Raw genomic sequence first — 104,341 nt, forward strand, 5'->3', positions numbered from 1 at the left:
ACTCGAACTGGCGGTGCGAGAACCTCGACGACGGCACCCATCGGTGGACGACCCCGGCGAAGCGCACCTATGACACGGAACTGGAGCCGATCGCCGAGCCCGCCCCCTTCTAACCCGAGTGAGGCGTGCACACCGGCGCGGCCTCCCCGATGCGCAGGCACGTGCGGAACCGGCCCCAGAAGCCGCCGGGGGTGGACGGGGAAGCGGTGGTCATGGCGTAGCGGAGGCCGTCGGTGCTGACGTACACCTGATCACCGGGCTGGAAGCCGAGCACGCGGCCGTGGAAACCGGTGGAGCACAACAACAGTGACACGACGCGGCCCTGAGCTGACGCAGCACCCTGCTCGGTGCACGCGGTCGGACGGGGCGGGCGCGGAGACGGAATCAGAGCGCCGGTGACCAAAGCGGCGTTGAGGGCGTCCTGCGCGGAGGACTGGCGGGCGGCGTCGGCGGTGTCGTGGGGGCCGGACCAGGAGAGGCCGAAGTGGTTGGTGGAGGTGCGGGAGCGGGTCCACAGGGAATGGGCGTTGTGGGTGATGAAAGCGCGGTACTCGGCTCTGCCGTCAGCGCGGTGGAGGTCGCGGAGGCCGCGCATGAAAATGCCCTTGAACTGGGGGCCGTCGGCGCCGCAGGAAGGCTCACAGGGCTCCAGGAGAACGCGTTGGTCCACGGAGAGCATGCGGGTGGCGGCCGAGGCGATGCGGTGGGCGGTGTCCAGGTAGGCGCGGTCGCGGGTGAGAGCGGCGAGTTCTACCAGTGCTTGGAGGACCACGCCTTGGTTGTAGGTCCACGTGGCGCCGACGTTGCTCTTGCAGTCAGGCGTGAGACCGTCGTTGATGAGACCGCCTCTGTTGAGCATTCCGGTTGCGGCGAACCAGTTCCACCCTCGGACAGCCCAGTCGCGGTACTCCGGCTCGCCGGTCACGCGGGCGAGCTTGGCGGCGATGGTCGTGAACAGCTCGTTGGTGATGGCGTTCTTGTAGCGGCGGTCGCGGTTCCACCACACACCGCCGCCGCAGACGGAGTCCCAACCGCCGGTGATGTCCTTGAAGATCGCGCGGGCGGTGGCGAGGTAGCGGGGGTCACGGGTCAGCTCGTGGGCGTTGATCCACGTGAGCGCCCACCAACCCTCGTCGTCGTAGTAGTGGTTGAGGAAACCGCCGGCGGAGTGCTTGGCGTGGGTGGTCGCGGCGTGAGCACGGCCGGTGCGGGTGCCGAGGAGGCGGTCGGAGTCCAACTCGGCGTTGAGGGCGTTCGCGGCGTTCCACCAGTTCGTGGTCCGGTAGAGGCCGGTGTTGTCGTCGTAGAACTGGGTGAGCGCGGTGTTGCCCGCGCGCGCCCAAGCGGAGAAGTTGGTAGCGGCCGAAGCAGGGGTCGCGGTCGACAGCAGGAGTAGTACGACAGCGATGAGGCGCATGCGTTCAGTAGAGCAGGGGATGCAGCGCCGCCCGTTGCTCCTCTGGGACGTATTCCGCGTAGTAGTCGTACAAGCTCTGCCGAGCCAGCCGCGCCGCGCGCTCACCGTCGCCATCGCGGACGGCGTCGAGGACGTTGGCGTGGTGTTGCAGCGAAGTCAGCATCAGCGCGCGGCTGTCGGGGGCGTGGGCGATCTTGTCCTCGATGAGGCTCACCACGACATCGCGGACGACGGCGCCACAGATCTGGATCAAGGTGTTGCCGGTCGCCTTCGCCACGGTCTCGTGGAAAGCGAGGTCGGCGCGGCTGAACTCGGCGAAACCCTCGTCGAGGGCCGCGCGCATCTCCTCCAGAGCAGCCTCCATCTCGGCGAGCTGCTCGGGGGTGCGCAGGCACGCGGCGAGCTGGTTGGCGGAACCCTCGATGAGCATGCGGAACTGCACCAGCTCGGCGAGGCTCAGCGCGGAAGCCCTGGCCAGCATGGTCATCGACTTCTCAAGGGCGCCGGAGGACATCGGCTGCACCTGGGGGCCGCGCGGGTCGCCGGGGCGGGAACGCACCAAACCGTTGCTCTGCAACACGCGCAGCGCCTCGCGGATCGTCGAGCGGCCCACGTCGAACTGGACCATCAGCTCCCGCTCGCTGGGCAGGTGCTCGCCGGGGCCCAGGCGGCCGTCGAGCACCGCGGCCTCGATCTGCTCGACCACCCGTTCGTAGGCGCGCACGGGGCTGACCGGGGCGAATCGCAGTTGTTGATCAAGGTTTGCCATTCGACACCTCCATCCCTTGACCGGTCCCTTGCGGGGTGGCAGGGTGACCCACCGCACACAGTCTACTGGTCTGACCAGTAGACCGGCTACCGCCGACCAGCCGAAACAGGAGTGCAGACCCATGAGAGTCAGGATCGCCGTCATTCCCGGCGACGGGATCGGACCGGAGGTCGTCGCGGCCGCGCTGCCCGTGCTGCACGCGGCCGCGCGGGCCGAGGCGGCCGAGCTGGACGTGCTCGACCTGGACTGGGGCGGGCAGCGGCACCTGGACACCGGCTCGCCCATGCCCGAGGACGCGGCGAAGATCATCTCAGATCGCTCCGCCGTGCTGTTCGGCGCGGTCGGCAGGCCGGACGTGCCCGACCACGAGCTGGTCTGGGGCCTGATCATCGCCCTGCGGCAGCAACTGGACCTCGCGGTGAACCTGCGGCCCGTGCGCAGCTGGGACGGCGTTGCGACCGCGCTGCGCGACGCGCACGACGTGGACCTGCTGATCGTCCGGGAGAACACCGAGGGCGAGTACGCGGGCGTCGGCGGACGCGTGCACCGAGGTCGTCCCGGCGAGCTGGGTGTGGAGGTCGCGGTGCACTCGCGGCCGGTGATCGAGCGCGCCGCGCGACACGCGTTCCAGGCGGCACAAGGACGTTCCGGGCGACTGGCGCTGGTGACGAAGTCGAACGCGATGCGCTTCGGCTACACGCTGTGGGACGCCGTGGTCGACGAGATCGCGGCGGAGTTCCCCGACGTCGAGTGCGAGCACGTGCTGGTCGACGCGATGGCCGCGCGCATGATCCAGAAGCCGCGCGGGCTCGACGTTCTGTTGTGCAGCAACCTTTTCGGCGACATCCTCTCCGACCTCGCGGCGGTCTTGGCCGGGGGGATGGGGATGGCCCCGAGCGCCAACGTCGCGCCTGGCCGGACTCCGGGGATCTACGAGCCGGTGCACGGCTCGGCGCCGGACATCGTGGGGCGCGGAGTGGCGAACCCGGTGGCGTGCATGCTTTCCGGCGCGATGCTGCTGGAGGACTCCGGGCTGCCGAAGGCCGCCGCGCGGGTGCGCGAAGCCATCGCCGAAGCCCTGCGCGACCCCGCCAACCACACTCCCGACCTCGGCGGCACGGGCACGACGGAGCGGCTCGCCTCGGCGGTGCTGGGAGGTCTCGGGTGAAGCGCCTCAGCCTCTTCCTTCTGGCCCTGCTCGTCAGCGGGTGCTCGGCCGGGGTGACGGCGTCCGCGCCGCGCGATCCGGGCGCGATCACCATCGGCTTCAGCGCGGAGCCCGCGAACTTCGACTTCACCCGCACCGACGGGACCGCGATCCCGCAGGCGTTGCTGTACAACGTCTACGAGGGACTGGTGAAGCTCGACGAGAACGGTCAGGTCAAGCCGCTGCTCGCCGAGTCGTGGACGGTCAGCCCTGACCGCCTGTCCTACGAGTTCTCCTTGCGCCCCAACGTGGTCTTCAGCAACGGCAGCCCGTTCACCGCGGACACCGTGAAGTTCAGCATCGACCGCGTCAAGACCGCGTGGGGCATCTCGCAGAAGTCCAAGATGGACGTTGTCAGCCGTGTCGAGCCGCTGTCGCCGACCACGGTGCGCGTGGTTCTCAGCCGCCCCAGCAACAACTGGCTCTTCGACATGACCACGCGCGTCGGCGCGATGTTCAGCCCGGACGGCGTCGCGGACCTGCCGAACGATCCGATCGGCACCGGCCCTTACGACGTGGCCTCGCGCAACCGGGGCGCCTCGATCACGCTGAAGACCAATCCCCGCTACTGGGGACCGAAACCCGCGTTCGAGACCGTCTACCTGCGCTACTTCAAGGACTCCACCGCGCTGAACAACGCCTTGCTGAGCAACGGGATCGACGTGGTGAGCGCGGTGGCGGCACCGGACTCGATGCCGCAGTTCGAGAACGACACGCGCTTCAACGTCACCCAGGGCATCACCAACGGCGAGGTCGTGCTGTCCTTCAACGGCCGCAAGGCCCCGCTCAACGACGTCCGGGTGCGCCGCGCGATCACGCAGGGGATCGACCGGCGGGTGCTGCTGGACACCGCGTGGGCGGGCCGGGGCGAGCTGATCGGCAGCATGGTGCCGCGCACGGACCCTTGGTACACCGACCTCACCGGGGTCAACGCGTACAACCCGGAGGGCGCGAAGAAGCTGCTCGCCGAGGCTGGGCAGCAGAACCTCAACCTCCGCCTGCGCATCCCGAACCTGCCCTACGCGGTCACCTCCGCGCAGGTCGTCAAGTCGGAGCTGAACAAGATCGGCGTCGGGGTCAGCATCGAACCGCTGGACTTCCCGGCCGTATGGCTGAAATCGGTGTTCACCGAGCACGACTTCGACATGTCGATCATCCAGCACGTGGAGCCGCGCGACATCACCACCTTCGGCAACACCAAGTACTACTGGGGCTACGACAGCCCGAAGGTGCGCCAGCTGCTCGCGGACGCCGACCGGGGCAGCCAGGAGCAGCAGGTGGCCGCGATGCGCGAAGTGGCCGCGACACTGGCCAACGACGCCGCCGCGTGCTGGTTGTTCTTGTTCCCCAACCTGATCGCGGCGAAGAAGAAGGTGGGCGGGTTGCCGCTGAACCAGATCAGCGAGGCCTTCGACCTCACCCTCCTCCGGCGAGCGGGGAGCTGAGGCATGGTCGTGCAGATCCTGCGCCGCGCGCTGATCTTCGTGGTGAGCGCGCTCGTCGCCTCGGCGGCCGTGTTCGGGTTGCTGGCCGTGCTGCCCGGCGACCCGGCCCAGGTCGCGCTCGGCGTGAGCGCCACACCCGAGCTGCTCGCCAAAACCCGGCAGGAGTTCGGCATCGACCGTCCACTCGCGACGCAGTACTTCGAGTGGATCGGCGGGATCTTCTCCGGCGACTTCGGCAACTCCTACGTGACCCGTGAACCCATCGGGCCGCAACTGATCGACCGGCTCGGCGTGACGATGTGGCTGGTGGGAGCCGGAATGCTGGTCGCGCTGCTGATCGCCCTGCCCGCCGGGGTGTTCGCCGCCGTCCGGCACCGCAGGGCCAGCGGCTCGGTGATCTCCGGGCTGAGCCAGCTCGGCGTCGCGGTGCCCGGCTTCGTCGCGGCGATCATCCTCGTGCAGATCTTCGCGGTGGACCTGCGGTGGTTGCCCGCTGGCGGCTGGACACCGCCGATCATCGATCCGCTCGACTTCCTCAGCGGACTGATCCTGCCCGCGCTCTCGCTCGGCCTGGTCCAGGGCGCCGTGCTCACCCGGTACGTGCGGTCGTCGGTGATCGACGTGCTCCGCGAGGACTACCTGAGAACCGCGCGCGCCAAGGGGTTGACGCCGTACCGCGCGCTGCTGAGGCACGGCCTGCGCAACGCGTCGGTGCCGGTGGTGACGGTGTTGGGCTTGCAGCTGGCGACGCTGCTGATCGGTGCCGTGGTGATCGAGCGGGTCTTCGTGATCCCCGGTCTCGGCAGCATGCTGCTCGACGCGGTCAGCAACCGGGATTTGTTGACAGTGCAGGGAATCGTGCTCGTTCTCGTACTGGCGGTGCTGCTGGTGAACTTCGTGGTGGACGTGCTCTACACCGTGCTGAACCCGCGACTGAGGCAGGCGTCATGAGGCGTTCGAGCAGTCCGAGCCTGTGGGTGGGCCTGGGGCTCGTCGGCTTGGTCGTGGTCATGGCGCTCATGTCCTTCCTGTGGACGCCGCACGATCCGACTTTGGTCGACGCGGCGCAACGGTTGCGCGGGCCGGGAACCGACTACCTGTTCGGCACCGACAAGTTCGGCCGCGATCTGTTCAGCCAGGTCATGGTCGGCGCGCGGACGACCTTGTTCGTCGGCGTGGTCGCGGTCGGCGTGGCGGCGCTGATCGGCACTCCGCTCGGCGTTTTCGCCGCTATGGCGCCGAAGTGGCTCGGCGAGCTGGTGATGCGCGTCAACGATCTCGTGCTCGCGTTCCCGGCTCTGCTGCTGGCGATCGTGCTCGGCGCGGTCTTCGGCGCGGACACCCTGACGGCGATGATCGCGATCGGTGTCGCCAGCGTGCCGTCCTTCGCGCGCATCGCCCGCAGCGCCACGCTCGGCGTGATGAGCACGGAGTACGTGCTGGCCGCGCGGTCGGCCGGGCGCACGAAGACGGCCATCGCCGTGCGGCACGTGCTGCCGAACATCGCCGGGCTGGTGATCGTGCAGTCCTCGGTGTCGTTCGCGATCGCGGTGCTCTCCGAGGCCGCGCTGTCCTTCCTGGGCTTCGGGACCAGGCCGCCCACGCCGTCGTGGGGCCGGATGTTGCAGGAGTCGCAGGAACTTCTCGCGGTGGAGCCCCGGCTGGCGTTGGTGCCCGGCGTCGCGATCGCGCTCGCGGTGCTCGGGTTCAACCTGCTCGGCGACGGGCTCCGGGACCGCTACGACCCCAGGCTGGAGGTGCGCGGGTGAGCGCCCTGACCGTGGACTCGCTCGACCTGAGCGTCGCGGGAATCCCTTTGGTGAGCGGGGTTTCCTTCACCGTGGCGCCGGGGGAGCGGGTCGGGCTGATCGGCGAGTCCGGCTCCGGCAAGTCGCTGACCGCGACGGCCGTGATGGGCCTGCTGCCGGAGGAGGTGCGGGCGGCCGGATCGGTCCGGCTGTCCGAAGTGGACCACGATCTCGTTGGTGCGACGGAGAAGCAGCTCGCCCGGGTGCGCGGTCGGCGGATGGCGATGGTCTTCCAGGAGCCGATGACCGCGCTCAACCCGTCGATGCGCGTCGGCGAGCAGGTCGCGGAGATCATGCTCATCCACCGCACGAAGCCCGACAAGGCGGCTGCGCGGGCCGCGGCGGTGGAGCTGCTCGGCCAGGTCCGGTTGCCCGAGCCCGCCGAGACGGCGCGCGCCTACCCGCACCAGCTCTCCGGCGGGCAGCGGCAGCGGGTGATGCTGGCGATCGCGCTGGCCAACGATCCCGCCGTGCTGATCTGCGACGAGCCGACCACCGCGCTCGACGTCACGGTGCAGGCGCGGATGCTGGAGCTGATCCGGACCGCGACCGAGGAGCGCGGCACGGCGCTGCTGTTCATCACCCACGACCTGGCCGTGGTCGCGCAGACCTGCGAGCGGGTGCTGGTGATGTACGGCGGTCGGCTGGTGGAGACCGGCTCGGTCAAGGATGTCTTCAGCAATCCCAAACATCCTTATACGCGAGGGCTTCTCGCTGCCTCCGACCTGGAGGCCGTCGACGAGAACGGGCGGTTGCGCACCATCCCCGGCGCTGTTCCGGGTGCTGGTGAGTTCCCCGGCGGCTGCGTGTTCCGCAACCGCTGCGCCGACGCGAGCGACCAGTGCGCCGACGTGCCCGTTCTGTCCGAAGTGGACGATCGCGGGTTCGCCTGCTGGCACCCCGTTGGAGGCCTCGCGTGAACGTGATCGAAGTTCGTGACCTGCGCCGGGTCTACCGCCGTCCGCGCACCTCGCTGACCGCGCCCGGCACGCGGGTGGAGGCGCTGCGCGGGGTCTCCTTCGACCTTCCGCGCCAGAGCAGGTTCGGCGTGGTCGGCGAGTCCGGCTCGGGCAAGTCCACGCTGATCCGCCTGCTCGCCGCGCTGGACAAGCCGAGCTCGGGAACGATCTCCTTCCAGGGCAAGGACATCACCGCCCTGCCCGAGCGGCGGCTGAAGTTCCTCCGTCGTGAGCTCCAGGTCGTGTTCCAGGACCCCATGGGCTCGCTCGACCCCCGGATGCGCGTGCGCGACATCATCTGCGAGCCCCTTGTGGCGCAGGGACATTCCGATCCTGGTGGACGGCTGAAGGAGTTGCTGGACGCCGTTGGATTGCCGCGCCAGGCCGCGGATCGGTTCCCGCACCAGTTCTCCGGTGGTCAGCGGCAGCGCATCTCGATCGCCCGAGCCCTCGCGCCGAATCCGAGTGTTCTGGTCGCGGACGAGCCGGTCAGCGCGCTGGATGTCTCCGTGCGCGCGCAGATCCTGAACTTGCTCGCTGACCTGGTGGAGCGGTTCTCGCTGACGCTCGTGTTCGTTTCGCACGACCTGTCGGTGGTGCGGCACGTGTGCGACACCGTCGCGGTGATGCGCTCCGGTGAGATCGTGGAGATGGGCAAGGCCGAGGACATTTACGAGGCGCCGCAACACTCGTACACGCGCGAGCTGATCGCCGCCGTGCCGACACTGCGAACAGCCATGCGGAGGTTTGCGTGAACTTTCCTTCAGGACTACCGATTGGAGCCGATTGGGTTCCGGCTGAACGAACCGAGGCCGTCCGTTTCCCTTACGACGGAAGCGAAGTGGCGCAGGCCCCGGTCGGCACGCCAGCGCAGGCGCGTGCCGCCATCGACCACGCCGTCGCCGCTGCTCCTCGGATTGCGGCTCTGCCCTCGCGTGTGCGCCGGTCCGTGCTGCTGCGTGTCCTTGCTGCTCTGTCGGAGAAGCAGACGGAGTTCGAGAGCTTGCTGGTCTTGGAGACCGGCAAACCTTTGGTGGACTGCAAGGTCGAGGTCGCGCGGACCCTGGTGACGTTGTCGGCCGCCGCCGAGGAAGTCGCGCGGTTGCACGGAGAGACCGTGCCGCTGGACCTGCTGCCGTCCGGTGACGGGCTGATCGGGTTCTGGACGCGCAAGCCGATCGGCGTCGTCGTGGGGATCGCCGGGTTCAACTACCCGCTGCTGCTCGCCACGCACAAGATCGCGCCCGCCATCGCCGCGGGCTGCCCGATCGTGTGCAAGCCCGCCCCGCAAACGCCTCTGGCCACGTTGTGGTTGCTGCACCTCGTCCGCTCGGCAGCTGAAGCGGAGGGTGCGCCCGCCGAGATCGCGCAGCTCGTCACCGGCGACGCTTCAGTGGGCTCGGCGCTCGTCACCGATCCGCGCATCGGAGCCGTGTCGTTCACCGGCTCCGCCGCTATCGGTCACCAGATCGCCCGGGACGCCGCGCCCACGAAGACCCTGCTGGAGCTGGGTTCCAACGCGGCGTTGGTCGTCGCTCCGGACGCGGACCTCGACGCTGCGGCGGATGCCGTGCTGCGCGGCGGGTTCTACGCGTCCGGGCAGGCGTGCATCTCCGTGCAGCGGTTGATCGTTGTGGAATCCGTTGCGTCGGAGCTGGTTTCGCGCGTGCTTTCCCGCCTCGGCGAGGTCGTGGTGGGCGATCCGCGCGACTCGACGACCCGGGTGTCCGCGTTGATCGACGCGAAGTCCACCCAGCGGGTGTTGGAGTGGATTTCTGCTGCGCGTTCGTCCGGCGCACACGTGCTGGCTGGTGGGTCCGAAGTGGACGGTGTGATCGAACCGACCGTGTTGGCCGATGTGCCCGACGGCGTCTCGTGTTGGGACGAGGAGATCTTCGGCCCGGTCGTGTGCCTGCGCACGGTGTCCACTGTGGACGAAGCATTCGATCTCGTGAACGCGTCGCGCTACGGCCTGCACGCCAGCGTGTTCACGCGCTCGCTGAAGACCGCCTTCGACGCCGTGGAGCGCTTGCAGGTCGGCGGGGTCGTGGTGAACGAGGTGCCCGGCTTCCGCTCGGACGTCATGCCCTACGGCGGCGTCAAGGACTCCGGCTCCGGGCGCGAAGGCCCGCGCTTCGCCATCGAGGAGCTGACCGTGACCCGCATGGCCGTGATCAGGCCCGCATGACCACAACCGCCCCAAACATGAAAGTCCCCATTGGTGCGTTGAGCGCCCTGAACGACCCGTTCAGTGCGCTCAACGCACCAAACGGGTCGTTCAGGGCTTAAGTGGTGTGAGGGATGTGGAGGAGGGGTTCGTGGACTACTCGAGGTTATTTCGCCTGGACGGCAAGCGGGTTGTGGTGCTGGGGGCCGGGAGCGGGATCGGGAGGGAGGCGGCGAGGGCGCTGGCCGCCCAGGGTGCCGAGGTCGTCTGCGGGGATCGTGACCTGGCGTCCGCGACCGAGACCGCCGAGCTGATCGGGGATGCGCGCCCGTACCAGCTCGACGTGCTCGACGCGGACGCGGTCGCCGCCGCCGCGGACGACCTCGGCGAGGTGGACGGCCTGGTGCTCACCGCGGCGACGAACGTGCGCAAGAGGCTGTTGGACTACACGCGCGAGGATTTCGACAAGGTGGTCTCGCTGAACCTGCGCGCGACCTTCGACGTGATCAGGGCTTTCGGTGGGCCGATGACGGAGCGCGGGCGCGGGTCGATCATCGGCTTCTCGTCGATCCGCGCGAGCACGGTGGAGCCGGGGCAGGGCGTGTACGCGGCGACCAAGGCGGGCCTGGTGCAGCTCGTGCGCACCGCCGCCGCGGAGTTCGGGCCGTCCGGCGTCCGGGTGAACGCGATCTCCCCCGGAGTGGTGGAGACCCCGCTGACCGCCCAGATCAAGGCCAGCCCGGACTGGTACCGGGCCTATGCTGCCAAGGGCGCGCTCGGCCGGTGGGCGCTGCCGCAGGAGCTGGCCGGCGCGGTGGTGTACCTCGCGTCGGACGCCTCCAGTTTCGTCACCGGTTCGGTCCTTGCCGTGGATGGCGGGTGGACGGCGGTCGACGGCCGCTTCGACCCGCCGAACTGAAGGGGGTTTCCGGGTGGAGCTGGCCGACCTGAGCGCGGTCGACGCGGTCGCGATGTTCCGGTCCGGGGCGGTGTCCCCGGTGGAGATGCTGGACGCCGTGCTGGCCAGGGTCGAGCGCTGCGAACCCGTGCTGCGCGCCACCTACTCCCTGGACGCCGAGGGTGCTCGGGCCACCGCGAAGGCGGCAGAGCAGCGCTGGCGCCGCCAGGAACCCGTTGGGGCGCTTGACGGAGTGCCGGTGACGGTGAAGGAGAACATCGCCACCAAGGGCACCCCGGTCCCGCTCGGCACGGCCGCGACCGAGCTGGTCCCGGCCGAGGCAGACGGTCCCGCCGCCGCGCGCCTGCGCGAAGAGGGCGCGGTGATCATCGCCAAGACCACCATGCCGGACTTCGGCATGCTCTCCTCCGGGCTGTCGAGCTTCCACGCGACCGCGCGCAACCCCTGGGACACAAGCAAAGGCCCCGGTGGGTCGAGTGCGGGAGCCGGAGCGGCGGGCGCCGCGGGCTACGGTCCGCTGCACGTCGGCACCGACATCGGCGGCTCGATCCGGCTGCCGGCGGGCTGGTGCGCGCTGGTCGGGCTCAAGCCCAGCTTCGGCAGGGTTCCCGTGGACCCGCCCTACCCCGGCCGTGTCGTCGGGCCGATGACCAGGAACGGCAGGGACGCGGCGCTGCTGATGTCCGTTCTGTCCAAAGCGGACGGTCGGGACCACCTCAGCCTTCCGCCGCAGGAGCTCGACTGGCAGTGCCCTCCGGTCAAGCCGCGCGGCCTGCGCATCGGCTTGCAGCTCGACGCCGGGCTGGGCCTGCCCGTGCACCCGGAGGTCACCGCCGCCGTGACCGAGGCCGCCAAGGCCTTCGAGGCGGCGGGCGCGGTCGTCGAGCCGATCGGGCCGATGATCACGCAGGAGATGCTCGAAGGGCTGAACGACTTCTGGCGCATGCGGTTCTGGTCGGACTTCGAGCGGATGCCGTTGGAGCGCAGGGAACTCGTGCTGCCGTTCATCCGCGAGTGGGTGGAGAGCGGCGCGGACCTCTCCGGCGTGCGGGTGTACCGCGGCTACGCGCAGATGGACGCGATGGCGGTGGCCGCCGAGCGCGCGCTGAAGCCCTTCGACCACGTGCTGTCGCCGGTGTCGCCCGTGCCCGCCTTCGACGCGGAGTTGGCTTCCCCCAACAACAATCCACTCGCGCCGTTCGAGCACATCGGCTTCACGGTGGCCTACAACATGTCCGGCCAGCCCGCCGCGTCGGTCAACTGCGGCTTCACCTCCGACGGCCTGCCGATCGGCTTGCAGATCGCCGGGCACCGCTTCAACGACGTCGGCGTGCTCGGCCTCGTCAGGACCTACGAGCGCCTCCGCCCCGCCCAGCCTCCGTGGCCTTACGACCGGTCGGTGCGTGCGTAAGGGGCCGTAAGGGCTTTACGTTGAGCGGGGTGGAAGTTGCCCTGCTGCACAACCGACCGTTCGCCCTGCTCTTCGCGGCCCGCGCGATCTCCGTTCTGGGAACCGGCTTCGCCCGCGTGGCCATGGCGTTCGCGGTGCTCGGCCTGCCTGGGGCGACGGCGACGGACCTCTCACTGGTGCTCGCCTGCCAGGCGCTGCCGTCGTTGCTGTTCGTCCTGCTCGGCGGGGTGATCGCGGACCGTACCTCGCGCAGCCGTCTGATGATCTTCGCGGACGTGCTCGGACTGCTGGCCTACGGCGCGATGGCGGTCCTGCTGCTCACCGGGCAGGCGAGCGTGCCGGTGCTGGCCGCGCTCGCGGTGCTCGCCGGGCTGGCCGTGCCGCTGTTCCTGCCCGCGCTGTCCGGACTGGTCCCCGAGCTGGTGCCACCGGGCAGGCTCCAGCAGGCGAACGCGGCGTTGCAGAGCGCGGTCAGCATGTCGCTGCTGGTCGGCTTGGGCCTCTCCGGAGTGGTGGTGACCCTGGTCGGCCCCGGCTGGGCGCTCGCCCTCAACGCGGTGTCCTTCCTGGTCAGCGCGATCCTGGTGTGGGCGATGCGGTTGCCGTCCCAGGTGCGGGTGACGACGAACAGCGGCTGGGCGGACCTGCGCGAGGGCTGGCGGGAGTTCTCCTCGCGCCAGTGGCTGTGGGCGGTGGTGCTGCAAATGACCGTGACCACCGCTGTGATCATCTCGGTGACCGGGGTCCTCGGCCCGATGGCGGCGGAGAACGGGCTCGGCGGAGCGGCGGTGTGGGCGGTGGTGATCGCGTGCCAGTCGGCCGGAGTGCTCGTGGGATCGGTGTACGCCAAGCGCTTGCGGCCTCGACGGCCACTCTTGGTCGCGGTGCTGCTCACCCTCGCCTACCCCGTTCCCGTCGCGCTGCTCGGCGTGGCCGCTCCGGTGTGGCTGATCGTGGTGTCGATGTTCGTGTGCGGCTTGGCCACGAGCGGCTTCGGAGTGCTGTGGCAGACCACGATGCAGCGCGAAGTGCCGGGCGAGGCGTTGTCCCGGGTCGCGTCCTACGACCTGTTCGGCCAGCTCACCCTGGCACCGCTGGCGTTGCTGTTCGTTGGCCCGATGGCGCAGAGCTTCGGCCACGGCGCGGTGCTGGTGTGCTGCGCGGGCCTGACCGTCCTGGCCACCGTGGGCGCGTTGTTCTCACCTGAAGTCCGCAGGCTCAGCACGGCAGGTTGAGCGTGAGCACGGACACCGCGTCGGTGACCAGTGCTCGCGCCTCGCGCGCACAACCTCGCGAACCGAGGTTTGCCAGTCTTCAAGTACACCGAACCCCCGCGCCAGCGGTCGCTAACGACGACATACCTTCGCCCGGTTTGTGGCGGTTGACGACGCTCCGCGCGGGGGTTTGCCGGTCTTGAAGACTGATGAACCCGTCACCGCAGCACGGCGACACCTCGCTCTCGGAGGGTGACGCGCTTGGTCGGAACGCTCTCACCGGCCAGCACGTCGGTCAGCGGGCTGTCCAGGTCCACAGTGGACGGATGCGCGTTGTGGTTGAGCAGAAACAGAAAGTCACCGCGCCGCGCCGCCTGCACACCGCGCGGGAGCCCGGCCAGCACGGGTTCGACGCCCGCACGCGCCGCCACGTGCGCGGTGAGCGCTTGCAGCAGCGAAGGACCGGGGCGCGTGCCGAGATACCACGCGACGCCGGAACCGAACTCCGACCTGGTCAGCGCCGGGCTGCCGTCGGCGAAGCGGCCCAGGACCTCCGCACCCTCAGTGGTGATCCGCTCCGACCACAACGTCGCGCCACCCGTCTCGCCGAGCAGCTCCACGTCGACCACCTGGCCCGCGTCCAACGGGCGGAACTCGTCGACGCGCAGGCCCAGCAGCTCGCGGAACGGCGCGGGATAGCCGCCGAGGTGCACGCGGTCAGCCTCGTCGACGATGCCGGAGAAGAACGACATCAGCAGGTGCCCGCCAGCGCGGACGTACTCCGTCAGCCGAGAAGCGTTCTCCTCGCTGACGAGGTAGAGGTTCGGCACGACAACGAGCCGGTAGCCGCTGAGGTCGTCGGCCGGGCTCACCACGTCGCACGCGATGTTGGCCTCGAACAGCGGGGAGTAGTGCGCGAGCAAAGCATCCGCTTGCCGTACATCGCTCGACGGGTGCGCGTCGAGTTCGAGCGCCCGCCAGCTCGCCCAGTCCAGCACGATCGCGACGTCGTTGGACGGGCGCGTGCCCGCGATCTCCGGCAGCGAGGCCAACTCCGCGCCGAGCGCCACGATGTCGCGGTGCTGGTCGGAGTCCGGCCCGGCGTGCGGCACCATCGCGGAGTGGAACTTCTCGGCCCCACCACGGGACTGCCGCCACTGGAAGTACATGATCGCGTCGGCGCCCTGGGCCACCGCCTGCCAGCTCCACAGCCGCATCTGCCCGGGTTCCTTGGCAGCGTTGCGCTCCCGCCAGTTCACCGCGCCGGGAGCCTGCTCCATCAACAACCACGGCTGGCCGCCGCGCGCGCCGCGATACATGTCGTAGGTGAGCCCGGCTTCGACGTGCGCGCGGGGGTCGAACGGTTCGGGGTAGGAGTCGTAGCTGACCACGTCCAGCTCCTCCGCCCACCGCCGCAGGTCCAGCGCGTGCGAGTAGCCCGCGAAGTTCGTGGTGATCGGCACGTTCGGGGTCAGCTCGCGGACGATCTCCTTCTCCGCGAGCAGACAGCCCAGGATCTCGTCGGAGGAGAAGCGCGCGAAGTCCAGCTGCTGGCTGGGGTTGTTGAACGCGGGAACCGTCCGCGGCGGCAGAACTTCGGCGAAGTCGTCGTAGCGCTGCGACCAGAACTTCGTCGACCACGCCTCGTTGAGCGCCTCCACGTCGCCGTACCGCGCGCGCAGCCACGTGCGGAACGCCGCGGCGGAAACATCGCAGTAGCAAGCAGGTGTGTCACATCCGTACTCGTTTCCGATGTGCCACAAGGAAAGAGCTGGGTGGTCGCGGTAGCGCTCCGCGATCAGGCGGACGAGCCGCGTCGCGTACGAGCGGTACTCCGAGCTCGACGGGCAGTACGCCTGCCTGCCGCCCGGCCACATCCGCGTCCCGTCGGCCAGCACCGGCAGGATCTCCGGGTGCTTGCGGGTCAGCCACGGTGGGGGAGACGCGGTCATCGTCGCCAGCGAGGCCGCGATCCCGTTGCGGGACAGGTTGTCCATGACCTCGTCGAACCAGTCGAAGGTGTACTCGCCGTCGCGTGGCTCCACCTGCGCCCACGAGAAGATGCCGACCGACACCATCGACACCGACGCGCCGCGCATCAGCCGCATGTCCTCCGCCCACACCTCGCGCGGCCACTGCTCCGGGTTGTAATCCCCACCGAACGCGATCCCCTGCACACCCATCCCCATCTCTCTCCTCATCCGCTCCGCAACGGGTTCACCGGTCTTCAAGTACTACGAACCTCACCCGCAACCGTCTCCAACCACCGCAGACCCCTCCGCCAACCCCGGCACTCCGCCCCGCCAACGCCTCGTTTGGTGCGCTGAACTCCCTGAACGACCCGTTTGGTGCGTTGAGCGCGCTGAACGGGTCGTTTAGTGCGTTCAAGTACCTAAACGGGTCGTTCAGGGCTTAAGCGAAGGCGGCCTAGCCCTTGACGGAGCCCTCGGTGAGGCCGCCGCGCCAGAACCGTTGCAGGAACACCATCGCGATCATCAAGGGCACCACGGACACCAGTGCGCCACCGATCGTCAGCTGCGTCAGCACGGGCTCTCTGTCCGAAGTGGACTGCCACAGCGACAGGCCGAGCGTCAACGGGTACAGCGACGTGTCCGACAGCATCACCAACGGCAGGAAGTAGTTGTTCCAGATGCCGACGAACTCGAACAGGAACGTCGTCACCAATGCGGGCGCCATCATCCGCAGCACCACCGTGTGGAAGATCCGCGCCTCGCTCGCGCCGTCGAGCCGCCCAGCCTCCAACAGCTCGTCGGGCACTGCGGCGTCCGCGTAGATGCGGCACAGGTACACGCCGAACGGGCTCACCAAGCACGGCAACAGCACGGCGAACACCGTGTTGGCCAACCCGAGCTGACTGAACAGCAGGTACAACGGCAGCGCGAGCGCGGTGAACGGCACGAGCACTCCGCCGAGCACCAGGTTGAACACGGTTTCCCGGCCACGGAAGCGAAACTTCGCCAGCGCGTAGCCGCACGCGGCCGCGACCCATGTGGACAGCGTCGCGCCGACGCCCGCGTAGAGCAGCGTGTTTCCCACCCACCGCAGGAAGATCCCGTCGTTGTAGGTGAACACGCGTGCCAGGTTGTCGATCAGCTGCGGGTTGAACAACCACCAGCCGGAGGAGCTGTAAAGCCCGCCAGTGTCCTTGGTGGACGCGATCACCAGCCAGTACACCGGGATCAGGAAGTACAGCGCGGCGACGCACAGCACTGCGGTGACCGTGATCTTCGTGGTGGTCTTCACGGCGCCCTCCTGCCGACGAGCTTGAGGAAACCGAAGGACAGCACGAACGCGGTGAGCGCCAACAGGACGGCTTGAGCGGCGGCCAAGCCGTAGTCGTTGTTGACGAACGCTTCGGAGTACGCGCTGAGGTTCGGCGTGTAGCGCGCGTCGATCGCGGTCGAGAGTTCCTTGAGCACCATGGGTTCCGCGAACAGCTGGAGCGTGCCGATGATGCTGAACACCGTGGTGAGCACGAGCGCGGGCCGGATCAGCGGGAGCTTCACGTGCCACGCGAGCTGCCACGCGTTCGCGCCGTCCATGCGAGCCGACTCGTACAGGCTCGGGTCGATCGCGTTGAGCTGCGCGGTGATCACAAGCATGTTGTAGCCCGCGAACGACCACGTGACGATGTTCGCGATCGACCAGAGCACGGTGTCCTGTCCGAGGAAGTCGATCTCCACGCCGAGCAGCTCGGAGAACGGGCTCACCCCCGGCATGTACAGGAATCCCCACAGGATCGACGCGAGCACGCCTGGAATGCCGTAGGGCAGGAAGTACGTGGCGCGGAAGAATCCCTTCCACCGCGCCGAAGCCGAGTCGAGCAGCAGCGCGAGCACGGTCGCGGCCGCGATCATCACGGGAACCTGGACAGCGCCGAACAACAGAATTCTGCCGAGCCCGGCAAGGAATCCGGGCTCCTGCAACGCCCAGAGGTAGTTCGTGAGCCCGCCGAAGACCTGTTCGGCGCCGCCGAAACCCAACGGCCCGGTCCGCTCGACGAGCGTCATGCTGCGATAGATCGAGTAGCCGATCGGGACGAGGAAGAATGCGGAGAAGAGCACGAGGAACGGCGCGAGGAAGCCCGCGACGGCGAGTCGGTTTCTCATCCCAGCGGGAGTCCCTTCTTCTCCATGGCGCGAACGGTTCTGCGCTGTGTGGTCGGTAGGGCGTCGCGCAACGCGAAGGCGCCGTTGACCGCCGCTCCGAGCTGGTCGGTGAGGACCTGCAAGGTCTGCGTGGTGATCGGTGCCCATTTCCAAGCCGTGTCAACGCCCGCGTTGGCCTCGCCGAAGACCTTCGCGATGGACTGCCCGCCGTAGTACGGGCTCGGAGCGTGCAGCTCGGGAACACTGTCCGTGTCGCGCAACGCCGGCCACCCGTATCCGCCCGCGAGAAGAAGCGCGACGCTGCGCGGATTCGTGTTGAGCCACACCGCGAAACGCATGGCTTCTTTGGGATACGCCGTTCCCCGCACGACACAGGTGCTCGATCCGCCGAGGTTCGACGCCGCGAAAGGCCCGTCCCACTGCGGCATCGGCGCGACACCCCATTTGCCATTGCCACCAGGAACACCGCCGCGCAATACGCCGTCAGCCCAGTGCGCGCTCATCCACGTGACGCTCTTGCCGTCGGAAAGGTCCTTGTACCAAGCAGTTCCGCTGTCCGGGATGGTCTTCACCAGGCGTTCGCGCACCAACGGCTGCCAGAAGTCCAGCACTCGGCGGCTGGGTGAGCTGTCGATGTCCACAGTCCACCGCTGATCCTTGGTGCCGAACCACTTCGCTCCCGCTTGCCACGCCATCGCCGCCTGGTACTGGCCGTTGTTCGGCGGATACGTGCCGAGGTAGGCATCGTGCGAGCGCACCGCTTCCGCCGTCCGCGCGTAATCGGCCCACGTTCGAGGCGGCGCGATGCCCCACTTGTCGAACAGGTCCCGCCGGTAGTACATCGCGACCGGACCCGAGGCCTGGGGGATCGCGTACACGCCACCGCCGTACGCGCCCTGCTGCCAGATCCAGTCCGTGAACAGCGATCGGTACTGGTCACCGCCGTGCTGCGTCAGCTCTTCGAGGCCGCCGTACATCATCATCGCGGGCATCTCGGAGAACTCGGCCTGCATCAGATCGGGCTGCTGCCCGGCTTCGAGCGAGGCGTAGAACTTCGGATAAGCCCCGCTGCGCGCCGCCGGAACGCGCACAAGGGTCACCTGCACGTCAGGATTCTCGGAGTTCCACAGGGCCACGCACTTCTCGATCCCGGGCACCCACGCCCAGAACGTCAGCTTCGCCGGACCCGGAACCGGAGTTCGCCGAGCGGGCCCGCCAGGCTTCGAACACCCCGCGAGCAGGCCGAGGGCCAAGGCGCCGCGCAACGCTGAGCGACGCGAGAGTCCGGTCATCCCAGGCTCCCGATCCGTATGGCACGGAAGACAATCCGCTCGTAAGGTCCGGCCGAACCGGTTTCGTAGAGCAGGCCGACGCGGTCACCGGCCTGCACGAGATCGGAGTAAGCCGCCTTCGCAGTGGAGATCTCCACGGACTTCGGCCAAGTCCTACCGCCGTCCGTGCTCGCGCGCACGGTCATCTTCTCCCGCACGGCAGGATTTCCCGGTGCGGAGAAAAGCAACGGTCCACTGTGGACTTGCAGAACAGATCCCTGCACGACCGGCGCAATCAAGGCAGGAACAGGAGCGAAGGGCGCGATGAAGCTCCGGCCGCCGTCGGTGCTGTACGCGGCGGCGCGAGTACCCTCCGACGTGCCGTTCTGGTCGCGGGTGTTGACGTAGACGCGCCCGTCCGGCAGCTCAGCGGCGGTGCTCTCGTTGCCGTTCACCACGCCGTCGTGGTTGACGTCCTTCGCGCCAATGCGCCAGTTCCTGCCGCCGTCATCGCTGTATAGCAGGTGCGCGTCGTAGTACTTCGCCTCGGTCCCGAGGTCGCTGCTCCCGCTCGGCGGAGCGGAGGAGTGGTTCGCCGCAACGACGAGCCGACCGCTGCGGAGACTGATCGCATGCCCAGGACCGGTTGCGTACCAACGCCAATCACCCTGCTTGGCCTGCGGAGTGATATCGCGAGCCCTGCTCCAGGTCCGACCGTTGTCGTCGCTGTGCTGCACGAAAACGCGACGGCTCTCCTCAGGCTTCACCGTGCCCTTGCGGATGTCCGACTCGTGCACGTGCCCGGCGTTGTGCGTGCTGAGCAACACGATCCGACCCGTCCGGCGATCCACGACCGGCGCGGGATTGCCGAAGGTGTTGGGGCCGTTGTCACCGACCACCTGGAGCTCGCCCCAGCTCTTGCCGTCGTTCGTCGAGCGCTTCATGACGAGGTCGATGTCGCCGGTGTCGCTCGCGCTGGCCTTGCGCGCCTCAGCGAACGCGAGCAGCGCTCCGTCGCGTGCCTTGATGATCGCCGGGATGCGGAAGGTGTGATAGCCCTCGGTCCCGGACTGGAAGACAACAGCGTCAGCAGGCGCGGGCGTCAGTCCTAAAAGGACAGATGCGATCAGCGCGATCTTCACGGTCACTCCTCACCGTTGGGGAGCAGGGCGGCTTCCACGAGATAGGGGCGCACGGCGGCGCGCTCCTCGGAGTTGAGCTGGATCATCGGGATACTGGTGGTGCCGTTGTCGATCACGCCGAGCGCGACCAACGCTTCCTTGAACGCGCCGATCGCCGACGAGTAACCGCCCATCCGCGCGCGGTCACCGACGTTGACGAGCTTGAACAGGCGACGCAGCCGGTCCTGTTCCCGTTGCGCCACATCCCATTCGCCGCGCCGAGCAGCGTTGTAGAGCCGGACGTAGCCGTGCGGGTCGACGTTGCCGATACCGGGGACCAGGCCGCTCGCGCCGCACCGCAGGCTCACATCGGCCAGCGTTTCGGAGCCGGAGAATACCGGGAAACCTGTGCCGCGCACCAGGTCCAGTACGGAGTGCAGGCCGTTCAGGTCGCCGCTGCTGTCCTTGAGGCCGTCCAGCACGCCCTCCGCCGCGAGGTCGGCGATGACCTCGGCGGGCAGTTTGCTGTGCACCGAGCTGGGGATGTCGTATGCGACCAACGGCAGGTCGACGGCGGCGCGGATCGCGCGGAAGTGCCCCCGGAACTCGGTCGGATCGGTTGGCACGTAAAAGGGCGCCGTGGCGACGAGCACGTCAGCCCCGTGCGCCTTCGCCGCCCTGGCCTGCTCGATCACGCGGGGCGTCGCGGTGTCGATGATCCCGGCCAGCACCGGGACCTGTCCGGCGGACACGCCCGCGACGATCTCCAGGACGCGGTTGCGGTGCAGGTCGGTGAGGTAACCGACCTCGCCGGTGGAGCCGGTGACGAACAGCCCGTGCACGCCGGCGTCGAGCAGGTGCCGGGTGAGGCGCTCCAGCGAGACCTTGTCGATCTCGCCCTCCGGGGTCAGCGGTGTGCACAGGGGCGGGATGACGCCGGAGGTGGGGAGGCTGGTCATTGCTTCTCCGTTTCGCTGCGAAGCTCCGGTGCCACCTGGTCGGCGGCCACCGTGCGGTCGACCACGAGGTCGTCCTTGTGGAACAGGCGCTGCACCCGCGCGGGCGCGTCGATCGCGACGAGCACGATCACCACGAGCGTGAGACCGAAGGTCAGGCCGCCCAACGCCGTCGCGAGCCCGGTCTGCTGCGCGATGGCCGCGCCGAGCACCGGCGCGACAGCTCCGCCGAGCGCGCCGACGTTGTAGGTGAAGCCCAGACCGGCCGCGCGCTGCTGGGTGTCGAAGTACCCGGCGACGAGCTTGGGCAGAATGCCGGAGATCCCCTGCGCGAGCGCTTGCTGGCAGAACAGCAGGATTCCCAGCAGCAGCAACTGGTTCCCACCCAGTGCGAACACCGGAAGCACGAACAGCAGTGATGCCAGCAGGGTGAGGCTGTAGGCGCGCCGCGTACCGAGCCAGTCCCCGACGAACCCGGCCAACCAGCAACCGAACATCGTGCCGAAGCCCGCGAAGAACAGCACGTTCGCGACCTGCGCGGGGTCGTAGCCCAGTTCGGTCTTGAGGTAGGTCGGCAGCAGCGCCTGGATCGGCCACGAGTACAGGAACGCGCAGAACACCACCACCATCAGCGTGAGCATCATGGGCGTGCGCTTCCCGGCGAACTGCGCGGCGAAGACGATCAGCCCGGCCGCCGCGACCACCACCAGTGGCCAGAAGAAGCCCGCGGGCACGGAGGTGAACAGCGCGAACAGCGCCAGGCTCACGACGATGGTCAGCGCGATGTTCCCGGCCGCGCGCCTGCCGGTGTACAGAACGTCCACAAAGGACCGTTCCTTGGTGGAGTGCTCCCAGTCGGCGGCCTCGGGCAGGCTCCGCCGCAGCCACAAGGCGAGCAGGATCGGCAGCAGCCCCACCAGGAACAACGCGCGCCAGCCGAATTCCGGCACGATGAAGCGGTACGCCTGCGCGGCAACGACTCCGCCGACGGAGAAGCCGGAGATCAGGAAGCCGCTGGCCCGGTTGCGCAGAGCTCGCGGCCAGCTCTCGATCACGTAGGTCGCGCTCGCGCTGTACTCGCCGGCCATGCCGATGCCGACGATCAGCCGCGCGACGAACAACGGCCAGTAACCCCAGGCAAGGCCGCAGGCGAAGGTGCCGACGGAGTACAGGACGATGCTCAGCACCATGGCGTGCTTGCGGCCGTGGCGATCGCCGATCGCGCCTAGGACGAGCCCGCCGAACCAGCGGGAGATGAACGCGGCCGACACCAGGGTCGTCGCGGTGACGGTGTCCAGGTCGAATTCCGCCGCGACCTCGGTCAGCACGAGGCCCATGAGCACGAAGTCGAAGCCGTCCAACGCGTAGCCGAGCCACGCGGCGGCGAACGCCTTCCAGTCCTTCCGGGTGAGCTGTGAGTGCCAACGGGCCATTGAAAGCCTCCTGGTCAACATCCGACGTAGGACGTAGGATGTCCAGGGAAGCTACGCGGCGCTCGCGTGGCTGGCAAGGGGGCAGTGGTGGCACCGCGACTTCAGGACCGCATCGTCGACCTCATCCTGGAGCGAGGACTCGCGCCGGGGGAGTCGATGCCGACCGAACCGGCGCTGATGGACGAGTTGGGCGCGAGCCGCAACTCCGTCCGCGAGGCGCTGCGTGCCCTGCACACCTTGGGAATCGTGGACATCCGGCACGGCTACGGCACCTTCGTCGGGGCAGCGCCGATGACCGCGTTCACCCCCGGGCTGCTGTTCCAGGCGCGCCAGTCCCTCGGCAAGGACGCTTCGGTGCTGGCCGACCTCGTGGAGATCCGGCGCATCCTGGAGGTCGACCTCATCGGCAAGGTCGTCCCGCTGGCCGACGAGGAGTTCCTGGCCGGGCTGGACGGGCTGACCGAGGCCATGGAGTCGGGGGAGCGCGACGCCGACGAGCGGTTCCACCAGGCGCTGTACCGCCCGGTGGGCAACGACTTCGCGCTCCAGCTGATTGCGCTGTTCTGGACCGTGTACCACCGCCTGGAAGCGGAGTTGGAGCCGCCGCGCAAGGCCGCTTCCGAGATCACCCACGGCCACGGCGAGATCGTGGCCGCACTGCGCACCGGCGACCCCGCCGCCGCGCGCGCCGCCATGGCCGAGCACTTCGCGGACATCGAGAACCGAGTGGCGAGCCTGATGACGAGGGTCGCCAAGAGGGAGTAGCACGCCCTGAGGAGGAGCAGTGCAGCAGCTGGTTTCGATATGTACTTCTTTGGTACTGCTCACGGCGGGCGCGGTCCCTGCGACAGCCGCACCCGAGTTCGACCAGCAAACCTTGTACGCCAAGGGAACCGGGGGCTACAGCTGCTTCCGCATCCCTGCGATCGTGAAGGCGCGCGACGGAGGCCTGCTCGCCTTCGCCGAGGGCCGTGTTCGCGATTGCGGCGACGACGGTGACATCGACCTGGTGGTGCGCCGCTCCACGGACAACGGCAGGACGTGGGGGCCGGTCAAGCTCGTCGCCGACATGGGCGCCGACACGATCGGCAACCCCGCGCCCGTTGTGGACCGCAGAACCGGGCGAGTCGTGCTGCTCAGCACGCACAACCCCGGCGACAACGACAACAAGCGCACGCCGTACGTCCAGTACAGCACCGACGACGGCATTTCGTGGACCACGCCGAAGAACATCGCCGCGCAGGCCACGCGTCCCGAGTGGAACTACTGGTACGCAACGGGTCCCTCGCACGGCATCCAGCTCGCCAGCGGTCGCATGGTCGTCGGCGGCAACCACGAGGGCCAGGAAAGTGTTCTCCAGGGAGGACATCTGCTGCTCAGCGATGACGGCGGAACGACGTGGCGGATCGGCGCCGTCGACGACCGGCTCACGAACACGGTGAAGCCGCAGGAGATGAGTCCGGTCGAGCTGCCCGACGGCCGCATCCTCGTCGCCGCCCGCGATCAGTACGGCTCCGATCCGGGACACCGCGCCTTCGCCACGTCCTCTGACGGCGGTCGCACCTTCGACCGTCCATTTGCGACAGACCCTCGCCTGGTGGCACCGGTCATCCAGGGCGCGACGATCCGCCACGGCTCGCGGCTGCTGTTCTCCGCGCCCGCGCACCCCGTGTCCCGCGAGGCGATGGCCGTGCGGTCGAGCCACGACAACGGGAGGACCTGGGGCGCCGGGAAGATCGTTCACTGGGGGCCTGCGGCTTACTCCGACATGGTGGTCCTCGGGCGCGGTCACACCGGCCTGCTCTACGAGGGCGGGAAGGCCAGCGCCTACGAGTCGATCCGCTTCGCCCGCTTCACCGACTCCTACCTGGCCAAGCCCAACGGCACCCCGCCCGGCATCCCCGGCCCCGTCGCGCCCGGCCCCACCACTCCCGACCACTCAGGCAACAAGGCCTACGTTCGAGGCTCCGCGTCCATTGTGGACGGACGCTTCGGCGGGGCCCTGCACTTTGACGGCACCGAGTACGTCGAGTTCCCGTACTCGCGGTCGGTGGACCTCGGCGCTTCCGACTTCACGGTCTCCACGTGGTTCCGCTACGGCTCGCCGTCCGGTGCCCGCACGATCCTCTGGGCCTACCGCCAGGGCGAAGGCCCGACACCCGGGTTGTGGCTGCGCGCCGAGCCCGACGACAAGCGCATCCGGGCCTTCCTCGGCGCGGAGCAGGGCACGGTCACCATCTCCTCAACGAGCGCCTACAACGAAGACCAGTGGCATCACCTTGCGCTGCAACGCGTTTCCGGCCAGCTCGTCATGATCGTCGACGGCCACCGCGTGGCGTCGGCTCTCGCCCCCGCAGGCTCCATCACCGCCGGCCGCGAGTTCGGCATCAGCGGCGTCCACATCGGACAACGCCTCGACGGCACCCAACGCTTCCGCGGCGACCTGGACGAGGTCCGCGTCCACCGCAGAGCCCTCTCCGCCGACGAACTCCACCGCCTCCGCACCACCAACGACCCCCTCCCCGAGGCCGCCGCACTCCACCTCCCCCTAGACAAGATCACCTCCTGACGTGGTTGTACCCAATGTGGCAGTTGTTACGTCTGGCGAAACAAATGCCACATTGGGTACGTACCACCAACGGGTGGCCGGGGTCAGGAGACGACGCGGTCCAGGACGGTGCGGAGGGCCTTGCGGTTGACCGCCGAAGGGTCCTCCGCGAGCCAGGAACCGATGTCGTGCACGAAGTCCTCGGGCGTCATGGGCGGGGCGGGGACCTCCGGGGCTTCGCCGACGGTGACCTCTCCGCGGCGGCTGGGGTAGATCAGCACGGCGCCGCGCACCTCGACGCCGGGCATGAGGCGGTGGAACGCGGCGACGGCGCGAGGCAGTGACACGGTGCCGCCGCGGAACGGGTTCCCGTTGCGCCACAAGGAACCCTCGTCATCGGCCTCGTAGTGCCCGGGCAGCCACAGCTTGGACTCGATGAGCACGAGGCGACGTCCGCACAGCACGGCGTGGTCGATGTCGGCGAACACCGAACCGGGCAGCGACAGGCCGTGGAAGATCCGCGCGCCGGGCAGTCGCGTCAGGTAGTCGCCGAGCAGTTCGGCGGTGAGGCGCTCGGCGAGCTGGTCGCGCTCGGAGCCGGGCGCGCCGAACACGCGCCGCCCGCCGATCTGGGCGGCGAAGTCGCGGTCGGCCCGGCCGGAGGCCACGTACCGGCGCGCCAGGCGCAGCATCGCCATGGTCGTGCCGAGCACCGTGACCAGCCACATCGTCAGCAGCAGCGGCGAAAGGTCCACCACCAGCACCGGGAGCAGCAGCAACGTGAAGCCGCTGAGCGCGGTCACGGCGGGCGCGTGCCCGGGGCTGGTCACCGGCAGGAAGCGGACGCGCGCCTCCGGGTCGACCTCGTCCCACCAGGCGATGTCCTCGGGGTCGAGCAGCGTGGACGGCGGCTCGTAGTTCGGGTCGGTGCCGAAGTCGCGTTTGCGCGCCGGGCGGGTCCGCGTGGCCGTTCCGCCGCCCGTCGCAGAAGTGCCACCACGGTCGTAGCTCGCGCGCTGCGCCGGGTCGCCGAGCACCTCGTAGGCCTCGCGCAGCATCCGGAACGTGCCCGCGGTGCCCCCGGCGTCGGGGTGCATCACCTTGGCGAGCGAACGGTAGGCGGTCTTGATCTCCGAGGCCGTGGCGTTCCTGGACACGCCGAGCAGCTCGTAGTAGTCGACCACGCCCACGTTGCGCCTACCTCCTGTGCTTGCGTGAACACCCTATGTGGTCGCTCTCGGTGATGATCACCCCGTCCGAGCGTAGGGCCGTCCAGGGGCTCCACCCGAGTGATCGCTACCGACCGCGATGGCGGAGCTTCCGCTGAGCGGAAACCCGGGCTGCCGGGCGCGCCGAAGATCGCGAAGCTGGACCGATGCGGACTCAGATCGCGGTCGTGGGCGCGGGCCCGGCGGGGTTGCTGCTCGCGCACCTGCTCCGGCTGGAGGGGCTCGACGCCGTCGTGCTGGAGACCCGGCAGCGCGAGCACGTGCTCAGCCGGATCAGGGCGGGAGTGCTCGAACCCGGCACGGTCGACGTGCTGCGCGAAGCCGGGCTCGGAGCGCGCTTGGACCGCGCGGGCCTTGAGCACCAGGGCTTTTCCCTGCGCTTCGACGGCGCCGAGCACCGGATCGCGCTCACCGAGCTGACCGGGAAGTCGATCACCGTCTACGGCCAGCAGGAGGTCGTGCGGGACCTGCTCGACGCGGCCGAGCCCGAGCCGTGGTTCGGCGTCTCCGACGTGGTGCTGCACGAGGTCACCACCGACCGGCCCAGCGTCACCTTCACCGACGCCGACGGCATCGCGCGCACCCTGCACTGCGAGGTGATCGCGGGGTGCGACGGCTTCCACGGCGTGAGCCGGAACGCTGTCCCGGTTACCTGCTGCGAACGCGCGTTCCCCTACTCCTGGTTGGGGATTCTCGCGAAGACCCCGCCCGCGCACCACGAGTTGATCTACGCGCACCACGAGCGCGGCTTCGCGTTGCACAGCATGCGCTCGCCGGAGCTGACCCGCCTGTACCTCCAGGTCGCGCCGGACGAGCGGCTCGACGACTGGCCGGAAGACAGGATCTGGGAAGAGCTGGTGCTGCGGCTGGGCACCGCCTGCGAGCCGGGGCCCTTGGTGGAGAAGGGAATCACCTCGATGCGAGCCTTCGTCGCGGAGCCGATGCGGCACGGCAGGCTGTTCCTTGCCGGGGACGCCGCGCACATCGTCCCGCCGACCGGAGCCAAGGGGCTGAACCTCGCGGTCGCCGACGTCGCCCTCCTGTCGAAGGCGCTCACCTCGTTGCTGCTGCACGGTCGCGACGGCAACGCACTGTCCTATTCGGACGTACGGCTGCGCGCGGCGTGGCGGGCGGAGCGGTTCTCCACGGAGATGACCGAGATGCTGCACCGCTCGGCCGATCCGTTCGAGCAGCGGCTGAGCCTGGCCCGGCTCCGGCGGGTCGCCTCGTCCACCGCCGCGGCGACCGCGCTGGCCCAGGACTACGTCGGAAGCTCGGAGGGCGCGTGAACCTGATCGGCTACCGCAGAGACCCCGACGGCACCCACCCGCCGCTCGACTCGCCGAACTACGGCTCGACGCGGCTGCGCCACCCCGGCGAACGGCTCGTGCTGCTGCCGCACGGGCTGAGCGAGATCACCGGGCCGCTGCTCGGACCGGGGCGGGTCACCGAGTCGGACAGCGACCTCACGCGAGGAGAACCGTTGGGACAGCGAGTGATCGTGCACGGCCGAGTGCTCGACGGCGACGGCCGGGCGGTGCCGGAGGCGCTCGTGGAGATCTGGCAGGCCAACGCCGCCGGGCGCTACCGGCACACGGCCGACCGCTGGCCGGCACCGATCGACCCCGGCTTCGACGGCGTGGGCCGGACCCTGACCGACGCGGCGGGCCGCTACCGCTTTCTCACGATCAAGCCCGGCGCGTACCCGTGGCGCAACCACCACAACGCCTGGCGGCCCGCGCACATCCACTTCTCGGTGTTCGGCAGGGCGTTCACACAGCGGCTGGTGACGCAGATGTACTTCCCCGACGACCCGCTGCTGCCGCACGACCCGATCTTCACGTCGGTCCCGGACGAGCGTGCGCGCGGACTCATGATCGCCCGCTTCGACCTCGCCGCGACGGAGCCGAACTGGGCGCTGGCCTTCGAGTTCGACATCGTCCTGCGCGGGCGCGACAAGACGCCGGAGCACCGATGAGCACCCCGGCGCAGACCGTCGGCCCGTTCCTCCACATCGGACTGACCTGGCCGGACGGTGAGTTCGTTGTCCCGCAAGGAAATCCCGGAGCCGTCTGGATTCGTGGCGCCCTGCTCGACGGTACCGGCCAGCCGGTCCAAGATGGCCTCGTCGAGACCTGGCAGGCCGATCCGGACGGGCGCTTCGACCACCCCGAGGACCCCAGGGGCGCAGCAACCGGATTTCGCGGCTTCGGGCGCAGTCCGACCACTGTGGACGGACACTTCAGAGTGCTGACACAGGTCCCGGGCGCCCTCCCCGGAGCCGCTCCGCACATCAACGTGTCGGTGTTCGCACGCGGACTGCTGCACCGCGTGGTGACCCGGATCTACTTCCCTCAGTTCGACAACGCGTCCGACCCCGTCTTCGCGTCGGTTCCGCGAGAGCGGCGGCACACCCTCGTCGCACAGTCCACAGAGGACGGGTATCACTTCGACATCCGTTTGCAGGGCAAGGAAGAGACGGTGTTCTTCGATGTCTGAGCCGGGTCTCTTCGACGGCGTGCTCGCAGCAGGAGGCGTGCGCGAGGCCGTCTCGGACACCGCGTGGGTCCAGGCAATGCTCGACTTCGAGTCCGCACTGGCCGCCGCGCTCGCCGACGTCGGGCTGGTCGAGCGAGCCCACGCGGAGCTCATCGCGAAGCACTGCCGCGCCGAGTTCTACGACATCGCCGAGCTGTCCACGGCGTCGGCGCTCACCGGCAACCCGGCGGCTCCGCTCGTGCGCGCGCTCAGCGACCGCGTCGGCGACGGCCACGTGCACCTCGGCGCGACCAGCCAGGACGTGATCGACACCGCCGCGATGATCATCACCAGGAACGCGGTCGCGGTGCTGCTCGACGACGTCCGCGCCGCCGCGCGCATCGCCGCGACGCTCGCGCGGGAGCACATCGACACCGTCCAACCCGGCAGAACCCTTCTCCAGCAAGCAGTTCCAGTGAGCTTCGGTTTCACGGCCGCATGCTGGCTCGTCGGACTCCTGGAGGCCGCCGACCGACTCGAAGCCGTCGAACCAGTTCTCCAGTTCGGCGGCGCGAGCGGAACCCTCGCCGCGCTGGGCGATCGGGGAGTCGAGGTCATGGCAGCCCTCGCACGTCGACTCGGCCTCGCCGAACCCGTGCTGCCGTGGCACACCGTGCGCCTGCGCATCGCCGAACCCGCGTCGGCGCTCGGCGCGTTGTGCGGAGTGCTCGGTACCGTCGCCCGCGACATCACCCTCCTGGCCCAGACCGAGATCGGCGAGGTGACCGAGGAGGGCCCGCCGGGCTCGGGAAGCTCGTCCACCATGCCGCACAAGCACAATCCGGTGGCCGCCGTCGCCACGCTCGGCTGCGCCGCGCAAGCACCCGGCCTGGTCGCGACGTTGCTCCAAGCGGGCGTGCAGGAGCACCAACGTGCGGCGGGGGCGTGGCACTCCGAATGGCGTCCTCTGCGCGAACTGTTGCGCACCAGTGGTTCCGCTGCGCACTGGCTGCGCACGAGCCTCGAACGCCTTCGCGTGCACCCGGAGCGAATGCGGGCGAATCTCGCTGGCGACGTATTCGCCGAGCGCGTCACGACCGAGCTGACGCCAATGGTCGGCAGGCAGCGCGCGCACGACGCCGTCACCCGGTGCTGTGCGAGTGGCGGAGACCTGGTGGAAGCCCTCGCGGCCGATCCGGTGGTGGGCGCGCACCTCAACCGAGAACGATTGACCGAACTGTCCGAGATCGACCACTTGGGCAGTGCGAAGCACTTCGTCGAGCGAGCGTTGCGGAGGGCGGGCCAGTGAGGCTGCACAGCGTGTCGGAAGGCCCGGCGAACGGCCCCGTCGTCGTGCTCAGCGGCTCCTTGGGCAGCGACCTGCGCGTGTGGGACCACCAGGCGAAAGCGCTGGTGAAAGCCGGGTACCGCGTCATCCGCCACGATCACCGAGGCCACGGTGGCTCCCCAGCACCCGAAGGCCCGTACACGCTGGCGGAGCTGGCCTCGGACGTCGTTGAACTCCTGGACGGGCACGAGGTCGAGCGAGCGCACTTCGTCGGCCTGTCGCTCGGCGGAATGGTCGGTATGCAGCTCGCCGCCACGGCTCCACGGCGCGTGGACCGATTGGTGCTGTGCTGCACGTCAATCAGCCCGGGAACGAAAGAAGCGTGGGCTCGGCGTGCGGAAAGAGTTCGCGGCGAGGGAATTGAATCCATTGCGAACGACGTGCTGGAGCGGTGGTTCACCACTCCGGCCGACGATTTCTGGCGCGATATGCTTCTCGGATCGTCGGCGGAGGGATACGCCTCTTGCTGCGCGGCCGTTCAGCGCATGGACCTCGCCGCCGAACTGCCGAAGATCGCTGCGCCGACCCTGGTGATTGCCGGCGAACGCGACCGCGCGACTCCGCCGGAAGACGGCCTGCGCATCGCGACCGGCATTCCCGGCTCCAGGTTGGCCATCGTCGCAGGCGCGGCTCATCTGGGCCCTGTCGAGCGCGCGGAGGAGTTCACCGAGCTGATCCTGGAGCACGTGAACGCCGGAGGGCGGGGAGAGGCCGTGCGGCGCGAGCTTCTCGGCGACGCACATGTGGACGCGGCCACACCGTCGGCATTCCAGAGCTACATCACCGAAGCCGTCTGGGGAGCGATCTGGACGCGTCCGGGCCTGGACCGGAAAACGCGAAGCTTCATCACGCTGGCGATTCTCGTCGCGCTCAAGTGCCATGACGAACTGGCGCTGCACGTGCGCGCAGCACTGCGCAACGGCCTGACCGAAGAAGAGATCGACGAGGTCGTCCTGCACGCGGGCGCCTATGCGGGCGTTCCCGCCGCCAATTCCGCTATTCGCGTCGTGCGTGAGGCTGTTCGGAGCAGTCGCGCGGAGTAGTGGAATGACCACGTATCATTTAGGAACTCTGTTGGTTAACCGTTCGCCTTGGACCAATGGCCTTTCAGCGATTGCTGAAGGGCCGCTCAGCAATCGTTGGTTAAGGTCTGGGCACTGGGGTCGAACGAGGTGGCCGGACATGACCTGGGGGCTTGTCCGGTCGCCTCGTCCGTGTCTTCGCCCCGGATTTCCCGCTAGGGCTTCAGCAGGATCTTGACCGCGTTGTCCTGCTTCTTCTGGAAGACCTCGTAGGCCTGCGGCGCGTTCGCCAGCGGCACCTCGTGCGTGGCGAAACCCTCGACGCCGAGCGGATCGTCCTCGGTGAGCAGCGGCATGATGTCGTCCACCCAGTTGCGCACGTTGGCCTGGCCCATGCGCAGCTGCACCTGCTTGTCGAACATCGTCAGCATCGGCAGCGGATCCGCCATCCCGCCGTAGACCCCGACCAGCGAGATCGTGCCGCCCCTGCGCACGAGGTCGATCGCCAGGTTCAGCGCCTCCAGCCGGTCCACGCCTGCCTTCTGCATCAGCGGGCGGCTCAGCGCGTCCGGCAGCAGGCCCGTGACCTGCTGCGCGAGCTTCGCGGCGGGGGAGCCGTGAGCCTCCATGCCGACCGCGTCGATCACGGAGTCCGGTCCGCGCCCACCCGTGGCCTCGCGGATGACCTCGGCCAGGTCGTCCTTGTGCTCGCGCAGGTCGTAGACCTCGACACCGTTGCGGCGAGCGCGTTCCAGGCGCTCGGGCACGAGATCCACGCCGATCACCCTCCCAGCGCCGCGCCGCAGGGCGATCCTCGTGCTCATGTCCCCGATCGGGCCGAGCCCGAGCACCGCGACGGTCCCGCCCTTCGGCACCGCCGCGTACTCCACCGCCTGCCACGCGGTCGGCAGCACGTCGGAGAGGTAGACGAAGCGGCTGTCCGGCGGACCGTGCGGCACCTTGATCGGCAGGGTGTTGCCGAACGGAACCCGCAGGTACTCGGCCTGCCCGCCCGGAACCTGGCCGTAGAGCTTGGTGTAGCCGAACAGCGACGCGCCCATGCCGTACTCGCGCACCTGCGTGGTCTCGCACTGCGACTGCAAGCCCTCGCCGCACATGTGGCAGGTGCCGCAGGAGACGTTGAACGGCACCACCACGCGGTCGCCGGGTTTCACCTCCGTGACCGCGCCGCCGACCTCGACCACCTGCCCCATCGGTTCGTGCCCGAGGATGTCGCCGGGTGTCATGAACGGACCCATCACCTCGTACAGGTGCAGGTCCGACCCGCAGATCCCGGACGAGGTGATCTCGACGATCACGTCGGTGGGCTCGCGGATCTCCGGATCGGGGACCGTGTCCACCCGTACGTCTCGTTTGCCGTGCCACGTCAGTGCTCTCATGGCAGCGGGATACCACTACCTGACCGAGGCAAACGGTCAGCGGAAGGCGGGGTGGCCGGTCAGGGTGGCGCCGAGGTTCAGCGCGTGCACCTCCTCGGTGCCCTCGTAGGTCGCCACCGTCTCCAGGTTCAGCATGTGCCGCAGCACCGGGTAGTCCAGCGTGATCCCGTTGGCGCCGTGAATGGACCTGGCCGCGCTCGCCACCCGTTGCGCGGCGCGGACGTTGCCGAGCTTGCCGAGGCTCACGTGGCTGTGGTGGCACGCCCCTGCCTCCTTCAACCGCCCGATGCGCAGAGCCGTCATGCCCGCGTGGTTCACGTCGAGCACCATGTCCGCCAGTTTCCGTTGTGTCAGCTGGAAAGCGCCGATCGGGCGGCCGAACTGCTCGCGCGTCTTGGCGTACTCCAACGCCGCGAGCAAGCACGAGCGCGCCGCGCCGACGACACCCCACACGATGCCGAACCTGGCTTCGTTGAGGCACGACAGCGGAGCACCGAGCCCCTCCGCGCCCGGCAGCGCCGCCTCCGCGGGCAGGCGAACTCCGTCGAGGGTGATCTCCGCAGTGATCGACGCGCGCAGTGAGAGCTTGCGGGGGATCTCCCGCGCGGTGAAGCCGGGGGAGGACGTCGGCACCGCGAACCCGCGGACGCCGGAGTCGGTCCGCGCCCAGATCACCGCGACGTCGGCGACGGAACCGTTGGTGATCCACATCTTCGTGCCGTCGAGCACCCAGTCCGAGCCCTCACGCCGCGCGCGGGTGCGCATCGAACCGGGGTCGCTGCCGGAATCCGGCTCTGTGAGGCCGAAACAGCCCAGCAGTGAGCCCGAAGCCATGGCGGGGAGCCATTCCTGCTTCTGCTCCTCGGAACCGAAGCGGTGGATCGCGCCCATCGCCAGCGAACCCTGGACCGACACGAACGACCGCACACCCGAGTCCACCGCTTCGAGTTCGCGGCAGACGAGCCCGTAGGCCACGTCGCCCGCGTCCGAGCAGCCGTAGCCCGCGAGGTGCATGCCGAACACGCCCAGCTCGCCGAACTCCCTTGCCAGAGCACGAGGTTCGGGGATGGTGCCCGCATCGAACCAGTCCGCGACGTGCGGGGCCAGCCGCCGCGCCGCGAACCCGCGCGCGGTCGCGGCGATGTCGCGCTCGGCGTCGTCGAGCTGGCTGTCGAGATCGAGGAAGTCCTGTGCGTCAGGCGCGTTCACGCTGTCTCCCGCTCTGCCGGTCCCCTGTCCGTGACCCCATCGTGACCCTAGGCCCCGCAATGGTTTGCACTCGACCCCGCTTCGGAATCCGCGCGACGGTGCGTGTACGGGCACTCACGCTCCAGCGCCACGGGAATTTTTCACAACGCTCTGACCTGCGGAAACTTGTTGATAACGGGAAGATGTCTGTATTCGTCGGCCGGAGAATGCCATGATGGTCGAGCTTCGCGGGACGTTCTTCCCCCGCTTTCGCGCCGCGAGCGCTCAGCCGCGTGGCGCCGATCGGATACGACCGCAGATGTCCCGGGCCCTCCCCGACCGGGACGAAAGAAGGTGCCGCATGACCTGGGCAAGACACGCCAGCCCCGTTGTAGAGCACGGCCGCATCGCCGAAGCACGCGCGGTCGAGAAGGTTCACTGCGAGATCCAGAACGGCAGGGCGGCCCGCACCGTCGCTGTGCACGCCGCGAACGCGGACGACTGCCGCGAACTGCTGGAGATGCTCGGCCTCGCCGCCGACGAGGGCAAGCGCGCCCTCCAGAGGTCCTGACCCGGCCTACAAACCGGTTGGTACGCAACGGTTGTAGGTGATCATCGGCTGGAGGTTTCCGAGCTGGTGATCTCACACCGCCGTACTCGCGTCCGCGGCGGGCAGGTCGAGCCGGATCCTCGTCCCCGACATCGGGCCGGAGGAGATCCGCAACGACCCGCCCGCCGCGCGGACCACGCGGTGCGCGATGTCCAGGCCGAGCCCGGTGGAGCCCGCCCCGCTCGCGCCCCGGCTCAGCGCCTCCTCCGGATCGGCGATCCCCGGCCCGGAGTCATCGACCAGGATCGTCACCACCCCGGCGCGGTTGCGCACGCCGAGCGCGAAGCCGACACCCTCTTCGGTGTGCCGGAACACGTTGCCCAGCAAGGCATCCAGCACTGCGGCCAGCTCGTCGCGGGCGATGCGCACCGGCGCGGGCTCATCCGCGCCGACCTGGCGCCACGGCCGCTGCTGGTCTTCGGCCAGCGCCGCCCAGAACGCCAGCCGCTCCCGCCCGACCAACGCGGCGTCGCAGCCCGTCGCGTCCCCGTCGACCAAACCCCGGCGCGCGCGGCGGATGATCTCGTCGACCTCCCGCTCCAACGCGTGCACCGCACTGCGAATCCGTTGCGCCCCAGGGCCTTCGCCCAGTGTCTCGGCGTCAAGGCGCAGCGCCGTCAACGGAGTGCGCAGCCGGTGCGAGAGGTCCGCGACCAGCTCGCGCTCCGCCGTCACCAGCCCGCCGATCCGCTCCGCCATGCCGTTGAACGCGGCCGCGGTCCGCTCCAGCTCCGGCGGCGAGGCCACCTGCACGCGCGTGCCGAGATCACCGTCCCCGATCGCCTTCGCGCCCTCGGCGAGGGTGCGGGCCGAGCGCACCACCCTGGTGCCCAGCCGGTCCGCGATCAACACCGACAGCAGCACCAGCGCGAGCGCGACGGCGGTCAGCGACACCCAGGCCTCGGTCACCCCGCGTTCGAGTTCCTCCTGCGGCACGAAGGACTCCACCAGCGCGGTGCGCCGCTCGCCGAGCGCGACCGGTTGCAGCACCGCCTTGCCGTCCATGACGTCCACAATGGACGCGTGCCCGCGCCGCGTCGCCTCGCCCAGCTGCTCGCGGCTGGCCCGGCTGGTGCCGATCTGCCCGCCCTCCGCCGGGTGCACGGCGATCCGCTGCGCCAGCCCGAACTCGGTGGAGGCCAGCGCCGTCGCGATCGTCAGCGGGTCGGCGGTGATCGCCAGCACCGGGGTCAGCGCGCTGGCCTGCCGCTCCGCCTCGGTCAGCGCCCGGTCCCGCGCCAGGTCGTAGACCACCAGCATCAGCGGGACGAGGAAGGCCAGCGCCACCATCGAGGTCACCGCGAGCGAGACCAGCGCCAGGCTACGGCGCACCCGGGATCTCCAGCCTGATCCCGACCCCGCGCACGGTGTGCAGGTACACCGGCGCCGACGCGCTCTCGCCGAGCTTGCGGCGCAGCCAGGACACGTGCACGTCCAGCGTCTGGTCGTCCCTGCCCGGTGGCAGCCGCCAGACCTCGGCGAGCAGTTCCTCCCGGCTGATCACCTTGTGCGGCCGGGCCACCAGGTAGGCCAGCAGGTCGAACTCGCGCCTGGTCAGCTTCAGCTCGGTCGCGCCGAGGCGGGCCTGCCTGCTGTCCAGGTCCACCGTGATCCGCCCGGCCGAGAACGACCGCTCGGCCTCCTTCGGCCTGCTCCTGCGCAGCACCGCGGCCAGCCTGGCGGCCAGGTGCTCTCCGGAGAACGGCTTCACCAGGTAGTCGTCGGCGCCCTCGCGCAGCACCTGGATGATGTCGGCCTCGGTGTCCCGCGCGGTCGCGGCGATCACCGGGACGTCGCAGATGCCGCGCATCATCCGCAGCACCTCGACCCCGTCGATGTCCGGAAGGCCCAGGTCCAGCACGACCGCGTCCGGCACCGCCCTGGTGACCTCGCGCAACGCGTCGAAACCGGTGCTGACCGAGTAGGTGGCGTAACCGAAGTCGTTGAGCGCCCGGACCACGGCGCCTCGGATGGCGTCGTCGTCCTCGACCAGGAGCACCGATGGCATGGCCGCACGTTAACCGGTCTTGCCAGGGGATGGCACGATGGAGTGATGAAGCGGCGGCTGGGGTATCTCGGCTTGTGGCTGGTGGCGACCGCCCTCGCGGTCGGCATGGCCTGGCTGGGCCTGCGCTCCGTGCTGGTCGCCGCCGCTCCCGGCCGCCTCGACCTGCTCGACCACCTCGGCGCCGAGACCGCGCGGGCCAGTGGCAACGGCGACGCCATCGCGCTCGGGCCGCCCACCTCCGCCGCGGGCGCGACCGGACCGCTCGCGCCGACCGGCCGCTCCGGCATCCCGATCCACCCGCCCGGCCCCGGTTCGCCCGGACCCGGCCCCGTCGATCCCGGCTTCCCCACCACCACAACGCCGCCGCCGAACGTGCGGCCCACGGAGAACGGCACCAAGCCCACGACCACCCGGCCCACCGTGGGCGCCGGGACGACCACCACGACACCGCAGACCGATCCGAGCCTGCTCGGCCAGCCCGAACCGCAGACCCGGACCGTGCGCACCAGGGGTGGCGACTCCACCCTGCGCTTCGCCCAGGACGACGTCTCCGTCGTCACCGCGCGCCCCGTCTCCGGTCACGCCGTCAAGGTGGAGCGCACCTCGGCCACCTCGGTCATCGTCACCTTCTCCTCGGCCAACTCGTTCTCGCGCATCCAGGCCAACTGGAGCGACGGTCCCGCCTGGCGCATCACCGAGTACCAGTACTCGTAGCCCCCGCCCGCACCACCTGAACGACTCCTCCACTTTCACTCCGCACTGAAGCCCCGAACGACCCGTTCAGTGCGTTCAACGCACTCAACGGGTCGTTCAGTGCGTTCAAGTACCCAAACGACCCGTTCAGTGCGTACGCGGAGTGGGGGCGCCCGCGTGCCCGTGGTTGGTGGTGGCAGCAGTAAGCCAACGGCCCGTTTGGTGCGTTGAGGGCGCTGAACGGGTCGTTTGGTGCGTTCAAGTACCCGAACGATCCGTTCAGGGCCGAACGGCGTGGGCGTGGGGTCACCACTGCCAGTTGATGCCGTGGAAGCCCTTCTGGCAGTCGAGCGCGTGCAGGTAGGCCATGCGGGTGAGGTCCACGCTCACCGCGCGGCGGTCGTCGCGCGCGCCGAGGCCGAGGCGGGTGGAGCGGTGGCAGTGCGCGGGCAGTTCGCCCTCGAAGCGCACCTGGAGCAGGTACTGCGGCACGTTGGTGCGCAGGCACCGCTCGTAACAGGTGCTGGGCTTGGTGCCCGCCTCGCCGAACTCGACCTCGTACTCGACGAGCACGCTCTCGCCCTTGGCCAGTCTGCGCGCGAAGAACAGCTCGTTGACCATGACCATCCGCTCGCGGTCGTAGCGGGTCACGCACCGCTGCCCGGACAGCGAGCGCAGGCTGGTCGGCAGCGGCTGGTCGGCGTCGCCCCGGAAGATCACGACGAGCCGGTCGGCGCCGTCGGCGTTGGCCCGCTGCACCTGGCAGGAGCGCACGCGGCGCAGCGAGCGGTCGGTGCCGACGGTGACCTCGTCGTGCAGCGACAGCGCGTCGAGCTTGGCGTTGATGTGCTCGTAGGAGGTGCCCAGCGCCTTGCTCACGTCGGAGTCGGCGCCGTAGAGGTCGGTCAGGCTGAGCCGTTCCTGGGCGCGCACGCCCCGTCCGCGCGGCCGCGGCGGCCCGATGAGGCTGCTCAGCGAGCGCCTCGGCAGGCGGAGGATGTCCTCCAGCAGCGCGATCGCGCGCAGCGAGTCGGCCCGCTCCGGCCGCCGCCGTCCGCGCTGCCAGTAGCTCAGCGTGGACAGGCTCACCGTGACGCCCTGGGCGGCGAGGCGGTCCTGGATGCGGTCCAGCGGCAGGCCGCGCCGGTCGAGCGCGGTCCGCAGCGCCAGGTCGAACGGGCCGGTCCGAAGCACCTCGCTGAGCTCCTGGTCGATCGTGCGCTGCTGGGAGAGAAGCTGCTGGGACGGAAGTTGCTGTGCCTGGAGCTGCTGGGGCCGGATCTGGTGGGCCGGGATCTGGTGGGCCAGGGTCACTGCCGAAACACCCCCCGAAGGTGTCGTCGGGTCAACTGGTCAGGTGTCGGTTCCTCCGGCAGGGGAGGAAGAACCGAGCAGGGGTGACGGAAAAACTGTGACGCGCGCTTCACGTAACAACAAGACCTGACGTCCAGATCGATTTTAACAGAATTACAGGGAAATTGTTTACATACTCTTCGTGGTCGTTCTAAGGAATTATTCGGACCATTTTAAGGTGCTATTAAGGTCGAGTGTTGGCTTGCGGTGCGCACCGGTGGGGTGTACCAGTGGTACACATGCCGTTGCCGCGCTTCACCCGCCTGCCAGGAGACCGTAGGGCCGAGATACTCCGCGTGGCTAGGGCCCATTTCGCGCGGGAGTCCCCGCAGCACGCCTCCTACAACCGGATCATCGCAGCCGCCGGTATCTCCAAGACCGCCGCCTACCACTACTTCGACGGGCGCGACGACCTGCTCGGCACGGTGCTCGAAGATGTGGAAGCCCAGCTCATCGCCAGTCTCGGCCGCTGGGTCCCCGCCGAGGACGACCGCCGCTTCTGGGTGCGCCTGGCCGAGCGGACGGCCAGGGTGAAGGAGCACCTCGCCGCGAATCCGGACGATCTCGCACTCGCGCCCGCGGCCCTGGAGAGAAGCGACGGGGCGGGTCTCGCGCTCTGGCTGACCGACGTCATGGACAACGGCAGGAAGCTCGGAGTCGTGCGCTCCGATGTAGATCCGGATCTCCTGTTGGCGGTGACAACGGCGGTTTTCCGAATTTCGGACGCGTGGCCGCCGAAGCAGGTGCGGCTCTTGCTCGCCGGGCTGTGGTCCACGCCGGAGAAGCCCGCCCGTTAACAACCCGGGCGGGCATAACTCGCGATGATGCGTGCAATCGCGTCGTGTTATGGCAGTCCTCCGCCGACCGCGCCGGGGAAGTCCGTCGACTCGGCGATCTCGCGCCAGAGCTTCACGTCATCGGCGATCTCGGCCAGTTTCCCCTCGATCCCCGAGACCGCCGAGGAGCCCAGCGGCAGGTGCAGCGGGGCCTCCGCCGCGTCAGCCACCGCCAGGATCGCCGTCGCCGCGCGGACCGGGTCGCCCTCCTGCGCGTGGTTGGTCTCGGAAGCCCACGTGCGCATCGCTCCGGCGCTGCCGTCGTAGTCCGCGATCCGCTCCCGCACCACGTGCAGCGAGCTCAGGTCGAGGAAGTCAGTGCGGAACGGCCCGGGCGCCACCGAGGTCACCTGGATGCCCAGCGGGCCCAGCTCCTGGCGCAGCGCCATCGAGTAGCCCTCCACCGCGTACTTCGTCGCGCAGTACGCGCCCCAGCCCGGCCACGAGACGAACCCGCCGATCGAGCTGAGGTTGAGCACGCGCCCGGACCGCTGCGCGCGCATCACCGGCAGGACCGCCCTGGTCACGGTGAGCAGGCCGAACACGTTGACGTCGAACAGCTCCCGCACCTCGTCGTCGCTGGTCTCCTCCACGGCGCCGACCAGGCCCCTGCCAGCGTTGTTGACCAGCACGTCGATCCGGCCGAAGCGCCGAACGGCCTCCTCGACCGCCGCGCTCGCCTGCTCGGGGTGTCGCACGTCCAGCGCCACGGCGAGCAGATCGGGGTGCTCGCCGAGCGCGGCGTGGACGGTGCGCGGATCACGAGCAGCGGCGACGACGGAGTCCCCGCGCCCCAAGGCCTGCCTCGCGATCTCCAGGCCGAAGCCACGGGAAGCGCCCGTGATGAACCAGGTGGTCATTGCCCAACTCCCAGCTGTGTGCCGTGCTTGACGGCGCAGAGCCTGCATCGGCGCGACGGGCCGAACCAGGCCGCGGCGAGCCCAGGACCGGCGTTCCCACCCAGCCGTTCAGCGCGCGTGCGAGGGGCAGGTCAGCACGGGGTGCGGGCTCCAGCCCTCAGCGGCCAGCCAGGTCAGCAGCACCGTGGGCAGCCGGTCCTCGGCGACCTCGTGGGCCAGCTCGCCGATCAGGAACAGGTCCAGGCCGCACAGCTCGCACGCCAGGAACGCCAAGCCGTAATGCGGTTGGCAGGCGGCGCAGAACCGCCGCACCTCGATCTGCCCGGTCGCAGTGATCTCCAGCCACTGCTGGTCGATGTCCCTGGCGTGCTGCTCAGGAGCGGAGTCCGGCGCGCGGCGGCAGTTCGGGCAGGGCCGCGCTTCCGGGGCGCGTTGTTCGGGAATGCGGTGTTGTTCCTGTTGTTCGTGTTGTTCCGGCTCGGCGGCGCGCGGCTCCGGGGGAGCGGGGTCGAACAGGCTCAGCTGTGTCGCTGGGTCGTCCTCGTTCACGGCTACCTCCCTGTGCTGCCCTTGCGGCCCAGTGTTGTCCGCAGTCCTCTGTGGACCGAGCAGCGACACGGGGGGAGTCACACGGCTTCGCGCAGTGCGGGCAGCAGTTCCTTCTCCGCGAAGGAGAAGAAGCCTTCCTGGTGCTCGCCGCCGATCTGGACCAGCGCGAGGTCGGTGAAGCCCGCGTCGGCGAACTCCCGCACGCTCGCGAGGATCGGCTCCACGTCCGGCCCGCAGGGGATCGCGCCGGCAACGTCTTCCGGAGTCACGAACTGCGTCGCGCCAGCGAAGCCCGCCGTGCCCGGCAGCTCGGCGTTGACCTTCCAGCCGCCGCCGAACCAGCGGAACTGCTCGTGCGCCCTGGCGATCGCGGCATCGCGGTCGGCGTCCCAGCACACCGGCAGCTGGCCGATCTTGCGCGCGGAGCCCTCGGCCCTGCCGACCCAGTGCTCGTCCCACTCCCGGCACAGCCGCTGCTCGGGCTGCACCGCGATCATGGCGTCGGCGACCGGGGCGAACCGCGCGATCGACTCCTGGCCGGACACCGCGACCGCGATCGGCACCCGCGACTGCGGGAGGTCCCAGAGCTTCGCCGAGTCGACGCGGAAGTGCTCGCCCGCGTAGCTGGAGTGCCCGCCGTCGAAGAGCCCGTGGATGATCTGCACGGCCTCGGCCAGCATGTCGTGCCGCACGTCCAGCGACGGCCAGCCCTTGCCGATGACGTGCTCGTTCAGGTTCTCGCCGGAGCCGAGCCCGAGCGTGAAGCGGTCGTCGGAGAGCAGCTGCACGGTCGCGGCCTTCTGCGCGACGACCGCCGGGTGGTAGCGCATCGTCGGGCAGGTCACGTAGGTCATCAGCTCCACCCGCTCGGTGGCCTGCGCGACCGCGCCGAGCACGCTCCACGCGTACGGCGCGTGCCCCTGCTCGTCCAGCCACGGCGAGTAGTGGTCGCTGCAGACCTCGAACGCGAAGCCCGCGGCCTCGGCCGCCGTGGCGTGCCCGACCAGCTGCTTCGGCCCGGCCTGCTCGGTCATCAACGTGTATCCGATGCGCATCTGGCAGAGCTACCCGTTCCGGCGTCCCCCAATCGATATCGCCGCTAACACTATGAGGGAAGTTGGTGTTATCGTTGATAACATGAGCACTGGGCAGACACGCGTGGCGATCATCACCGGCGGTTCGCGGGGCATCGGCCGCGAGACAGCGGAACGCCTTGCCGCACAGGGGTTCCCGGTCGTCGTCAACTACGCGGGCAACGACGCCGAGGCCGAGGCGACGGTCAGGGCGATCACCGCCGCGGGCGGTCGCGCCTTCGCGCACAAGGCCGACGTCAGCGATCCCGAGGCCGTCGCCGGGCTCTTCGACGCCGCCGAGCGGGAGTACGGCGGCGTCGACGTGGTCGTGCACTCCGCGGGCGTGCTCAACGCGCTCAAGCCCATCGCCGACACCGACTTCGACGAGTTCGACCGCGTGCACCGCGTCAACGTCCGCGGCACCTTCGCCGTCGCTCAGCAGGCAGCGCGGCGAGTGCGCGGAGGCGGCGCGATCATCACCTTCTCCACCTCCGTGCTGGGGCTCGCCCCGCCCGGGTACGGCGTCTACGCGGCCACGAAGGGCGCCGTCGAGGCGATCACCATGATCCTCGCCCGCGAGCTGCGCGGCCGGGACGTCACCGTCAACACCGTCGCCCCCGGCCCGACCGCGACCGAGCTGTTCTTCACCGGCAAGGACGAGCGGACCATCGCCAGGATGGCCGCCCAGTCCCCGCTGGAGCGCCTCGGCCACCCCGCCGACATCGCCGAGGCCGTCGCCTTCCTCGCCGGGCCCGCGCGCTGGGTCAACGGCCAGGTCCTGCGCGTGAACGGCGGTATCGCCTGAGCCTGGCAGCTGCCGGAAACGCGCGCTCCTGCGCTCCGCCATGCCGTACCGTAGGTTTTCGATCACGGGGTGCAGGCGCGGTCGGGGAGCGGACATGAGCACAGCGGGCGGGCCGCACGTCCACAACGAGGTCCGCGACGTCCACGGCAAGCTCGTGCAGGTCGCCACCCAGTACGGGAACAACTACTTCTACGCCGGTCAGCGCGAGCCCGAGCCGCCGCGCCAGGTTCCCTCCGCCGTCTCCCTGTGGGTGGATCGCGACGATCATCTGTCCACATTGGATGATCTGGGGACCGTGACGCGGCTCGCGGTCATCACGGGGCCGGAGGGGGTCGGCAAGTCGGCCCTCTCGCACAAGTGCGCCGACCGCGTCGCTGAGCGGTTCACCGGCGGTCAGCTCTACGTCGACTTCGCCGCCTTCCGCAGGGAGTCCGGCTCCGGCGAAGCGGCTCTGCGCGAGGCGCTGGCCAGCTGCCTGCGCGCCTACGGTGTCTCGCCCGAGGAGATTCCGGGCAGCGTGGCGGCGTGCGGCCTGATGCTGCGGGGCGTGATGCGCAAGGCATCGCTGGTCGTGCTGGACGACGTCACCGACTCCGCGCAGGTCGGGCCGTTCGTGCCGAACTCCGAGGGCAGCGCGGTGCTGGTCACGAGCAGGCACCGCTTGGCGGAACTCGTCCTCGACGACGCGGAGTACTGCGAGCTGGACGGGCTCTCCGAAGCGGACGCACTGCTGTTGCTGCGCAATGTCGTTGGTGCGGAACGGATCGACGCTGATCCGGTGGCGGCGGGCAAAGCCGTCGCGCTGTGCGACGGACTGCCGATCGCGCTCCGGGTGGTCGCCGGGCGGCTCAAGCAGGAGCGCGGGCTGAGCCTGGCCGAGCTGGTGGAGCAGGCCGCGACAGGGCTGGACTTCTTGACGATCGGGAGGAAGCGGGTCGTGGCAGCCGTTTTCGACAACGCCTACCAGAACCTCTCAGCGCAGCTCGCCCGCTTCTACCGTGGGCTGGGGACCCTGCCGGTACTGGACATCGACCCCGACGTCGCCGCGCTGATCGACCCCGATGCCAAGGCGCTGCTGGACGATCTGGCCGATGCCAACCTCGTCGAGAAGAACGGCGAGCGCTACCGGTTCCACGGCCTCATCCGCCGCCACGCCCAGGAACGCGCGCTGGCGGAGGAGGGGACCGAGTCGCGCGAGGACCTGCTCCGCAAGATCGTCGACCACTACCTGGCGCACGTCGCGTGCGCGGACCAGGCAGTCATGGGCGCGCGCACCCGGATCGCCGACCACGCGCAACTCACGAAGAACCCCTTCGGCACTCCCAAGGAAGCGCTGGAGTGGCTGGACGAGCAGCGCGCCAACGCCCTCGCCGTGATGCGCGCCGGAGCCGAGCGCGGGTGGCACGAATCGACCTGGCAGCTGGCCGAAGCGCTGGTCGCGCTCTACGTCAACCGCCGCTACATCGCGGACTGGCTGGAGGCCACGGACCTCGGAGTCGCCGCCGCCCGCGCCGTGGGAGCCTGGCAGGCCGAAGCCACCTTGCGCATCAAGGTTTCCCGCGCCTACACCGACCTCGGGCACTTGGACCGGGCGCGCGAGGAGCTGGAGATCGCGCACGACCTGCTCAAGGACTCCGGCCACAACGTGCTGCTCGGCTCGGTTTGGGAGTTCTTCGGGCGCTACTGGGACAAGGTGGACCTGGTTCGCGCCGAGGACGCGTACCGGAAGTCCGTCCACTTCAACACCTTGGCGCAGGAGTGGCGCGGCGTCGCGCTCGCGACCTACTTCCTGGGCTGCAACCTCTTCGCCCAGGGGCGGACCACCGAAGCGCTGGAGCACCTTGACCGCGCGCTCGACGGCCTGGCGGGGCGGATGGCCGAACGTGCCAGGGCCAGTCGGGCCGAGGTGCTCGCCGCGCTCGGCGATCTCACCCGGGCGACGAGCGACCTCGCCACCGCGATCGCGAAGTTCGTCGAGTACGGAACCGTCCACTACGAGGCGCAAGCACGGATCACCCTCGCCGAAGTGCTTGTCCGGCAAGGGAACAAGGCCGGAGCGCGAGCCGAGTTCGAGCGTGCGCTAGAGATCCACAAGAGCGCACACAGCGCCGAGGCGGAGCGGCTCGAACAGCGCATCGCCGAACTCGATCAGTGAACCCGCAGCACCACGGCGCTCTCGGAAGAACCGAGCCGGAGCGTCAGTTCACCTCGGCGTAGCGCGCCTTCGAGTAGCGCGACGTAGGCGACCGACGCCAGCTGAGCGGTGGAAGCCTTGCCCAGAACGGAAATGCGCTTGCCGCCGCGCACCGCGACCTCGCATCCATCCACAGTAGACACTGCGGCGAGGCGACAACCGGGATAGCGCTGGAGCGTCTCCGGCAGCGACCATTCCGCATCGACGATGATCGAGGCGCTGTCGAACAGCAGGACGTTGCGCTCGCCCCACCTGACGACGAGATGCCGCCATTCGTCGGCGGAGGAATCGGGGAGATGCCCGCGAACCGTTGCAGGGCAACGAGTCAACGTGACGGTGGAGCCGGTCAAGCTGCCACGGACCTCGTGCGAGAACACCTCGGCGTCCTCGGGCACGGGATCGGCCGCCGCGCGCAAGGGCACGTCCATCCGGGGCTCTGCCAGCTCCAGCAGCTCGTAGCAGGCCTTGCGCAGCAGCGCCGCCGCCGAACCCGGCGTGGCGAACGCGCGCTTGGCGATCCCGTCGAAGCGCTGGGGTTCCTGCGCCGCAAGGGCTTCGTCTACCTGATCGCGCACACCAGCTGCCGAATCGAGTCGATCAGCCACTTGGCCCAGCTCCTCCAGCACGGTCCCGGGGACGATCTCCGAGCCGAATGCGGCCAGCAGCAACGGTTTCCCGAGCGCGGCAGCGTAGAGGCTGACCGAACCGTGGTCCCCCACCACGACATCTGAGGCGATCATCGTGGCGTGCCAGCCGCGAGTGGGCGGGACCAGCAGCAGTCCGCCCGCCACCGCGTTGTGCAAGCGGCGACGCAGATCCCAGTCGGAGTGCCAGGTCCACACGTTGGGGTGCACCACGGCGGCCACGCGGTACTCGTCGGCGGGCAGCTGCGCGAGCAGTTGTTCGGGCAGCGTCCGCCACGTCCCCAGTGCCGACTGCTCGCCCCACGTCGACGTGATCATCACGAGGCGCTGGCCGTCGGCGACGCGCAGCGCCTTGCGGTAGTGCGCGCGCATCGGCTCGCCCGCGAGCAACGCGTCATAGCTGGTGTCACCACCGAGAACCGTGTTCCCAGCGGTTTCGGGGCAGGCGTCGGCCAGCTGCTCCGCCTGCTCCGGGTGCGTCACCAGGTGCCAGACCCGCCTGTCCCGCAAGCGGTGCGCGGGCACGAGCCCGGAGAGCCGCGTCCCGCTGCCCGCCGAGTCCGGGACGAGCTTGTGGAAGCCGACCCCGTGCGGCAGCACAAGAACCGGCACCCGGCGGTCGAGCTGCTCCAGGTCGACGTTCTCGCTCGCGGTGATCACCAGGTGGTAGCGGGCGCGCGGCACGTCGTCCCACGCGATGAACTTGGAGTACAGCCCCTTGATCAGCTCGACGGCGCCCGCGGAGAAGCGCGAGGTCTCGTTGACGGTGAACACGATCTGCACGCGCGTGTCGCCGAGGAAGGCCTCCAGCGCTTCGAGCAACCTGATCGCCGAGGTCAGCGTGCGCGCGACCGCCAGGACCGTGGGTTCTTCGCCGAAGGTGCCCCAGCGGCGCGCGTCCCGCGCGGCGTCACGAGGGCTACCGCCCACGTTCACCTCGGTCCGCTGCGCCCGCACACGGCCATCCTCGCCACAACGGCGACGCGGCGCTCAGCGGGCCTCCGGGCCTCCGGGCCTCCGGGCCTCCGGGCCTCCGGGCCTCCGGGCCTCCGGGCCTCCGGGGGTAATTGTTGATCTTAGTCGGCGTGCGGCGGGCACCCGGTCGCGGGGGTGTGCCCGACGGCCTGCCGCGCATGGTCTTCGTCCGCTCTTCCGCAGTGGGTGTCAGCAGGGACTCTAGTCATCGAGGCTGATGCCGGAGCGCTCGGTCCAGCGATTTTGCGCGCCAGGACGCTCCGGGAACGGGTCGAAAGCAGGAAGACGGCCGCGGTCGCCGCACGCCATGCTGGTCCCGGCAGAACCGCTGGCGAAAGGACCGCGCGTGTTCGGACGACGCAGGCTCACCGTCCTGATCGGATTCCTCGCGCTCTGCCTCGCGGGCGCGACGGTCTCGGCGGCGGCACCGGCTCCCGAAAGAGGGCACGGCGCGGACTGGCCGAGCTGGCAGAAGGACCTCGCCGGGAGCAGGCACAACGCCGCCGAGCGCAAGATCACCGAGCGGACGGCGGGCGAGCTGAAGCTCAAGTGGGCCTTCGGTTTCTCCAAGATCGGCATGTTCACCTCGCACAGCCAGCCCGCGATCGTCGGCGGGACGATGTACTTCGGCGGGCCGGACGGGCTGTTCTACGCGCTGGACGCGAAGACCGGCGCGACGAAGTGGACCTTCGAGCTGCGGACCGTCGATCCTGAGCGCCGCCTGCCGGTGGTGCGCAACAGCCCCGTGGTCGTGGGGGACCGGGTCTACTTCGGCGATCTGCGCGGCTACATGTACGCGTTGAAGGCAGGCACGGGCGCGCTGGTGTGGGCGAACCGCCTCGACGAGCACGCGCAGGCGTTGCTCACCAGCTCGCCGATCCACTTCGCGGGCAGGCTCTTCGTCGGCGTCTCCAGCAACGAGAGCTCGGCGGCCGCTGACTACCCGTGCTGCACCTTCCGCGGCCAGTTCGTCTCGCTCGACGCGGCAACGGGCAAGGTGCTGTGGCGCCACTACACCGTGCCGGAGCCACAGGCCGTTGGGACGTGGCCGAGCGGTGCCACCCGGTTCGAGCCCTCCGGCGCGGCGGTCTGGGCCTCGCCGTCGATCGACCCCGCGACCGGGACCGTGTTCGTGGGCACCGGGCAGAACTACACGGGCACCAAGGGCGACAGCGATTCCGTCCTCGCGCTCGACGCGTTCACCGGCAAGGTCCGCTGGAAGCGCCAGATGACGCACCCGGACACCTGGCGGCTGATCTGCGTCGACCCGAGCGCCCCTCCCGGTCACTGCCCCGGTATGGAGAACGGCACGGCGCTGGACTACGACATCGGCTCGCTGGGCAACATCTTCACGGTCAAGGGCCGCACGCTCATCGGCATCGGGCAGAAGAGCGGCGTCTACCACGTGCTGGACGCGCGCACCGGCGAGTTCGTCTGGCAGCGGCAGCTGTCCAAGCCCGAGCCGAACGACCTCGGCCAGGGCGGAATCCTGTGGGGCGGCAGCTACGACGGCGAACGGCTCTACGTCGCGACCAACGACGCCAAGCCCGGAGCGCTGCACGCACTGGACCCGGCGACCGGCGCACTGCTCTGGAAGACGCCCAACCCGGCCAACGGGTGCGCCTGGGGCGGCTCGGCGCAGTACCCGGACGAGTGCATTCTGGCCAACCGGCCCGCGGTCACCACGACGCCCGGCGTGGTCTACGAGGGCAGCGCCGACGGCAAGATGCGGGCCTACTCGGCGCGCGACGGCCGGGTGCTGTGGGAGTACGACACGGTGCGGGAGTACCAGGGAGTCAACGGGATCACCGCTCGCGGCAGCGGGGTCTCGGCCGCGGGCGGAGCGGTCGTGGTCGACGGAATGGTCTACATCCACTCCGGCTACCACCCGGACTACGGCAACGACAAGGGCCACGTCCTGCTGGCGTTCGGTCTCTGAGGCCGATCTACCATTCCGCGGGTGACCGCCTACGACGATCTTGACGGCTTCGAGCACCTGGACACCTCGACCCTGGCACCGCGCCAGCAGCAGATCCTGGCCACGATCAGGGACTGGGCGCAGCGCCACGGGTACTCGCCCAGCACGCGCGAGATCGGCGAGGCGGTCGGCCTGCGCTCCTCGTCGTCGGTGTCCAAGCACCTCGCGAGCCTGGAGGAGCGGGGTTTCCTGCGGCGCGCCGACACCGTGTCCCGGCCGATGGACGTGCGGATGTTCCTGCGCGCGGGAGCCCCGGCGCGCCAGGCCGACGGTGACTCGGTGAGCGTGCCCGTCGTCGGTGACATCGCGGCGGGAACCCCGATCACGGCGGAGGAACACCTCGACGACACGCTCACGCTGCCCCGCGAGCTGACCGGGCGCGGCACCGTCTTCGGCCTCAGGGTGCGCGGTGACTCCATGGTCGACGCGGCGATCTGCGACGGCGACATCGTGGTGGTGCGCCAGCAGAACGAGGCCCACTCCGGCCAGATCGTCGCGGCGATGATCGACGAGGAGGCCACGGTCAAGGTCTACCGCCGCCGCAACGGCCACGTGTACCTGGAGCCCCGCAACGACGCTTACGAGGTGATCGACGGGGACCGGGCCGCGGTGCTCGGCATCGTCGTCTCCGTGCTGCGCAGCGTCTGAGCCTCAGCCCGGGGCACGCGCGAAGAGGATGCAGCCCGGGTGTTCCCCGTCGCGATCGAGCACTGTCTCCGCCTCGACCGCGAACCCCGCTTCGCGCAGCCACTCCGCGACCCGCGCGGGCGTGCGGCGGTGGACCATCAGGTTCATCGGGTGGCCGCCGTAGCCCTCCGTCTTGTGCCGCGACTCCTCGCCGAGGTGGAAGCCCAGCAGCACACGGCCCCCGGGCCTCAGCACGCGCCGGAAGCCCTCGAACACCCCGGGAACGCTGTCGTCGGGGACGTGGATCAACGACCACCAGGCGAGCACGCCGGCCAGCGAGCCGTCCGCGAGGTCCAGCTCCGTCATGGAACCGACCTCGAAGCGCACGCCCGGATGCTCGGCGCGGGCGATCTCGATCATGGCGGGGGAGAGGTCGACGCCCATCACGTCCACGCCGAGGCCGCGCAGGTGGGCGCTCACGTGCCCCGGCCCGCACCCCACGTCCGCGACCGGGCCGCCGCCGTCGGAGCGCACCAGCTCGGCGAACGCGGCCAGTGCCGAGAGCAGGTGCGGCAACTCCGCGAGCCTGTCGCGCACCAGCTCCGTGTAGCTCGCCGCGACGGTGTCGTAGGAGGTTCGGGTGTCCTCCAGCCAGTCAGCGCTCACAGCGGCTTGAGGCGAGCCTTCAGCAGGCAGAACTGGTTGCCCTCAGGATCGGTCAGCACGTGCCACTCCTCCTGGCCCGTCTGGCCGATGTCGGCGGGGCGCGCACCGAGGGCCAGCAGGCGCTCCAGTTCGGCGTCCTGGTCGCGGTCGGTGGCGTTGACGTCGATGTGCAGCCGCGACTTCCCCGGCTCCGGCCGCTCGCGGTAGCTGAGGATGATCGTCGGCTGCGGGCCGCCGAAGCCCTCGCGCGGGCCGATCTCCAGCGTGCCGTCGTCCTCCTTGCTGAGCACGACGAAGTCCAGTACCTCGCACCAGAACCGCGCCAGCAGTTCGGGGTCACGGCAACCGAGCACGAGTTCGCTGATCCGACACGCCATGCCGCGACCGTACTTCACCGGGGTGAGCGGGGGGAACAACACTGAAGCCCCATCCCTGAAAAGGAATGGGGCTTCAGACCAGTTCTCCTGGTGGGCGATACAGGGATTGAACCTGTGACCTCTTCCGTGTCAAGGAAGCGCTCTCCCACTGAGCTAATCGCCCGAGGCGGAGGCGGGAATCGAACCCGCGTACAGGGCTTTGCAGGCCCTTGCCTAAGCCACTCGGCCACTCCGCCGATGCTCTGGGATCGAAACCCCGGAGAATTCAGTCGACCCGGACGAGGGGCCTTCCGAGCGGATGACGGGATTCGAACCCGCGACCCTCACCTTGGCAAGGTGATGCGCTACCACTGCGCTACATCCGCGTGCTGCCCGGCTGGGGAGACGGTGTTCGAACTGGGTTCGATCTTGTGTTTCCCGTCGCCGTGGCGATGGCGAAACACTATCCGACACCGTCCGCCGGGATCAAATCGGGGTGGTCCTTTGTCGTTGTGCTGCCGTTGACCTGCGAGAACGCCGACTCAGCTGAGATCGTTGGACTGCAGGTGGCTGAGCGCGTCGTCGACGCTGACCCACAGGTTCTCGTTGCCGGGGACGATCAGGTCGTAGGTCCGGTCCAGGAAGTCGGCCAGCTCCTGCGCGGCCGCCTCGAACATGGCGTGGCCGGAGGGGGAGCTGAGTTCGATCACCACGACCTCGGGGTCGTCGACGGCCGGGCGGATCCGGACGTCGCCCTCGCCCGCGGCGGCGATCAGGCCGTCGGCGAGCAGGTCGCGGGCGAAGACCCATTCGACCCAGCCGGCGCGGCCGGTGCGGAACGCGGCCACCACGGCGTAGGGGTCGCGGGTGTCGTAGCGGAGCTCGACCTGGACGGGGACCGCCGGACTGCGGGGCGCCAGGAGGTCGAAGACCGCCGTGGAGCGCAGAGTCACGTGGTCGTTACGCATTGTTGCCGCCTCTCGTGCTGTCTGCCGCTCAAGTGAACGACGGAACGACATAGTTGTGACGCGAATGTGGCCCTTCGCGCTCACTTGTCGTTCATAGATCACCCGTACGGGGCAGAACTTCTTCGGTGGGCAACCGTTGGACTGCGCTCCGTAATCGATCGCCCGACACATCCGGGGTGCCGTGGCCAACTCCGGGTCGACGCGGACCGGCGCTGTGGCACCGGGCCGGGGACGGCCCCGCTGGCGTACCGGTGCTCCCCGTGTTGCGTGACCAATCGGGTACCCCGGCGGCGCGGCGGCCTCACGCTAACACCGGAGAACCGGCAGCGGACCCCGCCGGAGGGGTGAGGTCCATCGAAGGTCTTGTCGACCGCCCGAAAGGGCGATGACCTGCGGTGCGGCGGGCTGTAGCCGGGCGGTGGCCGACAGTGACCGCGGGCCCGCGAACGCGGGCGGGGACCCCCGTTTTTGTTCTTGGGCCAGGCTTGTGTACTGTTTGCTTCGCACCGCGAGAGCGGGGCCACAAACACAACTGAATTCCCGGGCGATTAGCTCAGCGGGAGAGCGCTTCGTTCACACCGAAGAGGTCACAGGTTCGATCCCTGTATCGCCCACCAGCAGTCCAGAGGCTCCGGACGGTTCACCCGTTCGGGGCCTCTGTCTCAGACAGCTGGATCCCATGCGGTACCCACGCGCCACGCGAGGGCGATTAGCTCAGTGGGAGAGCGCTTCCTTGACACGGAAGAGGTCACAGGTTCAATCCCTGTATCGCCCACCAGTCGCAGGCCCCGATCGTCGACTCCGACGGGCGGGGCCTGCTCCGTTCGGACGCCCCCTCCGCGGCGGCCGAGGCGGGTTCTGTCAGCTACCGCGAACGAGATCGTCGTGACCGATGACGTCCTCGAGCTGCCGGATCAGTTCGGCATCGGGGTGTGGGCGGCGTCCCGAGGTGTGCCGTCCCCGGTTGGTTGCCGAGCGCCAGCACGGGCATGGCCGTCTTGGACGAGAAACGGTCAGTACCACCCGAGCGCGCAGAGCCGAGGTGTGTCGTTCCATCGGAACCCGTGACACGGCGAAGGCCGCAGTCGTTCGTCGCGCATGGGAACACCCCACGCACCTTGCGGACATTGGACGTGGTCCTGACTTGTGCGAGGTCGAGCCTGGAACCGTCCTGCACCTCAGGCAAACGAGATCTCTGCCGTTGAACACGACCGAATCCACGCTGTGCGCGTCGAGATCGGCGAACGCCACGGACTGCGTGCAGTAGAGCCGAATCTCCGCTTTCCCTCTTTCGGCGGGCGATCGGGGCCGTGCGGGTGCTGGTTGACGAACGAATGGTTGGCGGCGCACGAATGTGGTGTGCGGATGCACAGCAAGCCCGTTCGGCGAGACGAGCCCCGAGCCGGATCGGTCGGCAACAGTACGCACACCGGCTTCCCGATGAGGAAACCGGCCGACCGGGCTCCAGCGGATCAGAAGCGAGGCTCAACGATGACGATGTCGACGACCGCTGGCAGTCCTGGGGACGACGACACGATCGAGCCGTCAGGGGCGGTGTTCGCGCGCCTTCAGGCAAGAGTTCCGCTGATCGTCGAGGACGTCCTGCTGCGCAGCACGGCTGAGGCGCGACGTCGCCACTTGAAGTCGGTCATCTCGCACTCCGCCTACCGGGACATGCTGACCTTCGCCAGCAGGACCCGGTTGCTGAGGGCGGCCCAGCGTCAGCCCTACCAGCCTGCGGACCTGGAGCGCTACGGCGACTTCTACGCCGCGCTCGCCGACAGCGGAATGCCCCTCACAGAGGTGCTGACCGCCGGTCGCTTGTGCTTCGCGGCAACGACGAGCCAGTACTGGGCGCACTCCCAACCCGAGGACCACGTCCAGATGACCGCGCTCTCACGGTGGATGGCCGAGCACTCGACGCCGCTGTTCGACCTGGCCGTGCGCACCTACGCCTCGCGCGTCGATCCCGCGCAGCGCTCGGCGATGCGCCACCGCCTGCTCGCGGACGCACTGCTGTCCGGCAGCGAGGTCGACACGATCACAGGTTCCCTGGGGCAGGCCGCTCCCGGTCCCTACGCGGTGTGCGTCGTGGGTGGAGACGACAGCGCGCTGTGGCCTCCTCAGCCGCTGCCGCACGGCTGCATGACGACCCGGCGCCTCGGCTACCGGGTGCTCCTGTTGCCGCTGGTTGACGACGACACGACGACCGCGTTGCGCAACCTGGACGAAGTCGTGCGGGAATGGGGACCGGCAGCTCCGAAGCACGGGATCAGCGTCGCCGTCGCCGAAGGGGCGGGCGACGTGCCGCGAGCGTTCGCCGAGGCGACGCGAACGGCACGGCTGGCGCGCGGCGACGCGTTGAGCACGAGGCGTTACTTCACCGTCGAGGACGTGCTGGTCCTCGAAGGTGTGCTCAACTCGCGCCACACCTCCGCCCGCCTCGGCCGCGTGCTGCTTCCGCTCGCTGAGCACCCGGAGCTCGTGGAGACTCTGATCGCCTTCTACAGAAACGATCTCGACCGCACGAGAACGGCTGCGGAGCTCTTCATCGCCCGCCGTACGCTCAACTACCGGATGGACAGGGTGCGCCAGCTGACAGCGCTCGATCCGACCAGCACGCGGGGGATCGTCGTGCTGAGCACCGCCCTCACCGCGTCCCTGGTGTCCCGCGCCGGGGCCACGCGCAACGCTTTCCGAACGTGAATGACGTGTTCGCGCGAAGGGAACGACCTTGTCCGTGGAGCCGGATTCGCCCCGCGAGGGCGACAGGGACCATCGGGTGTTCGACGCCGTGCCGGTGGGTCTGTGGGCGGTGGACGCCGATCTGCGCTTCCTCGCCGCCGTGGGCGCGATCTTCGACTGGCCCGGCACCCGCCGCCCCGGTCTCGGAACCCCCTTGGCCGCCTTCCTGGGACCCGAGCCCGCCGAACTCGCCGAGCCCGGGCGGCTGACCTCGTGGCGCGCCCACCGCAAGGCCCTGGCCGGTGAGGAAGTCCAGTGGCGGGTCGACCTGCCTGCAGGCCCTCACCTGTACTCGCTGTGGCCGGTGCGCTCGGGTGAGCGCGTGGATGCGGCCGTCGGGGTGCTGCTGCCGCTGAACGCCGGCTACGCGGGCTCCTTCGCCGACACCGACTCCTCCACCTGGCTCGCCGACGTCCTGCACCACCTGCCCGCCCTCGTCGCGGTGCGCGACCGTCTCGGACGGGCGATCTGGGCCTCCCGCGAGTACCAGACCGCCACCGGGCACGACATGGCCTCGCTCATCGGACGGTCGGAGGCCGAGCTGCGCCCGGACGCCGATGCCGGGCACAGTGCCCGGTTGGACGCGCGCGTGCTGGCCTCGAACCGCCCGGTGGCCAGCTCCGGGCGCTGGCGGCACCCGGACGGCTCGACGCGGGAGACCGACGAGGTCAGGTTCCCGCTGAGCGGACCGGGAGGCGACCCGCTCGTCGGGCACCTCGCGCTGGACGTCAGTGAGCGGGAGGCCGAGCGGCGCCGTGCGGAGGACGCCGAGCGCAGGTTCACCGCCTTCATGGACCACGCCCCCTTCGACGCCTGGATCAAGGACCGGCACGGGCGCTACGTCTGGGCCAACGGCGCCCACGTGCGCACCCTCGGCGGAGGCGACCTCGCCGACGTGCCGGACGCGGCGCGCTGGCGATCGGGCTTCGACGAGCGGCAGCACGGTCAGCGGATCGATCGCGGCGAGTCGGTCGCGGTCCGCGCCGAGTACACGGCGGTGGACGGACAACGACGGTGCCAGCAGGGATTCGTCTTCCCGCTCCTCGGAAAGTCCTCAGCACTGGTCGGCGGGGTCCACGCGGACGTGACCGACCTGGAGAACGCACGCAACGCCGCGCAGGTGGTCAACGACCGTTTCGAAGCGTTCATGCAGCACGCCCCCTCACCCGCGTACATGAAGGACGCCCAGGGCCGGTACGTGTGGGCCAACCGCGCCTACGTCGAACACCACCGCCTGCTCTCGGTCGAGGACGTGCTGGGTAGGTCGGCGGAAGAGCTGGAGGCACCTGAGATCGCCGCGGCGCAGCGGCGAGAGGACGAACTCACCCTCGCGTCAGGGACACCGCGGCGCATCAGCACCACCGGTGAGACCGGGTCGGTGCACGCGGTCGGCTACCGCTTCCCCGTCCCGTTCGGAAACACCACCGGGGTCGCGGGCATCTGGGTCGACACCAGCGAGCTGGCGCGGACGAGGTCCGTGCTCGCTCGGTGGCGCAACCGGCACGAGGCGCTGTTCGGGCACGCGCCGATACCCGTGCTGGTCCTGTCGGCCGACGGTCGTGTCGTGGACGCCAATCCCGCGTTCTGCGCGCTTGTCGGAGCGAGGGTTTCCGAACTGCGCACGATGACCGCGCAGCGGTTGACCAGCAAAGGCCCGTGGTCCTCGGCGCACCACGACCTCGTGTCGGGACGGGTGAACGCGGCTCGCTACGACAAGAAGTTCCTGAGACCGGACGCGACGGCCGTGATCGCCGCGGTGACGGCGGTGCGGGTCACCGACCCCGAGGACGGTGCGGACCGCGTGGTGGAGTTCGTCCAGCCGAAAGCCGCGGACCCTGGCCATCACAACGGTTCCACGCTCAACGACACGGAGGCGTCCGTGCTGTGCCTGCGCGCCGAAGGGCTCTCCCTCCTCGACATCGCCGCGCGCACCGGGATGACCAGGCGCGGGGTGGACTACCACCTCAAGGCCCTGGCCCGCAGGCTCCGTTGTCCCACCAACAACGCTGCGGCGCTGGTGGCCCGCGCCTACCACCTGGGAGTGCTGGAGCCGCGGAGTTGGCCGCCCACGGTCACCGACCCGTGGCGCTCGGACCACGGCGCCGCACCACTGTGACAGGACGTGCGGATCAGCCGCCGGAGTTCCGCGCCAGGCAGTCGACGACCGCGTCGGTGATGCCCAGCGCCGGGACCCTCTCCTCAATGTGCAGGAACTGACCGACCGGGTTGTTCTCCAGGAACACGTACTCGCCGGAGGGGGTGACGAGCAGGTCCAGGACGCCGAAGGTCAACCCGTAGCTGTGCACGAAGTCCCGGCACCGCGCCCGCACCGACTCAGGCAGAGTCGCGGGGGAGCAGTCGGGTCCCTGCGGAAGAGCATGAGGAGAACCACCCGCTGCCGCCCGGTTCTCCTCGACGTGGATCTCCGCCGCGAACACCTCGTCGCCGACGATCGTCACGTTCAGCTCCGCGCGCTTGGCGACGATTTCCTGGAGGAGGCAGGGCACTGGCGGACGTCGGTCGTCCGGCCGCAACAGGTCCTCCGTCACGGTCGTCGCGGTCCCGTTGGCCAGTGCCGTGGTGCGCATCGGGTCCGCCCAACCGGACGCCGTCGAGCGGGTGGCGCCGGAAAGGGCGGTCGTGACGATCGGCCCGCGAGAATCGGCGCGGAACCGTTGCACGGCAAGGGGATCGGTCGTGATCGTGGTGCGGGGGACGGCGAAGCCCATGCGCCGGGCGCGTCGCAGCTGCTCCCCCTTCCAGCTCGCCGCCTCGATCGCGCTGGGACGGCTCATCCAGAAGCAGTCCAGCGACTCCCACAACCGGTTCACCACGTGCGCCGCTTCCGCCGCCGCGAAGGCCCGCTCCCAGAGTTGCAGGTTCTCGCTGAAGGTCCACTCGCCGGCGGGACGCGTCCACACCGAACGAACCCGGGCGAGGTCGACCTCGCGATCCTCGTGGCGCAGCAGGACCTCGGCCCCCTGCTCGCCGTCACCGAAGGCGACGTCCAAGACCGTCGAGCGGGGCACGTCCTCGGTGTTGATCCGGACGACGTCGGCACCTCGCTCGCGCAAGCGCGAAATGACGACATCGGAGTGCAGGTCCCACGTCGACGTCACCACGATGACGGTTCGGCCACTCACAGAGCCACTTCCCTTCGTTCGTCTCCCTCGGGTCGTGGTCGATCAGCGGGGCGAGCACCACGCGGTGAGCCGAACGGAGACCTGCCACATGCCGCCCCCGGCCTGCGCGTACTTGGTGTCGTAGTTCGTCGGGGCGCACGTCACCGACGCGTTCGCCTCATAACGGCGCATGAGGTACCGGGCCTGCTCAGCCGCCCGTTCACGGATCTCGATGGTGTCGAACCCGTGAGCCCAGCTGTCGAACGTGCGCACGGTGGCGGCGATCTGCGGCTCCGCCGAGGCCGTTCCTGTGAGAGCACTCGCGGCGATGGCAGTGAAGACCGCCGCGGTCACGAGGGTGTGGACGGTGCGACGACGTGACATCGTGAAGAACCCTTCTGCGATTCGAGTGGGTGCCGTACAGATTCTGCTTCTCTCGCAAGGACTGCGGTCGCTCTCATCTGAGAAGGAAGATGCGTCGGCGTTGCGCAGGTGGGAAGTGGTGCCACCACGTCGTTGTCTTCCGCCGTCACAGTTCTGGGGCGGTGACGGGGGAGAGGACGTGCTGTGCGGGTGCCGGGGTCTTGACGTTGGTGTTGGTGCGGCGCCCGCTCCATCGAGCGAACGCGCCGATGCGGCTCAGCAACCGCAGCGGCAGCGCGGGTCGGGGCTCGCCGCGACGCATGGCGCGCTGCGTCGCGATCTCGATGCGCGACTGCTGGCGCTGCGCCGCGTCCACGACCGGTTTTCTGTGCTGCTGCACCCGCTTCGCCGCTGTGTCGACGGCGGTGGGTTCGCGCTGTCTGAGTGCGGGCACGAGGTGGTTGGCGGCCGCGACGGCGTCGGCGAGCGCGTGGTTGATGCCGGAGCCGCCGACCGGGGAGATGACGTGCGCCGCGTCTCCGATGAGCAGCAGCCCGGGCCGGGTCCACCTCGGCAGTCGGGTGATGCGCACGGTCAGCAGCGACAGCTGGGAGAAGGAGGTCAGCTCGTCGATGCGGTCGCCGAGCCAGGGCAGGTGCCTGCGCAGTTCGGTGCGGACCGGCTCGACGCCCTCCTCGCGCGCGCGGGCGTAGCTCCCGGTGGGGATGGTGAAGGCCAGCTGCCAGCGGTGGCCCTGGTTCAGCGCGGCCAGGACCCGTCCCGGCGAGCAGAAGATGTCCAGCCCGGACAGGGCGGGGTCGGTGTCGCCGTCACGGGGGAGGTCGAACCACAGCAGGTCGTTGCCCACACCGAGTTCGGTGCTGGGCAGGCCGGACAGGGCGCGGATCTTCGAAGCGCGCCCGTCCGCGGCGACGACCAGGTCGGCGGTGAGGGTGTGCGTCGTGGCGCCGCTGGTGTAGGTCAGGCCGGTGATCCGACCATCGCAGTCGTGGATCAGGGTCGAGGCTCGGGCCTTCATGCGCAGGTCGAATCCGGGGTACTGGCCCGCTTCCTCGGCGAGGAAGCCGAGGAAGGCCGGTTGCGGGATGAGTGCGTAGAAGGGATGTCGGCGGCTGGCGGTGGTGTAGTCGGTCAGGGTGTAGGTGCGCTCGACCGTGTGCCAGCGAAAGGACGTCGAACGGGTGTGGGCCACGGTCGCGAGCAGGCGATCTGCCAGACCGAGCCGATCGAGCAGATCGAGGGTGGCGGGGCTGAGCGTGTCGCCGCGGTAGCGCCGCTCGAAGTCGCCGTGGGTCTCCAGCAACGTCACGCGCGATCCCGCGCGTGCGAGCAGGTAGGCCAACAGCATCCCGGCGGGGCCCGCGCCCACGACGGCGACGTCGGTGTGCTCGGGCGAGGCGGTGTTCGGCGTCGCGTCCATCGGTCTCTAACCAATCTAGTAGCTAGATAATCTAGTGACTTGCTGGTCGTAGGATGCGGGCATGAGTGCGGACACGTCAAGCGCGAACGCCCCACGAGCCGCTCACGAGACGAGCGGCGCCGTGCGGCAGCTCCTGCTCGCCGGGGCTGAGGCGCAGGTGGCGCTGGCCAAACGGCTCGGGGTGAACGCCACCGACGCGGCGGCGCTGGACCACCTGTTCAGCGCGGGCCACCCGGTCGGCCCCGCCGAGCTGTCCAGGCGACTCGGCATCACCACCGCCTCGGCCACCGCGGTCACCGACCGGCTGGTCCGCAGCGGACACGTCGATCGCGTGCCGGACGCCCACGACAGGCGCAGGCACGCCCTCACTCCGACCGGCAAGGCGCACCGGGACCTCCTGGGTGCGCTCCAGCCGCTCATCACGGCCATCGACGCGGCCTCAGCGGCACTGAGTCCCGCAGAGCGCGACACGGTCGCTGCGTACCTGTCCGACGTCGCCGCACGCATCCGCGACTACGCCCGCACATCCCCGCACAACCCGGCCTGAGAGCGGGGCGGGCGCAGTCGCGACGGTCGTTCGCGACTGCGCAACGCTCGCGCTTCTTTATTGCGCGGACGTGCAGTTGCTTTCGTGTGCGAGCCGCCCAAAAATATCTTTGCCGGACGTTCCGCCTGGGCGTGAAATCGGCTCCGTTGTGCGGATCGCTGTAAATCGGCGTTCGCCCCACTGGTCAAATGATGACCTTGCGAAATTGAGGACTTGACATGTGCGCGAATTTTGTTCGAGGAAGCGTCGTCGCCCTTGCGCTGGTGGCCAGCGCCTCTACTGGAAGCATTTCGGCGTCAGCTGCTCCTGCTGGGGAGAGTCGACTGTGCGTGGGCACCCCGGTTCCGGGTGGGCACGTCATCACTGCCTACTACTCGACGGGTGCCTGTGGGTCGAACCCCTACAACGCCTACGTCGCGAATCTGCCGCACGACGGCATCATCGCCTGTCACAACACTCCGGTTCCCGCTGGTTTCGGGATCTCGGGGCGCACCAACATCACGAGCTGCCTGCCGACGTCCATCGTCCTGCCGTACAACGCTGTCCGACTCTCTCAAGTGGGCTGACCGGGCATCGCTCGACAATCCCTGAGCTTCGCGTCGCGGCTGCGCTCATGCTCTCGGGCGCAGCCGTCGCCGCTGACCTTCGTTGGTGGAACTGGTGAGTGCGCGCGCTTCCCCAACGACCCGAGTGTGATTCGCTGTGCGCAACAGACTGCTTCGAACAAAGCCCACGCTCAGTTGCACTTGTCTGCCACTTCGCACGAGCCTGAGGCGTCGCTGGCGACGTGATGCTTCGCCGGAACGCGGCATCGTGGACGCTGATCGCGCACTACGCGTCGAGGTGGTGGCGCAGGACCTCGGCCTCGGCGCGGAGTTGGGTGGCGGTGTCGTGGAGGCCGCGCGCGGAGTAGTCGGCAGCGGCGGCGGTGCGTTCGCGGACCTCGTTCTCGACGATGGAGCGGAGGTCGGCCTCGGTGAGGTCGCGGCGCTGGGCCTCGGTCGCGCCCACGCCGACGGAGGCGCCTGCGACGTGCTCGCTGCCGGTGGTGGGCGAGCGCTCGGCGGGGACGGCCTCGGCGTTGTCGATCGCGGCGAGGGCCGAGCGCAGTGCGGTGATGGCGACGCGGTCCCGGGCCTTGAGGGCGGCGGTCAGGGAGGCTCGTAGGCTGGCGCGCATGGGGTGATCTTCCACCATTCGGCCGAAGCGCGAGGGGCGAGATGTTCCGCAACGGCAGTGCGTGAGGAGTTTGCCTTGGTGTGAAACGGATTGCTCCGCTCAGAGTGAACCAATACCAACTACCCCCGGAGTCGCGCTGGAGTGCGCGACACGATCTTGGGGGCTCCACAAGGTGAAGAGAATCCGAAGCGTTGCGGCCGTTCCGGCCGTCGCCGCCTTACTGCTCGCCGGGTTCACTCCGGCGCTGGCGAGTGAGAATCCGCTCAACTCCACGGGAATCCCGGCCAAGTACACCAACCAGGTGCTCGACTGGCACCGCTGCACGGTCGAGGAACTGGGCACCACGCCGCCGCCCGGCTCCGAGCACATGGAGTGCGCGACCCACCTGACCCCGCGCGACTGGAACAACCTCAGCGACACGCGCGACCTGACGATCGCGATCAGCAGGCTCCCGGCGACCGCCCAGGCCACCGACTCGGTGCTGATCAACCCGGGCGGCCCGGGCGCTGAGGGCCGGATCTACCCGGCGCGCCTGCGCTTCCAGGACCGGCTGCTGGTCAACCAGGAAGTGGTCGGCTTCGACCCGCGCGGGACCGGGCGCAGCACGAGCATCAGCTGTGGCGGCGCGCTCGACGGGCCGGAGCAGTTCGACCCGCGCAACCGCGACGCGAAGAACCTCGAAGCGATCCTGGACGCCACCGACAAGGCGGCCCAGCTCTGCATGGAGCGCGCGGGTGACCTCGGCCCGCTGATGAACACCTCCCAGACCGTGCGCGACCTCGACCTGCTGCGCGTGCTGCTCAAGCGCCAGAAGATCAACTGGGTCGGGTACTCGGCGGGCGCGTGGATGGGCGCGCACTACGCGACCGCGTTCCCGAGCCGGGTCAAGCGCGTGCTGCTGGACTCGCCGGTGGAGTTCACCACCAGCTGGGAGCGGGCCTTCGCGTGGCAGCCGCTGGGCTTCGAGCGGCGCTGGCGGCAGGACTTCCTGCCGTGGATGGCCAAGTACGACAAGGTCTACGGCTTCGGCACGACCGCCGAGGCCGCTCGCCAGACCTTCGAGACGGTTCGCACCGCGCTGGGCGTGCGCCCGGTGAAGTACAACGGCTTCACGGTGAACCCGAACATCCTGGACTCCATCGCGGCCGAGGGCATCTACGGCAAGCGCCAGTTCCACGGCACGGCCACCACGCTGGTCGACATCCGCAAGCTGACCCAGCAGAGCACCTCCGAGAAGGAGAAGGCCGAGGCGGCGCTGCGCGTGAAGGCCGCCGTGGAGACTAAGGACGTGGAGACCCGGCTCATGCCCGGCAACGGCAGCCTGCCGGGCGCGCCCGACTCCTACCCGACCAACTTCTGGACGGTCCGCTGCAACGAGGGCCCGTGGCCGGGTGACCGCGCGAGCGTGGTGCGCCAGTCGCAGGAGCACCTCGACAAGCAGCAGACGCTGGTCGGCGGGAAGTGGATGGTGCAGCCGTGCATCTTCTGGCGCAAGCCGCCGCTGGCGCTGCCGACGATCGACGGCCGAGGCCTGCCGCCGACGCTGATCGTGCAGTCCGTGCACGACCCCGCGACCGCCATCGAGGGCACCCGGCGCGCGCACAAGGCGTTCGCGGGCTCCCGGATGATCACCGTCACCGATGAGGGCGACCACGGCCTGTACGCCGCGAACCCGGCTGTCGGGAACCCGGACCTGGACAAGGTCATCAACCAGTACCTGATCGACGGCGTCGTGCCGCCGAACATGACCGTTCCCGGCGCTCCGCTCCCGCCGCCGCCCGGAGCCTGATCTCCTCGCACGAGACGGCCCCGCCGAGCACCAGCTCGGCGGGGCCGCGCGGTGTCCGGAGCCGGATCAGCAGAGCTTGCCGGTGTACTCGGGCATGGTGATCACGAAGCCCGCGTCGCCGAAGTACTTGTCCTCGTTCGGACCCACGCAGAAGAGGTGCACTCCTGTGACCTGGAAAACGGCCCTGACCTCGATCGTCGTGTTCTCGCTCGTGCAGTGGCGGTACCGGACCTCGCCGTCCTTCTTGTAGCCGCCGCACTCCTGCTGGGCGGGGGAGGCGTTCGCCGGGACGGACGCGAGGGCGCCGCCCAGGGCGAGGACGCCGATCGCGAGGGCAGTGGTCAAACGTGGCACAGGGGGCTCCTTCATGTGATCAAGAGTCTTGACCATCACCCCGGTGCGGCGGGTCGGCAACCGCTTCGGGCGTACGTGAAAGCGAGCGGGTTTCGCCTGTGGCGCGAGGAAATTCGGTGGCGGCGGCGCGATCGGGTGCTCTACACACAGCTCCTGTGATCGACCGTGCCGCGATAGCAGACAGACCAACGTTGTTCGGATCGCGGGTCGCGCTCGTCCCGCTCGGACCGGAACACGCCGACGACGCCTTCGCCGCCACCAAGGACCCCGAGGGCCGCAGGCTCACCGGGACCCACCGCGAGTTCACCCTGGAGGTCCTCCAGCGGTGGTGCGAGAGCAGGGCCGAGCAGACCGACCGCATCGACCTCGCCGTGATCGACCGCGCCACCGGGAGCTTCGTCGGAGACCTGGCGCTCAACGAGATCGACTTCGACAACCTCTCCGCGGGCTTCCGGATCGCGCTCACCAGCGGCGCCACCGGCAGGGGCCTCGGCACCGAGGCGACCAGGCTGGTGCTCGCCTACGCCTTCGAGCGGATCGGCCTGCACCGGGTGCAGCTGGAGGTCTACGACTTCAACCCGAGGGCGCTGGCCTGCTACCGCAAGTGCGGCTTCGAGATCGAGGGCACGATGCGCCACGCGCTGCGCTGGGAGGGGCAGTGGCACGACGCGCACCTGATGGCGGCACTCGCACCTACGGCTCAGCTGCCTCGGCACGGCGGATAACATCTGGGTTTCCAGCGTTAGCCGTTCTGAGGAGTTCCCGTGTCCGAGCAGCCCCAACCGGTCGTCTCGCTTCCCGCGCGTGTGACGGTCCCGGCGGGGACTACCGCCGGCCAGGCCCTCCGCGAGGTCGGCGCGTCCAACAAGGGGCCGCAGGCGGTCGTCGTGGTCCGCGACGCCGACGGCGCGCTGCGCGACCTGGCGTGGGCACCGGAGACCGACACCGAGGTCGAGCCGGTCACGGCCGACTCCGACGACGGCCGCAGCGTCATCCGGCACTCGTGCGCGCACGTGCTCGCCCAGGCGGTGCAGGAGCTGTTCCCCAAGGCCAAGCTGGGCATCGGCCCGCCGGTCAAGGACGGCTTCTACTACGACTTCGACGTCGACACCCCGTTCACGCCCGAGGATCTGACCGCGCTGGAGAAGCGCATGAAGCAGATCATCAAGGGCGCGCAGCGGTTCTCCCGCCGCCGCTTCGACTCCGTCGACGAGGCCAAGGTCGAGCTGGCCGAGGAGCCGTACAAGCTCGAACTGGTCGACATCAAGTCGGACGTGGACACCTCCGAGGTGATGGAGGTCGGCGGCGGTGAGCTGACGATCTACGACAACCTCGACCCGCGCTCCGGCGACCGGATCTGGGCCGACCTCTGCCGCGGGCCGCACGTGCCGACCACCAAGTACATCCCGGCGTTCAAGCTCATGCGCAGCGCCGCCGCGTACTGGCGCGGCAGCGAGAAGAACCCGCAGCTCCAGCGGATCTACGGCACCGCGTGGGAGACCACCGAGGCGCAGGAGCTGTACCTGGAGCGCCTGGCCGAGGCCGAGCGCCGCGACCACCGCAAGCTCGGCGTGGAGCTGGACCTGTTCAGCTTCCCCGACGAACTGGGCTCGGGCCTTGCGGTCTTCCACCCCAAGGGCGGCGTCGTCCGCCGCGAGCTGGAGGACTACTCGCGGGCGCGGCACGAGGAGTCCGGCTACGAGTTCGTCAACACCCCGCACATCTCCAAGGGCGGGCTGTTCCACACCTCCGGGCACCTGCCGTACTACGCGGACACGATGTTCCCGCCCATCCAGTTCGAGGGCGAGGACTACTTCCTCAAGGCCATGAACTGCCCGATGCACAACCTGATCTTCCGCTCGCGCGGGCGGTCCTACCGCGAGCTGCCGCTGCGGCTGTTCGAGTTCGGGACGGTCTACCGCTACGAGAAGTCCGGTGTGGTGCACGGCCTGACCCGCGTGCGCGGCCTGACGATGGACGACTCGCACATCTACTGCACCAAGGAGCAGATGCCGGGCGAACTGCGCTCGCTGCTCAAGTTCGTGCTCGACCTGCTCGCCGACTACGGCCTGAGCGACTTCTACCTGGAGCTGTCCACTCGCGACGACTCGCCGAAGTTCATCGGCGACCCGCAGGAGTGGGAGGACGCCACCGAGACGCTGCGCCAGGCCGCCGAGGACTCCGGCCTGGAGCTCGTGCCCGACCCGGGCGGCGCCGCCTACTACGGGCCGAAGATCTCCGTGCAGGCCAAGGACGCCATCGGTCGGTCCTGGCAGATGTCGACCATCCAGCTGGACTTCAACCAGCCCAAGCGCTTCGAGCTGGAGTACACCGCCCCCGACGGCTCGCGGCAGCAGCCGATCATGATCCACCGCGCGCTGTTCGGCTCGATCGAGCGCTTCTTCGGCGTGCTCACCGAGCACTACGCGGGCGCGTTCCCGGCGTGGCTCTCGCCCGTGCAGGTGGTCGGCATCCCGATCGCCGACGAGCACGTGCCGCACCTGGAGTCGGTCGCGGACGCGTTGCGCGGCAAGGGTGTCCGGGTCGAGGTCGACGCGTCGGACGGGCGGATGCAGAAGAAGATCCGCAACCACACCATGCAGAAGGTGCCGTTCATGCTGCTCGCGGGCGGCAAGGACGTGGAGGAGGACTCGGTGTCCTTCCGCTTCCGCGACGGCAGCCAGATCAACGGCGTCTCCGTGCAGGACGCGGTGCGCGCGGTGGTGGAGTGGATCACGCGCAGGGAGAACACCTCGCCCAGCGCGGAGACCTTCGCCGCGGTGCTCGGCTGAGGCGGGCCGGAGCGAGGTGAGCGCGGTCTTCGGCGGCGGCCAGGAGCTGCCCGAACTGTCCGAACAGGACGGGATCGGGATTCCCGATGCCCTGCAACGGTTGTGGACCCCGCACCGGATGTCCTACATCCGCGGCGAGAACAAGCCGAGCGAGTCCGATCGCGAGGTCTGCCCGTTCTGCCGGGTGCCCGACCTCGCCGACTCCGACGGGCTGGTCATCGCGCGCGGGGAGCTGGTCTACGCCGTGCTCAACCTCTACCCGTACAACCCGGGGCACCTGATGGTGCTGCCGTACAGGCACATCCCCGACTACACCGACCTCACCCCCGAGGAGACGGTGGAGCTGGCGGAGTTCACCCAGCGCGCGATGCGGGTGGTGCGCAGGGCGGCGGCACCGCACGGGTTCAACATCGGGATGAACCAGGGCACCGTCGCGGGCGCCGGCATCGCCGCCCACCTGCACCAGCACGTGGTGCCCAGGTGGGGCGGCGACGCGAACTTCATGCCCGTGGTGGCGCACACGAAGGTGCTGCCGCAACTGCTCGGCGAGACCAGGGACCTCCTCGCCGGAGCCTGGGCCGAACAGGACTAGGACCTGTCCGGTAAGTGGTTGAGCTGCGTATTCCGGTCACGGTGCCGCTGGGGGTCGGGGTGTCTTCAAGACCACCAAACCCCCCTGTTGATCATCGTTGACCGCCGCAACCCAGCAGCCTCGTGAGGTTTGCCGTCGTTGAAGACCGCTGGGGCGGGGGTTCGTAGGTCTTGAAGACCGGCGAACCTGATGACCTACAGGATCAGGACTAGTTTCGGTGGGCCAGGTCGGCGGCGGCGTCGGGCCAGCGGGGGAAGGCGAAGGAGAAGCCCGCGTCGAGGAGTCGGCCGGGCACCACTCGGCGGCTCTTCAGCAGGAGTTCGGTGTCCGAGCGCAGGACGAGCGCGCCGACCTCGGCCATCAGCTTGGTCGCGGGAAGGCCCACCGGAACCCGCAGCGTGGAGCGCAGGGCGCGCATCAGTTCACGTTGCGGCAGCGGGTTGGGCGAGGCGATGTTGACCGCGTCGCTGAGGTCCTCGCGCTCGATCAGGAAGCTCACCGCGCGCACGAAGTCCTGGTCGTGGATCCACGACACGTATTGCGCGCCGCCTGCGACAGCGCCGCCCAGCCCCATCCGCGTCATCGCGCTGAGCACGGAGAACACGCCGCCGCGCGCCGGGCTCATCACCATGGCGGTCCTGAGAGCGACCTTGCGCGTGCTCGGCGTGTTCGCGCGCTCCTGGGCCCGCTCCCACTCCTTCGCGATGTCCACGCTGAACGCCCAGTAGCCGGGCACATCGGGCTCTGAGCCGCCGATGACGCCGCTCGCCTCGTCGTTGGGGGCGTCGTAGCGGTGCGCGTAGATCGTGGCGGTGCTCATCTGGAGCCAGACCTTCGGCGGGCGCTCGGCGCGTTCGATCGCCTCGCCGACCACGCGGGCGGAGTCCACGCGCGAGTCCATCATCTGCCTGAGGTTCTCCCGCGTGTAGCGGCAGCTCACGCTCCGCCCGGCGAGGTTGACCACCGCGTCGCAGCCGTCGATCTCCTTCACCCACGGCCCGAGCGCGCGGCCGTCCCACGCGACCTGGCCGGGGCGGGGCCGCCTGCTGAGGACCACGACCTCGTGGCCGAGCGCGGTCAGCTCGCGGTCGAGGACGGCGCCGATGTGGCCGGTCCCGCCAGGTAGCACGATCTTCACGTTCGCTCCTCCGCCGTCGTCGGACGCGAGCCTACGCCACGTTTGAGCGTTCGCTCAAAACAGGTCACGATCAGCGGATTCAGTGCTGGCCACAGCGGCTTCGGCGACGGTCGGCAGCCTCGTACAGTCCCGCCGTGATCAGCTCGCCGCCCTTGGCCTGCCGGAGGCTGCTGCCCGTGCTGCGCAGCGTGTCCCCGGCCTCTCCGCTCCCGCCGTCACTGCCGTTCCGGCCGGTGATCGACGGCGTGCTCATGGCGACGCTGGCCGAGGTCGGGAGCCTGTCGCGGGACATCACCCACGAGCTGGTCGGTGCCAGGTCCTTCGACGCGATGATGGCGTCGGCCTGCGACAACCTGATGGAGACGACGACCTACCAGCGCTCGGAGGAGTGCGGGGGCGCGGTGCTCGTCGTCGAGCGCCCCGACGGCCTCGCGGCCTCGGTGATCGCGTCGCGCTACCTCCGCGACCTGCTCGCCCACGCGCTCGGGCCGGGGCCGCACCTGGTCGCGCTGCCGTGCCCGGACACGCTCCTCGCGACCCCCGTCGGTTCCGGGATGACGTGCAGGCTGGACTGGATCATGAGGAACTCCGCGTGCGAGGGCGCCACCGCGCTGACGCCGAGCCTGATCGCCGTCGAGGCCGCCGGGATGCGAGTGGTCGCCCAGAGGAGGACCACGACGCGCTGAGGACCACACATCCGCTTTCCCGTGCTGCGGTTACGCTGCTCGGGGCCCTTTCCCGAACCCGACCGGCAGGTGCGCAGTCCCGACATGCTGAACCTCTTCGCCCGCGAGACGGTCTCGCGTGTCACCGATCCGATCGGCGCGTGGCTGGTCCGGCTCGGGCTCACCCCGAACGCGGTCACGATCTTCGGCACGGTCGGCACCTCCGCCGCCGCGCTGTGGTTCTTCCCCAGGGGTGAGCTGTTCGTCGGGACGGTGGTCGTCACGCTCTGCACGTTCTTCGACCTCATCGACGGAGCCATGGCGCGCGCGATCGGCGGCGGCACTCCGTTCGGCGCGGTGCTCGACGCCACCTGCGACCGGATCGCCGACGGCGCGGTGTTCGCGGCGATCGTGTGGTGGGCCTTCGCGGTGGAGAACGACCGCTCTGCGGCTGCTGCCGCCTTGGTGTGCCTGGTGTCCGCGCAGGTGATCTCGTACGTGAAGGCGCGCGCGGAAGCCACCGGGCTCTCGGCGGACGGCGGTTTGGTGGAGCGCGCGGAGCGGCTGATCGTCGCGCTCGTCGGCACCGGGCTGCACGGGCTGGGCGTGCCGTTCGCGGCGCCGATCGCGTTGTGGCTGCTCGCAGTACTCGCGGTGATCACCGTGGTGCAGCGGATCGTCGCGGTGCACAGGTCGGCGCGATGATCGAGGCGGCTCTCGCGCACCGCGTCGAGCTGGCGCGCGAGATCGTGGCCACGCCCGGTGCGTTGGAGCCGGACTTCGTCCCGACCTTCACCAAGGCGGTCGAGGACGCGGAATCCGGTGGGCCCGCCGAGCAGAACGAGCTGAGCTTCCTGATCTCGTGCGTGGACCGCACGCGGATCGCGCCCGAGCTGTGGCGGCGGATGGCCGACTCCGAGCGTGAGCTGCGCGCCTTGCTGCCACAGGGTTTCGACCTGCCGGACGTGGTCGACCCGGACGTGTTCTTCGAGCCCCGGCACTCCGCGCGCGTGGTGCTGGTCGACGCCGAGGACCGCGTGCTGCTGTTCCGGGGGCACGCGCCCGAGACCCCGGAGAAGCCGTTCTGGTTCACCATCGGCGGCGGCATCGACCCCGGCGAGGACCCGCGCGCCGCCGCTGCCCGCGAGCTGACCGAGGAGACCGGGCTCGTGGCGCCGGTCGACGAGCTGGTCGGCCCGGTGTGGGTGCGGCGCGAGCAGTTCACCTTCGGCGGCAAGGACGTGGACAGCGTCGAGCAGTTCTTCCTGCTGCGCTGGGCGAAGCAGTGGGAGATCGACACCTCCGGCTTCACGCAGCTGGAGCTGGACACCATCGAGCACCACCGTTGGTGGAGCGCGCGCGAGCTGGCCGCGACGCGGGACCGGGTCTACCCCGTCCAGCTGCGCGAGCTGCTGCCCGAAGTGCTTGGTGGTGCTGAGTTCCGGACCGTCCACTAAGGACTGCTGCGCTGCTCCGGCATCGGGTCGTAGTGGCTGAAATGGCGGGTGAAGCTGGCCGTTCCCGAGGTCAGCGAACGGAGTTCGATGGCGTAGCGCAGCAGCTCGGTCTCCGGAACTTCGGCGCGCACGAGCGTGGTCCCGGCCTGGTCCTCGTCGCCCGGCTCGGTGCCCACCACCCGCCCTCGCCGCGCGGAGAGATCGCCGAGCACGGTGCCCAGGTGCTCGTCGGGCACCCGAACCTCGACCTCGTCCAGCGGTTCGAGCAGCGTGATCCGGCCCTGCGATGCGGCTTCCTTGAGCGCGAGCGCTCCGGCGGTCTGGAACGCGGCGTCGGAGGAATCGACGCTGTGCGCCTTGCCGTCCACGAGCGTCACCCGCACGTCCACCAGCGGATACCCGTCGCGCAGGCCCTTGCCGAGCTGAGCGCGCACGCCCTTCTCCACGCTCGGGATGAACTGGTGGGGGATCGCCCCGCCGACGATCCGGTCGACGAACTCGAAGCCCGAGCCCCTGGGCAGCGGCTCCACCACCAGGTCGCACACCGCGTACTGCCCGTGCCCGCCGGACTGCTTCACGTGCCTGCCGTGACCCTTGGCCTGACTGGCGAAGGTCTCGCGCAGCGGAACGCGCACGGTCTCGGTGTCGATCTCCGCGCCACCCGCGCGCAGCCGTTGCAGCACAACGTCGGCGTGCGCCTCGCCCATGCACCACAGCACCAGCTGGTGCGTCTCGGGATTGCGCTCCAGACGGAGGTTCGGATCGCCCGCCGCGAGCTTGGCGAGGTTGCGGGACAACGCGTCCTCGTCGCTGCGGCTGTGCGCGATGACCGCGATCGGCAGCAGCGGCTCCGGCATCTCCCACGGCGCCATCAGCAACGGGCGGGACGGGTCGGAGACGGTGTCGCCGGTCTCCGCTGAGGAGAGCTTCGTCAGCGCGCACAGGTCACCGGCGACGCAGAACGGCACCTCGCGCAGGCTCGATCCGAGCGGCGAGTAGATGTGCGCGACCCGCTCGTCGGCGTCGTGGTCCTCGTGGCCGCGCTCGGCGAGGCCGTGACCGGAGACGTGCACCGGCCGCTCGGGGCGCAGAGTCCCGGAGAACACGCGCACCAGCGAGACCCGGCCGACGTAGGAGTCCACGGCGGTGCGCACGACCTCGGCGGCGAGCGGGCCGTCCGGATCGACCGCGAGCGCCTGCTCCCCGGTGCCGTCGACGTTGGTCACGCGCGGCGGCCGGTGTTCGAGCGGAGACGGGAAACCCCTGGTCATCACCTGCATCAGCTCGCTCAGCCCGACCCCGGTCGCCGCGCAGACCGGCAGCACGGGGTGGAAGGAGCCGCGCGCGACGGCCTTCTCCAGGTCGGTGATCAGCGTGGCCTGGTCGATCTCCTCGCCCGCGAGGTAGCGGTCCATCAGGGACTCGTCCTCGCTCTCGGCGATGATCCCCTCGATCAGCTCCGCGCGGGCCGGCTCGATCCGCTCCGCATCGTCCTCGTCGGGCATGTCAGCGACCGGCTCACGGCCGCCCGAGTAGTCGTAGAGCTTGCCGGAGATGAGTCCGACCAGTCCGCTCACTCCGCCGTCCGCGCTGGTCACGGGCAGGTAGAGGGGCAGAACCCCGGAGCCGAACGCGGCCTGGCACGCGGAGATCTCCGCTTCGACGGCAGCGCGCGGATGGTCAAGGCGCGAGACCACGACGGCCCTCGGCATGCCCACCGCCGCGCACTCCTGCCAGAGCGCGATCGTGCTCGCGTCGACCCCTTCCGCCGCGCACACCACGAACAGCGCGGCGTCGGCGGCCCGCAACCCGGCGCGCAGCTCACCGACGAAGTCGGCGTAGCCGGGGGTGTCGATCAGGTTGACCTTCACCTCGCCCACGGGGAGCGGGGCGACCGACAGCGCCACCGAGCGCTGCTGGCGCACGGCCGCCGGATCGTGGTCGCACACAGTGGTGCCCTCGGCGACCGACCCCGTCCGGGTGATCACCCCGGCCGCGGCCAGCAGCGCCTCGCACAGCGTCGTCTTGCCCGCCCCGGACGGGCCGACGAGGGCCACGTTGCGGACGCGGGCGGGGTCGGTCACAGCGACCGCGGCCCCGGAGGTGCCGTTCTCGGTGTTCTTCGTACCCATCGCACTCGGCCTCCCGAAGTTGTCGGTGTGGCCGATCTCACACCCTTGCCGAGATGCTGACAACCTCCTCCGACGGGGACCGCCCGCCCGGACGAGCGCGGTGTGTGACGGTCCACGTCCCGGCCACCGAAACGGGGTAAGACCCGGACGTAGGATGCATGGGTCATCCGCCGCGAGCTCAGCCAAGTCCCGCCTCGCGGGGGCGAGCGAAGTACGTGAAAGGGCCAACCGTGACCTCCAGTGAGACCCCCCGCGCTGAGGCGGACCAGGTGACCGGCACCGCCCGGGTCAAGCGCGGCATGGCCGAGATGCTCAAGGGCGGTGTGATCATGGACGTGGTCACCCCCGAGCAGGCCAAGATCGCCGAGGACGCCGGCGCCGTCGCCGTCATGGCGCTGGAGCGCGTGCCCGCCGACATCCGCGTGCAGGGCGGCGTCGCCAGGATGAGCGACCCCGACATGATCGACGGCATCATCGCCGCCGTCTCCATCCCGGTGATGGCCAAGGCCAGGATCGGGCACTTCGTCGAAGCTCAGGTGCTCCAGTCGCTCGGCGTGGACTACATCGACGAGTCCGAGGTGCTGACCCCGGCCGACGAGGACAACCACATCGACAAGTGGCCCTACACCGTGCCCTTCGTCTGCGGCGCCACCAACCTGGGTGAGGCGCTGCGCCGCATCGCCGAGGGCGCGGCGATGATCCGCTCCAAGGGCGAGGCCGGCACCGGCAACGTGGTCGAGGCGACCAGGCACATGCGTCAGATCCGCGCCGACATCCGCCGCCTCACCGTGCTCGACGAGGCCGAGCTCTTCGCCGCCGCCAAGGAGCTGCGCGCGCCGTACGAGCTGGTCAAGGAGGTGGCGCAGCTCGGCAAGCTGCCCGTCGTGCTGTTCACCGCCGGTGGCATCGCCACCCCGGCCGACGCCGCGATGATGATGCAGCTGGGCGCCGAGGGCGTGTTCGTGGGCTCGGGCATCTTCAAGTCCGGTGAGCCCGCCAAGCGCGCCGAGGCGATCGTGAAGGCCACCACCTTCCACGACGACCCCGACGTGATCGCCAAGGTCTCCCGCAACCTGGGCGAGGCCATCGTGGGCATCAACCTCTCCGAGCTCCCGGAGTCCCAGCGCCTGGCCACGCGCGGCTGGTAAGCGCTTCTCTCCGCCCCTGGTGTCCACAGTGGACTCCAGGGGCGGAGTGCTGTCAGGGGCACGTCACCACATCGACGTGCCGTCCAGCACCCGCGCCACCACGGTCAGGCCTTCGGGAGCCGGGGCTGCCAGCGCTTCCGCGTAGGTCGGGTAGCTGACGCCGTCGTGGATCCTCAGGTGCTGCTGTGCTTGGGGGTGGACGTAGAAGCGGCCGTTGTGCTGTCCGCAGGTCTTCTCGACCGGCGGCGTGGCCGAAGCCGTCGGAGTCCACTCCCTGACAACGGAGCCGCCCAAGACGATCGCGGCCTTCTCCAGGACGTAGAGGCATGAGCGCGGGTTGGTGAAGACGCCGGAGTGGTAGCCGTCGCCGAGCGCGTCCGAGGCGTTCCCGTCTGCGGGCGCGATCCACGCGCGGCTGAGCTTGTCGTCGTTGACGTAGAACCACTGGGTGCGCGGCTCGTCCACGTCGAACGGGTCGAGCCAGTCGGCGGCGGGGAACTCGAACCCGATGGCGGTCTGCATGCCCGCCATCCTCCCCGACCTGCATACACCCTGATCGTGGGGCCGTTCGGCCGAACGACAGCGGGGGAGCGCCCAGTCAGGATTGATCACCCTGACCGGGAGGTGCCGTGGACGAGCGACATGCGAAGACCGCGCCGCCCGCGGGCACGACGGTCCGCTTCGCGCTGCTGATCGCGTTGGCGGTCGGCGTCACCGTGCTGGTGTACCTGCTGGTGATGCCGCCGGGCATGCTGTTCAACCACAGCGCGCAGATCAAGTGCCAGGTCGCGTCGGGCTTCTACATCGACGGCGCCGAGCTCAGCCCGTTCCAGGTGGAGCGGATCGACGCGAACGCACAGCGGTTCCGCGAGTGCATGGCCCAGTACCTGCCACTGCGGCTGCCGTGGCTGGCAGGGGGACTGCTCGGGCTCGGCGGGCTCGCGGCGCTGATCTACTTCTCCTTGCCTCGCTGGCGAATCCGGCGGCGCGGCCTGGTGCCGCTGAGCCTCACGCCGGAGCTGGCCGTGGAGCTGGACGCGCTCGTCGAGCGCGCCGGGCTGCGCAGGACACCGGTCTTCCTGGTCGATCCGGTCAACTTCAACTGCGGCGGAGTCGCGTTCGGCACGCGGCGGCAGCCTTACGTGTGCCTGGACGCGGGGCTGGTCACCAGGTTCCGGTGGGACCCGGCGTACTTCCGTGTCGTGGTGCTGCACGAGCTGGCCCACCTGCGCAACAACGACGTTCCGATCACCTACCTGACGATCGCGGTGTGGCGGTCGTTCCTGGTCGTGGGTCTGGTGCCGTTCCTGGCCACGACCCTCGACCCCTGGCTGACGAGCGCCACCCCGTTCACGTCGCCGTTTCCTTTGTGGGGCAAGGGGTACTTGCTCGACATCGCGCCGATCTTCGTTCAGGTCCTGGTGCTGGTGCTGGTGGTCCTGTTGTCGCGCAACGCGGTGCTGCGCTCGCGGGAGTACCACGCCGACGACCGCGCCGCGAGCTGGATCGGGCGCGACGAGCCCGGCGCGGTCCTGGCGACCGTTCGCGGTTCGAAGCGGTGGTGGGGCGGTCTCGTCAGCAAGCATCCGTTGCCGGGCAAGCGAATTCGTGCGGTCGCCGAGCCGGTTCGCTTGCTCCGGCCGGGCTTCTGGGAAGCCGTCGCGGCGGGCGTGGCGATCCAGATCGCCTGGCGGACAGTGCTGATCGCGCTGACGAACATCGGTCAGAGCGGGTCGTTCGCCATGGGGTTGCTGGGGACCGTGTGGGGAGCGATCACGGCCGTGGTGCTGCTGTTCGCCGGAGCCAGGTTCGCCGCGTTCCGCGCGGAAGGCGGCTCGCCACGCGTGCTCCTGCTGACACCGATCGGTATCGCGGTCGGCCTGTGGTCCGGCCAGTACATCGGTGTGCTCAGCGCGCCCCCGGCGATCACGCTGCTGGAGCTGGCGGTGGTCGCGGTGCTCGTCCTGGTGCTGGCGGCGCTGATGTGGTGGATCGCGCACTGCGCCGACCTGATCCGCTCTGACCACCTCAGCCCGCGTGCTCGGGTGCTCGCGTGGGTCGCGGTGGCCGGAGCGGTCTTTTCGTTCTGCTCCAGCGGGTTGAGCTGGATGAGCACGCCGTCGGTCACCGGCAGTGCGCTGGTCAACACGTTGGGGCCGTTGGGGATCGGGTCGCAGCGGCTTGTCGACAGCGCGCGGTGGACGGTGCTGGACGACGCGCTCAACTCCTTCCTCGGAGCGCCTCTCCTGCACCTGTTCATGGGCGCTCCGCTGGTGACCGTTCCCCTGGTGCTGGGCTGGGCGATCCCGTTGGTGCTGCGGCGGAATGAGCCCGTGGGAGCAGCGATCCGGGCCGGAGTGCTCGGCGCCGCGGCCTGGCTCGTCGTCGAGCTCGTGCTCCGGGGCGCTGCCGGGGCCAGCGTCGCCGACGCGCTGCGCGTCTCGGACGGCTTCCGGTGGGTGCTGATCCTGTGGGAGAACAGCGCGTTGATCCTCGCGCAGTTCGTCGTTGTCGTTGTGCTGACGGCGCGCGGAACGCGAGCGGTCACGGCGCTGTTCGGTGCCGCCGTGACCGGGCTCTCGGCCGTGCTGGTGTTGGCTGTGGTGCGCGCGGTGGAGGGCTGTTTTCCTTCGCTGGTCGTGTTTTCCGGCGAATGCGTGCAGGCCGTGTCGCTGTCCGTTCCGGCGATCTGGCTCGGGCTGTTGGTCGTGGCCGGAGTGGTCGTGATGCCCATCGCCCTGCTGCTGGGCCGCGTTCTGCGACGCGGTGTTCGTCCGGCCACTGTGGACAGTCGGCGGCTTCGCCTGCTTCCCGTCGCGGTGGCCGGGATCGTGGTCGTGCTGCTCGCGCTCTACCGGCCCAGCGACGGTCCCGGGCCGATCGAGGAGGTCACCGCCGCCGAGCGCGGAGTGCCGCTCGCCGAGAGCGAACGGGCTCTGCGGACCTGGGCGACGGCGGGTGGGGCCGACCACGTCCTCGCGCTGATGCGGCACGCGGAGGAGTACCGGGAATCGTTGCGGCAGAAGGACCCCAGGGCGTTCCTGCAAGCCTGCTCAGCGCTGGTCACCGCCAGCGAGCAGGCCAGGAAGTTCCCCGCGCCGCCGGGGGGCACCAGCTCGCGTCTGTGGTCCTCCGCGCTGGAGGAGTACCTCGCCACCGGCACCATCTGCCGCGACGTGATGACCGACGTCGACGTCCGCCCCGGGCGCCTGGAGCTGTCCCGCGCACACCTGCACAACGCCAACGAACTCCTGATGACCTTCGGTCGCCCCCTCGTCGACAGCTAGATGTGCTCCATGACGAGGACCGCGACCGTGCCCGGTTCGAGGGCCTCGTAGAGGTGGGGCACGTCGCCGGGGAAGGACGCGTAGTCACCGGCGGCCAGCTCGACGACGTTGCCGACGGGGCCGGTGCGGACGGAGCCCTTGCTGACCACCATGTGCTCGACCGAGCCGGGGATGTGCGGGTCGGCGTTGCGGACCGAACCCGGCTCCAGGGTCAGCACGTAGATGTCCCGCCGCGCGCCGGGCGGGCAGGCCGAGAGCAGGGTGCCGGTGTACTGCGCCTGCTCGGAGCGCATCACTGGGCCCTCTCCCGCGCGCACCACGCGTACGCGCGGCGTCGGCGGGTCGACGAGCCGGCTGAAGGGCACGCCCAGCGCGACACCGAGCGCCCACAACGTCTCCACGCTCGGGTTACCGCTGCCGGACTCCAGCTGCGACAGGGTCGACTTGGCGATGCCCGCGCGCTTGGCCAGCTCGGTCAGCGAGACGCCGACGCGTTCGCGCTCTCGGCGCAGTGCCGCCGCGATGGTCTCCAGCGGCGAGATCGGATCAGCCACGTGTTCGCTCCATCGGTCCAACCGTTCGCCTTGACGAACACCCGATCGGGTGTTCACCATAGGGGACGATGCGTTCGATATGGCGAACAATAGACCGCGAGCTGGTGCGTGACGTAGCCGCCCTGGCCGCAGCCGTCGCCGTGGTCGGGGCGTCCTTCGGGGCGCTGGCGATCGCGGCCGGAGTCCCGGTGTGGATGGCGTCGGTGATGTCACTGCTCGTCTTCGCCGGGGGCTCGCAGTTCATGGTGGTCGGCGTGCTCGCGGCGGGCGGAACCCCGTTCGCCGCCGTCGCCGCCGCGTTGCTGCTCAACCTGCGGCACCTGCCGTTCGGCCTGGTGGTCGGGGATCTGCTCGGCCGCAACCGCGCCGCCCAGCTGCTCGGCGCGCACATCATGATCGACGAGTCGGTCGCGTTCGCGATGGCGCAGCGCGATCCGCAGCGCGCCCGCGCGGCCTACTGGCTCTGCGGCATCACGCTGTTCTGCGCCTGGAACCCGGCAGTCCTGGTCGGCGCCTACCTCGGCGAGGCGATGGGGGACCCGGCCGATTTCGGCCTCGACGCGGCGTTCCCCGCCGCCCTGTTCGCACTGCTGCTGCCGCAGCTGCGCGAACCGGGACCCCTGCGAGTGGCGATCGCGGGAGCAGTGCTCGCCGTGGCCGCGACGCCGTTCCTGCCCGCAGGGGTCCCCGTGCTGGTCGCGCTGCTCGGCGTGGTCTTCGCCCTGCCCCTGCCGAAGAAGCTGGAGCGCGCCCGATGACGCTCACCACCGTGCTCGTGCTGGCCGTTGGCACCTACGCCATCCGGATCGGCGGCGTGCTGCTGCGCGAGCGCTACTCGGTGCCCGACCGCGTGCGCCGGATGTTCGCTTTGTCCGCTATCGCGCTGCTGGCCGCGTTGTACGCCACCAATGGTTTGGTTGACGGCGAAGGATTCGCCGGGTGGGCGCGTGCCCTAGGAGTTGGCGCCGGTGCGCTACTCGCGGTGGCCAGGCTGCCGTTCGTCGTGGTGGTCATCGGCGCAGCGCTGACCACTGCTGGCCTGCGCGTGCTCGCTATTGCTTAGGCATTGCTTAAGAAAGGCATGATTATCACTGTGCGTGTTGAATCAATTCGTAATTTTGTCCACGTTTCCTCTTTTTGAGGGGGTGCCGTAGTCTCCCGGCTGACGTGGGGTTACTTTCCTCACCACTGTGTCGCCGGTGTCGAGGCCAGGCGACGCCTAGAGAACGACGCCTGTGGAGGCTTCTCACCGTGAGTTCGTCAATAAAGCCTGAGCTCGACGACGCGATCGAGTCGAATGACGGCTATGCCAAGTCGCTGAGCAAGCGCCAGGTCCAGATGATTGCGATCGGCGGCGCCATCGGCGTCGGTCTCTTTCTCGGAGCCGGCGGAAGGCTCGCGTCGTCGGGCCCCGCGCTCGTTTTCTCCTACGCCATCTGCGGCATCGTCGCGTTCTTCGTGATGCGTGCCCTGGGCGAGCTCGTGATGCACCGCCCGGCCTCGGGCAGCTTCGTCGAGTACGCCCGCGAGTTCATCGGCCCGTGGGCCGGCTTCACCTCCGGCTGGCTGTACTGGGTCAACTGGGCCATGACCGGCATCGCCGAGATCACCGCCGTGGCGATCTACGTCTCGCTCTGGGCGCCGGACTTCCCGCGCTGGGCGACCGCGCTGATCACCCTCGTGGTGCTGCTGGGCGTCAACCTGCTCAGCGTGAAGCTGTTCGGTGAGCTGGAGTTCTGGTTCTCCGTCATCAAGGTGACCGCGATCGTGGTCTTCCTCTTCGTCGGCATCAGCCTGGTCATCACCAACGCCGACATGGGCGGCGGCGTCACCGCGAGCGTCTCCAACGTCGCCGGGCACGGCGGCATCTTCCCGGCGGGTCTCGGCGTCGTCTTCATGACCTTCCAGGCGGTCATCTTCGCCTACTCGGCCATCGAGATGGTCGGCATCGCCGCGGGCGAGACCAAGGACGCCAAGTCCGTGCTGCCCAAGGCGATCAACGGCGTCGTCTACCGGATCGGCATCTTCTACGTCGGCTCGGTGCTGCTGCTGACGATGGTCCTGCCCTGGACCCTCTACTCGGCGGAGACGAGCCCGTTCGTCACCGTGTTCTCGCGACTGGGCATCCCGATCGCGGGCGACATCATGAACCTCGTCGTCCTCACCGCCGCGATGTCCTCGTGCAACTCCGGTCTCTACTCGACCGGCCGCATCCTGCGCTCGCTCGCCGACAAGCGCGAGGCCCCGGCCTTCGTGGGCAAGATGAGCTCCCGCCACGTCCCCTACGGCGGCGTCATCTTCACCGCCGTCGTCTACGTGCTCGGCGTGTTCATGAACGCCTACGTGCCGCACGAGGCGTTCGACATCGCGACCTCGGTGGCCTCGCTCGGCGTCATCGCCACCTGGATCACGCTGCTGTACTGCCAGATCAAGCTGAAGAAGAAGGCGGACGCCGGGGAGATCGAGCGGCCCTCCTACCGGATGCCCGGAGCGCCGGTCACCAACTGGATCAGCATCGGCTTCCTGGTACTGGTCGTGGGTTCGATGGGCTTCTCCTCCGGTTCCGAGAAGGTCGCCTTCTACCTGATCCCGGTGCTGGCCGTGGTGCTGTTCGTCGGCTGGAAGCTCGTCGGCGCGCGCCAGGCGAAGTCGGCCGACCCGATCACCGCCGCCGCGGACTCGATCGCGGCCGAGCAGGCGTCGGCCTCCTCGCGGAGCAACGAGCCCGAGGACAAGCAGCCGGTTGGCTGATCACTGACGCGAACTCCTAGGCTGGTCACTCGACCGGTCTAGGAGTTTCGTCGTTTCCAGGGGAGGGACCCGTGTCCACCGCTCAGCCCGTCATCGGCGTGCTCGCCCTCCAGGGGGATGTCCGGGAGCACCTGCTCACCCTCGCCGAGTGCGACGTCCTCGCCCGGCCGGTGCGCCGCCCCGAGGAACTCGCCGAGGTCGACGGCATCGTCCTGCCCGGCGGCGAGTCCACCACCATGAGCAGGCTGCTGGAGGTCTTCGAGCTGCTGGAGCCGCTGCGCCTGCGGCTGGCCGAGGGCCTGCCCGCCTACGGCTCCTGCGCCGGGATGATCATGCTCGCCAGCAAGGTGCTCGACGGCCGCGCCGACCAGCACCCGCTCGGCGCCGTGGACATGACGGTGCGCCGCAACGCCTTCGGCCGCCAGGTCGACTCCTTCGAGCACGACATCGACTTCGCCGGGATCGGCAGCCTGCACGCGGTGTTCATCCGCGCCCCGTGGGTGGAGTCCGCCGGAGCCGGGGTCGAGGTCCTGGCCACCGTGCCGGAGTCCGCGAGCGCGGGGGAGGCCGCCGGTAGGATCGTCGCGGTTCGGCAGGCGAACGTGCTCGCCACCGCCTTCCACCCGGAGCTCACCGGGGACGGGCGGGTGCACCGCCTGTTCACCGAGATGGTGCGAAGCGCCTAAGCACTCGACGACATTTCGCTACCGCCGTCCCGGACGGCTGGACCTGGAGGAGAGATGAGCGGCCACTCCAAGTGGGCCACCACGAAGCACAAGAAGGCCGCCATCGATGCCAAGCGCGGCAAGCTCTTCGCCAAGCTGATCAAGAACATCGAGGTCGCCGCCCGCACCGGTGGCGCGGACCCCGACGGCAACCCCACGCTCTTCGACGCGATCCAGAAGGCGCGCAAGAACTCCGTGCCGCTGGACAACATCCAGCGCGCGACCAAGCGGGGATCCGGGGCCGAGGCCGGTGGCGCGGACTACCAGACGATCATGTACGAGGGCTACGGCCCCAACGGCGTCGCCGTGCTGATCGAGTGCCTGACCGACAACCGCAACCGCGCGGCCGGTGAGGTCCGCACCGCGATGACCCGCAACGGCGGCAACATGGCGGACCCGGGCTCGGTGTCCTACCTGTTCAACCGCAAGGGCGTCGTGCTGCTGGCCAAGGGCGAGCTCGGCGAGGACGACGTGCTCGGCGCGGTGCTGGACGCCGGTGCCGAGGAGGTCAACGACCTCGGCGAGAGCTTCGAGGTCGTCTCCGAGCCCACCGACCTCGTCGGCGTGCGCACCGCGCTGCAGAAGGCGGGCATCGACTACGACTCGGCCGAGGCGAACTTCGTCCCGGACATGAGCGTCCCCGTCGACGTCGAAGGCGCGCGCAAGGTCTTCAAGCTGATCGACGCGCTGGAGGACTGCGACGACGTGCAGAACGTCTACTCCAACGCCGACGTCTCCGACGAGGTCATGGCCGCACTGGAGGACTGACCCCCCGCACTTCCCGCACTCCCGTGCTCCCGTCGAGAACCGCGCCCCGGACTCCACGTCCCGGCGCGGTTCTCGCGTATCCGGGCCTTCCCCTCCGCCCATGACCGCGAACGGCGCCCTTGGTGCGTTGAACGCACTGAACGACCCGTTCAGTGCGTTCAAGTACCTCAACGGGTCGTTCAGTGCGCTCCACGTGGCCTTGCGCGTCGTCAGGTTCGCCGGTCTTCAAGACCACCCCACCCCCGTCGCTGAGGTCTCCAACGACGGCAACCCTGGGGTTGTGGATCTTGAACACGCCCTCATCCCTGGGCCGACGCCAACGGCTTGTTTGGTGCGTTGAGCGCGCTGAACGGGTCGTTTGGTGCGTTGAAGTGTGCGAACGGGTCGTTCAGGGCTTGGGGCGGGGAGAGTGTGGCGAGGCTGTTACACCAAGGGGTGGGCATCGCCCGGCAGAATGGTTGCGTGCCGAGTCTGCTCGTACTCCCCGTGTCGCCGCTCGCCTCCCGGCTCCGGGCGGGGGTGGCCCGATGACGCCGCTCCAGCAGGACGACGAGCAGCTGCGCCAGTGGTTGCTGGAGACCACCGAGGCGCACGGGGTCGCGGTGATCCAGATCGACGGCGAGGACCACCCGCCGTACGCGTTCTCGGTCGGGGCGTGGCGGCGCTTCGGGCTGGCGGAGGTGGTGGCGATCGGGCTGCCGCCGGAGGTCTCCCAGGTGGTGATCAACGACTACGTCGCCAGGGCGAGCGCGGGGGAGCGGTTCGCGCCCGGCGGGATCTACGGCGGGTTCCTGGTGAACTGCCCGGTGACCTTCGAGAAGGTGGCCAAGCCGTACTACCCGCAGTTCTTCGGCAGCGCGTTCCTGTTGCACCCCAACGGTGACTTCCCGGCGGTGCAGATGATCGCGCGCACCCCGGAGGGCCAGTGGCCGTGGTCGGCCGACGCGCCGCGCGGGTTCGCCGAGTACCAGCCCGTGCTCACCGACTCGGGCTCACCCGAAAGTTGGACTCCCGGCTTCGACGGCCCCTGAGGCTGGCGACCCAGTCGAACATGTGTTCGAATGGGTCCGTCCAGTGAGGGAGATGGAGTCGATGTGTGACATGTGCGGCGGAGCCTCGGTCGAGGACGTGCGCAGACAACTGATGAGCAGGGTCGCCGAGCACGACTTCTCGATGGTCGCGGTCCAGGGGGAGCACGATCCCCAGCAGGGCCGCAACCACCCGGGATTCGTGTACTCGGTGGGGCTGTGGTGCATGCACCGCGCGCCCGAGGTGCTGGTGATCGCGCCGCGAGCCCTGGCGGCGGAACTGGTGCAGTGCTACGCGGAGCGGATCATCGCGGGGGAGACCTTCGAGCCCGGCGTGGGCTACGACGGCTTCTTCGACGGGTATCCGGTGATGTTCGAGTTCGTCGGGCCGCGCCACTACCCGGAGTGGCTCGCCTCGGGGTTCTTCCTGTACCCGGACGGCGAGTTCCCGGTGCTGCAGATGCTGTGGCCGGACGAGGACCGGGTGTGGCCGTGGCAGAACGGCGCCGACCCGAGGGTCAAGGCGCGCCAGCCGGTGCTCACCGACAGCGGAGTGCCGGAGACCTGGATGTCCGGCGTGACCGGTCCCTGAAGTCCTCCGGTGAGTGGTCGAGCCGTGGATTCCGGTCACGGCGCAGCTGGGGTTGGGGCGTCTTCAAGACCAGCGAACCCTCCTGTTGATCATCGCTGACCACCGCGAGCCCGGCTGCCTCGCGGTGCAGCTCCGGCTGTCTCCTTCGCGACCCCCTGTGCGCGCTCGGCCTTCGCCCGGTGGGGTGTGGTGTGCCGGGTGGGGGCTGCGGTGGTGAAGGGGCGTGTCCCTCGGGCGCTCGGTCCCGGCCGACCCGTAAGGTTTCGAACGAGTGTTCGGACCTTGCGGGTGGCTGTCGGGCGGGAGTGGTGACGTGCGGGTGCTGGGGGTCGACCCGGGACTGACCCGATGCGGGTTGGGCGTGGTGGACGGCGGCTCCGGGCGGACGGTGCGCTTCGTCGACGTCGGCGTGGTGCGCACCCCGGCGGAGATGGACCTCGCGCGCAGGCTCCTGCTGGTCTCCGAGGGCGTCGAGGAGTGGCTCGACCGCCACCGCCCGCAGGCCGTGGCGATCGAGCGGGTCTTCAGCCAGAACAACGTCAGCACGGTGATCGGCACCGCGCAGGCCGCCGGAGTGGTGGCCCTCGCGGCGGCGCGCCGGGGCCTTCCGGTGCACTTCCACACGCCGAGCGAGATGAAGACGGCGGTCACCGGCTCCGGCCGCGCGGACAAGGCGCAGGTCACCGCCATGGTGACCAGGGTGCTCGGGCTCGCGGAGCCGCCGAGGCCCGCCGACGCCGCCGACGCGCTCGGCCTGGCGATCTGCCACCTGTGGCGGGCGCCGATGCAGTCGCGGCTCTCCGAGGCCAAGGCGCGCGCGGCCGAGCTGGCCCGCGCGCACCAGGCTCGGCTGCGCACGGCGGCGCGGACCGGGACGGGTAAGTTGCGCGCGGCCAGCGGATCTCCGGTGACAAGGCTCGACCCCGCGAGCGGGTCTTCGGTGACGAGGCTCGACCCCGCGAGCGGGTCTTCGGTGACGAGGCTCGACCCCGCGAGCGGGTCTTCGGTGACGAGGCTCGACCCCGCGAGCGGGTCTTCGGTGACAAGGCTCGACGCCGAGCGCGAGCAGAACAGGGAAGGGACCACGAGGTGATCTCCTCGGTACGCGGCACGGTGCTCTCGGTCGGCCTCGACCACGCGGTCGTCGAGGTCGGCGGCGTCGGGCTCGCGGTGCACACCGTCCCGGCGACCCTGGCCACCCTGCGCAGGGGCGAGCAGGCTCAGCTGGCCACGACGCTGGTGGTGCGCGAGGACTCGCTGACCCTCTACGGCTTCGCCGACGCCGACGCGCGCGTGCTCTTCGGGCTGCTGCAGACCGTCTCCGGGGTCGGGCCCCGGCTGGCGCTGTCGGCGCTGGCGGTGCTGGAGCCGGACGCGCTCTGCCGCGCGCTCGCCGACGGCAACGTCACCACGCTCACCCAGGTCCCCGGCATCGGCCGCAAGGGCGCGGAGCGGCTGATCATCGAGCTGCGGGACAAGGTCGGCGCGCTGACCCCGGCCACGGCTCCGGCCGCGGCGCCCTCCGCCGACCACGCGCGCTCGCAGGTGGCCGAGGCCCTCGCGGGGCTGGGCTTCACCGCCAAGCAGGCCGACCAGGCCGTCGAGTCGGTGCTCGCCGACGGCGGCGCAGAGCTGGACACCCCGGCGCTGCTGCGCAGGGCGCTGGCCACGCTCGGCCGCAAGCGGTAGGCAGGCGGCGTGACCGACTTCGACGGTGACCTCCACGAGCACGACGGCCACGAGAGCCACGACGGCCACGACGGCCACGACGGCTACGACGGCTACGACGGCTACGACAGCCACGGAGACCTGGACCCGCACGCGGTGCCCGCAGAGCGCGACCTGGAGACGAGCCTCCGCCCGCGCAATCTGGAGGAGTTCGTCGGCCAGCACCGCGTGCGCGAGCAGCTGGAGCTGGTGCTGACCGGGGCGCTGCGCCGCGGCTCACCCCCGGACCACGTGCTGCTCTCCGGACCGCCCGGCCTCGGCAAGACCAGCCTCGCGATGATCATCGCGGCGGAGCTGGGCAGCGCGCTGCGGGTCACCTCCGGCCCGGCGCTGGAGCGCGCGGGCGACCTCGCGTCGATGCTGTCCAACCTCGCCGAGGGCGACGTGCTGTTCATCGACGAGATCCACCGCATCGCCCGGCCCGCCGAGGAGATGCTCTACCTGGCCATGGAGGACTTCCGGGTCGACGTGGTGGTCGGCAAGGGACCCGGCGCGACCAGCATCCCGCTGGAGATCGCGCCGTTCACCCTGGTCGGAGCCACCACCCGCTCCGGTGCGCTGACCGGCCCGCTGCGCGACCGCTTCGGCTTCACCGCGCACATGGAGTTCTACGTGCCCGCGGAGCTGGAGCGGGTGCTGAACAGGGCCGCGGGCATCCTCGGGGTGGACCTGCGCCCGGACGGGGCGCGGGAGATCGCCGGGCGCTCGCGCGGCACGCCCCGGATCGCCAACCGGCTGCTGCGCCGGGTCCGCGACTACGCCGAGGTGCGGGCGGACGGCGCGGTCACGCTGGAGGTGGCGCGCGCCGCGCTGAGCGTCTACGACGTCGACGAGCTGGGGCTGGACCGCCTGGACCGGGCGGTTCTGGGCGCGCTGGTGCGCTCCTTCGGCGGCGGTCCGGTCGGTGTCTCGACACTGGCCGTGGCGGTCGGCGAGGAACCAGCTACCGTGGAAGAGGTCTGCGAGCCCTACCTGGTGCGGGCGGGCATGCTCGCACGGACCCCGCGTGGACGGGTCGCCACCGCGCTCGCGTGGAGGCACCTGGGCGTGCAACCCCCGGCCTCGGCGCCGGGGGAGCAGCTACCCCTTCCGGTCGACGACCAGGGGCGTGGCACACTCGGTTCCCAGCGAACCGAATAAATCGGACATGACGACACCCAGGCGGCGAACGCGCCGCCGGAGACGAGAACGATGGATATCTCCTCCTTCATCCTTCCTCTGATGCTCGTGGTCCTTGCGCTGCCGCTGTTCCTCAGCGCGCGCAAGCAGAAGAAGGTGTACGCGGAGATGCAGCAGCTGCAGAGCTCGCTCGGTCCCGGCGACCGCGTGATGACCAGCTCCGGCCTGTACGCCACCGTGGTGGACGCCACCGACGACACCACCATCGAGCTGGAGCTGGCCCCCGGCGTGCACACCACCTGGCTGCGCCAGGCGATCCGCGAGAAGGTCCAGGACCAGGTCGAGGAGACGACCGAGGTGGACGAGGACGAGGTTGTCGTGACCGAGTCCAAGGCCGAGGTCGCCGCGCCGCTGGAAGAGCAGAAGAACAAGTAGGACAAACAGACCAACCCCCCGGCGGCCGTGCGGAGCCGGAGGTCGAACGCTATATGCTGCGCCCCCACCCCCTGTGTCACACCGGGTGGGGGCGCACAGCTGTGGGTCGACCCTGACCTCACAGTTTCCACACACCGTGCTTGAGGAGATCGACCTACCGTGGCACCTCCGGCTGGGCATATCCGTCCAGGGCGATACCTTGGCGCATTCATCCTGATCGTCGGTTTTCTGTATTCCCTGGTGTTCTTCACCGGGGACGGAAGGCCGGTCCCGAAACTGGGAATCGATCTCCAGGGTGGCACCAGGGTCACGCTCACCGTGCGCTCGACGGACGGCCAGCAGCCGCCGCCGGAGTCCATCGACCGGGCGCGGCAGATCATCGAGCAGCGGGTGAACGGCATCGGCGTCAGCGGCGCCGAGGTGGTCCGCGACGGCAACAACCTGGTCATCACGGTGCCGGGTGAGCGCGGTGACGAGGCGAAGTCCCTCGGCAAGACCGCCGACCTGAACTTCCGCTCGGTGCTGCAGGCCGTGCCGAACCAGCCGGTGCCGCCGCAGCCCTCGCAGACGCCGCCGACCAGCGGCCAGCAGCCGCCCCCCTCCGGGACCCCGCCGACCACCCCGCCCAACGCGGGGCCGGGCTCGACGACCCCGAAGCCGCAGGGCCGCCCGGCGCCCGCCGCCGAGCAGCAGCAGCCCACCCCGCCCCCGGCGCCCGGCTCCACCGCCGACGCGGTCGCCAAGGCGCGCGAGCTGCGGCAGAGCAAGGACCCGCAGGTGCAGGCGCAGGCGCTGGCGCTGCTGGACTGCGCCGCCGCCGACCCGCTGCGCGGGCTGGACAAGCCGGAACTGCCGCTGGTCACCTGCAGCGACGACAACACCGAGAAGTACGTGCTCGGCGAGGTGTTCCTGCCCGGCCGCGAGATCGCCGACGCCGCCGCGGGCCAGGACCAGAACAGCCCCGGCTACGTCATCTCCGTGAACTTCCGCGCCGCGGGCAGCGACATCTGGAGCAAGTTCACCTCCGCCAACGTCGGCAAGCGCGCCGCGTTCGTGCTGGACGGCCGCGTGGTCTCGGCGCCGAACATCAACGAGCCGATCCTGGGCGGCAACACCCAGATCAGCGGCCGGTTCACCCTGCCGGAGGCGCAGGACCTGGCCAACATCCTCAAGTACGGCTCGCTGCCGCTGGCCTTCGACCAGTCCGAGGCCGAGACGGTCTCGGCGACACTGGGCCTCGCCTCGATGCAGGCCGGTCTGATCGCAGGCGCCATCGGCCTGGCGCTGGTCTTCATCTACTGCATGTTCTACTACCGCGCCCTCGGCGTGCTGACGGTGCTCTCGCTGGGCCTGGCCGCGATCGTCATCTACGCCGTGCTGGTGCTGCTGGGCAGGTGGATCGGCTTCACCCTGGACCTCGCGGGCATCGCCGGGTTCATCGTGGCGATCGGTATCACCGCCGACTCCTTCATCGTGTTCTTCGAACGGCTCAAGGACGAGGTCCGCGAGGGCCGCAGCTTCCGCAGCGCGGTCCCGCGCGGCTGGATCAGGGCCCGGCGCACGATCCTGTCGGCCGACGCCGTGAGCTTCCTGGCCGCCGCCGTGCTCTACATCCTGGCCGTCGGCCAGGTGAAGGGCTTCGCGTTCACCCTCGGCATGTCCACCGTGCTCGACCTCGTCGTCGTGTTCCTGGTGACCCACCCGCTGGTGGCCATGGCCTCCAAGTCCAAGCTGCTGTCCAAGCCGTCGTGGTCCGGCCTCGGCGAGGCGCACCGCACCGCGGCCGCCAGCCGCTCGATGGCCAAGGCCTCCGGCACTCCGAACGCGAAGGGGGTCTGACGTGACCACTCCCGAGAACGCAAGCGAGGGCCAGGCCTCCGCCGAGCGCCCGGCCAAGCGGCCCAGCGTCTTCAACCGGCTCTACCTGGGCAACGGCGCCTTCGACATCGTCGGCAAGCGCCGCCGCTGGTACGTGGTGACCTCGGTGATCTTCCTGGTCTGCCTGGGGTCGATGGTGTTCAAGGGCTTCAACCTCGGCATCGACTTCGTCGGCGGCACCAAGGTCCAGATGCCCGCCACCAGCGTCAGCAAGCAGATCACCGTCGACGAGGTGAAGTCGGTCTTCACCAGGGCGATGGGCACCGAGGCCTCGACCGTGCAGGTCGCGGGCACCGGCGCGAGCCAGCAGGTGCTGATCCGCTCGGAGACGCTGAACACCGAGCAGGTCACCAAGCTCAAGAACGCGCTCGCCACCGAGCTCAAGCCGCAGGGCGGGCTGCCCGCGATCAGCGACAGCGCGGTCAGCGGTTCCTGGGGCGGGGAGATCACCACACAGGCGGTCATCGCGCTGATCGTGTTCCTGGTGCTGGTGACGATCTTCCTGGCGGTCTACTTCGAGCGCTGGATGGCCGTCTCCGCGCTGGTGGCGCTGATCTTCGACACCGGGGTCACCGCGGGCGTGTACTCGATCGTCGGCTTCGAGCTGACGCCGGGAACGATCATCGGTCTGCTGACGATCCTCGGTTTCTCCCTCTACGACACCGTGGTCGTCTTCGACAAGGTCAAGGAGAACACCCGGGGCATCCTGGGCCTGACCAGGCGCACCTACGCCGAGGCGTCCAACCTGGCGCTGAACCAGACCCTGATGCGCTCGCTGAACACCTCGCTCATCGCGGTGCTCCCGGTGCTCGGCCTGCTGGTGATCGGCGTCGGCGTGCTCGGCGTCGGCACGCTCAAGGACCTGGCGCTGGTGCAGATGACCGGCATGATCGCGGGTGCCTTCTCCTCGATCTTCCTGGCGACGCCGCTGCTGGTGGACCTGAAGCTGACCGACCCGAAGGTCCGGCAGCAGGCCGAGCGGGTCGCCGCCCGCAGGGCCAACCAGGCCCGCAAGGCCGCCGGTGAGACCGGCGTGGAGTCGACCGACGAGGAGTCGCTGAACGCGGAGCTGCGCAAGGAGGCGGCGATGGCCGCCGCCGCGAGCGTGCCCGCGCGCACCGGCAAGGGCCCGGAGTCGCGCAAGGTCCGTCCCACCGGCAAGACCGCCGGACGGCCGTCGGGCAAGAAGCGCAGGTGAGCTCGGAGCTGGAGCGCGTCAGCGGGCTGATCCGCGAGGTCGAGGACTTCCCCCAGCCGGGGGTCCTCTTCCGCGACCTCAGCCCGCTGCTCGCCGACGCCGAGGGGTTCCGGGTGGTCGTCGAGGAGATGGCGGCGCACGGAACCGAGGCTGACGTGGATGTGGTGGTCGGCATCGAGGCCAGGGGTTTCCTGCTCGGTGCCGCCGTCGCGCTCCGGCTCGGCCTCGGTGTGGTCGGGGTGCGCAAACCGGGCAAACTGCCCGCGGTCGCGCATCGGGTTGATTACGCCTTGGAGTACGGAACGGCCACGCTGGAGCTGCCCGAGGGCACGCTCCGGCGTGGGGCCCGTGCGCTGGTCGTGGACGACGTGCTGGCCACCGGGGGAACCGTGGAGGCCGCCTGTTCGTTGGTCGAGCACGCGGAAGCCGAGGTCAGTGCCGTTTCGGTGGTGATGGAGCTGGCCGCGCTGAACGGTCGTCGGCGACTGGCCGGGCGAAAGGTGCGGTCGCTGCTCACCGTGTGAGGAGGGCAGCTCGACGTATTTCGATCAGTTCTTGCGATGTACCGGTGAAAACAGGCCCGCCAACGGCGTTATCCTCGTCTTTCCGGGACGGGTGAGTCCCCTCGCGCCGGACGAGCGCAGTGCGACAGCGGGGAGAACGCGGTGAGTCAAGAGGTCGAATCCGCTTCCACGATGGCGCAGCAGGCCGCGGCCGAGCGGGCGCCGTCGGCGACGAGGCGCGTCAGGGCCAGGCTGGCGCGGCGCATCACCGCTCAGCGCGCCACCTCGGTCAAGCAGGTGCTGGAGCCGTTGGCCGCCGTGCACCGCGAGCTGCACCCCAAGGCCGACCTGGCGCTGCTGCAGCGCGCCTACGACGTGGCCGAGGAGAAGCACCGCCACCAGCGCCGCAAGTCCGGTGACCCCTACATCACCCACCCGCTCGCGGTCTCCACCATCCTGGCCGAACTGGGCATGGACACCACGACGCTGGTCGCCGCGCTGCTGCACGACACCGTCGAGGACACCGACTACTCGCTGGAGCAGCTGCGCGAGGACTTCGGCGACGTGGTCGCGCACCTGGTCGACGGCGTGACCAAGCTGGACAAGGTGAAGCTGGGCGCGGCGGCCGAGGCCGAGACCATCCGCAAGATGGTGATCGCGATGGCCCGCGACCCCAGGGTGCTGGTGATCAAGCTCTCCGACCGCCTGCACAACATGCGCACCATGCGCTTCCTGCCGCCGGAGAAGCAGGCCCGCAAGGCGCGGGAGACCCTCGAGGTGCTCTCCCCGCTGGCGCACCGGCTCGGCATGGCCACGGTGAAGTGGGAGCTGGAGGACCTGGCCTTCGCCATCCTCCAGCCGAAGAAGTACGACGAGATCGTGCGGCTGGTCGCCAACCGCGCGCCCTCGCGGGACACCTACCTGCGCACGGTGATCGCGGAGATCTCCTCCAACCTCGACAGCGCGCGGATCGTGGCCAAGGTGGAGGGCCGCCCGAAGCACTACTACTCCATCCACCAGAAGATGATCGTGCGCGGCCGCGACTTCGACGACATCCACGACCTGGTGGGCGTGCGCATCCAGGTGGACGAGGTGCGCGACTGCTACGCCGCCATGGGCGTGGTGCACGCGCTGTGGCAGCCGATGCCCGGGCGCTTCAAGGACTACATCGCCCAGCCGCGCTTCGGCGTCTACCAGTCGCTGCACACCACGGTGATCGGGCCGGACGGCAAGCCGCTGGAAGTGCAGATCCGCACGCACGAGATGCACCGCACCGCCGAGTACGGCATCGCCGCGCACTGGCGGTACAAGGAGACCAAGGGCTCGCACGCCGGGCGCTCCGTCGAGGTCGACGAGATGGCGTGGATGCGCCAGCTGCTGGACTGGCAGCGCGAGGCCGCCGACCCCGGCGAGTTCCTGGAGTCGCTGCGCTACGAGCTGGCCGGGCGGGAGATCTTCGTCTTCACGCCCAAGGGCGACGTGATCACGCTGCCCGCCGGCTCCACCCCGGTGGACTTCGCCTACGCCGTGCACACCGAGGTCGGGCACCGCTGCATCGGCGCGCGGGTCAACGGCCGCCTGGTCGCTCTGGAGCGCAAGCTCGAGAACGGCGAGGTCATCGAGATCTTCACCTCCAAGGCCGAGGGCGCGGGCCCGTCGCGGGACTGGCTGTCCTTCGCGGCCTCGCCAAGGGCCAAGGCGAAGATCAAGCAGTGGTTCGCCAAGGAGCGCCGCGAGGAGGCCATCGAGGCGGGCAAGGACGCCATCGCCAAGGAGGTGCGGCGCGTCGGCCTGCCGATGCAGCGCCTGGTGTCGGTGGACTCGATGACCGCGCTGGCCAGGGAGCTGCGCTACCACGACGTCAGCTCGCTCTACGCCGCCGTCGGTGAGGGCCACGTCGGCGGGCGCTACGTGGTGCAGCGGCTGCTCGCGGTGCTCGGCGGCGTCGAGCACGCCGAGGAGGAGCTGGCCGACCGCTCCACCCCGTCCACTGTGCAGCGCCGCCGCAACACCGACGCCGGCGTGGTGGTCAAGGGTGTCACCGACGTCTGGGTGAAGCTCGCCCGCTGCTGCACGCCGGTGCCCGGTGACCAGATCCTCGGCTTCGTCACGCGCGGCGGCGGGGTCAGCGTGCACCGCACCGACTGCACCAACGCCGACGAGCTCCAGGAGTCGCCGGAGCGGTTGCTGGAGGTGGAGTGGGCGCCATCGGCCTCGTCGATGTTCCTGGTGTCCATCCAGGTCGAGGCGCTCGACCGGCACCGCCTGCTCTCCGACGTGACCAAGGTGCTCGCCGACGAGCGGGTGAACATCCTGTCGGCGTCGGTGACCACCTCGCGGGACCGGGTCGCGGTGAGCCGCTTCGCCTTCGAGATGGGCGATCCCAAGCACCTCGGCCACGTCCTCAAGGTCGTCCGCAACGTCGAGGGCGTCTACGACGTGTACCGGGTGACCTCCGCTTCCTGAGCGTCGCGGGTTGGGGTGTCTTCAAGACCCCCCAACCCCCTTTTCGATCATCGTTATGTGCGTCCTACTTCGGCGTGGTTGAGGGTTTGCCGTCGTTGGAGACCGCTGCGGTGGGGGTGTGCGGGTCTTGAAGACCGGCGAACCCGGCGGCGGTCGTGACGTGGTGCGGCTAGGCGTTCCTGCGCGTGGGGATCATCGGGATGTCTGCCGGGGCGACGACGGCGGCCCCGCCGAGCTCGGCGACGGGGGCGTCGGTCTCCGGGCGCAGCCGCCACCGCGAGGCGATCGTGGCGATGTGGATGATCATCTCCACGCGGGCGAAGAGGTTGCCGGGGCAGGTGTGCGCTCCGCCGCCGAAGGGCACCCACGCGCGCTTGCGCGGCGGAGCCGACAGCTCCGGGTCCCAGCGGTCGGGGTTCCAGCGGTGCGGCTCGGGGAACCAGCGCTCGTCGCGGCAGACCAGGTGCGGGCTGTAGATCATGAACGCCTTCTTCGGGATGCGCACACCGCCGAGCACGGTCTCCCGCGCGGCGCGGCGGGTGAGCATCCACGGCGCGTAGGTCCGCAGCGTCTCGTCGACGACCCGTTGCAGGAAGACCAGCCGGGGGACGTCCTCGGCGGTGGGTGGGCGCCCGTCCAGGACCCCGTCGAGCTCGGCGTGCAGCCGCGCCTCGGCGTCGGGGTGGTGGGCCAGGTTCTGCAGGGCGAAGGTCAGCATGTTGCCGGTGGTCTCGGCCCCGGCGAGCAGCAGGGCGATCAGCTCGTCGACGATCTGCGAGTCGGTGAAGCTGTCGCCGGTCTCGTCGTCGCGCACGCGGATCAGGATCGAGAGCACGTCGCCCTGGTCGGTGGCGTCGGCGCGGTAGGTGGAGATGGCCTCGGCGATGACGAGGCGCAGGCGCTTCGCCGAGGTGGTGAACCCGCGATTTCCCTTGGTGGGAATGAGATCCAGCACGAAGCCGGGCAGAACGAGCCTGCGGAAGAGGCCCTTCAGGAAGATCGGCAGCAGCTGGCGGATCTCGCGGGCGGTGTCCTGGTTGGACTCGGCCGCCACCAGCGTCCGCACACCCGTCGCCAGCGCGAGGTCGTTCATCTCGCCCTTGAGCGCGATCGGCTCGCCCTCCCGCCACCGCGCGCTCTGCGCGGTCGACAGCTCGCTCATCAGCGTGGTGTAGCCGTTGACCCGCTGCTGGCGGAACGCCGGAGCCAGCATCCGCCTGCGCTTGCGGTGCTCCTCCCCGCTGAGGGTGCTGGTGCTCTCCCCGATCAGCGGCTTGGTCACGGTGGACAGCAGCCCCTGCTCGTAGGACTCCGCGTCGGAGATCAGCATCTGGTGCAGCACGTCGGGGTCGGTCACGACGTAGGCGCTGCGCGGTCCGAGACCGATCCGGACGACGTCGCCGTGCGGTGCGAGTCCGCGGAAGAACTGTAGTGGGTTTCGCAGAAGTGACAGCGCGTGCCCGGCGAGAAAACGGCGCCCGGGGACGGTGGGAGCAGATATGGCGGCGGTTTCCATGACGCGTCATGGTAGGAAAACGCGCATTTTCTGTCGTTAGGCAGAATGGGGCCGTATATGGGTCATTCCGGTGATGAGATTTGGCGTGGACTGAAAGGCCCGTGACGCGCCCCCGGAGGAGTGCGTCACGGGTTCCTCGATCAGCCGACCCTGACCCACTCGGTGCACATGATGCCGCCGCGGTCATCGGTGGCACAGCCGCGGTAGAACTGCCCGTAGGACACGGCGTTGGTGCCGACGAAGCCCCTGTCGACGACCACGCGCGGGTCGTGACCGGCGCCGGGGTTGTTCGACCGGTCCAGGTACACCGTCATCGGCACCTTCGCGCCGTCCTTGAGCAGGATCACCTGAGCCTCCACCGGGTTGCCGCCCGGCTTCCAGAAGGTCGTGGTGCTCAGCTTGCCCCAGCCGTTCTCCGCGTTGCACCAGTTGATGTGCTGGTCCGGCGGGAACGGCCCGTTGCCGCAGGTGGCTTCGGCGGAGGCGGGCGTCGCGGCCAGTCCGGAGAGCGCGGCGCCGAGCACGGCGGCGGCCACGGCGGTTCGGACGTGCCTTTTCTCTGTCTTCACTGAAATTCCCCTCAATTTCACGTGAACCTTTTTCGCTATCGCAGGGTTGCGATGGCGCGAGGTTAGGGGAACGCGAGTGCCTTGTCAGGCGAACGAGTGAATTGTCTGACTACTTGTCTTGAAAGGGATTCGCATCCGCGTTCGGACCTGGGAGAACCGTGGGCCCGGTCGCAGCCGTTCTCGGTTGCGGTCCTCGCCCCATGGCGGCGGAGGTCGCCCCGCGCGTCCTTGAAGCCGCGGTGCTCGTCCGCAGGGCCGCCTGCCCAGCAACGTACGGCTGCCGTTGCCGTTCTCGGGTCGGCGGATGTGGGTGGCGCGCTGGGCTCGGCGGGGACGGCCAGGTTTGCCTTGCCTGGCAAGGGCTTTCGCCGCACTCCGGCACACTGTCCATAGTGGACTTTCCGCCACTCGTCACCGGCTTCACGTCGCGCGGCTGCGGGACGCGCTCGACTCAAGTGCTGGCGCGCGCATGCTGATCGCCGCTGACGGTCGCACCGTGGCCGGAATGTCCGGGGTTGTCTGGATTTTCGCCGGGCTCCACCTCCCCAGCGCGGTTCTGGTCGCATTCCTCAAGCCTTCGTGAGCCGACTTCGCTACATTCGCCCCCGTGGATGAGAGCACCAAGGCGGAGCTGGCGATTCCGGCCTCTGTGGACAGTCCGGTCCGGCCGGCGCCGCCGAAGAGCCGGTTCGCCGCGTGGCTGTTGCAGCACCGGGTCCAACCGGTCGGCCCGGAGTCCGGCGAGGGCCACGCGACGCCGCAGCCCTGGTGGAAGGTCATGTGCCTCACCGGCGTCGACTACTTCTCCACGCTCTCCTACCTGCCCGGCATCGCCGCGCTCGCCGCGGGCGCGCTGTCCCCGCTGGCCACACTGCTGATCGTGGCGCTGACGCTGCTCGGCATGCTGCCGATGTACCGCAGGGTGGCCAGGGAGAGCCCGAACGGCCAGGGCTCGGTGGCGATGCTGGAGGACCTGCTGCCGTTCTGGCGCGGCAAGGTCTTCGTGCTCGTGCTGCTCGGCTTCGTCGCCACCTCGTGGATCATCACGATCACCCTGTCCTCCGCCGACGCCACGGTGCACGCGCTGGAGAACCCGCTGATGCCGGAGTTCCTGCACGGGCACGAGGTGCTGATCACCGTGGTGCTGCTGCTGGTGCTCGGCGGCGTGTTCCTGATGGGCTTCAGCGAGGCGGTCAACGTGGCCATCCCGCTGGTCGCGCTCTTCCTGCTGCTCAACGCGATCACCGTCGTCGCGGCCGTGGTCGGGCTGGTCGCCGAGCCGTTCGCGGTGACCTCGTGGTGGGACGCGCTCACGCACAGCCCCGGTGGCCTGCCCGGCGCGATCGGCGCGGCCGTGCTGGCGTTCCCGCTGCTGGTGCTCGGCCTCTCCGGCTTCGAGACCGGGGTCAGCATGATGCCGCTGGTCGCCGCGAAGGGCGAGACCGACCGCGAGCGGCTGGACAACCGCGTCCGCAACACCCGCAAGCTGCTCACCGCCGCCGCCGTGATCATGTCGGTGTACCTGGTCGCGACGAGCTTCGTGACCACGATGCTCATCCCCGCGCAGGAGTTCGCCGCCGGGGGCAAGGCGAGCGGCCGGGCGATGGCCTACCTGGCGCACCAGCAGCTCGGCGAGGGCTTCGGCACCGTCTACGACATCAGCAGCATCTTGATCCTGTGGTTCGCGGGCGCCTCCGCGATGGCCGGTCTGATCAACATCGTGCCGCGCTACCTGCCCTCCTACGGCATGGCGCCGGACTGGGGGCGCGCGGTGCGGCCGGTCGTGCTGGTCTACACCGCGATCAGCATCGGCATCACGATCGCCTTCGGCGCCGACGTCAACGCGCAGTCCGGCGCCTACGCGACCGGCATCCTGGCGATGATGGTCTCCGGCTCGGTCGCGGTGACGATCTCCGCAGCGCGGCACCGGCAGCGCGGCGCGGTCATCGGCTTCGGCGTGCTCACCCTGGTGCTGCTCTACGCCCTGGTGGAGAACGTGATCAAGAAGCCGGACGGCATCGCGATCTCGGCCGTCTTCATCGCGGGCATCGTGGTGATCTCGCTGATCTCCCGCGTCACCCGCACCACCGAGCTGCGCGCGGAACGCATCGAGTTCGACGAGACCGCGCGCCGCTTCGTCACCGATTCGCTCGCCCACGACTCCGCGCTCAACATCATCGCCAACCAGCGGCAGGCCGGGGACAACGCCGAGTACTCCGCGAAGGAGGCGGCGCAGCGCGGGATGAACCCGGTCCCCGGCTCGGCCGACGTGCTGTTCCTGGAGATCGACGTGGTCGACCCGTCGGACTTCAGCGACGTGCTGTGCGTGCGCGGCGTGGAGGTCGACGGGCACCGCGTGCTGCGCGCCGACAGCCCCGCGGTGCCCAACGCGATCGCCGCGATCCTGTTGACGCTGCGGGACACCACGGGGGTGCGGCCGCGGTGCCACTTCGAGTGGTCGGAGGGCAACCCGCTCACCCACCTGTTCCGCTACCTGATCCTGGGCAAGGGCGACACCGCGCCGGTGGTCCGGGAGATCCTGCGCACCGCTGAGCAGGACCCGGACCGCCGACCCGCCATCCACGTCGGCGGCTAGAAGGCGTTCACGCCGGTCAGCTCGGCCGACAGCGCCCACAGCCGCGCTGCCTCGTCGCGGTCCACGGCGTAGGAGCGCACTCCGGGGGCGTCGTCGTCGGAGATCTCGGCGACCTCGCAGTCCTCCAGGTAGACCCCGCCCAGCTCGGCCAGCCGGGGTGAGGTCGCCGCCCACACCTGGGTCGACGCGCCCTGCTCCGGCGTCTTGAACTCGGGCACGAGCGGGGTGCCGTTCTCGTCGATCCACCCCCGCTCGACCTGCTCGGCCTTGGTCAGGTGGCGCTGCAACGGCGTCAGGATGCCGCCGGGGTGCAGCGCGAAGGACTGGACCCCGAAGGCGTTGAGCTGCACCGCGAACAGCACGTTGGCGGTCTTCGCCTGGCAGTAGGCGGCCCACTTGTCGTAGCCGCGCTCGAACTGCACGTCGTCCCACCGGATCGGCGAGCTGCGGTGCCCCGCTGAGGACACCGACACCACGCGGGCGTCCTCGGCGAGCACGGGCCGCAGGCGGTTGACCAGCGCGAAGTGCCCGAGGTGGTTGGTGGCGAACTGCGCCTCCCAGCCGGGGCCGACGCGGGTCTCCGGGCACGCCATGATCCCGGCGTTGTTGATCACCATGTCGGCGCGCCGCCCCGAGGCCGTGAACCGCTCGGCGAAGCCGCGAACGCTGTCCAGGCCACCGAGGTCGAGCTGGTCGACCTCCGCGATCTCGCCGACCTCGGCCCGCGCGGCGTCCACCCGCCTGGCGGGGACCACGACGTGGGCACCGGCCGCGGCGAGCGCCCGAGTGGTCTCCAGGCCGAGCCCTGAATACCCCCCGGTGATGATCGCCAGCTTGCCGGTGAGGTCGATACCGTCTAGCACCTCGTTGGCGGTGCTCCTGGCCCCGAACCCGGAGCCGATCTTGTGCTGAGCCGTTGTCATGCCTTCGAGGTTAGGAATTGGAGCGCGCTCCAAGTCAAACGCTAGGGGAGTCGGGATGATCTGTCTGGTCACTGGTGCGTCGTCGGGCATCGGCCACGCCACCGCGCTGGAGCTGCTGAGCGCCGGGCATGTCGTCTATGCGGCTGCGCGGCGTCTTGAGCGCATGGAAGACCTGCGCGCGGCGGGCGCGCACACGGTGGCCATGGACGTGACGGACGAGACCGCGACAGAACGCGTCGTTCGCACGATTCTCGAAGAGCAGCACCGGATCGACGTGCTGGTGAACAACGCGGGCGTGGCTCTGCACGGCGCTGTCGAGGACGTTCCGCTCAAGCGCGCGCGGGAGCTGTTCGAGGTGAACCTGTTCGGCGCGGCACGCCTGGCACAGCTCGTGCTCCCGTCGATGCGCGCGCAGCGCTCGGGCACGATCGTCAACGTCTCCTCGATCGGCGGCGAGATCGCGCTCCCGCTCGGCGCCTGGTACTACGCGTCCAAGCACGGCCTCGAAGCGTTCTCCGACACCCTGCGCCAGGAGGTCGGCCGCTTCGGCATCGACGTGGTCGTCGTCCAGCCCGGCCTGATCGCCACCGAGATCCAGGACGGCAGCGCGGCGGAGATGCGCGAGCTGTCCGGCCAGGGCCCCTACGCCACGCTCGCCGAGGCGATGGCCGCGCGCACCGAGACCTCGAACGCCCAGCGGCACAGGCTCTCCGACCCCTCGGTCGTGGCGCGCACCGTGCGCACGGCGGTGGAGACGGACCGGCCGAAGACGCGCTACGTCACCGGCTACATGGGCAAGCTCCTGCTGCGGCTCAACCGGCTGCTCTCCGACCGGCGCTTCGACAAGGTCGCCACGCGCGGACTGGACGGTTGACCTCAACCTGAGTTGAGTTCCTACGGTCGGCGCATGGACAACGCAGACCTCGCACGCCAACCGATCGGCTACTGGGCGTGGGCCGCGCACAAGGCGGCGGTGACCTTCATCCGCGCGGCCCTCGCCGAGCACGACCTCACCCAGCCCCGGTGGTGGGTGCTCAACCAGCTCGCCGAGGGCGACAAGACGCGGGCCGAAGTGACCGCGGTCCTGGAGGGCTACCTCGACGTGGGCTCGGACCTGCAACCCGAGATCGACGCGGTGCTCGACCGGGGCTGGGCCGCCTCGGGTCCTGCGGAGCTGTCGCTCACCGAGGACGGCAGGGCGCTGCACGCGAAGGTCGCCCTGCTGCAACAGGACCTCCGCGCGCGCATCCACGACGGGATCGCCGACGAGGAGTACGTGCGCGTGCTCGAGGTGCTCCAGCGCATGATCCACAACGTCGGCGGGAAGGCGTGGCACCACTGACTTGCGTTGGAGCGCGCTCCAACTCGTAGCTTCTCTCTCGAAGGCAGAAACGAGAGGGTGTGAGCCACGATGGAGATCCGTCAACTGGGGCGGCAGGGGCTGAAGGCGTCGGCGCTGGGGCTGGGCTGCATGGGGATGAGCCGCTCCTACGGCACCCCGGACGACGTGGAGTCGATCGCCACGATCCACCGCGCGCTCGACCTGGGCTGCACGTTCTTCGACACGGCCGAGATGTACGGGCCGTTCACCAACGAGGCGCTGCTCGGCGAGGCGCTGCGCGGCAGGCGGGACGAGGCGGTCATCGCCACCAAGTTCGGCTGGGAGTTCGACGAGAACGGCGTGCAGGGCGAGCTGAACAGCAGGCCCGAGCACATCCGCTGGGTCACCGAGCAGTCCCTGCGCAGGCTCGGCACCGACCACCTGGACGTGCTCTACCAGCACCGGGTCGACCTGAACGTGCCGATCGAGGAGGTCGCGGGCGCGGTCGGCGAGCTGATCGAGGCCGGGAAGGTGCGCTACTTCGGCCTGTCCGAGGCCGGTCCGGAGACGATCCGGCGGGCGCACGCCACCTTCCCCGTCTCGGTGCTCCAGACGGAGTACTCGCTGTGGGAGCGGGACATCGAGGCCGAGATCCTGCCGGTGCTGCGCGAGCTGGGCATCGGCCTCGTGCCGTACTCGCCGCTCGGCCGGGGCTTCCTGACCAGCGACGCGCGCCGCGCCGAGGACTACCCGGAGACCGACTACCGCCGCAACGACCCGAGGTTCCAGGGCGCCAACTTCGACGCCAACACGGCCGCCGCGGCCTCGGTCCGCGAGATCGCCGCGCGCAAGGGCGCCACGCCCGCGCAGGTCGCGCTCGCCTGGCTGCTGGCCAGGGGCGAGGACGTGGTGCCGATCCCCGGGACCAAGCGGCGCGAGCGGCTGGAGGAGAACCTGGCCGCCACCGACATCGTGCTCGACGACGCCGACATGGCCGCGCTCGACCTCGGGGAAACGGCGGGTCCGCGTTATCCGGAGGCGTTCATGGGAATGAACGGGAGATAGCCTCCCGGGAATGCCGGGAGGCTGGTCGCCGCGTTTTTTCAGAAGGTCACGTCACCGCACTGATAAAACGCGTTCCCGGTGTCGGCGATATCCCACACCGCGAGGATCAGGTGTCGCCCGGAACGCGTGGGCAGCTTCCCGGTGTGGGTCACCGTCGACCCGGGCCTGGCCCCCTTGAAGTCCACCGCGTAGAACGGCGCGGGCTCCAGCGCGGCCCTGGTCAGCGGCGCGGAGGGGTTCCACCCGGCGCGGGTGATGAAGTAGCGGAAGGACGTGGTCGCGTGCGCCGCGGTCAGCGTCCAGCTGAACGCCAGGTTCTGTCCCGAGCTGACCTTGCGCGCGGGCCACGAGCCCCCGCGCGGGTCGTCCAGCTGCGCGAACTGGCTCAGCCCACCAGCGCAGATGCGTCCGTCGCCCGGCCCGCGCGCCGGGAAGCCCTTCGGGCCCTCCACGCTCTGCGGCTCCCACTGGATCGGCCCGCAGCCGGTCACCGCGCCGGTCTTGCACAGGTAGGACCTGCTCGGGACGTTCGTCGTGTAGCCGTGCGCTCCGGCCACCCCGGTGAGCACGAGCGGGAGGGCCACGCACGCCGCGGCCACCGCACTGATCCGTCCAAGAAGCTTGCTCGCCACCGTCACTCCTCATGCTGACCGCGGCGGCGGGGAATTCGCAGGGAAGTGGACGGTATCGGGTTTCCCGGCGTGACCCGTACCGCCACAAGCGTGTCTTTCCCGTTGCTTTTCGCGCAATGAGAAGGGCCCGCCCGAGGATTCTCGGACGGGCCCTTCTCGTGCTGGTGCTAGCTGACGGTCACCTTGGTGAACTTGACTTCCTTCTTCGGCTTGCCGCCGCCCGGGTTCGGGTCGAAGGAGCCGTCGTGCCCGGCGCGGGCCACCTCGTCCACCAGCTTCAGGCCGTCCTCGCCGATCGTGCCGAAGACGCTGTAGTCCGGGCTCAGCGCGGCGTTGCCGTAGACGATGAAGAACTGGCCACCGGTGCTGTTCTTCGCGCTCGTCTTGGCCATCGCCAGGTATCCGCGGCCGTAGGTCAGCTCCGGCCAGGACTCCTCGCCGAAGGCGTAGCCGGGACCGCCGGAGCCGTCCGGGTTCGGCGCGCCGCACTGCAGCATCTGCAGGCCCTCGGTGCTGATCCGGTGGCAGCTGGTGTCGTTGTAGTAGCCCTGCTTGATCAGGCTCACCATGCTGTTCACCGCGCACGGGGCCAGCGAGCGGTCCAGCGTCAGCGGCAGCTTGCCGATGTTGGCCTCGACGTCGACCTTCACGGTGCCGGTCGCCTCGACGTCCTTGCCCTCGGGGGCCTTCACGCCCTTGGCGGCGGGCTGGCCCTCGGTGGCCTTGTACTCGCAGCTCACCTTCGGCGGCAGCGGGGAGGGACGGGCGGCGGGCTTGGCGAGCTCCGTCGGGATCTCCAGCGGCTTCGCCTCGGGCTCCGGCGGCGTCCTGGTGACCCAGAAGATCAGCGCGACGGCCAGGACGGTGCCGCCGATGGCGGATCCGACACCGATGACGCGGCGCCGCTTGGCGCGCTGGGCGCGACGCTCCAGCTGCCGCGCCAGCTTCCGCTTCACGGCCTGGCGGCGCTGCTCGTTGCTCGGCACAGTGCTCCCTCCCGAGGATCGTGCGTGACGGCGCATTCTAGGGAACGTGGTGTGAACCCGGTGTGCACGGCCGCCCCGTTAGGCTGACGCCGAAATTCTCCCCTGTCCGTGATCACCGCTTTCCCGGAGGGTTCCCCCGTGTTCGTCGCAGGCTTCCCGGTCGGCGCGCTGCAGGCCAACTGCTTCCTGCTCGCCCCTGCCGAAGGCGCCGACTGCGTCATCGTCGACCCAGGTCAGGACGCTGTCGAACCGATCGAGGAGGCCCTGCGCGAGCACCGGCTGACCCCGGCCGCCGTGCTGCTCACCCACGGCCACTTCGACCACGTCTTCTCCGCGGCCGAGCTCTGCCGCGCCCACGGCGTGCCCGTGTGGATCCACCCGGAGGACCGGCCCATGCTGGCCGACCCCGGGCGCGCGCTCGGCCCGGCGGCCACCGCGCTCTTCGGCGGCCGCGTCGAGATGAGCGAGCCCGACGAGGTCCGCGAGCTGGCCGCCGACCAGGTGCTGGAGGTGGCGGGGCTGAGCTTCACCGTGGACCACACCCCCGGCCACACCAGGGGGTCGGTGTGCTTCCGCACCACCACCGAGGAGGGCGGCAGGCTGCTGTTCTCCGGTGACACCCTGTTCGCGGGCTCCATCGGCCGCACCGACCTGCCCGGCGGGGACACCGAGGAGATCATGCGCTCGCTCAAGGAGAAGATCCTCCCACTGCCCGACGACACCGTCGTCCTGCCCGGCCACGGCCCGGCCTCCACGATCGGCAGGGAGCGCGCGACCAACCCCTTCCTCTCCGGTGGCGGCGCGTCCTTCCCGACCAGGGGGTTGTAGTGATCGCCCTCGATCTCCTCCCTCCCGAGCTGCTGCGCAGGCGCGCGTTCCTGGTCGGCTTCGTCGGCGGCCTCCTCGCGGCGCTGCTCGGCGCCCTGGTCTCACTGCTCGTGGACCCCGTGGCGGGGCTCGTGCTGTTCCTGCTGCTCTCGCTGCCGCCGTCGCTGTTCTCCTTCGCTGAGGCCCGCAAGCGCACGTGGCTGGACGGGCGCGTGCTCACCGTGCGCGGGCTGGGCACCACCAGCGCCGACCTCGGCGCGGTCACCGACCTGGGCGTGCTGGTCAGCCAGGCCAAGGGACTGCGCACGGTCAACCTGCTGATCAGCGCGGGCGGCAGGACGCTCTCCGTGGGGTTGGCGATCTACGCCGACGACCGCATGCGGGAACTGGAGCCGCTCGCGCTGCGCAAGCTCGCCGACGCGCTGATCGCCACGGGGGAGCCGTACGCGCTGCTGTTCGCCGAACTGCTCGTCGCGCAGCTGCGCGCGGACGCCCGGGAGGCCTCGCTGGAGGAGCGACCGCTGTTCACCCTGGCGGCGGTGGCCGAGCCGGGCAGGCTCGCGCAGCGGATCGGCTCCGACGTGGTGTCGAAGGTCGTCGCCCGGGACTGAGGTGGTTCGGCGGGACGCCTTGTGCCGTGTTCGAACACATGTTCGAATCAGAGTCATGAGGTGGGACAGTCAGCGCGACGACCGGATGGCCACGACCCTGCCGGGGTTGGAGTACACGAGCACCCCGACACCGGGGTTCGCCGATGTCACCTTCCACGAGGTGCGCGCGAAGTCGGTGCTGTCCAAGGTCGCGGGCGGCTCGTCGATGCCCTTCGGCTGGACCGTCAATCCCTACCGGGGGTGCTCGCACGCCTGCACCTATTGCTTCGCAAGGGATTCGCACACCTACCTCGACCTCGACTCGGGGCGCGACTTCGACACCCAGGTGATCGTCAAGGTCAACGCGCCCGAGGTGCTCGCCGCCCAGCTGCGCTCGCCGAAGTGGGCCCGCGAGCACGTCGCGATGGGCACCAACACCGACCCCTACCAGCGCGCCGAGGGCCGCTACCAGCTGATGCCGGGGATCATCCGCGCGCTCGCCGCCGCGCGGACGCCGTTCTCGATCCTGACCAAGGGAACGGTGATGTCCAGGGACATCCCGCTGCTGGCGGTGGTCGGCGAGAAGGTGCCGATCGGGATCGGCGTGTCCATCGCGCTGCTCGACCGCGACCTCCAGGCGTCGTTGGAGCCCGGGACCGCCAGCCCGCAGGCGCGCCTCGAACTCGTGCGGCGCGTGCGCGAGGCCGGGCTGCCGTGCGGGGTGTTCGTGGCTCCCGTGCTGCCGTGGCTGACCGATTCCGTTGCGCGGCTTGACGATCTGCTCGGCGCGGTCGGTGAGGCGGGCGCCACCGGAGTGACCGTGCTGCCGCTTCACCTGCGCAAGGGCGCGCGCGAGTGGTTCTTCGCGTGGCTCGCGCGCGAGCGCCCGGACCTCGTCGCCGGTTACCGCCGGATCTACGCCAGGGGAAGCTACGCCGACCCGAGGTACCGCCGCTGGCTCGGCGAGCGCGTGGCGCCACTGCTGCGCAAGCACGGCATTCCCCACGGCATGGGCAGATCCAGTGTCTCCGATGTCTCTGATGTCGCGGACCTGTGGCCGACGGGCGCGCTCCCGCAGTCACTGACCCCGGCGACCCTGGAGCAGGAGCAGCTGACCCTCCTGTAACCCTGCGGTTTTCCACAGTGAATCCGATGGTTTTCCGCAGTGCCCACCCCGGCACCCCCCACCTACGGTCAACCCATGACCGCCGCCACCGCGACCCAGGACCCGCTCCGCCTCTTCCTCGCCGACATCAGCAAGGTCGCCCTGCTGCGCGCGGACGAGGAGGTGGAGCTGGCCAAGCGCGTCGAGGCGGGCGTCTACGCGACAGAACTGTTGCGCGGCAACGATGTCCACCCCGTGCGCGAACGCGACGAGCTGCGCTGGCTGGAGCGCGACGGCCGGCGGGCGAAGCGCAGGATGCTGGAGGCCAACCTGCGCCTGGTGGTCTCGCTGGCCAAGCGCTACACCGGTCGCGGCATGGCGTTCCTGGACCTGATCCAGGAGGGCAACCTCGGTCTGATCCGCGCGGTGGAGAAGTTCGACTACACCAAGGGTTACAAGTTCTCCACCTACGCGACGTGGTGGATCCGCCAGGCGCTCACCCGCGCCCTCTCGGACCAGTCACGGACCATTCGGATGCCCGTGCACGTCGTGGAGTGCCTCAACAAGATCAGGCGCGTTCGGCGTGATCTGGCGCAGTCCCTCGGCCGCGATCCGACCTCGGCGGAGGTGGCGGCGGAGTCGGGCTTCACCGCGGCGAGGGTGGAGGAGATCCAGCGCTGCGCCCTCGATCCGCTGTCACTGGACATGCCGCTCGGAGAGGAGGGAGCCGCGCGGCTCGGCGACTTCATCGAGGACGCCAACCCCGTCGACGTCATCGAACTCGTGGCCTCGGACCGGATGCGCAAGCACCTCAACGTCGTCCTCGACACCCTGTCCGAGCGCGAGGCCGAAGTGCTGCGCTTGCGCTTCGGCCTCACCGGTGGCGCGCCCCGGACCCTCTGCGAGATAGGTGAGCTCTACGGCCTCACCCGCGAACGCATCCGGCAGATCGAGAGCAGAGCCATGTGCAAGCTCCGCCACCCCACCCGCTCCCACGTCCTCCGCGCCCACATCGACTAGTGTCCTGAGTCAGGAATTCTGTTCAGATAACTGGCTAGGCGGTGAAGGATCTGGTCTGC

The 104,341-nt window shown here is 69.7% G+C and carries 95 protein-coding genes, 5 tRNA genes and 2 pseudogenes; 63 read left to right on the top strand and 39 right to left on the bottom strand.

From position 1 onward, the window contains the following. Positions 1–109: 109 nt before the first annotated feature. Together ABD798_RS32575 and ABD798_RS32580 are read right to left on the bottom strand one after the other, a co-directional pair. Positions 110–1,417, bottom strand: a complete 1,308-nt coding sequence (locus tag ABD798_RS32575) for a glycoside hydrolase family 76 protein (RefSeq protein WP_344883742.1) — start codon at positions 1,415–1,417, stop codon at positions 110–112. A gap of 4 nt (positions 1,418–1,421) precedes the next feature. After that, on the bottom strand, positions 1,422–2,165 hold the full coding sequence (locus ABD798_RS32580) for a FadR/GntR family transcriptional regulator (RefSeq protein ID WP_344883998.1): 744 nt from the start codon (positions 2,163–2,165) through the stop codon (positions 1,422–1,424). Positions 2,166–2,307: 142 nt separating this feature from the next. Between ABD798_RS32580 and ABD798_RS32585 the strand changes: the two genes are divergently transcribed. From ABD798_RS32585 to ABD798_RS32630, 10 genes are all read left to right on the top strand, one after another. Then, the gene (locus ABD798_RS32585; RefSeq protein ID WP_344883745.1) at positions 2,308–3,354 is read left to right on the top strand and encodes an isocitrate/isopropylmalate dehydrogenase family protein; all 1,047 of its coding nucleotides are present in this window, start codon (positions 2,308–2,310) and stop codon (positions 3,352–3,354) included. Beyond that, positions 3,351–4,838, top strand: a complete 1,488-nt coding sequence (locus ABD798_RS32590) for an ABC transporter substrate-binding protein (RefSeq protein ID WP_344883748.1) — start codon at positions 3,351–3,353, stop codon at positions 4,836–4,838. The genes ABD798_RS32585 and ABD798_RS32590 overlap by 4 nt, the downstream gene beginning before the upstream one ends. 3 nt (positions 4,839–4,841) lie before the next feature. After that, positions 4,842–5,789: an ABC transporter permease gene (locus tag ABD798_RS32595; RefSeq protein WP_344883751.1), complete on the top strand. Its 948-nt coding sequence runs from the start codon at positions 4,842–4,844 to the stop codon at positions 5,787–5,789. Further along, complete coding sequence (locus ABD798_RS32600; RefSeq protein WP_344883754.1) at positions 5,786–6,607, top strand: ABC transporter permease; 822 nt, start codon at positions 5,786–5,788, stop codon at positions 6,605–6,607. The genes ABD798_RS32595 and ABD798_RS32600 overlap by 4 nt, the downstream gene beginning before the upstream one ends. 5 nt (positions 6,608–6,612) lie before the next feature. Beyond that, on the top strand, positions 6,613–7,566 hold the full coding sequence (locus tag ABD798_RS32605) for an ABC transporter ATP-binding protein (RefSeq protein WP_344884001.1): 954 nt from the start codon (positions 6,613–6,615) through the stop codon (positions 7,564–7,566). A 2-nt stretch (positions 7,567–7,568) separates the two neighbouring features. Further along, positions 7,569–8,360, top strand: coding sequence for an ATP-binding cassette domain-containing protein (locus ABD798_RS32610; protein WP_425549313.1), 792 nt, complete (start codon positions 7,569–7,571; stop codon positions 8,358–8,360). Next, the gene (locus tag ABD798_RS32615) at positions 8,357–9,793 is read left to right on the top strand and encodes an aldehyde dehydrogenase family protein (protein WP_344883757.1); all 1,437 of its coding nucleotides are present in this window, start codon (positions 8,357–8,359) and stop codon (positions 9,791–9,793) included. The genes ABD798_RS32610 and ABD798_RS32615 overlap by 4 nt, the downstream gene beginning before the upstream one ends. Positions 9,794–9,923: 130 nt before the next feature. After that, positions 9,924–10,691 carry an SDR family NAD(P)-dependent oxidoreductase gene (locus ABD798_RS32620; RefSeq protein WP_344883760.1) on the top strand — a complete coding sequence of 256 codons (768 nt, stop codon included), beginning with the start codon at positions 9,924–9,926 and terminating at the stop codon, positions 10,689–10,691. A 52-nt stretch (positions 10,692–10,743) separates the two neighbouring features. Continuing rightward, positions 10,744–12,102, top strand: a complete 1,359-nt coding sequence (locus ABD798_RS32625; RefSeq protein WP_425549314.1) for an amidase — start codon at positions 10,744–10,746, stop codon at positions 12,100–12,102. 29 nt (positions 12,103–12,131) lie between these two features. After that, a complete protein-coding gene (locus ABD798_RS32630) occupies positions 12,132–13,337 on the top strand; it encodes an MFS transporter (RefSeq protein ID WP_344883766.1) in 1,206 nt (401 codons plus the stop codon). A gap of 197 nt (positions 13,338–13,534) precedes the next feature. Here the strand turns inward: ABD798_RS32630 and ABD798_RS32635 are convergent, their stop codons facing one another. The 7 genes from ABD798_RS32635 to ABD798_RS32665 all read right to left on the bottom strand — a co-directional run bounded on the left by ABD798_RS32635 (position 13,535) and on the right by ABD798_RS32665 (position 22,227). Beyond that, the gene (locus tag ABD798_RS32635; protein WP_344883769.1) at positions 13,535–15,499 is read right to left on the bottom strand and encodes a beta-galactosidase; all 1,965 of its coding nucleotides are present in this window, start codon (positions 15,497–15,499) and stop codon (positions 13,535–13,537) included. 244 nt (positions 15,500–15,743) lie between these two features. Continuing rightward, positions 15,744–16,580 (bottom strand): carbohydrate ABC transporter permease, encoded by an 837-nt coding sequence (locus tag ABD798_RS32640; protein ID WP_344883772.1) that lies wholly within the window; start codon positions 16,578–16,580, stop codon positions 15,744–15,746. Continuing rightward, positions 16,577–17,446: a carbohydrate ABC transporter permease gene (locus ABD798_RS32645; protein WP_344883776.1), complete on the bottom strand. Its 870-nt coding sequence runs from the start codon at positions 17,444–17,446 to the stop codon at positions 16,577–16,579. The genes ABD798_RS32640 and ABD798_RS32645 overlap by 4 nt, the downstream gene beginning before the upstream one ends. After that, positions 17,443–18,738, bottom strand: a complete 1,296-nt coding sequence (locus ABD798_RS32650; RefSeq protein ID WP_344883779.1) for an ABC transporter substrate-binding protein — start codon at positions 18,736–18,738, stop codon at positions 17,443–17,445. The genes ABD798_RS32645 and ABD798_RS32650 overlap by 4 nt, the downstream gene beginning before the upstream one ends. Beyond that, positions 18,735–19,859: a sialidase family protein gene (locus ABD798_RS32655; RefSeq protein WP_344883782.1), complete on the bottom strand. Its 1,125-nt coding sequence runs from the start codon at positions 19,857–19,859 to the stop codon at positions 18,735–18,737. Before ABD798_RS32655 ends, ABD798_RS32650 begins: the two co-directional genes overlap by 4 nt. A gap of 2 nt (positions 19,860–19,861) precedes the next feature. After that, positions 19,862–20,797 (bottom strand): dihydrodipicolinate synthase family protein, encoded by a 936-nt coding sequence (locus ABD798_RS32660; RefSeq protein WP_344883785.1) that lies wholly within the window; start codon positions 20,795–20,797, stop codon positions 19,862–19,864. Beyond that, positions 20,794–22,227 carry an MFS transporter gene (locus ABD798_RS32665; protein WP_344883788.1) on the bottom strand — a complete coding sequence of 478 codons (1,434 nt, stop codon included), beginning with the start codon at positions 22,225–22,227 and terminating at the stop codon, positions 20,794–20,796. The genes ABD798_RS32660 and ABD798_RS32665 overlap by 4 nt, the downstream gene beginning before the upstream one ends. Before the next feature lie 87 nt (positions 22,228–22,314). Between ABD798_RS32665 and ABD798_RS32670 the strand changes: the two genes are divergently transcribed. Both ABD798_RS32670 and ABD798_RS32675 read left to right on the top strand, forming a co-directional pair. Next, complete coding sequence (locus ABD798_RS32670) at positions 22,315–22,992, top strand: FadR/GntR family transcriptional regulator (RefSeq protein ID WP_344883791.1); 678 nt, start codon at positions 22,315–22,317, stop codon at positions 22,990–22,992. A 163-nt stretch (positions 22,993–23,155) separates the two neighbouring features. Further along, entirely contained in the window at positions 23,156–24,796 is a 1,641-nt protein-coding gene (locus tag ABD798_RS32675; RefSeq protein WP_344883794.1) for an exo-alpha-sialidase, read from the top strand. An 83-nt stretch (positions 24,797–24,879) separates the two neighbouring features. On the opposite strand, the gene ABD798_RS32680 is transcribed toward ABD798_RS32675, so the two are convergent. After that, entirely contained in the window at positions 24,880–25,965 is a 1,086-nt protein-coding gene (locus ABD798_RS32680) for a J domain-containing protein (RefSeq protein WP_344883797.1), read from the bottom strand. A gap of 185 nt (positions 25,966–26,150) precedes the next feature. Here ABD798_RS32680 and ABD798_RS32685 point away from each other — a divergent pair, with 185 nt between their 5' ends. Genes ABD798_RS32685 through pcaDC form a run of 5 tightly spaced genes read left to right on the top strand, consistent with a single transcriptional unit; the run spans position 26,151 to position 30,873 of the window. Further along, positions 26,151–27,293, top strand: a complete 1,143-nt coding sequence (locus ABD798_RS32685; protein ID WP_344883800.1) for a 4-hydroxybenzoate 3-monooxygenase — start codon at positions 26,151–26,153, stop codon at positions 27,291–27,293. Beyond that, positions 27,290–27,982: a protocatechuate 3,4-dioxygenase subunit beta gene (gene pcaH, locus ABD798_RS32690; protein ID WP_344883803.1), complete on the top strand. Its 693-nt coding sequence runs from the start codon at positions 27,290–27,292 to the stop codon at positions 27,980–27,982. The genes ABD798_RS32685 and pcaH overlap by 4 nt, the downstream gene beginning before the upstream one ends. Next, positions 27,979–28,503, top strand: a complete 525-nt coding sequence (gene pcaG, locus ABD798_RS32695) for a protocatechuate 3,4-dioxygenase subunit alpha (protein ID WP_344883806.1) — start codon at positions 27,979–27,981, stop codon at positions 28,501–28,503. The genes pcaH and pcaG overlap by 4 nt, the downstream gene beginning before the upstream one ends. After that, complete coding sequence (locus tag ABD798_RS32700) at positions 28,496–29,791, top strand: class-II fumarase/aspartase family protein (RefSeq protein WP_344883809.1); 1,296 nt, start codon at positions 28,496–28,498, stop codon at positions 29,789–29,791. The genes pcaG and ABD798_RS32700 overlap by 8 nt, the downstream gene beginning before the upstream one ends. An 11-nt stretch (positions 29,792–29,802) precedes the next feature. Then, on the top strand, positions 29,803–30,873 hold the full coding sequence (gene pcaDC, locus ABD798_RS32705) for a bifunctional 3-oxoadipate enol-lactonase/4-carboxymuconolactone decarboxylase PcaDC (RefSeq protein WP_486303720.1): 1,071 nt from the start codon (positions 29,803–29,805) through the stop codon (positions 30,871–30,873). Positions 30,874–31,067: 194 nt separating this feature from the next. On the opposite strand, the gene ABD798_RS32715 is transcribed toward pcaDC, so the two are convergent. After that, the gene (locus ABD798_RS32715; protein ID WP_344883812.1) at positions 31,068–32,252 is read right to left on the bottom strand and encodes a zinc-dependent alcohol dehydrogenase; all 1,185 of its coding nucleotides are present in this window, start codon (positions 32,250–32,252) and stop codon (positions 31,068–31,070) included. Positions 32,253–32,288: 36 nt separating this feature from the next. Continuing rightward, positions 32,289–33,461: an acyl-CoA dehydrogenase family protein gene (locus ABD798_RS32720; protein ID WP_344883815.1), complete on the bottom strand. Its 1,173-nt coding sequence runs from the start codon at positions 33,459–33,461 to the stop codon at positions 32,289–32,291. Positions 33,462–33,801: 340 nt separating this feature from the next. Between ABD798_RS32720 and ABD798_RS32725 the strand changes: the two genes are divergently transcribed. Continuing rightward, complete coding sequence (locus ABD798_RS32725; protein ID WP_344883818.1) at positions 33,802–34,011, top strand: hypothetical protein; 210 nt, start codon at positions 33,802–33,804, stop codon at positions 34,009–34,011. A gap of 72 nt (positions 34,012–34,083) precedes the next feature. On the opposite strand, the gene ABD798_RS32730 is transcribed toward ABD798_RS32725, so the two are convergent. Both ABD798_RS32730 and ABD798_RS32735 read right to left on the bottom strand, forming a co-directional pair. After that, the gene (locus tag ABD798_RS32730) at positions 34,084–35,382 is read right to left on the bottom strand and encodes a sensor histidine kinase (RefSeq protein ID WP_344883821.1); all 1,299 of its coding nucleotides are present in this window, start codon (positions 35,380–35,382) and stop codon (positions 34,084–34,086) included. Then, positions 35,372–36,058: a response regulator transcription factor gene (locus ABD798_RS32735; RefSeq protein WP_344883824.1), complete on the bottom strand. Its 687-nt coding sequence runs from the start codon at positions 36,056–36,058 to the stop codon at positions 35,372–35,374. The genes ABD798_RS32730 and ABD798_RS32735 overlap by 11 nt, the downstream gene beginning before the upstream one ends. A 45-nt stretch (positions 36,059–36,103) precedes the next feature. On the opposite strand from ABD798_RS32735, the gene ABD798_RS32740 reads away from it, so the two are divergent. Then, positions 36,104–36,772, top strand: a complete 669-nt coding sequence (locus ABD798_RS32740; protein WP_344883827.1) for a hypothetical protein — start codon at positions 36,104–36,106, stop codon at positions 36,770–36,772. Positions 36,773–37,057: 285 nt separating this feature from the next. Here the strand turns inward: ABD798_RS32740 and ABD798_RS32745 are convergent, their stop codons facing one another. Beyond that, positions 37,058–38,065: an XRE family transcriptional regulator gene (locus ABD798_RS32745; protein ID WP_344883830.1), complete on the bottom strand. Its 1,008-nt coding sequence runs from the start codon at positions 38,063–38,065 to the stop codon at positions 37,058–37,060. A gap of 335 nt (positions 38,066–38,400) precedes the next feature. On the opposite strand from ABD798_RS32745, the gene ABD798_RS32750 reads away from it, so the two are divergent. Continuing rightward, positions 38,401–38,901, top strand: coding sequence for a TetR/AcrR family transcriptional regulator (locus tag ABD798_RS32750; protein ID WP_344883833.1), 501 nt, complete (start codon positions 38,401–38,403; stop codon positions 38,899–38,901). Between the two features lie 47 nt (positions 38,902–38,948). On the opposite strand, the gene ABD798_RS32755 is transcribed toward ABD798_RS32750, so the two are convergent. The 3 genes from ABD798_RS32755 to ABD798_RS32765 form a co-directional block, all read right to left on the bottom strand. After that, on the bottom strand, positions 38,949–39,800 hold the full coding sequence (locus ABD798_RS32755) for an oxidoreductase (RefSeq protein ID WP_344883836.1): 852 nt from the start codon (positions 39,798–39,800) through the stop codon (positions 38,949–38,951). Between the two features lie 108 nt (positions 39,801–39,908). Then, a complete protein-coding gene (locus ABD798_RS32760; RefSeq protein WP_344883840.1) occupies positions 39,909–40,349 on the bottom strand; it encodes a hypothetical protein in 441 nt (146 codons plus the stop codon). Positions 40,350–40,426: 77 nt separating this feature from the next. After that, positions 40,427–41,404 (bottom strand): TIGR03557 family F420-dependent LLM class oxidoreductase, encoded by a 978-nt coding sequence (locus ABD798_RS32765; protein ID WP_344883843.1) that lies wholly within the window; start codon positions 41,402–41,404, stop codon positions 40,427–40,429. 82 nt (positions 41,405–41,486) lie between these two features. Between ABD798_RS32765 and ABD798_RS32770 the strand changes: the two genes are divergently transcribed. Both ABD798_RS32770 and ABD798_RS32775 read left to right on the top strand, forming a co-directional pair. Continuing rightward, positions 41,487–42,227 carry an SDR family oxidoreductase gene (locus ABD798_RS32770; protein ID WP_344883846.1) on the top strand — a complete coding sequence of 247 codons (741 nt, stop codon included), beginning with the start codon at positions 41,487–41,489 and terminating at the stop codon, positions 42,225–42,227. Between the two features lie 94 nt (positions 42,228–42,321). Continuing rightward, a complete protein-coding gene (locus ABD798_RS32775) occupies positions 42,322–44,382 on the top strand; it encodes a tetratricopeptide repeat protein (RefSeq protein WP_344883849.1) in 2,061 nt (686 codons plus the stop codon). Here the strand turns inward: ABD798_RS32775 and ABD798_RS32780 are convergent. Next, a complete protein-coding gene (locus ABD798_RS32780) occupies positions 44,376–46,022 on the bottom strand; it encodes a CDP-glycerol glycerophosphotransferase family protein (RefSeq protein ID WP_344883852.1) in 1,647 nt (548 codons plus the stop codon). The two genes, ABD798_RS32775 and ABD798_RS32780, sit on opposite strands and share 7 nt — an antisense overlap. A gap of 364 nt (positions 46,023–46,386) precedes the next feature. Here ABD798_RS32780 and ABD798_RS32785 point away from each other — a divergent pair, with 364 nt between their 5' ends. Together ABD798_RS32785 and lexA are read left to right on the top strand one after the other, a co-directional pair. After that, positions 46,387–47,979, top strand: a complete 1,593-nt coding sequence (locus tag ABD798_RS32785) for an outer membrane protein assembly factor BamB family protein (protein WP_344883855.1) — start codon at positions 46,387–46,389, stop codon at positions 47,977–47,979. A gap of 21 nt (positions 47,980–48,000) precedes the next feature. Then, positions 48,001–48,666: a transcriptional repressor LexA gene (gene lexA / locus ABD798_RS32790; protein WP_344883858.1), complete on the top strand. Its 666-nt coding sequence runs from the start codon at positions 48,001–48,003 to the stop codon at positions 48,664–48,666. Between the two features lie 3 nt (positions 48,667–48,669). Here lexA and ABD798_RS32795 read toward each other — a convergent pair whose 3' ends face one another. From ABD798_RS32795 to ABD798_RS32820, 6 genes are all read right to left on the bottom strand, one after another. Then, the gene (locus tag ABD798_RS32795; RefSeq protein WP_344883861.1) at positions 48,670–49,311 is read right to left on the bottom strand and encodes a class I SAM-dependent DNA methyltransferase; all 642 of its coding nucleotides are present in this window, start codon (positions 49,309–49,311) and stop codon (positions 48,670–48,672) included. Beyond that, positions 49,308–49,688, bottom strand: coding sequence for a VOC family protein (locus tag ABD798_RS32800; RefSeq protein WP_344883864.1), 381 nt, complete (start codon positions 49,686–49,688; stop codon positions 49,308–49,310). Before ABD798_RS32800 ends, ABD798_RS32795 begins: the two co-directional genes overlap by 4 nt. A gap of 88 nt (positions 49,689–49,776) precedes the next feature. Further along, positions 49,777–49,851: transfer RNA gene (locus ABD798_RS32805), tRNA-Val, on the bottom strand. A gap of 1 nt (position 49,852) precedes the next feature. Further along, a tRNA-Cys gene (locus tag ABD798_RS32810) sits at positions 49,853–49,924 on the bottom strand. Between the two features lie 57 nt (positions 49,925–49,981). Then, positions 49,982–50,053, bottom strand: a tRNA-Gly gene (locus ABD798_RS32815). Between the two features lie 156 nt (positions 50,054–50,209). After that, the gene (locus ABD798_RS32820) at positions 50,210–50,635 is read right to left on the bottom strand and encodes an SsgA family sporulation/cell division regulator (protein WP_030430167.1); all 426 of its coding nucleotides are present in this window, start codon (positions 50,633–50,635) and stop codon (positions 50,210–50,212) included. 542 nt (positions 50,636–51,177) lie between these two features. Between ABD798_RS32820 and ABD798_RS32825 the strand changes: the two genes are divergently transcribed. The 4 genes from ABD798_RS32825 (at position 51,178) to ABD798_RS32840 (ending at position 55,496) form a co-directional block, all read left to right on the top strand. Next, positions 51,178–51,252: transfer RNA gene (locus ABD798_RS32825), tRNA-Val, on the top strand. Positions 51,253–51,338: 86 nt separating this feature from the next. Beyond that, a tRNA-Val gene (locus ABD798_RS32830) sits at positions 51,339–51,413 on the top strand. 719 nt (positions 51,414–52,132) lie between these two features. Next, the gene (locus ABD798_RS32835; RefSeq protein ID WP_344883868.1) at positions 52,133–53,341 is read left to right on the top strand and encodes a PucR family transcriptional regulator; all 1,209 of its coding nucleotides are present in this window, start codon (positions 52,133–52,135) and stop codon (positions 53,339–53,341) included. A gap of 76 nt (positions 53,342–53,417) precedes the next feature. Next, positions 53,418–55,496, top strand: coding sequence for a PAS domain-containing protein (locus ABD798_RS32840; RefSeq protein WP_344883870.1), 2,079 nt, complete (start codon positions 53,418–53,420; stop codon positions 55,494–55,496). Positions 55,497–55,509: 13 nt separating this feature from the next. On the opposite strand, the gene ABD798_RS32845 is transcribed toward ABD798_RS32840, so the two are convergent. The 3 genes from ABD798_RS32845 to ABD798_RS32855 form a co-directional block, all read right to left on the bottom strand. Further along, positions 55,510–56,523: an ATP-grasp domain-containing protein gene (locus ABD798_RS32845; RefSeq protein ID WP_344883873.1), complete on the bottom strand. Its 1,014-nt coding sequence runs from the start codon at positions 56,521–56,523 to the stop codon at positions 55,510–55,512. Positions 56,524–56,565: 42 nt separating this feature from the next. Further along, a complete protein-coding gene (locus ABD798_RS32850) occupies positions 56,566–56,886 on the bottom strand; it encodes a hypothetical protein (protein WP_344883876.1) in 321 nt (106 codons plus the stop codon). Between the two features lie 145 nt (positions 56,887–57,031). Next, a complete protein-coding gene (locus tag ABD798_RS32855) occupies positions 57,032–58,306 on the bottom strand; it encodes an FAD-dependent oxidoreductase (RefSeq protein ID WP_344883879.1) in 1,275 nt (424 codons plus the stop codon). A 61-nt stretch (positions 58,307–58,367) separates the two neighbouring features. Between ABD798_RS32855 and ABD798_RS32860 the strand changes: the two genes are divergently transcribed. Together ABD798_RS32860 and ABD798_RS32865 are read left to right on the top strand one after the other, a co-directional pair. Beyond that, positions 58,368–58,853, top strand: a complete 486-nt coding sequence (locus ABD798_RS32860; RefSeq protein WP_344883881.1) for a MarR family winged helix-turn-helix transcriptional regulator — start codon at positions 58,368–58,370, stop codon at positions 58,851–58,853. A gap of 329 nt (positions 58,854–59,182) precedes the next feature. Then, positions 59,183–59,419 (top strand): hypothetical protein, encoded by a 237-nt coding sequence (locus tag ABD798_RS32865; protein WP_344883884.1) that lies wholly within the window; start codon positions 59,183–59,185, stop codon positions 59,417–59,419. Between the two features lie 265 nt (positions 59,420–59,684). Here the strand turns inward: ABD798_RS32865 and ABD798_RS32870 are convergent, their stop codons facing one another. Then, complete coding sequence (locus ABD798_RS32870) at positions 59,685–60,032, bottom strand: GatB/YqeY domain-containing protein (protein WP_344883887.1); 348 nt, start codon at positions 60,030–60,032, stop codon at positions 59,685–59,687. 172 nt (positions 60,033–60,204) lie between these two features. On the opposite strand from ABD798_RS32870, the gene ABD798_RS32875 reads away from it, so the two are divergent. Next, positions 60,205–61,821, top strand: coding sequence for an alpha/beta hydrolase (locus tag ABD798_RS32875; RefSeq protein ID WP_344883890.1), 1,617 nt, complete (start codon positions 60,205–60,207; stop codon positions 61,819–61,821). Between the two features lie 66 nt (positions 61,822–61,887). On the opposite strand, the gene ABD798_RS32880 is transcribed toward ABD798_RS32875, so the two are convergent. Beyond that, positions 61,888–62,175, bottom strand: a complete 288-nt coding sequence (locus ABD798_RS32880) for a DUF6355 family natural product biosynthesis protein (protein WP_344883893.1) — start codon at positions 62,173–62,175, stop codon at positions 61,888–61,890. A 191-nt stretch (positions 62,176–62,366) separates the two neighbouring features. Between ABD798_RS32880 and ABD798_RS32885 the strand changes: the two genes are divergently transcribed. The 3 genes from ABD798_RS32885 to ABD798_RS32895 are packed head-to-tail and all read left to right on the top strand — an operon-like array spanning position 62,367 to position 65,559. Further along, positions 62,367–62,900 carry a GNAT family N-acetyltransferase gene (locus tag ABD798_RS32885; RefSeq protein ID WP_344883896.1) on the top strand — a complete coding sequence of 178 codons (534 nt, stop codon included), beginning with the start codon at positions 62,367–62,369 and terminating at the stop codon, positions 62,898–62,900. Between the two features lie 39 nt (positions 62,901–62,939). Continuing rightward, positions 62,940–64,967: a threonine--tRNA ligase gene (gene thrS / locus ABD798_RS32890; protein WP_344883899.1), complete on the top strand. Its 2,028-nt coding sequence runs from the start codon at positions 62,940–62,942 to the stop codon at positions 64,965–64,967. A gap of 16 nt (positions 64,968–64,983) precedes the next feature. After that, entirely contained in the window at positions 64,984–65,559 is a 576-nt protein-coding gene (locus ABD798_RS32895; RefSeq protein ID WP_344883902.1) for an HIT family protein, read from the top strand. Positions 65,560–65,767: 208 nt separating this feature from the next. Here the strand turns inward: ABD798_RS32895 and ABD798_RS32900 are convergent, their stop codons facing one another. Next, a complete protein-coding gene (locus ABD798_RS32900) occupies positions 65,768–66,697 on the bottom strand; it encodes a TIGR01777 family oxidoreductase (protein WP_344883905.1) in 930 nt (309 codons plus the stop codon). Positions 66,698–66,831: 134 nt separating this feature from the next. Between ABD798_RS32900 and ABD798_RS32905 the strand changes: the two genes are divergently transcribed. The 3 genes from ABD798_RS32905 (at position 66,832) to ABD798_RS32915 (ending at position 68,819) form a co-directional block, all read left to right on the top strand. Beyond that, positions 66,832–67,383: a hypothetical protein gene (locus tag ABD798_RS32905; RefSeq protein WP_344883908.1), complete on the top strand. Its 552-nt coding sequence runs from the start codon at positions 66,832–66,834 to the stop codon at positions 67,381–67,383. Between the two features lie 84 nt (positions 67,384–67,467). Next, on the top strand, positions 67,468–68,067 hold the full coding sequence (gene pgsA / locus ABD798_RS32910; RefSeq protein ID WP_344883911.1) for a phosphatidylinositol phosphate synthase: 600 nt from the start codon (positions 67,468–67,470) through the stop codon (positions 68,065–68,067). Beyond that, positions 68,064–68,819, top strand: coding sequence for an NUDIX hydrolase (locus tag ABD798_RS32915; protein WP_344883914.1), 756 nt, complete (start codon positions 68,064–68,066; stop codon positions 68,817–68,819). Before pgsA ends, ABD798_RS32915 begins: the two co-directional genes overlap by 4 nt. Here the strand turns inward: ABD798_RS32915 and ABD798_RS32920 are convergent. Then, a complete protein-coding gene (locus ABD798_RS32920; RefSeq protein ID WP_344883917.1) occupies positions 68,816–70,951 on the bottom strand; it encodes an elongation factor G-like protein EF-G2 in 2,136 nt (711 codons plus the stop codon). The two genes, ABD798_RS32915 and ABD798_RS32920, sit on opposite strands and share 4 nt — an antisense overlap. A gap of 230 nt (positions 70,952–71,181) precedes the next feature. Here ABD798_RS32920 and pdxS point away from each other — a divergent pair, with 230 nt between their 5' ends. Further along, a complete protein-coding gene (gene pdxS, locus ABD798_RS32925; protein WP_344883920.1) occupies positions 71,182–72,099 on the top strand; it encodes a pyridoxal 5'-phosphate synthase lyase subunit PdxS in 918 nt (305 codons plus the stop codon). A gap of 63 nt (positions 72,100–72,162) precedes the next feature. Here the strand turns inward: pdxS and ABD798_RS32930 are convergent, their stop codons facing one another. Continuing rightward, on the bottom strand, positions 72,163–72,621 hold the full coding sequence (locus ABD798_RS32930) for a hypothetical protein (protein WP_344883923.1): 459 nt from the start codon (positions 72,619–72,621) through the stop codon (positions 72,163–72,165). A gap of 107 nt (positions 72,622–72,728) precedes the next feature. Between ABD798_RS32930 and ABD798_RS32935 the strand changes: the two genes are divergently transcribed. Then, complete coding sequence (locus ABD798_RS32935) at positions 72,729–75,386, top strand: M48 family metalloprotease (protein WP_344883926.1); 2,658 nt, start codon at positions 72,729–72,731, stop codon at positions 75,384–75,386. Here the strand turns inward: ABD798_RS32935 and ABD798_RS32940 are convergent. After that, on the bottom strand, positions 75,383–75,940 hold the full coding sequence (locus tag ABD798_RS32940; protein ID WP_344883929.1) for a helix-turn-helix domain-containing protein: 558 nt from the start codon (positions 75,938–75,940) through the stop codon (positions 75,383–75,385). The two genes, ABD798_RS32935 and ABD798_RS32940, sit on opposite strands and share 4 nt — an antisense overlap. Before the next feature lie 104 nt (positions 75,941–76,044). Here ABD798_RS32940 and ABD798_RS32945 point away from each other — a divergent pair, with 104 nt between their 5' ends. From ABD798_RS32945 to ABD798_RS33020, 16 genes and pseudogenes are all read left to right on the top strand, one after another. Further along, a complete protein-coding gene (locus ABD798_RS32945; protein WP_344883932.1) occupies positions 76,045–76,698 on the top strand; it encodes an AzlC family ABC transporter permease in 654 nt (217 codons plus the stop codon). Continuing rightward, the gene (locus ABD798_RS32950; protein WP_344883935.1) at positions 76,695–77,003 is read left to right on the top strand and encodes an AzlD domain-containing protein; all 309 of its coding nucleotides are present in this window, start codon (positions 76,695–76,697) and stop codon (positions 77,001–77,003) included. The genes ABD798_RS32945 and ABD798_RS32950 overlap by 4 nt, the downstream gene beginning before the upstream one ends. Positions 77,004–77,278: 275 nt before the next feature. Next, positions 77,279–78,691 carry an amino acid permease gene (locus ABD798_RS32955; protein WP_344884010.1) on the top strand — a complete coding sequence of 471 codons (1,413 nt, stop codon included), beginning with the start codon at positions 77,279–77,281 and terminating at the stop codon, positions 78,689–78,691. A 71-nt stretch (positions 78,692–78,762) separates the two neighbouring features. Further along, complete coding sequence (pdxT, locus tag ABD798_RS32960; RefSeq protein ID WP_344883938.1) at positions 78,763–79,377, top strand: pyridoxal 5'-phosphate synthase glutaminase subunit PdxT; 615 nt, start codon at positions 78,763–78,765, stop codon at positions 79,375–79,377. Between the two features lie 54 nt (positions 79,378–79,431). Continuing rightward, positions 79,432–80,184, top strand: a complete 753-nt coding sequence (locus tag ABD798_RS32965; RefSeq protein WP_344883941.1) for a YebC/PmpR family DNA-binding transcriptional regulator — start codon at positions 79,432–79,434, stop codon at positions 80,182–80,184. A 100-nt stretch (positions 80,185–80,284) separates the two neighbouring features. Continuing rightward, the gene (locus ABD798_RS32970; RefSeq protein WP_344883944.1) at positions 80,285–80,524 is read left to right on the top strand and encodes a hypothetical protein; all 240 of its coding nucleotides are present in this window, start codon (positions 80,285–80,287) and stop codon (positions 80,522–80,524) included. Between the two features lie 187 nt (positions 80,525–80,711). Next, positions 80,712–81,215, top strand: coding sequence for a DUF4262 domain-containing protein (locus ABD798_RS32975; protein ID WP_344883947.1), 504 nt, complete (start codon positions 80,712–80,714; stop codon positions 81,213–81,215). 52 nt (positions 81,216–81,267) lie between these two features. Next, on the top strand, positions 81,268–81,804 hold the full coding sequence (locus ABD798_RS32980) for a DUF4262 domain-containing protein (RefSeq protein ID WP_344883950.1): 537 nt from the start codon (positions 81,268–81,270) through the stop codon (positions 81,802–81,804). Between the two features lie 313 nt (positions 81,805–82,117). Then, positions 82,118–82,705 (top strand): annotated as a pseudogene (gene ruvC, locus ABD798_RS32985) (crossover junction endodeoxyribonuclease RuvC); the annotation flags it as partial. A gap of 188 nt (positions 82,706–82,893) precedes the next feature. Further along, complete coding sequence (ruvA, locus tag ABD798_RS32990; protein ID WP_344883953.1) at positions 82,894–83,493, top strand: Holliday junction branch migration protein RuvA; 600 nt, start codon at positions 82,894–82,896, stop codon at positions 83,491–83,493. A gap of 120 nt (positions 83,494–83,613) precedes the next feature. Next, a complete protein-coding gene (gene ruvB / locus ABD798_RS32995; RefSeq protein WP_344884013.1) occupies positions 83,614–84,672 on the top strand; it encodes a Holliday junction branch migration DNA helicase RuvB in 1,059 nt (352 codons plus the stop codon). 81 nt (positions 84,673–84,753) lie between these two features. Beyond that, positions 84,754–85,086: a preprotein translocase subunit YajC gene (yajC, locus tag ABD798_RS33000; protein WP_425549312.1), complete on the top strand. Its 333-nt coding sequence runs from the start codon at positions 84,754–84,756 to the stop codon at positions 85,084–85,086. Positions 85,087–85,245: 159 nt separating this feature from the next. Next, positions 85,246–86,925 (top strand): protein translocase subunit SecD, encoded by a 1,680-nt coding sequence (secD, locus tag ABD798_RS33005; protein ID WP_344883955.1) that lies wholly within the window; start codon positions 85,246–85,248, stop codon positions 86,923–86,925. A 1-nt stretch (position 86,926) separates the two neighbouring features. Then, complete coding sequence (secF, locus tag ABD798_RS33010; RefSeq protein WP_344883958.1) at positions 86,927–88,162, top strand: protein translocase subunit SecF; 1,236 nt, start codon at positions 86,927–86,929, stop codon at positions 88,160–88,162. Beyond that, positions 88,159–88,686: an adenine phosphoribosyltransferase gene (locus ABD798_RS33015; protein WP_344883961.1), complete on the top strand. Its 528-nt coding sequence runs from the start codon at positions 88,159–88,161 to the stop codon at positions 88,684–88,686. Before secF ends, ABD798_RS33015 begins: the two co-directional genes overlap by 4 nt. Positions 88,687–88,857: 171 nt before the next feature. Next, positions 88,858–91,131 (top strand): RelA/SpoT family protein, encoded by a 2,274-nt coding sequence (locus tag ABD798_RS33020; protein ID WP_344884019.1) that lies wholly within the window; start codon positions 88,858–88,860, stop codon positions 91,129–91,131. 169 nt (positions 91,132–91,300) lie between these two features. Here ABD798_RS33020 and ABD798_RS33025 read toward each other — a convergent pair whose 3' ends face one another. Then, a complete protein-coding gene (locus ABD798_RS33025; protein ID WP_344883964.1) occupies positions 91,301–92,647 on the bottom strand; it encodes a cytochrome P450 in 1,347 nt (448 codons plus the stop codon). A 140-nt stretch (positions 92,648–92,787) separates the two neighbouring features. After that, on the bottom strand, positions 92,788–93,216 hold the full coding sequence (locus ABD798_RS33030; protein WP_344883967.1) for a hypothetical protein: 429 nt from the start codon (positions 93,214–93,216) through the stop codon (positions 92,788–92,790). Positions 93,217–93,994: 778 nt separating this feature from the next. On the opposite strand from ABD798_RS33030, the gene ABD798_RS33035 reads away from it, so the two are divergent. Further along, a complete protein-coding gene (locus ABD798_RS33035) occupies positions 93,995–95,812 on the top strand; it encodes an APC family permease (RefSeq protein ID WP_344884022.1) in 1,818 nt (605 codons plus the stop codon). Here ABD798_RS33035 and ABD798_RS33040 read toward each other — a convergent pair. Further along, positions 95,809–96,735: an SDR family NAD(P)-dependent oxidoreductase gene (locus tag ABD798_RS33040; protein ID WP_344883970.1), complete on the bottom strand. Its 927-nt coding sequence runs from the start codon at positions 96,733–96,735 to the stop codon at positions 95,809–95,811. The genes ABD798_RS33035 and ABD798_RS33040 overlap by 4 nt on opposite strands. A gap of 55 nt (positions 96,736–96,790) precedes the next feature. On the opposite strand from ABD798_RS33040, the gene ABD798_RS33045 reads away from it, so the two are divergent. From ABD798_RS33045 to ABD798_RS33055, 3 genes are all read left to right on the top strand, one after another. Beyond that, the gene (locus ABD798_RS33045) at positions 96,791–97,609 is read left to right on the top strand and encodes an oxidoreductase (protein ID WP_344883973.1); all 819 of its coding nucleotides are present in this window, start codon (positions 96,791–96,793) and stop codon (positions 97,607–97,609) included. 33 nt (positions 97,610–97,642) lie between these two features. Continuing rightward, a complete protein-coding gene (locus tag ABD798_RS33050) occupies positions 97,643–98,077 on the top strand; it encodes a MarR family winged helix-turn-helix transcriptional regulator (RefSeq protein ID WP_344883976.1) in 435 nt (144 codons plus the stop codon). A 69-nt stretch (positions 98,078–98,146) separates the two neighbouring features. Continuing rightward, a complete protein-coding gene (locus ABD798_RS33055) occupies positions 98,147–99,121 on the top strand; it encodes an aldo/keto reductase (protein WP_344883979.1) in 975 nt (324 codons plus the stop codon). Between the two features lie 38 nt (positions 99,122–99,159). On the opposite strand, the gene ABD798_RS33060 is transcribed toward ABD798_RS33055, so the two are convergent. Beyond that, positions 99,160–99,753 (bottom strand): lytic polysaccharide monooxygenase auxiliary activity family 9 protein, encoded by a 594-nt coding sequence (locus tag ABD798_RS33060; protein WP_344883982.1) that lies wholly within the window; start codon positions 99,751–99,753, stop codon positions 99,160–99,162. Between the two features lie 167 nt (positions 99,754–99,920). Next, complete coding sequence (locus tag ABD798_RS33065; RefSeq protein ID WP_344883985.1) at positions 99,921–100,739, bottom strand: peptidylprolyl isomerase; 819 nt, start codon at positions 100,737–100,739, stop codon at positions 99,921–99,923. A gap of 138 nt (positions 100,740–100,877) precedes the next feature. On the opposite strand from ABD798_RS33065, the gene ABD798_RS33070 reads away from it, so the two are divergent. The 4 genes and pseudogenes from ABD798_RS33070 to ABD798_RS33085 all read left to right on the top strand — a co-directional run. Further along, positions 100,878–101,567, top strand: coding sequence for an MBL fold metallo-hydrolase (locus ABD798_RS33070; RefSeq protein WP_344883988.1), 690 nt, complete (start codon positions 100,878–100,880; stop codon positions 101,565–101,567). After that, the gene (locus ABD798_RS33075; RefSeq protein WP_344883991.1) at positions 101,567–102,178 is read left to right on the top strand and encodes a hypothetical protein; all 612 of its coding nucleotides are present in this window, start codon (positions 101,567–101,569) and stop codon (positions 102,176–102,178) included. The genes ABD798_RS33070 and ABD798_RS33075 overlap by 1 nt, the downstream gene beginning before the upstream one ends. A 55-nt stretch (positions 102,179–102,233) precedes the next feature. Then, positions 102,234–103,283, top strand: coding sequence for an Rv2578c family radical SAM protein (locus ABD798_RS33080; RefSeq protein ID WP_344883994.1), 1,050 nt, complete (start codon positions 102,234–102,236; stop codon positions 103,281–103,283). Positions 103,284–103,370: 87 nt separating this feature from the next. Then, positions 103,371–104,282 (top strand): annotated as a pseudogene (locus tag ABD798_RS33085) (RNA polymerase sigma factor); the annotation flags it as partial. Positions 104,283–104,341: the final 59 nt, after the last annotated feature.

The sequence above is a fragment of the Allokutzneria multivorans genome (assembly GCF_039537405.1).
In the GTDB taxonomy this organism is placed as follows: domain Bacteria; phylum Actinomycetota; class Actinomycetes; order Mycobacteriales; family Pseudonocardiaceae; genus Allokutzneria; species Allokutzneria multivorans.

Bases quoted from the DNA above. Each gene is read 5' to 3' on its own strand.
- ABD798_RS32575 (WP_344883742.1), bottom strand. From the start codon at position 1,417: ATGCGCCTCATCGCTGTCGTACTACTCCTGCTGTCGACCGCGACCCCT.
- ABD798_RS32585 (WP_344883745.1), top strand. From the start codon at position 2,308: ATGAGAGTCAGGATCGCCGTCATTCCCGGCGACGGGATCGGACCGGAG.
- ABD798_RS32595 (WP_344883751.1), top strand. From the start codon at position 4,842: ATGGTCGTGCAGATCCTGCGCCGCGCGCTGATCTTCGTGGTGAGCGCG.
- ABD798_RS32600 (WP_344883754.1), top strand. From the start codon at position 5,786: ATGAGGCGTTCGAGCAGTCCGAGCCTGTGGGTGGGCCTGGGGCTCGTC.
- ABD798_RS32625 (WP_425549314.1), top strand. From the start codon at position 10,744: ATGTTCCGGTCCGGGGCGGTGTCCCCGGTGGAGATGCTGGACGCCGTG.
- ABD798_RS32635 (WP_344883769.1), bottom strand. From the start codon at position 15,499: ATGGGTGTGCAGGGGATCGCGTTCGGTGGGGATTACAACCCGGAGCAG.
- ABD798_RS32645 (WP_344883776.1), bottom strand. From the start codon at position 17,446: ATGAGAAACCGACTCGCCGTCGCGGGCTTCCTCGCGCCGTTCCTCGTG.
- ABD798_RS32650 (WP_344883779.1), bottom strand. From the start codon at position 18,738: ATGACCGGACTCTCGCGTCGCTCAGCGTTGCGCGGCGCCTTGGCCCTC.
- ABD798_RS32660 (WP_344883785.1), bottom strand. From the start codon at position 20,797: ATGACCAGCCTCCCCACCTCCGGCGTCATCCCGCCCCTGTGCACACCG.
- ABD798_RS32665 (WP_344883788.1), bottom strand. From the start codon at position 22,227: ATGGCCCGTTGGCACTCACAGCTCACCCGGAAGGACTGGAAGGCGTTC.
- ABD798_RS32685 (WP_344883800.1), top strand. From the start codon at position 26,151: ATGCGGACTCAGATCGCGGTCGTGGGCGCGGGCCCGGCGGGGTTGCTG.
- pcaG (WP_344883806.1), top strand. From the start codon at position 27,979: ATGAGCACCCCGGCGCAGACCGTCGGCCCGTTCCTCCACATCGGACTG.
- ABD798_RS32700 (WP_344883809.1), top strand. From the start codon at position 28,496: ATGTCTGAGCCGGGTCTCTTCGACGGCGTGCTCGCAGCAGGAGGCGTG.
- ABD798_RS32715 (WP_344883812.1), bottom strand. From the start codon at position 32,252: ATGAGAGCACTGACGTGGCACGGCAAACGAGACGTACGGGTGGACACG.
- ABD798_RS32725 (WP_344883818.1), top strand. From the start codon at position 33,802: ATGACCTGGGCAAGACACGCCAGCCCCGTTGTAGAGCACGGCCGCATC.
- ABD798_RS32735 (WP_344883824.1), bottom strand. From the start codon at position 36,058: ATGCCATCGGTGCTCCTGGTCGAGGACGACGACGCCATCCGAGGCGCC.
- ABD798_RS32740 (WP_344883827.1), top strand. From the start codon at position 36,104: ATGAAGCGGCGGCTGGGGTATCTCGGCTTGTGGCTGGTGGCGACCGCC.
- ABD798_RS32755 (WP_344883836.1), bottom strand. From the start codon at position 39,800: ATGACCACCTGGTTCATCACGGGCGCTTCCCGTGGCTTCGGCCTGGAG.
- ABD798_RS32765 (WP_344883843.1), bottom strand. From the start codon at position 41,404: ATGCGCATCGGATACACGTTGATGACCGAGCAGGCCGGGCCGAAGCAG.
- ABD798_RS32770 (WP_344883846.1), top strand. From the start codon at position 41,487: ATGAGCACTGGGCAGACACGCGTGGCGATCATCACCGGCGGTTCGCGG.
- ABD798_RS32775 (WP_344883849.1), top strand. From the start codon at position 42,322: ATGAGCACAGCGGGCGGGCCGCACGTCCACAACGAGGTCCGCGACGTC.
- ABD798_RS32800 (WP_344883864.1), bottom strand. From the start codon at position 49,688: ATGGCGTGTCGGATCAGCGAACTCGTGCTCGGTTGCCGTGACCCCGAA.
- ABD798_RS32820 (WP_030430167.1), bottom strand. From the start codon at position 50,635: ATGCGTAACGACCACGTGACTCTGCGCTCCACGGCGGTCTTCGACCTC.
- ABD798_RS32835 (WP_344883868.1), top strand. From the start codon at position 52,133: ATGTCGACGACCGCTGGCAGTCCTGGGGACGACGACACGATCGAGCCG.
- ABD798_RS32850 (WP_344883876.1), bottom strand. From the start codon at position 56,886: ATGTCACGTCGTCGCACCGTCCACACCCTCGTGACCGCGGCGGTCTTC.
- ABD798_RS32855 (WP_344883879.1), bottom strand. From the start codon at position 58,306: ATGGACGCGACGCCGAACACCGCCTCGCCCGAGCACACCGACGTCGCC.
- ABD798_RS32860 (WP_344883881.1), top strand. From the start codon at position 58,368: ATGAGTGCGGACACGTCAAGCGCGAACGCCCCACGAGCCGCTCACGAG.
- ABD798_RS32870 (WP_344883887.1), bottom strand. From the start codon at position 60,032: ATGCGCGCCAGCCTACGAGCCTCCCTGACCGCCGCCCTCAAGGCCCGG.
- pgsA (WP_344883911.1), top strand. From the start codon at position 67,468: ATGCTGAACCTCTTCGCCCGCGAGACGGTCTCGCGTGTCACCGATCCG.
- ABD798_RS32915 (WP_344883914.1), top strand. From the start codon at position 68,064: ATGATCGAGGCGGCTCTCGCGCACCGCGTCGAGCTGGCGCGCGAGATC.
- ABD798_RS32920 (WP_344883917.1), bottom strand. From the start codon at position 70,951: ATGGGTACGAAGAACACCGAGAACGGCACCTCCGGGGCCGCGGTCGCT.
- ABD798_RS32930 (WP_344883923.1), bottom strand. From the start codon at position 72,621: ATGCAGACCGCCATCGGGTTCGAGTTCCCCGCCGCCGACTGGCTCGAC.
- ABD798_RS32950 (WP_344883935.1), top strand. From the start codon at position 76,695: ATGACGCTCACCACCGTGCTCGTGCTGGCCGTTGGCACCTACGCCATC.
- ABD798_RS32955 (WP_344884010.1), top strand. From the start codon at position 77,279: ATGATTGCGATCGGCGGCGCCATCGGCGTCGGTCTCTTTCTCGGAGCC.
- ABD798_RS32965 (WP_344883941.1), top strand. From the start codon at position 79,432: ATGAGCGGCCACTCCAAGTGGGCCACCACGAAGCACAAGAAGGCCGCC.
- ABD798_RS32970 (WP_344883944.1), top strand. From the start codon at position 80,285: ATGACCGCGAACGGCGCCCTTGGTGCGTTGAACGCACTGAACGACCCG.
- ABD798_RS32975 (WP_344883947.1), top strand. From the start codon at position 80,712: ATGACGCCGCTCCAGCAGGACGACGAGCAGCTGCGCCAGTGGTTGCTG.
- ABD798_RS32980 (WP_344883950.1), top strand. From the start codon at position 81,268: ATGGAGTCGATGTGTGACATGTGCGGCGGAGCCTCGGTCGAGGACGTG.
- yajC (WP_425549312.1), top strand. From the start codon at position 84,754: ATGCTCGTGGTCCTTGCGCTGCCGCTGTTCCTCAGCGCGCGCAAGCAG.
- ABD798_RS33020 (WP_344884019.1), top strand. From the start codon at position 88,858: ATGGCGCAGCAGGCCGCGGCCGAGCGGGCGCCGTCGGCGACGAGGCGC.
- ABD798_RS33025 (WP_344883964.1), bottom strand. From the start codon at position 92,647: ATGGAAACCGCCGCCATATCTGCTCCCACCGTCCCCGGGCGCCGTTTT.
- ABD798_RS33035 (WP_344884022.1), top strand. From the start codon at position 93,995: ATGTGCCTCACCGGCGTCGACTACTTCTCCACGCTCTCCTACCTGCCC.
- ABD798_RS33040 (WP_344883970.1), bottom strand. From the start codon at position 96,735: ATGACAACGGCTCAGCACAAGATCGGCTCCGGGTTCGGGGCCAGGAGC.
- ABD798_RS33045 (WP_344883973.1), top strand. From the start codon at position 96,791: ATGATCTGTCTGGTCACTGGTGCGTCGTCGGGCATCGGCCACGCCACC.
- ABD798_RS33050 (WP_344883976.1), top strand. From the start codon at position 97,643: ATGGACAACGCAGACCTCGCACGCCAACCGATCGGCTACTGGGCGTGG.
- ABD798_RS33055 (WP_344883979.1), top strand. From the start codon at position 98,147: ATGGAGATCCGTCAACTGGGGCGGCAGGGGCTGAAGGCGTCGGCGCTG.
- ABD798_RS33080 (WP_344883994.1), top strand. From the start codon at position 102,234: ATGAGGTGGGACAGTCAGCGCGACGACCGGATGGCCACGACCCTGCCG.